Origin of the sequence: Pedobacter sp. PF22-3 (assembly GCF_026239555.1) — a bacterium.
In the GTDB taxonomy this organism is placed as follows: domain Bacteria; phylum Bacteroidota; class Bacteroidia; order Sphingobacteriales; family Sphingobacteriaceae; genus Pedobacter.
In genome coordinates this window covers 1-115,343 of the sequence record NZ_JAPIVP010000010.1, presented here as the reverse complement: position 1 = coordinate 115,343, position 115,343 = coordinate 1, and the positions used below count along the sequence as shown (strand labels likewise).

The window sequence follows — 115,343 nt, the reverse complement described above, 5'->3', positions numbered from 1 at the left end:
TAAAGGCACACCTTCATCAGTTGCTGCAGTAGCCTTACGGTATGGAGCGCCATAGATATTCTGAATTAAAAAGTAGTAATAAGCGCGAAGAAAATAGGCTTCACCACGTAAATGTTGCAGGTTTACATCGGCCGGGTTTTTTGCAGCAATTTCCGAAGCTTGATAAATTAATGCATTAATGGCACTAATGCGTTTATAAACTTTTTTCCACATGATATCATTCCAGGCGAAGCCTAAAATGTTGACCGCTGGATTCTGCCCCCAGTTGTGAAAACCAGAAAGCATGTAAAGCGGAGTAGCCTGATCTCTGTCAGCAGCTCCAAGTACAAATGCTTCACTATCATCATCCATTACGTGGAGCCATGGTGCAGAAAAATCAGTCTCTGAAGTAATATTTCCCATGGTTGTAGGATTGTAGAGATAGTAACCATATACATTATTCATGAAGGCCTCGCCAATCATTACCTTGTTCAGGTCGTCGGTGGTTTCCAGGTATTTTTGATCTGTAGAATATTCTTCCAAAAACTTGCTGCAGGAGCTCAGGAGCAAAAGGCAAGTTAAAAGGGTTAAAAGATATTTCATAGCTTGTTTTCTTTTAAAATGAAACATTAATACTTGCGGTATAGGTTGGTCTAATCGATAGATTGATGTTTGGAGTAGCACCCGATTGAGTTGGATCTTGTCCCTTCAACATTTTATTGGTGATGGTGAATAAGTTTGTCCCTGTAAGGCTTACATAGGCCGAACTCAATTTTAATTTACGCATTACAGATTCTGAAAAACTGTATCGGAAAGATGCCGATTGCAATTTTAAGTAATCGCCGCTCACTAACCTGACATCAGAATCATCATACATCTCATAAGCACTTCCACCGAGTTCAAGGCTGTTTACCGGATAGTTTTGCCACCATGGATTAATTCCATCAGTTGATACCTGAAGGCCTGGAATGTTGGTGTAAAGTTCATCACCAGGTCTGCGCCAACGATCTACAAACTCTTTGCGTAAATTTTGCTGCGGATAAGCACTGGTAGTGGCATAACCTGAAGCAATTTTCATCAATCGGATTTTATTTCCTAAAGAATAAGTGAGGTTAAATGATAGTCCAAAATTTCTATATCCAAAATAATTTGATAAGCCACCCTGAATAAAAGGTTCGCGACGACCTGACTCACTCATGATTTCCAGGTAAATGTCTTGCCTATCCATATTTAGATAACGCTGTTGGTATGCCGCCGAATTTTTTTCTTCTAAACCATAGAAAATGGGTGAGCCATCAACAGGGCTTAAGCCTTTAAATTTGTAAGAATAAAAGGTGTTAATCGGTTTTCCAGCCAGCTGAATATTTCCGCTTAGGTAATTGGAGTAGTTAATGTTGTCGATAAGTACATTGTTTCTATTGTTGATGGCCTGGTTAATGATTTTATTCAGCACCTGGCCCAATTGCGGATCAAAACGCCAAACAAAACCACGTTTAGACTTATCCATGCCCACATTATTAATGGCCGTAACGCTTAATGCTACTTCTACACCTTTATTTTCTATTGTTCCGCTATTGATGACGTAAGATTGAACACCATTGATTTCTGATACGGTTTTATTAAGAAATGCATCTTGCGTTCTTTTATAGAAGTAACCTATTGACCCACTCACTTTATTGCCAAACAAAGCAAAATCTAATGCAATATTAGATGATGAAGTACGCTCCCATTTTAAATCTGGATTTGGGTAATTAACAATATTTGCAGATGAAGAATTATAATAAGGATCAGTAGCTGGATTTTGTTTAATGATCATATATGGCGATTGCCCCGGAAGCATATTTCCTTGCCAGCCCCATGATCCCTTTAGGGACAGATCACTTACCCATGAGGTATTTCTGGCTACATCTTCTTTCATATTCCACCTACCAGAAAAGGCGTAGATCGGGAGCAATTTATTATTTGAACGTGTTCCAAATAAGTTAGATTTTTCACCACGAATATTAAAATTGAAAATATACTTATCACGGTAAGAATAACCTGTTGTACCATACCAGGCAAATTCGTTAGTCAGCTGGCGATTGAATGAACCCAAAGCAGCCTTGGTAGACATCCATTGGTTATAATAGCCTGTATAACTAGTAGGTACAATATCAAAGTAGCCACCCATTTCCGGGAAATATCCTCTTCTCGTGATGTCAAAACCGTTATATTCATTTGATTTTATTTCCGTACCTCCTGAAATTGTAAGGGAGTGTCTGTTTTCTGCGCCGAAGGTTGTAGCATAGTTGGCCTGTAAACGGCCAGTGTAATTGTTATTACGGGTCTCATTTTTTGTCCATTCACCTCCCACCGGAGCCATATCATTACGGAGCGCAAAATCATTGCGAAGTTTACCGATATAATAAGAATCTTTTGTATAATACAATTGCCTGTCGTTATTACTGATGGCATAGGCGAAAGTACCTTCCACGTTAAACTTTGGCGTAATTTTTAACCTTACCAAAGCCTTCAAGTTGCTTGCAATCAGGTCTGTATGGTCAGAGCTGTAATTTCTGTCTTTCAGGATGTTGTAATTAAAAATTCGACTTCCATTGATAACTACTGGATAATAAAAATAGCTCCCGTCAGGATTATAAGCAGGCAAAGTTCTACTGGTATTGTAAGCATAATTCATGATGCCTAAATCACTTGGCGAATAATTCCTGGAAGAGTAATTTCCTGCAAAGCTTACTTGCGCCAGAAACTGATCATAGTCTGCTGTTACATTAACTACTGATGAATACCGCTTATTGTATTCCCCCTTAATTGTTCCCTGCTCATCCAGATAACCCAAAGAAGAATAAAATTTAATACGGTTAGAGCCTCCGGATAAAGTTAAAGTATGATTTTGAGAATATGAATCCTGGGTAATCAGACCTAACCAATCTGTATTTACACCGGCATAATAATCACTCTGGCGTTTAAATTCGTTATAATCAATGGTTCCTTTATAATATTTTTGAAGGGCATCTTCGTAGCCTGAAAACTGCGTTACGTTGTTATATTGTATTCGTCGTTCTACCATTTCCTTTGAAACATCCATTCGTTCTTCAGAATTCATCATGTTCATGTTTCGGTCCGAATAACGCGGACGTCTGTTGAAAGTGGTATTGGCTGAGTAAGAAATGGTTGCTTTACCGGGCTTACCTTTTTTGGTCGTAATTACAATTACACCGTTACCCGCTTTGGCGCCGTATAAAGCGGTAGCAGAAGCATCCTTAAGCACGTCAATCTGGTCAATGTCCTCAGGATTTAATCCTGCAATGGCGTTACCTAGTAAGTTTACAAAGTCAAGATCATTAACTGATTTTGGATCAATATTTACAGGGTCTTGAAGTACAATTCCATCAAGCACCCACAGTGGTTCACGGTTACCTAAAATAGTGGATGTGCCACGGATTCTAAGCTTGGGTGCTGCGCCTACCTGTCCTGAATTCTGCATAAAAACCAGTCCGGGCACCCTGCCTTCTAATAATTTGTCAATGGTATTCACACCGGGTGTAAGAAGATCTTCAACTTTAATACTAGTAATCGCACTGGTTAACTGACGACTATCAATTTGCTGATAACCTGTGTTTACTACAATGTCTTTCAGCTCGGATGCAGATATTTTGAGCGAAACAACACGTGCCCGTTGTGCAGGAATTTCCAAATGATGATAGCCCAAATGATTAATTTCAAGCAAGCTGGTTGAATATTGACCAGGAATGGTAAAATGACCACTTTTATCGGTTTGGGTATAAAACTTTGTTCCTTTTACCCTTACCGTAACACCTTCCATCGGTTTATCATATTCATTGGTAACACTTCCGGTTACCGGACCATCTAAAGCTTTGTCTGCATCGGTAGCTACGCTAGCTTTTTTTTCTGTAATAATGATAATCCGGTCTTTAATTTCATAATCAAGGTCCTGACCTGCGAACAGCTTTTTCAATGCGCTGTTAAGCGGCTCCTTAACAAGTTTCAAAGTAACCGGTTTTGCTTTCTTTAAAATGAGGTCATTATAAGTGAAATCATATTTGGTTTGCTTCCTGATTTCTGTTGTTGCCTTAATAATGGTTGCGTTCTTGAGATCAAGTGTCACGGTTTGTGCATACAATTGATTCGAAAATGAAAGCGCGAATAAAAAAAACAAAATGATAATCCACCTAAAAGATAACAGTGAATTGGTATTAGTAGTGGCTTCGCCATTAATTTTATGACCGGACATACGCCCGCTATACTCCTTAAAAAAAAGGAAATCGTTCATATTGTGATTAGTTTGTTTGGTTATGGGTTGTTGATTGGTTGGTAGATATGTGGCTATGATATGGATTAGTTTTGTCCTTACCATGTTCTGCCTTGCTGTAAAATTATTTCATCAGTTTCACCCTCCTTCCTTCAACATCAAATTTTAAGTTGGTAATTTTTTCAAGCGCTGAAAGTACTGCAGATAACGGTTTGTCTCGTTGGATAGAGGCATGAATCTGGATGTCTTCAGGGATGCCACTGTAATCGATTTCCAGGTTATACCAGCGCTCAATCTGGCGAAGCACCGCTGTAAGCGGTGTAGCCGTAAAAATAAATTCGCCATCTTTCCATGAAGTATTTAATGTCACATCTACAGGCGTAATTTGAAAAGTATTTCGGTTTAATACAGCCTGTTCTCCAGGATTTAAATATGATGGATTCGAAGTGTTAGGGCCTTTAAGTTGCACCCTGCCGTGAACAAGCGTAGTAACTGTTACCCCCTCATTTTCATACGCATTTACATTAAAAGCTGTTCCCAAAACCTTTATTTCCTGCGTTTCAGTGCTCACGATGAAAGGTTTGTGAACATTATGGGCAACCTCAAAATAAGCCTCACCCCGAAGTACAACCCGTCTTTCATTAGCTGTAAATATACTGGGGTAAGATATCGATGAGGCAGCATTTAACCATACTTTGGTGCCATCAGCCAAAGTGATGCGATATTGCCCGCCTTTTGGTGTGCTTAAAGTAAAGTTCTGCACTTGAGCTTCTGTTTCAAGCAAAGCCCCATCCTTGTAGCGGATTGCTTTTTCGCCTGCAATAATTTCTTCTTTGCTACCTTCTAACTGGTATATTTTCCCATTTGCAGCCTGTAATGTTGCCCGATGGGTTCCGGGCTGAATATCATGTGCAATAGCTTTTGTTAAACGGTCTTGAGTACGATTTGATTGATATATATAAAACGTGGTAAATAATACAATCACTAGCGCAGCGGCTGCGGCCACAAATTTGAACGTTGAAAACAACCTCAGCTTTTTAGCTGGTTTTGGTTCTGCGATGTGTTGCGCAATTTTCTGCCAGGCTAAATCTCCAACTTCTTTTGCCTTTGTATGAGCGGTATGTGAGGTTGAATCAAAATAATCGCTAACTGCCTCATCAAATAGTGCCTGATGCTGTTCATCCTGAAGATGTTGATGTAACTCGGCCAATTCATCTTTATTGATGATATTCTGGAGATACTGATCAAATAAAAGGTTGATTCTGTTTGGCTTGCTCATCTTAAACTAAGGGAAATTTGCCCTTTTAGAATAGAATACACATGAAAAAGAAAAAATAGCACCTCTTATAATTATTTTTTTAATAAAGAGGGTAGCAGCAGAATAAATAGCTCAAACGACCTCGATTTTAGCACTGTTTTTAAGTGTTTATTGGCTTTTTGGATATGATGATTAATGGCAGAAAGACTGATATTTAGTTTTTCACTAATTTCCTGATAACTGAGCCCTTCCAGTTTATGTAAAGTATAAACTTCCCGTTGCCTGTCTGTAAGCTGATTCATGGCCTGATCTAAAATGGTTTTCGCCTGTTCAGCATCATCACCTTCTTCCATAGGGTGATACACCGCTTCCTGGCCAACCTCATGCCGCATGAGCTGGTCATAAACGTTTTTCCGGATCGCATTTTTAGACAGGTTTGTGGCAATCTTATAAAGGAATGCACCAAAACTAAGTTCAGTATCAATCATTTCACGGTTAATCCAGATCTTTAGAAATACATCTTGTAAGATATCCTGAGCTAAATCTTCAGATTTTAACAAGTAAATCAATTTACTGGCGAGTCTACCGGAATATATCTGATATAACTGTTTAAAGGCAGTCTTATCCCCACTCTTTAATCTGGTTAGTAATTCCTTTTCGGCAGTAATGGGTATAGACTTCACTTCGCCATAGTCGTTTAGTTTACTAATTTATATAAAAACTGGCTTGAAGCAATATTTTTTTGAATAAAGTCATCCTTTCGCGTCTGAATTTTTAAAAAAATTAACTAAATTCCTTAATCTATTTAACTGCTTGTGGTTATTTCTTAAACTTGGGCAGAAAAGGTTAGCCTACATCTGCAATTTCTATTCGCAATGCCTTGCCAGAAATTTGATTGAGTTAATTTTAGTTAGCTTTCAATTTGCTTAAAGGACTTGGTGCATGCTAAATCAAAGAATAATAAACACCATTTCTGTTATAGCCCAATCCAGCTTTAACCTTAATCGAATAATTAAATTTTACCAGCGGATATAACCTCAAAGTTCCCGAATATCGATATAGGTTTTTTAGCTTAGCTTCCGATTGATATATTTAGGCTTTAATTTTGAGGAAATACTCAACCATTAATCAATTTACATGAATAATTTTTTTCGGTACCGCTTTATTCCTGTTTTTATGCTTTCCATGCTTTGCCTGGTTTCATGCCGACAAAAAACCGACGAAACTGGTGCCGGCCAGTCGGTATCAGCCTCAGGGCAATCTACAGCTGATCTAATATCCTTTATTGTTTCATTAGATACGCTCAAGGGATCTAGAAAGCTCAGGCTTATCATTAATCAGCAGGATAGTATATTGTCATTAACGCCTGGAAAGGAAAAAAATCCTTTTTACCATTATTTTAGGGCAAGAAAGTTTTCGCTCCAAAAGAAAAAAGATAGCGCTTTAGCCGCTTATCAACAAATGAAGGGCTACCATAAAAATGACGACATTGAACTATTAAAGGAGAATCTAATCATTTCTTATACCATTGCCAATGGATCGATGGTAGAAGCCACACTCATGAACCGGATTCTGTCTGGTTTAAAAATAGCTGAGACGCAGAAAAGCTGTTTAACCTTTTTTTATTACGATTTAATTGCACAGGCTTATTATCAAAACAATAACGGACAAAAATCATTGGAATATGCTGCCAAGTATTTTGCGGCGAATCCTTATAAAAATCATCCCGTTATTAAGCAGCGATATTTTGACATTTCTTTTTTACTGGCTTCAAGGCTTGGCGACTTGAGCAAAATGTTATACTACAACAACCAGGCGCGCATACTGGCTGTTGACATCAAAGACAGTCTCGCACTCGCCCGTACCTATGATAACCAGGCACAGATTTACAGTAAACAAGGGAAGACAGACAAGGCGGTGGATTGTAGCCGTATATATTTCCGTTTTCTGAAAAAAACGGATAACCTAAATGATATTGCCTATAATAATCTGGCTACGGCGTTTATACAAAATGGTGAACTAGACTCTGCTATCTTTTATTACCGTGCAGGGATAGAAATGGAAAAAAAAGATCCTTCAGGGAAGCGCAAAACTACTCCTTATCTGGGCCTGATGGATGCTTATAAGTTTAAGGGAGATTACAGATCGGCCCTGGCTGCTGCCGATTCCCTTTATAAAACCGAAATCAAGAATAATAAAGCCATAGAGGCAGCAAAAATAGCTGAATTGCATGAAAAATACGAGGTAGAAAAGAAAGACCGCAGTATTAACGACCTTAACAGCCGGAATAAACTAAATGAAAAATTGATCAATCAACAACGCTGGTTACTGTTTATGGTAATGGTTGTTTCTCTTGCTGCTGTATCACTGTTTATTATCAGTTATCGCCAGCTTCGTTTAAAGGATAAAAACAAGCTTCTTGCAGCCGATAACCAGCGTTTAATTATGGAACAAAAACTGCTTCAGGTACAGCTTAATCCACATTTTATATTTAATGCTATTTCCAATCTCCAGGGCCTGATCTCTTCAGGCAACACGTCTGAATCTGTCAGATACCTAAAATCCTTTTCGGGTTTGCTCAGGTCAATCCTCGAACAAAATAGAAAAGATTTTATCTCCATTGACGAAGAAATATCTTCTTTAAATAATTATCTGTTATTACAGCAAATGCGTTATGCTGATACTTTTACCTATCAGATTTCGGTTTCGGAAGAAATTGACGCGCAGGACATACTCATTCCACCAATGCTTATTCAGCCATTCATCGAAAATTCAATCGAACATGGATTCAGGAATATCCCTTACAAAGGGCTGCTTAAGATTTCATTTGAAAAACAGGCCAATCAGCTTGAAATAACGATAGATGACAATGGCTGCGGTTTGGACAACAAGGCATCTGGAAATCAGCAAAAACAATCTTTGGCTCAAGCCATTCTGACCGAGCGGTTTGATGCACTTTTTTGCCGTTACAGCCAAAATGCCAGTTTTAATATGACCGGCAAAAAGGGTATGGGTGAAAGTGGTGTGCTGGTAATAATCAATATCCCAATTATCAACGATTAATATATATCCTAACATGAAACTTTATATATTAGAAGATGAGCCGCGTATCTTGCAGCATATTTTACAGATTGTAAGCCAGATTGATTATGTAGAAGTGGTGGGTTCCGCCGCCGAAATCGCCATCGCAGCCTTAGAAATACCAGCTTTAAAACCAGAAATTATTCTTGCAGATATCAGATTAAAGGATGGCGATAGTTTTCAGCTTTTTGAACAAATTCGGGTTGCCGATTTTCAGGTTATATTCTTAACCGCTTTTGACCAATATGCAATACAGGCACTTAATCTTGGGGCTTTTGGCTACCTGCTTAAACCTGTTGATGAAGAATCTTTAACTTCTGCACTAAATAAATGTTTCCACCATCGTAAACAGGATTTATTTGATCAGCAGCAATTAAGCATCGCTAAAGAACATTACCTTGCCCAGGGATTATCGGCTAATAAGCGCATTGCACTCAAAACACTAGAGTTTATTGAAGTGGTTGCGATTGAAAGTATCATGTTCTGCAGGGGCGATAAAGGGTATACTACTTTTGTAATCAAGGGATCAAATGAGATACTGGTATCAAAAGGTTTAAAAGATTATGAGAGTTTGTTATCTCCTTTTGGCTTTTTAAGATGCCACCAATCCTACCTGGTCAATTTCGCTTATGTTAAAAAATACTTCAGGGAAGGCTATCTTCAAATGGAGAACGGAGAAAAGATTCAGGTTTCCAGTAGAAAAAAAGAAGAGGTACTAAGGTATCTGGAAAATATTGCTTAGGCTCACCTGAGCAGAACATATTCAAATTTATAAGCAAAACGGAAAGCATATGTCATTTGGCTTAATTTGCAGACCTGCCCATACACCAATTGTGCAGTTCATTGCAGTATTGATCTATATCTGGATTCCTGAATCTTAATTACTATTGACTTTACCAGGGACTAATTCCCGTTTCAGGTGCATTATCATCGCTAAAAAATTGTCCGGTTGGCCCATCAGCGCCTAATGTTGCCGCTTTTACTACCCTTGCCGCTGCATCAGTTACTGTTCCCGGACCTGAATGGTGATTAAAATCTGTTGCTGTGTAACCAGGATCAACAGCATTTACTTTAAAAAAAGTATCACTTAATTGATGCGCCAGTAAAATAGTGTAGGCATTAAGCGCAGCCTTTGATGAAACATATGCTGCGGGTTTTACCTTGTAGTATTTCCAGGTTGGGTCGTTATGCAGCGCAAGTGAGCCCAAGCCCGATGTAACATTAACAATTCTAGGTTCAGGAGATTGCTTTAGTAAATTGATAAATGCCTGTGTCACTTCTATCACTCCAAAAAAATTGGTTTCAAATACCTCTTTAAATACATTTATATCCGTATCTAGTGCGGCTTTCATGGTACCGGCAATACCAGCATTATTAATTAATACATCAAGTGATTTGATTTTTTGATTTAGCCATTCGGCTGCGGCTTTAATTGATCCGGCATTGTCAACGTCAATTTCAATGGATTCTACCTCATTTAAACCTTCTGATTTTAGCAGATCAACAGCCATTTCTCCCTTTTTAATATCTCTACAGCCCAGATAGACGTAATATCCTTGCTGTAATAACTGTTTGGCCGTTTCAAAACCAATGCTTTTATTTGCTCCTGTTATGAGTACTGTTTTCATAATTAAATTTTTATGATACAAATGTAAATCAGGATGCCAGTCAGGGTAGAACACATTCATCGGTATTAATGGTACATTTTGCGGATACTGGCACGGTATGCTGACGGCGTTAGGCCTGTTTCACGTTTAAAAAAGCGGTTGAAATAAGAAGTGTCAGAAAAGCCCAGATCAAAGGCAATTTCTTTCAAAGCTTGATCGGTATGGAATAGCAATCGCTGTGCCTCTAATATCAATCGCTCGTGAATGTGTTTAATGGCGGGTTTTCCGCTTTGTATTTTCACAACTTCGCTTAAATGTCCGGGTGAAATATTTAATAAAGAAGCATAATCACCCACTTCGCGCAGCTCCCTGTAATAGTCATTAATCTTCGTCTGGAAATCTTTTAACAACAGTTTCTCTGCGGAATGCTCGTTGTCTTTAAACTGTTCAGTATACAGTCTGCTCAGGTAGGTAAGGAGTAAGGTGAGGTAGGCCGTAAGCATACGTTGCTGCCACTCGCTCTGATTTTGGTATTCTACCTTTATTTTTGCGAGCATATCTTCAACAAAATCAAGGTCAGCTGTGCTAAGGGCCAATTCATGTTTATCATGTAGGTTTTGTATCAATGGAAGTTTGCTTAATGAAGCGTTTTCCTGGAGCGAAAGAAATTCCTTGGTAAAGGCAATTCCGGTACTCCATAACTTTTTAAAACCTTCTTTAACAATGATCTGATTTGGTCCAGAAAAATATACAGTATTATTTTTAAGCTTATAGGGCGTCATATCAATCCACTGGCGACTATCTGCTCTTCTGATCAAAACGATAAGGTAATGGTTTTTGCGGTGTGGAATAAGCAGTTCCGATTGGTTTGGTAAAGTGCCTTTAAATTGATATAACCTGAAGTGTTTATTGCCGGCAATTTCATCAGGCTCTAATTTGTAAATGGGCAATTTTTGATTGGGTGTCTGCATGGGGTGCTTACAAATTGGAAAAAAACATCATGGGTAGATGGATAATATACATTGATTTTGATAAAAAATTAGACATCATTCTTTTTAAAAGCAATATTCAAAAATACAAATGAATCATAATGGAAATATTTGTATTATATAAAATACATTTTAATTCTCTTAAAAAGTAAAAATGTGTATTTTTTTTATATATTTCGGGTGCTTATTTTTTTATTAAAAATAAAGTGCGTATCTATGTATAAGTCAAATCCATCTGCTCACTCAAAACGCTTATCAAAATGAAAAATGCTCTTTCATCAATTATTCCGATAATTTCATATTAGCTTTATCTCTAATTATCAGTTAGTTAAATCTTATTTTGTTTTTAGTATTGATATTTATCCTCATCATTTAAGGTGCGAGATAAAAAGCAACTGGTTATATAATTTCTTAAACAAATTAAGAATATTTTAATCTGTATTAATTTACATTTTTAATAAACCTTAAACCAAACAATCGTGAAAAATTTATTGTCAATTATCATTCCTGTGCTCGAAGGGATGGAAGAATCTCCATTGAAGCACCAACTCTTAGCCTATTTTCCTCAACAAGCTGAACATTTTAAAACAATTGAAGACAGTTTTGTGAAACTTACTGCAGTTCTGCATGATAGGGATCATCTTAAGCCTTTTTTTCATAGCTGGAGCCAAACCAATAATAGCGCGGTAACTGTTGCGGGATTAAGCAACCGCATGACCATGATGATCCATAAAAATATGCCTATACCTGATGAAGCACAGCTTTTCAGATCAGTAGCCAGCCTAAACAGGATTGTTGATGAAGACCTGGCTGTTGTTGGCAAAGTATTACACTCTGATTTGTTCTATACCATGGCTACCAATACCTGTGGCGATGATGGCTGGTTGTTAAGGCAATACCTTGATCCAAGTGCACGTGCCTTTAAATATTGGAAAGACCAGAACTCGTTGCGCAATAAAGATTTGTTGATTGGCCTGTTAACTACACTTGTTCATGAAATTTATACCCATGGCGAGGTGGAGTTTATCTTGCCAAAGTTTACCCGCTGGTTGGAAGATGATTTTGGTTTTGATAAAGATACCTTAAAACATACATTGGCCTGGATAACCGTACACTGTGGACCAACTGAGAAAAACCATTTCTTTTTTGCCGTTAACGCCATCAATTATTACGTTAAGGCAATGGATGTAAATTTGGCTGATTATGACCTACGCGAAATCGTTGCCGATTATTTGAGTAAAAAAGCAGCAGTAATGGAAACCATTAGTGCTAGTTTGGAGCCTGTAATGTCTGAAGAAGAAATGGCATAAATGATGACGGGCGAGCTTGTAGAAAAACATACCATCTGTAATAAGGAAACACTGAATGGATTATTGATGAAACACCTGGGCGAAATACCCTGCAATGGTGCCGACTCTTTTTCTCCGGTTCCGGTTGCCGTAAACCGTAGCGAAATTGTACGGATGGAAAAACTATGTCAGGTTTTGAACAAAGCGTTAACCAATGTAGTAAATGCTTATTTTACCGATGAAAGGATACGTGCTATTTACAATTTTGATGAGGGTTTAAACAATATTTTGAACATTGCAAATGCACGGCCTTATGAAGTGGGCATGTACCGTCCCGATTTTTTACAGGCAGAAGATGGTAGTATCAAAATCTGTGAGATAGGGGCAAGGTATCCGATTAATGGATGGATGTTGAGTTATTACCTGAATGTGATTGCTGAAGATAGCCGTTTGCCCTTTTTAGAAGCTGTTCCTCATCAACGTGATTTTATTCATGCCATTTTTAGCCGTTTCACTAGTAATGAGCCTATTGTGCTGGTGCATGAGAAAGAAAAAGGAACCGAGGTATTTTACCTGTTAAATGAGTTTAGCAAGCAGGGACTGGATTATGTTTCTGCAAGTCCGGCCCAGTTAAAATGTCAAAATGGGTCAATTTTGTTAGATGATAAACCCGTTGATCAGTTTATATTGGAAATGGACCGTGAAGAACTACGTAACTTTGACCTTGAGGTATTAAAACTGATCATCAATAAAGGGAACTACTTTAACGATGTACGGACACTAATCTTGGTTCACGATAAACGCATCCTTGCTGTTCTTTATAATGAAGAGATCATGAGAAATTATCTTTCTGAAGAAGAATATCTTTTCTTACGGTCCTTTTTAATACCTACTTATGCCTTGCATACACCTGAAAAACGGAATGAAGTAAGCAAATCGTCATTAAATTGGGTGTTAAAACGTAATAGTGGTGGCCGTGGTATCGATATGTACGTAAAAAGTGATTGCGAAGCCGTTTTTTGGTCTGGTATTATAGCGAAACAATGGCCCGAGTATATGGTACAACAATATGTACCTCAACGCTGGTTTAAATATGGTAGTGGTACGGAGAAAAGCTTAATAAATTTAGTAGGGATGTTACTGTGTTACAATGACCGGTCTTTTGGTCCTGGTTTGTTCCGTGGTTCTGCAGAAAGTGTGGTTAATGTTCATCAGGGTAGGGGAGTCATTTTTCCTGCTATGATGTCGGCATCATAGGTATGACACATGCCATCATTATACCCCTGTTTAATAAGGCGGCTTATATCACGCAAACTTTAAATTCACTCATCCGGCAAAGTAAACTGCCGGATGAGTTGGTTATTGTAGATGATTTAAGTACAGATGATAGCCTTTCTATTGTTAATGATTATTTACGTAATCATATTTTGGCTTTTGGCAATTGCAGGATACAGGTTATAGAACTCACCGAGAATAAAGGCCCGGGCAATGCACGTAATATCGGTTTTGCTGCTACTAATTGCGAATTAGTCAGTTTTTTGGATGCTGACGACGAATATCATCCAAGGCTGTTGGAAGTTGCGGCTCATGCATTTGAAGTGCATCAGCTAGATTTTATGGTGCTAAACATTGCTTTTATGCCAGGCAACAATATATATCCAGATCTGGAGCCCTTAAAAAAGTACCTGCAACCGCTTGATGTAGATCTATTCCTGATTAAGGATCCTTTAATGGCAGTTAGTGCCCCGCATTTTATTATGGGGGTTGGAAGTAATGTAATTACACGAAGTAAATGGATTGCAGCTAACCGATACGAAGCAGAAGTGCAGTTAAATGAAGGCATCGATTTCTGGTACAGGGTACTAAAAAGTATCTTAAACGAGGTGCCAGGGAAAATAGCATTGCAAACCGGTGCTTATCTTTACGTTAACGAGGTGTCTGGTAGCCTTTCGCGGAAAAAATACAGCCATTTTAAACAAATCGAATTACCACCGATAATTTCCAGGTATATAAACAGTAAGGACAAACACGACCGGCTGTTAATGGGCATGATCGGGGAGCGCTGGTATAAACATGCTTTACAGAATTTATCATCCAATAGCCAAAAAATTAAATTTTTATGGCATTATCGCAGCTATTTGACTAAATACATCGGCTATCTGCTCATCAAAAGATAAATATTTTAATGGTCAATCCCCTTCTTAATCAATACTACCAGATTGTTAGACAGTCTGATCTTTTCAGGTCCTATTATTTAGATCATGAAGCTTATCAAAACGCACCCATAGTAGGGAAAAAGGAATTAATTAAACTGTTAAATGATCATTTTGATCTGCATAACCAGGAACATGGTGTTTATTTAGTGCGCTCTGGTGGATCCACCCAAAAACCGCTGGTTTTTCCAGTCGATATTGCAGAAAATCTCGAACAGCGGGCAGCGCTTGCTTCGGCATTACAACAAGCTAAAGTTTTTACGCCAAAAACCATTGCACTTAATATGTTCGGTTATATGGATATGTACCGCACTGCTGCTATTATGGACGATCTGCTTGAGCGGTGTAATGCAACCACTTTGGTTGCCAGTGCCAGCTTGCCTTATGAAGATGCCTACCAGATGGCGCTAAATTTTAAGCCTGATTTATTATTAGGTACACCTTCAAAATTATTCCTTTTTGCACAATACCTTAAAAAAAATCAACTGCGTTTATCCATTAATAATCTCTTGTTCGGTGGCGAGTTTTTGCCACCATCACATGTCAAACTTTTCGAAGATATTTTCGGAACCCGGCAGCTCTATTCGTTATATGGTTCTGCAGAAACGGGGATTTGGGCCTGGTGCGATTATAGCCGATCACCATCATTGTTCAGTGTAATTGATGGACTGGTAGTGGAGCCTAGCAGTGCTGATGCTGGTGGCTATGGTTCTCTCCTCGTCAGTAATTTATTTCGAAAGCGTTTCCCGATTTTTAGATACAATACCGGTGATATCGGTAAATGGGTAGAAGTTGATGGCCAACTTTACCTTGAATTAAAAGGGAGGTCTTCAAATTCTTTTATGTTTAATGAGTGCAACTATGAGCTCGATGATTTTAATGCCGTTTTTGCAGATGTTGAACGGTTTCAGATACAGATCACATCTCAAGATGGTTCTAATTCCATAAGATTTATGTTAATCAACGATGTAGCCAATAGTGATCAAGAAGCCTACACCGAGTTAAAGCTTCAGGAGATCTATCAGGTATTTGGATATCGTGTTAAAAATTTAGAAGTTTTAGCTGGTAATGATCTAAATCTTTATACCAATGCCACTACGGGTAAAACGCCGGTGATTATTGATCATCGGGTGTAATTGCAGCAGCATTGTAAGAACTAATTTTATTTCATTCCAACTCCTGTGAGTCAGGACTAAAAGTTTGGTGTTTGCGGGATTTCGACCTGGGGATCATGATCCTTTACTATGATATTCGCAAATGGCGCAGTTTGCCTGAAAGCGACCGTATCTGCAGGTGTATTGGCCACAAAAACAGCTAATTTTCCATTCGTAAAACTATCGTTATGGATGGTTGAAGGCTTAATCGCTAGAGCCGATCCATCCGCAGGAATCCTGAAGGTAGTAAATCTAATTTGAGGGTCGCTCTTTGTTGCATTTTCAACTTTACGACCCAGTGTAACCTTCGCTTCACAAAAAACTTCTCCGTTTGTAGTTGGTTTGGGAAGAAAAATATGTGGAAAAGGATGGTGCTCAACAAACAGGCCACCACCACCAATAGGAGAGAGGGCATAGTTGCGGATATAATCGGGCAGAGAAGTGTCGTATTCCATACCAAATAAAGTATCTTTAAAACCCAGATAGAATGCTTCTTGCGGTTTCAGAAGTTTTGCGCCGTAATAAGCAAGCGTTTCTTCATAATCTGGATAAGTAACATCCAGCACCGGGAAAATGACTGCATTTTCATTCACATATAAGGATCCAGTGGCACCAAACACGTTTGATGAGGGGTCTAGATTGGGTAGCTTCCCACCATCTTCACTGCTTACCCAGTTGGAATGAACCAATACTGCATTGCCTTCCTTAACGCTAGTATGGCTTTTAGCAAGGGCTTCCAATTGATCAATCAGCGTTACTTCGGATGGGTTTGTTGCAATTATATATACACCTGTACCTTCATTAGGTGTTAAAACTACTTTATCATCTTTTTTAATGGGTCCGTAAATCGCTGTAGTTGTCATCAGGGGAACACCCTCACGGCTTTCTCTGATCACAACGGCATCGTTTAAAAAACGAATGTTGTCCTTCAGGTCTTGATGGGAGATCTTAATCTCCACGGTTTGCCATTTTCTTTGTCCGAGGATTTCTTTTAATTTCTCTTCGGTTACGGGTTTTGCATCTGGTGCATAGGATGTTCTGAATACGGAGCTCATGAGTTGCGTCTAGATAGGGTGTGAGGCGTTATTTTAATTAATTAGATCAGCATAATAATGCTTTGCTGTTTGCTGAATAAAATTAAACTTTAAAATGTAATTATAAAATATTGAGACATAATTATTGTGAAAAAACTATTCTGCTTGAGATGTTGTTTGTTTTGGATTTGATTTCGTCGGACGATTCGATAAAGCAAAAATCCCGCTCTACTTATGGTAAAGTGGGATCGTAGCCCAAGCGTTACATTTATCGAACTCTTTACTGCCGACTTAGTGCTTTTGGCTAGTATTAATGGCCATATAATTTATATTCCCTATTGATAGTTAACAACTCTGCAATTTTCCTTCAATCTATTATTTGTTAGACAGGCTCATTGTTTTATGTATATTTAAATTAACAATTAGATATATAAATTATGCCCCTCACTAAAGAAATTTACCGCGATGAGTATTCCGAGTACAAAAAAGAAATATTCTACAATGATAAACAACAGATTATACGGACGTTAGATGTAAATAAGGTGGATGGGGATGAGCATGGCGAGTTAGGTGTGCATGAATACACAGGGGAAAACTATCGTTTGATTAAATATAAAAACGGTACGAAGGCTTATGCTCATTTTACTTCCCAAGGGCATAAGGTATTGGACAAAACAGGTTGGTATTCGATAGAGGAAGCATTTTCCGTTCAGGATTTTAAGTATGAAAATGGAGTACCGATTGCTGTAGATTACCTGAACGAGGATAAGGTAACGTATTCTCTTCGTTATACTTACCAGGATGGTATGAAAGTTTCGGAAACTTCAGTCTCTGCAGATGGTACTGTTACCAAAATTAATTTTACCTATCAGGGCAAGACCATGCTGTCAAAAGCGACATTTATCAATGATCAGTTTGCTGATCAAATCAATTATTTGTACCATCATCAGTATAATCTATTATCAGAAGAGCAAAAATTTCTCAAGCATAACGAAAGTCTCTATTTATCTTCAGAAATAAAATTTTTCTATAATGAGAAAAAGGAACTTGAAAAAACGGAGTATTATGGCAGGTATGATTCAAAACTGCATCTATATAAAATAGAAGAAACGATCCGTAAGGGAAATGAGCGGACTATAAAACATTTTGTTGTTCCGGACGTGGAGATGGTGATGGGGTACTATGATCTGGCGAGCATGCATAATCAGCTAAAAGAAGACAATTTGGAATGGGCTGTTTCCGTATTTAATGCACAATATATGGCAACTGCTAAGCTGCAAAGAGTCAAGCTTAAGATTGATAGGGTTGACAACCAGGATAACATTGTTGAAACGAAAATGATGCATCCTGAGCAGGATGAGGAGATTGCAAAGTTGATTTACCGAAATGAGTATAATGATAAGTCGCTTTTAGAGTTTGTGATTTGTTATAGGGTGACTGAGGGTGGGAAAACCGAAGAAATTAGTATCAGTAAGTTTTATTATAAGGATTAAAAAAAGGAAACAACCATTATTGTGTTTCCTTAAGTAGTCAGGAGGGGAAAATATCGAGCCTTAGCTTAAAAAGATGAGGATTTATTGTTTTATTAGTGTCGTTCATCGAGCATCCCATTTTTAACTGCATATACTGCTAAGCTCACTGAATTGGACATACCTGATTTTTCCAATAAATTTTTACGGTGCCCCTCCACAGTTTTTATACTGATGAATAATTTCTGTGCAATTTCTGCCGTGGTTAAGCCATTGCAAATGAGTGTCAATACCTCAAGTTCTCTTTTGCTAAGCGGGCTTTCGCCATACTTTAAAGTTGACCTCCTGCCATAATTTTTTTTAACACCGTTTAACATGGCCGCGGTAACAGCATCGGTAAAATAGAATCCGTTGGTATATACGGTTTCAATGGCTTTATATAAGGTTTGTTCATCAATATCTTTGGGTAAATAGCTGCGCGCACCGGCCTTCATCATATAAAAAATGAAATTATCCGCAGTATGCATGGATAAGGCAATTATTTTTGCATCTGGAAATCTTTCCACAATGTGCTTGCATCCATCTATTCCATCTGTTTCGGGCATTTCAATGTCCATCAGGATAATATCAGGCACCTGCAATTCCATTTCTTCTAACAATTGCGAATAGCTTTCTACTTCGAAAATAAGTTCGAAGTGTTTAACCTGCCCCAAAATTTCCATTAGCCCCAATCTGAACAGTTTGTGATCATCCACTATACCTATTTTAATTGAGTTTAAGGGTTGGTGGATTAGCCTATCTTTGGTCTTTTTCATCATTTAAAGGAATATGTATTTCAATTAATGTACCGGCATCTTTTCCAGATGTTATTTTCAAGGTGGCCTGCATGGCTGCTACCCTTGTTTTTATACTTTTAATACCTATCCCCATTTGTATCGGATCTTCCATTATTGCCGCATCAAAACCACAGCCATCGTCTTTAACTGTAGCCAATATGCGTTCAGGTGTTTGATTTAACATGATTGAAAGATTTTTTGCATTTGCATGATTGATTACATTATTGATTAATTCCTGCATAATGCGGTATATGGCAAGTTCGTATTCAAAATTAAGTTCAAATTTTGTGTCTAATACCAGGTCAATCGCTAAGATATTACTCGCAGATAATATCTTTACCTGGTGATGTAATGCATCCGCCAATCCGAATTTTGCCAATACAGATGGGAACAGGTTATTTGCGATCATTCTTACATCACTTATGGTGTTGCTCAATCCATTTTTAATGCTCGAAATCAACTGATGGTTTTCAATATCCGTGTTTGGAAGCCGATTAACGAGCATTTTAATGGCTGAAAGAGAGGAGCCTATTTCGTCGTGCATATCCCGTCCTATCCTTGCCCTTTCTTTTTCCTGAATGCTAATGCTAAAACCAAGTAATTGTCTTTGGTGCTTATCCTTCACTTTTTGTAAACGCCCCTGCTCTTTAAGCAGCCTTCTATGATATATAACAAAAAATGAAATAATCGCAACAGCTAGCAGTAGCATAACCAGAATACTTCCGAATATCAGATGTTGTATTTCAGTTTCTTTGGGATTAAGCATACCGTTAAAGTGTAAAAAATGTATAAAAGTATATTAAATATGGAATGGGTAAACCAGATGAGATTAAAGAAATTAATCGATAACATTTGAATATAATTACTGAAAATGAAGATCACCGAATTGGCGGAGAAATAAATAAACAGACCAGTTGACAACCAAAACATGGGTTGACGTTCCAATTGTGTTTCTATAAACGAGCTTAGGTTTTTATAATAATAACACAATACAAGCAACAATATCAGCACCCCCTCTGTAAAGTGAGGAAGAGCACTCAGGTCATCATTGGGTGCCATGAGCCAGTCGACAATTACATAAGCGATAAATAATAATGTTACAATAGGTATGAAACGACTAATTGCCATTTTTTTAAACTCAGTTTTATAAATCCTCGCCAGCAATGTAAATTCGATAAGTATAAAAATTGGCCACAAAAAATGATTGCTGATTTTCATAAAGTATAAAACATGACCAACGGCTTCTACTAAGAAATCAAAAAAGATTAATAAAGCCAGAGATCGCCATGCCTGGTCCATTTTTTTAAATCGCATAACAGCAACTAAAAATGGTACGATTACCACGACAGACGAATAGATTAAAAAGGTTTGAAAAGCACTATTCATAAATGCAAGATTGGATCTTAATTCAAAATTTTATTCTGGCAGTCGCTTTATACATCATGACCTGAATATTTATTGTCCTGATCTTAATATGTACCGTTAGAAGGTGGGGTTGGAAGAGAGAGATCGTAAAAAGAGTTTACCTCCTCATCTCCTGCTATATCCTTTGCATTAAATGGTACGCCAGCCAAAACCAGTCCGAAGGTACGTTTCAAGGTAGGTTGTGCATTGAGGTGATCAGCAACATGTTTATGAATAACAGGTAGTATAACTACATCATAACACTCTTTTTGCGTTTCCGGTGGAAATAACGAATACATAAAGTCTGATAAGACGTAGTTATATCCGGTGAGGTATCCATAGTTTGTCAGAAACAGCTTACTTAATAATTCAGGTGATTTTGGATTCGCATCGCATACTATTTTCCATTCGCTTATCCATTTCTGAGCAAGGCGGCTCGAAATAAAGTTGCCTATCTCATGCGAGGGCATGCTGGGTGACACGGTAATGTTGTCATGATATTGTGGCCTACCGATATGATAAGCCGAACATCTTTGCCCTAGTTGATCGGTAGCATATAGTATCATGGTGAAAGTGGGTAGCTTGATCTTGTAAGGATAATAGTCGTGAACGATCGCAAATCTTGCATGGATGTGCTTAACCCCAACACATGATAGCAAACTTTGTATGGTTGCGTCGTTAAAGTAAACCTGTACCAACATCTGTTCAATACTGCTGTCCTTATCCGCAAAAACTTTCCACGACATTTCATTGCCCGAAATCTGTTTGGTCCATTCAAGTGTGTATTCTATAAACTGGTGTTCAGAAACAACATTAAAATCTGCTAAGTCCGCAGGATTGGACAAATAATCTTGATTGTTTATCATGTAAAATAATAAAAACAGGTAAAAGAAAATTAATTTTTTATGTAATTAATTGTTTATGGGTATGGCAGTAAGACTCTGCTATATTGAATCATACCGCCTCCAATAATAATCGAAAATACAAATTTGCCATTGCATAAGTGTCTTTATTTATGGGTAAATACGGCATGTAATAATCAATTAATTGATTGTATCATTAATATTACTTTAATAGTTCTAAAACGGCTAACAGGGATTTACCCTTGGTGGTAAAGATTAAACCCTCATTTACAAAAACACGTGTTTACGCTCTTTAAATGAGTTTAACGATAACCTTCCTTTGATATACAGAATATCAGTTAAATCAATTCATTAGCAGCACTCATGAGTTTACATCTTACACCACCCTCAAAACCATCTTCTCCAATACCGCCAATAATTACGATAATGGTACGGAAGAAACACCATTTTATTGATTTAACGATGGCCTATATTGAATCTAAATATTATGATGTAAATTTTTGTGTAGTAAAGCTGGCTACATTATTGAAGATGACTGCATCTCAATTAACCAGAAGGGTATTCGAACTTACCGGAAATACACCTGCAAAACTTATACTTCATCACCGCCTGTGCAAGGCTTGTTATTTACTGTTAAACAGTAATGAGCCACTAAAAAATATAGCACAGCTTACAGGTTTTCGAGCCCAGGCCAGCTTCTGTAGATCTTTTACAAATGCATTCGGAATCAGTCCTTCTAAATATCGGGAAACCCAAAATGCTGATCATGATTTAATAACTTATTGGAAAATACCTATTGATATGTCTGACGCTAAAATTTTATTGAATCATGCCGCTCAGCATCAATGGTTAAAAAAGCTTTTGAGCTTTTCTTTATCTGAATGCTTTAATCATAAAGAATCAATACCCAAGCTCTCGAAACTGTTAAACACAACCCCATCCACTTTAAACCGCAAATTGAAAGAATTATATCCTATCACTTCGGCAAGGTTTATACGAGATTTGAGATTGCAATATGCCTCTGAGCTGCTAGGCAATGCTGATACCATTACGGAGGTTGCGGTAGCTACTGGTTTTTTTGACCATTCACATTTTTGCCGTTGCTTTAAAGCTGTTTTTGGAACATTTCCTTCGATGTTTAAAATGAAAAAGAATAGTGAAATGCCAGTGTCATGGCTAAAAAATAAACTGCTAGAAGAAATTGTGAAATGATTGACTGTTTTTTACAAGACGATTGTATTTTTAGTTAGTAATTTTATATCAAACAATACGACATGGATTCTTTACAAATTATATTTCAAAGTATGGCGGTATCAATGGGAATAGCCATGCACAATGCTAGCACCAATCAGCGTAGCGGACAGTTAATAGCCACTGCATGCTTGTCAGTTTGCTGCAAAAAAATACTGGAGAGTCAAAGTAGTACATAATCCCTGCTATTAAAGCATCATTTTCACCTAATAAATGAACTAGTTAACGGATACACAATTAAATAATTTATTATGCCTTACACAAGTTTAACCACATCAGACAGTAGCATTACCCCACAGATTATGCAAGACGAAGGGGCAATGAAGGCCTTTCAATCTGTCGCTCAATCAACAGCACTGGCTGTACAGGATGCAGTTGATAATCTCAGAAATGTAAATACCATCAGCTCTACCGCGATTGGTGTTGCCATGGCGCAAATGCTTGCAGTGCCGGCCGATGCAGAACAATATACACCTATTGTAACTGCCGCCCAAGCCTTAGCGACTAGCGCAGCGGCCAACTTTCTGGTGGTAGGGCAAAACGCCGCAACGGTACTCAGCGGATTTCCATCGAAATAAAGTCTTTAACCAAAATTAAGAGCAATGATTAATCTAAACGGAAAACAACTCACTTCTATTGGTGGGCTCAGCACGAAGGCACAGGCGGTACTTTCTATGATTAACGGGGGGCAGAAATGGTTAAGCTTTGGCATCACTGATGCCACGGTTACTGGCATCAATGCCGAAAGCGAAAACCAGTTGCTTAAACTGATACAAAATGGGTTAACGGGCGAAAACTATATCAGGTTCAATACCTTCAGGGCGGCTATCGACAAAATCCTGTCTTTACCAGAAGCCGATATTGCACAGCTGGCCGCTATTCGGTTAACTGTGAATGACAATGAGGCCAACCTGGCCTTATTGCTGCACCAAAATGATCTGCTCAGCTATGGCGATATGGCAAAAAGTGCGGATATAATTCTCCTGCTTGTTCAGCAACGGCCGGATCTTTTTCAGGCACTTTCTTTTAATGAAATGCTAACGTTAACTGATTTTGTAATGAAACAAAGCGAAGTTAATCCCGAATTGCAGGCACAGTCGACAGCCTTTGCAGCTACAACCGCAGCTACTGTATCCGATTTTGTTAACCTCTCGCTTTTCTATCAGTATGCACAGCAACAGCTACCGGGCGAAAACCTCATACCGCAAACGCAAAGCAGCGAAATCCAGGCCCTGTATGCGCAGTTTGAAGCAGTGGTACAGCCTTATTTGTTTACCCCAACAATAGACATGTCTCCCGACGGTGGAAACCTGGTTCAAGCCATTCCCGAACTGGCCAGGGCAAGTCATTTTATTGGCTATACCACCGCCAGTGCTGCCATGCTTAACCTCATTCAGAATATCACGCTCAATGAACAGGTTGTTGGCGGCTTAAATACAGCCATCCAAAATTACCTGGCCGCAGTAAAAAACCTGATCAGCTTTACAGCGGCATCCGGGAATGAATTGTCGCAGGATGGGGCCACGGCTTCGCTCAAATTTCAATCTGCCCAGGGCAATGCAAATGTTGGCGTGGATCGAAATGGTACCGTATACCTGCTTCCAGATACCAAGATTACTCACTTAAATTAAATAGGAAATTATGGCAAACGATTATATCCTTTCTTCCGTAACCGATGTGCAACAACTGCTTAAGGGTAACGCTGATTCGCAATCGGTAGCAATGCTGAACAATGTAATGGCCGAAACCATAGGTATGGCAATGCACAACGCTGTTACAGCGCAGCACAATGCGCAGATGCTTAATTCGGCAACTACTACCTCTACCTGTGCGCGTATACTTTCGGTAATGGGAGCGAAACCTCCTGCGCCTACACCGCCGCCGGCGACAACTCCTGTTGCTCCGAGTCCAGCGACAGGAGGAACCACAACTTCGGCTTCTTCAACAACAGGAGCCGAACCGGCCTCAACCGATCCTGCAACAGCCGTTACCGGAAGCGGTACGTCCGCTGCTAATAATGGCACCAGTAATTAATATTTAAGCTAACCCTAAAATGGCAGAAACAGTAAATAGTCAGATTACCGATTCAATTACCGAATCAAGTCTTGAAGTTATTGGAAATGCGCCGTCTATCGCTATAGGCAATCTATATCAGGCAACGGCCCAGGCATTGGCTAATGCAGCTCATAATGCTACAATAGCGCAGCAGCAGGCCAATATTTTAGGGCAGGCAGTAACCGCCCAGGGTGTGGCACTTATATATTCTATTAAAATTTAATTATTATAAACTCTAAAAAACAACAACTATGGCTTTTCCAACAGCAGTAAACAGCCAGATCACCGATTCGGTGACCCAGGCAAACACACAAGTATTGGGCGTGGCGCCGGCAAGCGCGATGGCTAATCTTTTTCAGGCAACCGCACAAGCCTTGTCTAACGCAGCCCATAATGCAACCACTAGCCAGCAGCAAACTAACATTACGGCGCAGGCGGCAACTACAATGGGGGTAACCACGCTGTATTCTATAGATACAGCATCTGATGCGGTGGGGACTTCCAAAATATTCGCTTAACAACTAATTCAACATTAATTCACAATTTAAATTCAAACAACAATGGCTTTTCCAACTTCAGTAAACGACCAGATCACCGACTCTGTATCACAGGTAAATACCAAAGTATTGGGTGATTCGCCGGCGATGGCAATGGGTAACCTGTTTATGGCTACCTCACAAGCATTGGCAAACGCGGCACACAATGCTACCTATTCGCAACAGCAAACCAACATTACGGCTCAGGCTGCCACTACATCAGGTATTACCACCTTGTATTCGATAGACACTTCATCAGATGCAGTAGGTACCAATAAAATTTATCAATAATTAAACTTTAACCCTAAATCTTAAACCGTTATGGCTTTTCCAACAGCAGTAAACGACCAGATCACCGACTCCGTATCACAGGTTAACACCAAGGTATTGGGTGATTCGCCGGCAATGGCAATGGGTAACCTTTTTATGGCTACCTCACAGGCACTGGCTAATGCAGCACACAATGCAACCACCAGTCAGCAGCAAACCAACATTACGGCCCAGGCCGCTACCACATCGGGCATTACCACCCTGTATTCGATAGATACCGCATCAGATGCGGTAGGTACCAATAAAATTTATCAATAATTAAATTATTAATCCTAAATCTAAACCGTTATGGCTTTTCCAACAGCAGTAAACAGTCAAATTACCGATTCAGTATCTGAAGTAAACACTAAGGTACTGGGCGATGCGCCGGCAATGGCAATGGGTAACCTTTTTATGGCTACCTCCCAAGCACTATCCAATGCGGCTCACAACGCAACCCATACGCAGCAGCAAACCAATGTTACTTCGCAGGCCTCTACCACCTCGGCGGTAACAACCCTGTACTCCATTGATACTTCGTCAGACGCCGTGGGTACCAATATGATTTATCAATAAACCTAATGTTCACCTCAAACTAAATAACAATGGCTTTTCCAACAGCAGTAAACAGTCAGATCACCGATTCGGTGACTCAGGCCAACACCAAGGTATTGGGCGATGCAGCAGCAATAGCGATGGGCAATTTTTTCCAGGCTAGCTCGCAGGCTTTGGCCAATGCAGCACACAATGCAACCACCAGTCAGCAGCAAAGTAATATTACGGCCCAGGCGGCAACTACAATGGGTGTAACCACTTTGTATTCAATCGACACCGCTTCGGATGCAGTGGGTACCAAACAAATCTATACTCCCGGCAAAGCGAAGGGATTTTAATTAAACAAAAATTATCTATTAATCTTTAAAACCAACTTATCATGGCTTTTCCAACTTCAGTAAACGATCAGATCACCGACTCTGTAACCCAGGCAAACACCAAAGTATTGGGTGATGCTCCTGCAATTGCAATGGGCAACTTGTACCAGGCTACTGCACAAGCATTGGCTAATGCAGCACACAATGCAACCAGCAGTCAACAGCAAAGTAACATTACCGCGCAGGCAGCTACTACTATGGGTGTAACCATGCTGTATTCAATTGATACCGCATCTGATGCCGTAGGCACTAAACAGATCTTCGGCTCTTAAGCCGTCTTTACACCGGATCCAAAAGGAACGGAAATGGTTCAAGAGGGCGGTGCCATAAACAGGTACTGCCCTCATTCCAATCACTTAAAAAAACATTACTATGCAACAGCAAAGCGATTCTCCTAATACAGGGGGCACACCCGTTGTGCCCGATAATCAGCCTGCAGCGGCGTCATCAATGTCGCCTTATCAGGTCATGCAGCAACAAATCAGCGATCTTAAATCGCAGATTGCCACCATTCAACAACAGGCTATACAGGCGATGCAATCGCAGGTTGATAGTAGCTTCCAGGCACTTGCCGCAAGTAGTTTGCAAATGGTTAATGACCAGGCGCAGCCTCAAGCTGCAACAGCTGTTATACCGGTGTCACCGCCGTTAATTAATCCTATTCAGCAAGCGATGAATACGGTAAATACCAATGTTGATGCGGCCATGTTGGCTGCCCAGCAAAGTGTACAAAATGCCGAAAGTATTATAAACAATCCAGCGCAGCAAAACGCCGGAAACTAATTCGGAAAGTTATGGAAATAGATTATCAAACTTTTTTAAAGTATTTGAAGGACTGGTGTGAAGAAAGAAGCGATTACATCAAACAGTGTTGGCCCTTGAGAGGTAGTTGGGAGGCTTGGGTTCAAATTGATTTTGCAGCATATATGCACTCAAAATACCCGGATGTGGATATCCTCCGGGAAGCGGAAATTTACAAAATGAGGTTAAATTCGAAAGGAAATAGAAGTTCAAAACAGCCTGCGGTTGATTGGTTGATTAATGGTAATACTGCAGATCCGAGATACCGAATTGCAGTAGAGTTAAAATGTCTCTCCGCGGGACCGCTTGTTAATTCTATAGGGGATCCCCAACAGGTTGATCCATTAAGTGTCTCGAACCAACCACTCTACTCAGCAATCTATTCTTTAGTCACAGGTGTAAATGAAGATCAGAAAAAACTTAATCAGGATAATATAAATGACGAGAATAGGTATTGTCAAACAGCCGTTGTGGCATTAAACTTTGCGCCTGAAGCTCAAAACTATCTGAAAAAATACACCGACTTACGCAGTATTTACATAACAACAAATGGCGAGGTGGAAATTTGGGCGCAGCTTTTTTACACTTTGGTTCAGCCAGATTGGGCAAATTCTGCTTTACCTTCTTCTCCAACTGCACAGTTTGGCTTGTCTGGGTCATTTAATTCCTCTGGTCTTTTTGGGTCGCCTTTGCCTGGTTCATCCGTATTAAATCCCATAGACCTTACTTCCGGGACATCCGGGTCGTCGTTGCTTGGTTCATCAGCGTCAAATCCGATGGAAATTAGCGACTGATTAACTATAACTTAAAATGCAAACTTATGACAGCAGATGAATTATTAAATTTTTTTAAATTAAAAGCGCCGCAAACCGTTAATGCGATCAGTACAGGTGCGGGTTGGGAAATTTGGCTTCAGACTGAATTGATTCTGGCGCTTAGAGATGCGAACCAGGGATATAGTGGTGCCCGTGAACTACCTTACCCTTCACCATGGGACAAATCACGTCTTGACATAGGGATTGGTCACAATCAGGAGTATTACGCTATTGAAATGAAAGTGGAAAGCGCTACCAAGACCAAGCCTTTTCTGAACCGTATCTTAAAAGACGTTACTAAAGTAGGATATTATGCGGTTCAGGGAAGCGACGTGAAATTATCCAAATATGTAGTGGGAATAGGTTTCAGTATAGCGGCGAAAGCACAAATGCAGCAGTATTCAGTTGACAATGCCGGACAAGCAGGTTATTGTGAGCAGAATGGGCTTGGGATCCTTTTAATCGTAGTTTCTTAAGTTTATCTGTAGTAGACAGGATTTTGGATACAGCAATATGTACGAAAATGTAAACAAGCTGATTAATTATTTATATTTCTTTTAATTTATCAATCAATCTTATGGGCCCGATTTGTTCCCCGCTAAATGTTATGATTTACCCGATGCTGATTTCGGGCTGCTTCATTGTGGTTACGCTAATCATATTTTTTTGTTTAGCGGCGTGGACGTCGCTCTTGAGAGAAGAAATTACTAACAATGAGGAATTCCACAGTAACCATAAACAGCTGGAAATTAAACTAGGTAAGACATTAAGCCGAGAATATCCTTTCAGTCTGTCCAAAGTACAACTGGGTGTTTGGACAATGGTGATATCATCATCCTATATTTACTTATCACTATTTAAAGGAGATTGTGCTGAAACTGATATTAATAAGACTGCACTGGTGCTTTTGGGAATTTTTTCCGGTACCGCAGTCACATCAAAAATCATAGATAAACGGGAATTAAAAGATCAGCGACCAAGGCACCAGAATACTCCGTCGAGAGGCTTTTTTACCGATATATTATCAGATGATTCAGGTATCAGTATTCATCGTTTTCAGCATGTAGTATGGACATTGGTGGGTGTTGCCATTTACATTTATAAAATAGGGGAAATTAAAACGGGATGCATTTTGCCGGAGTTGAGTGATACGTTATTGACACTAATGGGCATCAGTAGCGCCACATTTGTGGCGATCCGGTCAAAAGAAAATGATCCTGAGGCTGCACAGAAAACCAATCCTCCTGAGGTCAGGCCTGTGGCCAAATCCATTATAACTCCGTATCAGGTACCCACAACTACACAACCTTTGCCAACGAACACAAATATCGGAAACAATAACTTTTACGGATAACTTTATACCTATTGCCATTGAAATATTTATCAAACTTAATCTTAGAATATGCAAACACTTTCAATCGGCTCTGCAGGCAGCGAGGTTTTTATGCTGCAAAGAGCACTCTCTTTTCTTAACTATTCATTGGCCATTGATGGTAACTTTGGTCCGGGTACTCAGGCAGCCGTCAGTCAATTTCAAACGGATCATCAATTAAGTGCCGACGGCATTGCGGGTCCTGCTACATGGGGCGTGTTGGATAATCTGGTGCCACAGGGTATGGATATCAGCCATTTTAACAGCAATATCAACTGGGATCAGTTATCACCACATATTCAGTTCGTTTATTGCAAAGCCAGTCAGGGTGCTGGTTTTAAAGACCAAACGTTATCTCCTAATATGGCAACCATCAGGCAACAGAAACTGATATTTGGCGCCTACCATTTTTTAACTTTTCAGGATTCCGCTGCTGTTCAGATGCAGAACTTTTTATCTTGCGGGATTGATTTTGCTGCCCCGGGCACTTTGCCACCGGTGTTGGATATTGAGTGGCAGGTAGGGTCAAATGATGCGCAAAGCCAGGCAATGAACCAGTACATTTTGTATAATAAGGATGCCTGTGTGCAGTTGATTCAGGATTGCCTTAGCCAGCTTTCAGCTGCAACGGGTCGCACCCCGATGATTTATACCGCAAAATCGTTCTGGTCAGAATACTTTAACGGCGTCACTCTTCCCAATTACCCATTGTGGGTGCCTTCCTATCAGTCTAAACCTCCGGGGTTATTTGGTTCATGGCAAGAATATACTTTTTGGCAATATTCGGGCGCCGGGGAGGTGACAGGCGTGCCCGGGCAGGTTGATCAGGATCTTTTTAACGGAGGTAAAGCAGCATTAAATGCATTGGCGCTTATCACCAATATTTAATAACAGGTATGAAAAAAATAGCTTATTGCTTGCTGGCAAGTATTTTAATCAGTACAGCGTGCAGTCCGGTTATTTCAAATTTCGACCGGTTTGCCTATAAGCAGATTACATCTCTCAAGGTAGATGCTCTAAGCTTGATGGATGAAGCCACAACCGATTATGCTAGCCATGCCGCAGAAGTAAAAGCTTTACAATCAGACATTAATAAAGCTATAGAATATAATAAACACCGGCTGCATAATGACATAACGAATAATATGTATGCCTTGCTAAACGATCCAAAAGCGAATTTGCTCGGTGGTTTCCTTGTAAGGTGGCAGAACGATAGGAAGTGTAGTCCGGCCTATATCACTGATAAAAAGCAACAGATAGCCTTTTCGTTCGACCAGATTGCCGATCTGGAAATTAGAAAGATTAAACGTTAAAAATTAAAATAATGATTATCGATTTTAGCAATATTTGGGAAATACTGAAACAAGGCATTGCAGGCATGGCAGAAAAGGACCTCAGGGAATATGCTGCTGCGGCAACGTCTGATGGGTATGTGATGGTTAATCAAATGCAGACTGATCTTGAAGGCTGGATAACGGAACTAGCTGCAGGATCAATAAGCAAATCTGATTTTGCTGATCTGTTAGCGGGGCAAAAAGACGAACTGAAAATGGAATTGCTTAAACAGGCTGGCCTGTCGGAAATTTTGATTGATCGGTTTAAGCAGGATATCTGTGATTTGATCACTAATACGGTTTTGGCATTGATAGCCTAAGATAGATGATGAACCTAATATGTATCAAATAAAGAATGGAAGATTGGAATGACTGACGTGAGGGATACTGTTTATATTATCTCCATGAATAAATAAAATCTTCGATTAAAGTGCGGAATAGGTGCTTCCTTTAAAGATTTTCTGTAACGATACGCGCTGAATTACCAACTTTTTTATTAAGTTTTGATATCAATAAAAAAAACCTGCAAATGTTTGATTTGCAGGTTTTAACATCATTCGATGTGATTTTGTAGCCCGTAGGGGAATCGAACCCCTGTTTCCAGAATGAAAATCTGGCGTCCTCACCCCTAGACGAACGGGCCATTTCAGTATTTTAATTTCCAGTTTTCAATTTGCAGTAAACTGCCAACTGAGAACTACCAACTGAATTGGTAGCGGGGACACGACTCGAACGTGCGACCTTCGGGTTATGAGCCCGACGAGCTACCAACTGCTCCACCCCGCACTCTATGTTACTTCAATACTCCGTTTGAAGGAGTGCAAAGGTATATAATATTTTTGCTTTTCAAAAGGGCTTAACGAAATTTTATTAAATTATTAAATTATCTGCCTGATTTTTAGTTAATTATTTTTGCCTTGGCTGATTTTTTATTGGTTTTGCAAAAGGGAAATAAAGAAATGAATCATCGGAAATAATTTTGATTTCACATCTCCTGCAAAGTATTTCAGGTTTAAGCCTTAGTTATAATAACGATTGCATTGAACAAGCTGGTTTATATGGGTGAATCAATTTTTGTATAATTAATAATATAGGTTATGCTATCTTATGTGTTTTTAATTTGTTTAAGCGCTGATAATTTGAGTTAATGATTTTTGAACATTTGAACTGCTAATTTAATAAAAATTGCCCTACGTTGGAATTATAAACCAATACATTTGAACTGCTAACCAATAGATTATTCGGTTTTTTAATGCTTTAAATCCGCTTTTTTAATGATTTTAAATATCTGAAATTATTTCTGTCAATCAAGGTATGTATGCTTTAAGTTTAATTGTTTGAGTTTCGCAGCGAAGAAAAATATAGTATTTATTTTAAATATAAGTATGATAAAATAGTTGTTTTTGTAGTTTTTTAAGATATCGTATTTGGATAAATGAGTATTTAGACCTATATGTGTGAGAAATGCCGAAAATGTATTTGCTTTAGAGGTGGTGTAATTATACAATGATTTGAATTTGCCTTTATGATTTGTATAAAATGATATTTGGTATCGCAGTTTTATAGAGTTATAACAAAATAAAAGGAAGTATTTACAGTTGTATCGTTAATGAATTTTTGTATAAGCTTAATCGAAGATGTTTTAGCCAAAACTTTTAACTGGCTGGTAATTGTAAATAAAAAGGATTATGAATGATTACGGATTCACATACATATTTTCCAATGATAGCCAAGGAAGAATATCTGGCAGAACATTTCGTATGCAACAAATTCCGAACACTAAAAGAAAGGAGGGGCATTCAAGTAAGTAATCTTTAAAATTTTTCAAAATTAGTGACTATCTATCTTTAAAAAACCTAAAACAAACAATCATGAAATTTAAAATTTGTGTTATTGCTATTACGCTATTTTTACTACAAGGCTGTGCAAAAGAAAAACAGCAAATTGAAGAAAATAAAGAAAAACAGCAGATTGAAGAAAATATTGAACCACAGTTAAATGGGGCGGCATCTATTGATGGCAATACCTATTATCAAACCATTGATGGACTAGGCTTTTCCAGTGCGTGGTGTGGTACGCTTACTACAGCCAAAAATGATGCACTTTATAATACACTGGGCTTTTCTTTGTTAAGGGTTCGTTTCGACCAGAATAATGCATGGACAGATGAAACGAACAATGCTGCTGCGGCACATGCCCGGGGCGCTAAAGTATTAGGCTGCCCCTGGAAAATACCTACCGCTTACCGGTCAGGAAATACCATTCCATCTAGCCAGTATGTTAATTTCTGCAATTGGCTGGGTAGCGCCGCTTCAGCCATAAACTGTGATTTTGTATCTATAAAAAATGAGCCTGATGGCTCTTCAGAAGATGGCAATTTGGATGGATCTCAGATCCGTGATATTATTAAAGCTGGCGGATCAAATATTGGCAAACCCATTGTTTGTGCTGATGCTATTAATTTTAACGATACCTATACTGACCCAACACTGAACGATGCAACCGCTGTGGCTAAAATTTCTTATGTTTCCGGGCATCTTTACGGTGGTGGTAATTATGTGCACCAAAATGCACTTAATAAAGGAAAACGCATTTGGATGACAGAATACTATGTTGAAAATAGCCGCGACAATATGGATAACTGTTTAGTTTTAGCTAAAAACATTAATGATTGTATGAACAACCAGTTTAGTGCTTACTACTTTTGGTGGGTTAATGACAATGATGCAAGCGTTAACCTGGTTAATCAAAGTGGTACAATTTACAAAGCCGGCTACACCGGCGGCCAGTTTGCCAAATGGATAAGACCAGGAAAACAAAGAATTGCCTGTACTTATAATCCTACCCCTAACATTTATTTAACAGCCTATCGGGGAGGTGGATTGGTAATTGTGGCTGTTAATACAGGCACTTCTGCCGTAAGCCAGTCTTTTTCGGTAGCTAATGTTAGTGGTGTTGCTTCGTTGAATATTCATCGTACATCAAGTAATGAAAACATGTCTTCAATAGGATCAGTCGCTGTTTCAGGTAATGCATTTACGTATACGCTTCCTGCAAAAAGTATTACAACCTTTCACCAGTTTTAGGCGGCAGTACATTTTGTTGTATTAAGCAATAAAAAATGCCAGATATTACCTCCAGAGGCATGTAGCATATTGTTGCATGCCTCTGATCGTTCGCGAATAAGATTCCAAGAAAAAGCAAATTTCTATTTCTAAAGGTATATGCAGTGGATTTTCTATCTTAATATGTTTATGAAGCTTATCCGCAATTGTTTTTTAGTACTGTTAGCAATACTTGGATACAGTTATTGTGTGGTTGCGCAAACTTATAATGATATAAAAGTTGGCTGGTAATATCTGGATCTATATCTCTCTTGTCTAGAAGGCATAAGCCCTCCTGAAATTAAACTAGAGAAAACAATGACGATTGATGAGGCTTTAGTGTACTTTCTCATTTTAAGCAGCTATCTTTTTATAGATTATTCTAGGCCTATAGGGGTACTTATAAAAATGATGTAGAATATATATATCCATGATAAATAGCCATTTTTAAATAATATAATTGTATATATTTATTAATACGGTTAAATATTTATGAATAATTTAATAGCCATATCACTCGTTTTGTTATTTGCTTCGTGCAGATCGCAAAATGCTGTAAAATTTAGAAATGAAACAGATTACATAGAAAAACAAGCTTTCAAAATATTAGTAGCTGATAGTCTGGAGGGTATGCGTTTAAGGGCTATACAGGGAAAAAAACCTGAAGCCGCACTTAAAATAGCCAAGGAGCAAAGGGCGCTCATGCAAGAGCTGTGCAATAAGATTGGAGAAATGGATATCAATAACGTACCTGAAGCTGAATCTTTTAAAAATGCCAATTTAAATTATTATAAATTATTTCTAACACTTAAAGATATAGATATAATGGAGGCAAAGCTTTTGATGGACATAGCAAGTAATGACAAAGCCAATGCACAAAAAGCGACAGAAATATTATACAGCCTAACAGATAAACGACTGAATATTAATGATCGCATAATTCAGGCGGCCAAAGAAATGAGTAATGCCCGGGCGAGCTTTTCAAAAGCAAATAAGATTTATTAACAACCCTTTGAGCTTATTAAATAAATTATAAGCGCAAATTAACTCCGTTGGAAGAGCTAAAGTCAGCGATTTTCTTCAAATAAAATAACTGTCTGGTACCACGCGCATCAATATTACATTTCTTGTAAATATGAGGCAGCAATCAAGGCAGGCTGTTTTTTAAATTCCTTTAAGAATATGTCATGGATCTGGCTAAATTTTTGGTAAACAATTGATTAAATATTATTTTTGAGAAAAACTTATTTTCACTTTATTATAAGTCTATGAAACTTCCGTTTTATTTTATGCTCTCTGTTTTATTTTCGGTTAATGTGTATGCTCAGAAACTCGTATTTCCGGGAAGCGGAGAGGTCAACACCTCCAAATTAATTCCGGGCAAATCCTTATATATCATTTATTATGTTAAAGATACCTCGTGGACTAAAAAAGGATCATTTACCCATGAGCTTTCGGTATCAGGCAGCGAAATTAAACTGGTTGCTGATTACAAGGATGAAGCGAATAAATGGTATAAAAAAACAATATCAGTGGCTGATGGGAAAACGATGGCACCAATTTCTTACCAGTTTGAAGGCCCAAAAAATACGTTTAAGTTAACTTTCGGCGCAACGGTAAACGGTAAACTTGATTATTTCGACAATAGAAAAGATCAATCCGTAAGTTTTAGTCCAAAAGAGAAATATGTAGATTATAACCTGTCTGAACATCTTTTCACAACCCTTCCACTCAAAACGGGTTACACGGCCAGAGTACCAGAATTTTATTATGATGGTAAATCAGACAAAGTAATAACCTATTATACCATTAAAGAAGTAAAAAGCTATGTGCACCGCTCACCTAAAACGGGCAATCATGAGTGCTGGCTGGTAACTGTACTGGAAGAAAGTTCGGGTGCCATTTATAATTATGTAATTGATAAGCAAAACCATGCTATCTGGCAACGGGAAATGTCTATGGGCAAAGGTATGTGGGAAATTTGTGTAAACGATGAACTGGACTATCAACCTATCAAAAACAAATTCAATAAGGAGGAGGCACTGGCCAAGGTAGAAAAAGGAAATAGTGTGATCCTCGGTACAGCGTTCGCGAGAGATCATTCCTCAAGAGGCATTGCAATCGTCAACATCAATAAAGCTCAGTATCCGCCAAAGGGAACTGTAGTATCCATCCTTCTTAATTCTCCCTATATTCAAGAGTGGAAAGAAGTGAACAAGAAAATAAAGAAAGGTAAAAAACTGCCTGAAGTGCCTATTGATCCGAATGTGTCCGCATGTATTAAGACCACCAAAGTGTACGATAATCAGGGTCACTTCGAATTTACGAACTTGATGCCGGGAGAATATCTCTTAATGACCTCCTTCGGCTATACACATTCCTATACTTACAGTTATTACGCAGGCACTTCTTATTTAATGCATCCTAGCGGTGCGGTACTTTCTTCTTCACCTGTCTATAACACAGCCAGTGCCTCTACGGGAGCTAATGCAAATATAGAAACCGTGGTTACCATTAAAGAAAATGGTGAGCAATTAAAGGTGAACCTGAAAGACGTCAGGTAAACTTCTTTCTTAATTTAAAGCAGACTGGTTGATCGCAATCCCCCCTTCACTAGCTTTTCCAGCTATCCAAAATAAATCTACGCTTACAGAAGAAAATAAAAAAGCCGCTTCGGAAAGAAGCGGCTTCGTAGCCCGTAGGGGAATCGAACCCCTGTTTCCAGAATGAAAATCTGGCGTCCTCACCCCTAGACGAACGGGCCATTTTTCAGTTTTTAAATTTCCAATTTTCAGTGTGCAATTAAAATTGCCAACTGAGAACTACCAACTGAATTGGTAGCGGGGACACGACTCGAACGTGCGACCTTCGGGTTATGAGCCCGACGAGCTACCAACTGCTCCACCCCGCACTCTATATACACCTCGTTTTTTAGTGAATTAAATCCTTAACTCTGTTTCCGAATTGGAATGCAAAGATATAATTCGTTTCTTTGTGCTGCAAATTTTTTTTTAAAAATATTTTAATGGCGCATAAAGCAGGTTTTGTTAGTATAATAGGTAAACCAAATGTAGGTAAATCTACCCTCATGAATGTGCTTGTAGGCGAGCGACTTAGCATTATCACTCCTAAGGCACAAACTACAAGGCATCGCATTTTAGGTATTGTAAATGAAGAAGAATATCAGATCGTTTTCTCTGATACACCAGGTATAATTAAGCCAAAGTATAGCTTGCAAGAGAGTATGATGAGCTTTGTTAATGGGTCTTTAACTGATGCCGACGTACTTTTATTTGTAACAGATATTAACGAAGAATACGATGAAGATGACGTTCTGGAAAAAATCCTGAACCGCAATATCCCAACTATTGTGCTCATCAATAAAATTGATAAAGCATTGCAGGAGCAGGTTGATGAAAAGATTGCCTACTGGCAGGAAAAGTTAAATCCTGTTGCTATTTACGCCATTTCGGCTTTACATAAGCACAATGTAGACGGATTATTGGATCGTGTGCTCGAAATGTTGCCAGAACATCCGCCATATTATGACAAAGAAGATCTAACAGATCGTTCAGAACGTTTCTTTGTTTCGGAGATGATCCGCGAAAAAATCTTCCTCAACTATCAGAAAGAAATCCCTTACAGTACCGAGGTAATTGTAAAGAGTTTTAAAGAAGAGGAAATGAAAAATGGCAAAGGTTCCATGATCCGAATTACTGCAGAAATTGTAGTTGAAAGAGATTCACAAAAAAACATTTTAATTGGTACCGGCGGAAACATGTTGAAAAAGGTAGGGACAGAAGCACGCTTAGAAATCGAAAAATTTTTAGACAGCAAGGTTTTTCTGGAAATGTTTGTAAAAGTAATTCCCGACTGGAGAAGTAAAAAGAATTACTTAAAAAGCTTTGGTTACGATAATTAACCGTACCTTTGCAGCCCGAAATAAATCGGTTAGTAGTTGATAGTCAATGGCTGATAGCCAAATCGTTTGAGCAGCTTGCTTAAAACACCACGACCATTAACTATAAGCCATTAACTATCAAAAGAACACCCATGAGTAACATTATAGCCATCGTAGGCAGGCCAAACGTAGGCAAAAGCACACTTTTTAATAGATTAACAGAAAGCCGTAAGGCAATTGTAGACGATGTCAGCGGTGTAACCCGCGATAGGCACTATGGAGTGGGCGAGTGGACAGACAGACAATTTACAGTAATCGATACTGGTGGTTATGTAGCCAACTCAGAAGATGTTTACGAAGCTGCCATCCGCGAGCAGGTAATGATTGCCATCGAAGAGGCCAGTGTTTTAATCTTTATGGTGGATGTAACAACAGGCATTACCGATTTAGATGATGATATTGCCCAGGTACTGCGCAGAAGTAATAAACCCGTTTATGTTTGTGCAAATAAAGTAGATAATACTGCTTTGTATAACGAAATCCATACTTTTTATGGTTTCGGATTGGGCGAGGTATATGCATTATCATCAATGACTGGTTCTGGAACAGGAGAGTTATTGGATGAGGTTGTTAAAAATTTCGAAGATATTCCGGAAGAAGAAAATCAGTTACCTAAGATTACCATTGCAGGTCGTCCGAATGTGGGTAAATCTTCTTTGGTTAATGCACTAATTGGTAAAGAGCGTAATATTGTGACTGCAAATGCAGGTACAACCCGCGATTCAATTAAAATCCATTATAATCAATTCGGTCATGAGTTTATGCTGATCGATACTGCCGGATTACGTAAAAAAACCAAGGTTAAAGAAAACTTAGAGTTTTATTCGGTAATGCGTACCATTAAAGCTTTAGAAGAGGCTGATGTGGTGGTATTAATGATTGATGCCGTAGAAGGAATTGAAAGTCAGGATATCAATATTTTCCATTTGGCCGAGAAGAACAAAAAAGGTATCGTAATTCTGATCAACAAATGGGATTTGATCGAAAAAAACACGCAAACGATGAAAGCTTTTGAAGAGCAGATTCACGAGCGGATCCGTCCATTTACGGATGTGCCGATCATTTTTACCTCTGTATTAAATAAACAGCGTATTTTTAAAGCAATTGAAGCAGCTTTAGAAGTTTATAAAAACCGTAGCAAGAAAATCCCTACATCTAAATTGAATGATGTAATGTTGCCGCTGATCGAGAAATTCCCGCCACCGGCTTTGAAAGGGAAACATATCAAGATTAAATACATCACGCAGATTAACGCTACTTCGCCAATGTTTGCATTTTTCTGCAACTTGCCACAGTACATTAAAGATCCGTATAAACGTTTCATCGAAAATAAACTAAGGGAAAACTTCGATTTTTCCGGTGCCCCGATCCAGATTTATTTCAGACAGAAATAGGGTTGAGGAGGTAGAAGGTTTAAAGGTGGAGGGCGTAAGGCCTAAAATAATATTATTTAGACAGGGTTGTTTCTTAAAGAAGCAGTCCTGTTTTTATTTTTAGTTAATAACAGTACGGCGTCATCTCGACTGAAGTGCAGCGAAACGGAGAGATCTATCTCGAGGCAGATTTAGCTTCGCTGAGCCTTCGGGTTCTCGACTTCGCTGAGCTCCGCTCGAAATGACAATATTTATTAAATACCCTTACCTTTGCTGCATGCAGTTACAAGTTTTGAATAGCCAGGCAGCTGATATCGATATCATTTTTGGATTTTATGATCTCGCAATCGCCCATCAAAAGAAAGTGTTTAACAAACACTGGCAAGGCTTTAGTAGGGAAATGGTACAAACCGAGATCGATGAAAACCGCCAATATAAAATTCTTGTAGATGGGGTAGTGGCCTGTGTATTTGCCGTTACATTTAACGATCCTTTAATTTGGGGTGCGCGTGATCAGGATGCAATTTATATCCATAGGATTGTAACCCATCCCGAATTTCGCGGCCATTCTTTCGTGAAGGAAATTATAAAATGGGCGAAGGATTACGCCGCAAAGAATAACATTAAATTTATCAGAATGGATACCTGGGCTGATAATGAAAAACTGCTCAAATATTACACGGGTTGTGGTTTTGATTATGTTGGGGTAGTAAGTATGGAAAAAACTGATGGACTGCCGAAACACTATGAAGGAATCAGGTTAAGTTTGTTTGAGATCGTGCTGTAGAGTATTGCAAAGGTTCATCAAGGTGGTTCGTAACGAAATTATTCTGCGATAAATCATCAATATCTTAGCGAGACGAAGGCTAGAGGATAGGTTTAGAAAATCAGTCATCATTTCGACTGGCCTGCATCACCCCTCTTTTGCTTTTTCTAAAACTAACCTTTCAGGATAACGATCATAAGAGCATGATTTCTATATTGGCTATCTGTCCTTTCAGTAAATCTTATCCTATTGCATGGTTTTCCGTGTTTTCCGTGGCAAAATTAATCTGCCCCTACAACATTACTTCAATTCAATTTTCCAGCTTAACATATCATCAACTTCTCCAATATGGATAAAGTTATTTTTTTCTAAAATAGAATAAGAGGCCACATTATCTTTTGTAGTAGCTGCAAAAATTGATTTTACTTTGGGCTGTTCCCTTGCCCACTCTATTAACCGGCCCACCGCTTCAGTCATAAAGCCTTTGCCTCTGAATTCTTTATAAGTGCCATAACCTATCTCGATTTCGCCATTCTGGTCAGGCTCACCAACAAAACAAATATCTCCTACCATTCTATTGTCCGGTTTGGATATAATCGTCCATAAGGTATGATATAGGTAATCTTTATCTTTGTCAAAAACGTTTGGTAAAATAGTTTGTTCCAATGCCTCTTGAAGTGAAGGCGAGATGTTTTTCTTAGTTGGTAGAAGGCCAAACTCTTTTTCTAAAGAATGATCATCTTTAATGTATTTTAAAAGCTGATCGTGTGTTAAGGGTTTTAAAATGAGGCGTTCTGTTTCTATCATATTCGTTTTGTTATATCGACTAATATAAAACTTTGGGTTTTGAATAAGTGAAATTTTACGATAAGCTTTGATTAAATCATGATGTGCTGGACTTTCTCAAATCGCCGAATCTTTTTAATAAACTTTAATGACCTGGCCCGTTAAAATACCCAATACACTTTTTTCATAGGCTTTAACCACCTTCTCCATAGTAACGGGAATTTCTCCAGGGAAAGACTCGAAATAAGCAGGAGAATCTTCAACTACGTTAGGGCTTACAGCATTTATACGGATCCCGTTTCCAAGTTCCGGAGCAGATGCCAAAACAAATGCATTTAAACCTCCATTTATGGTACTCAATGCTGAACCAGCAGCAACAGGATTTTCGGCCAATATACCCGATGTTAATGTAAACGATCCGCCTTTGTTAATGTAATGCTGACCAATAAGCACCAGATTAACCTGTCCCAATAATTTATCCAGCAAGCCACTTTTAAATACCTCGCCCGTTAGCTGATTTACAGGTGCAAAAGGACCTTTTCCGCTTGTGCTGATCAAGGCATCGAAAGCACCGATCTGCTCAAACATATTTTTGATCGATGTTTCATTGGTAATGTCTACCTGAACATCGCCTTTAGTATTTCCTACACGGATGATCTCGTGTTTTGATGCAAATGCTTCAGCTACTTTTTTGCCCAGTGTGCCTGTTGCGCCTACAATGATTATTTTCATTTAAATCTGTTTATGTCTATGGTCATCATTAAACACCGGTTGATTTGAAATGTTTGTATAGGGGTCAATCTTGCAATACCGTTTCAGCTTTAAGGTCGGTAATCAGAAGGTCGATATGCGATTGCGTTACATTTGGCATGCAGATGATATGCGAATTTCCCTGCTCTGCTGCCAGTTGCCATTTTTTACAGATCCTTGCAGATGGGGTGGGGAAGTTTACGGTAATGGCATTTTCATTTCGCCAGGCAGCAATTCCTAGTGCTTTAAGTTTTTGCTCAGTATAAGCTGCGGTTGCTAAGCTGTGAACAGCCCTGCTCTTTAAACCTGATATGCCTAAATGTTTAATAGTATACCATAAAAACAAGGGGCTATGGCCATTTCTCGATCCTGTAATGGTCGTATCAACACTGCCAATATAAGCTACCGAACGGGCAATTCTATCTCGGTTCGATTTTTTTGCGACTACCACCCCACAAGGCATGGGGGAGCCTAAAAATTTATGGCCGCTAATGGCGATGCTGTCTGCGCCATCTTCAAAATCGAATGCTGGTCTTGGTTCAATGAGCGCGCTGTAGGTGCCAGAAAGTGCCGCATCAGCATGGATATAATAATGTTGGATAGCCAGTTTTTTCAAGATGGCTTTAATTTTAGCCACATCATCACGTGCTTCGGTCATGGTAGTGCCAATATTAGCCATAATAATAACAGGCATGTGGCGGTTCATCCGAATGGTATACTCCAGATCTTCATAATCGATTTCTCCGTTTTCCTGGGTACGGATAACGATATTTGGCATATTCAGTAAATGCAGGTTTTTTTGCACACTGTAATGTGTAGCTTCCGAGTAATAAACCATGCCTTTCGGATGTAATTCGCGGCCGAGGTATAAGCCATAAAGATTGCCCTCTGAGCCACCATTGGTAACATAACCCCACCAATTATCAGCTGGTGCGCGAAAAAGTTCAGCAAAAAATTGTACTACTTCTTTTTCCAGTTCTCGAGATCCGACACCATAGGTCGAGGTAACAAAAGGATCACCAAGGTTATTCATCGGGTATTTTAAAAAGTCAGAAAGTGCCTGGTAATCAAAATCTTTAGCTACCGGATAACCTAAAAATAAATTGGTTTGTTCCTTAACCTTTTCCAAAAGAGCTTCCAAAACTTGTTGGTCTTTTGCTGCTAATCTGCTCGCTTCCATAAAAGATATGATTTGCAGGCAAATTTACTTAAACAAAATATAGTATTAAAAATTGTTTTTAAATTAGAATATTATATTGTTTTGTATTATTGAGTGAAATATAATTTCAAAAATGCAAATTGAATTTGCTTCCTAAACATATAAAATATGGCTATTGAAGGTTAAGGAGTGCTTGCCTCACCGCATTGTCGGTTTGGTTGGCGGCCTTGTAGTAGCCTACATCGCCCAGATAATAGCGACAAAGTAAAGCTTTAAGATCATTTAAGATCACATTTTTCGAATTATACAATTGAAAACGATCTATCGCTACATTTTTGCGTTGAAGAAACCCTATAAAGTCCTTAAAGTCATTATCGTTTATGGTAAAGATATTGATGTTCTGTTCTACAAAACTGGCACTGTACTTATTGGTAAGTACATTAAATACATAATCAGAAAGTATTTTCTTACTGACTAAATTACTATAAAACTTATTGTAGCCATTGGTATCCAATTTCACAAATATATCTGGTTGGATACCGCCAATTGGCTTAACTTTTTTATTCGGTTGGATATTTACACCTTCAGTTTTCTCAATAGAATCCTGGAAAGAAGTATGGTCTCCTGTAAGTTCTCCATCCGTCATCCGTTCATCTAGTTCATGTTTATAGGCATCATAACCTTTTTTGTACGATTTCTGGATACTTCTGCCGGATGGTGTATAATATCTAGCGATGGTTAAATTCAATGCAGAGCCATCGCCAAAGGCAAATTGCTCTTGTACCAAACCTTTACCAAAAGAGCGGCGGCCAACAATAATCCCACGGCCTAAATCCTGGATGGCCCCAGCTACAATTTCGCTGGCCGAGGCTGTATTTTCATTAATCAGTACAGCCAGCTTACCATTTTGAAAGGATCCGGTACCGGTAGAAAAATAATCGGTACGTGGCTCATGCTTGCCCTGGGTATACACGATGAGTTTGTTCTCGCCCAAAAACTGATCAGCCAGGCCGGTGGCTGCTGTAAAATAACCACCTCCGTTATCGCGCAGATCTAGAATCAGTTTTTTCATGCCCTTTGCTTTCAGGTTGTTGGCTGCAGCAGCGAAATCATTATCCGTATTGGCGCCAAATTTACTGATCCGCACATAGCCGGTTTCATTGTTAATCATGTAGGCTGCGTCAATACTGCTGATGTTTACTTTACCACGGGTAACCATAATACGGTTGCTCTGTGGCGCTCCCGGGTGCAAAAGCACTACGCTTACACCAGTTCCAGATTTGCCTTTAAAACGGCCGCTAAGTTGATCTTTAGGTAGGTTTCGTCCACTTACTACTGCAGTATCAATACTCAATATCTTATCGCCTAATTTAATTCCCGCTTGGTAAGCCGGCCCATCCTTAACCACGCCAGTAACCATCATGGTATCGTTAAGCATATAATATTCTATGCCTACACCTTCAAAATTTCCCTCCAGGTTATCAGTCATATCCTGTGCATCAGTTGGCGGCAGGTAAACACTATGTGGATCAAGCTGGTGCAAAACACTATCTATAGGTAAGTTTTGAAGCGAATCGGTATTGATATCATCAACATAATTACCATTGATGATGTGTAAGATTTCGTTTAATTTTTCGTCGCTATTTTGAGCCAGCTGAGGACTTTTTTTAACGCCAAAGCCTTGATCCTTAATGAATTTTATGCCCAAAAACATCCCAGCTATTAAGATTACAGAATAGCTTAAAGCGATGAGTATGTTGTTTTTGGTATTTTTTTTCATTGGCGTTAATGCAAATTTATGAAAATTAGCGGGTTGATATATTTTTTAACCGCATTTTCATGTCTTTTGTTTATAATATTTAACATTAATTAACGCCATAAGGTAAATGGTAAAAATTAACACAGATATTTTTGAATTTTTAGCCTAGTTTTTAGAAAGAATTTACCGAATTTTATCAAAATTAAATTTATGAATAGAGTTACCGAGCAAGAATCTAATTATAACCACATCGATCAGATGTCGGTATTAGAGGTTTTGCAGGGCATTAATAACGAAGATAAAACTGTAGCATTTGCGGTTGAAAAATCTTTGCCTCAAATCGAAAAATTAACATCGGCAGTGGCCGAGCGGATGAAAAAAGGTGGTCGACTCTTTTATATAGGTGCAGGCACCAGCGGTCGTTTAGGTGTGGTAGATGCTTCAGAATGCCCGCCAACTTATGGTGTGCCGTTTGATTGGGTTGTGGGAATTATTGCTGGCGGAGATACTGCCATTAGAAGAGCAGTAGAATTTGCTGAAGATAATGCCGAACAAGCCTGGAAAGATCTTCAGGAATTTAAAATTAATGAAAAAGATTGTTTGGTTGGCCTCGCCGCCTCAGGTACTACGCCTTATGTAATTGGTGGATTAAACATGGCACGTAAACATGGTGTTTTAACGGGCTGCATTGTTTGTAATGCCGGTGGGCCTGTTGCTGCAGCATCTGATTTTCCGGTTGAAGTGGTGGTTGGACCTGAGTTTATTACCGGCTCAACCCGCATGAAATCTGGTACGGCGCAAAAAATGGTATTAAATATGTTGAGTACCACGGTTATGGTTCAGCTGGGGCGTGTAGTGGGCAATAAAATGGTCGACATGCAGTTAACGAATCATAAACTGGTAGATCGTGGCACGCAAATGGTGGCCGACGAACTGAATATTGGCTACGATGAAGCTGCCCAATTGTTAAACCGTTATGGAAGTGTGCGAAAAGCTGTTGAAGCAGGACATTAAGAAATGAGAAAAGGATAGAATGAGGGAATGAAAATTGATGTGATGTAGAAATGACCTTAACATTCACGCATTCAAAAACTCGCTCATTCAATAATTAGAAAATTATGCACGAAATTGAGCCTTATTACCAGTGGAGAGATGATTATATTTCGGCAGAAGATGAGCGTTCGCCATTTTACAATACCGAATATTCAGAACTTTACTTCGATAAGCAGATTTACAATTTTTTACTGCACCCACAATGGGATGAGTTTGGTTCGAATACGTTATACATGAAGGTGTTATATGCTGATTATGACCGCAGTTATGCCATTATCGAATTTATCGGCGAGTGGAATGATGCCATTAACAACGACATTATGCTGATGAAGCGCGATATTTTAGAGTTGATGATGGATGAAGGCATTAATAAATTTATCCTGATCGGTGAAAACGTACTTAATTTTCATGCCTCTGATGATAGTTATTACGAAGAATGGTTTCAGGAAGTAGAAGATGGCTGGATTGTTGGGGTGAATTTTCAGGAACACGTCATCACTGAGTTTCGCGATAACAACATTGATTATTACATTAACTTTGGTGGCGCTTTTGATAATCTGCCTTGGCGCACATTGAAACCATTACAGTTCTTTAAAAAAGTTGAAGAACAACTGACAAAAAGATTGAACTAAATGTTTATTTTTAAACTGAGATGCCTACATTATTTATAATTTTTGGACTTCGTTTCTTTTTCTACTCCAATGAGCATTTACCAATACATGTTCATGTCAGAAATGCAGATGGAGAGGCAAATTTGAAGAAGAAGAGGTAAAACTTGTCAGTAATAAAGGATTAAAGAATAAAGATGTTAATCTTGCACAATCTTTGATAGAAGAAAATAAAGAAATTATCATTGCAAAATGGTATGAATATCATGGAAAATAAAATAAAAGTGTGGTTTGAAAATAACCACATCTTCGTTAGAACATCAACAGGTGAAAGTAAAAGCCACCCATTAAGCTGGTTTCCGAAACTATTGAATGCTAGTGCTGAAGAGAGAGAAGATTATAATATTTCTCCTTTTGGTATACATTGGGAAAAAATAGATGAAGATTTAAGTTTCGAGGGATTTTCTTCATTTAAAAAATAATTGCTAAAACAAATTAAAAAATGGAACAACAAAATTATCAATATCAAGACAACAGTGTTTTCGTTCAGGAACGATCTGTTTCTAAAAAATTCTTTGCCAACGTTTTCTTATGGATGTTTGTGGCGTTAAGTTTATCAACCGTAGCCGCCTATTTATTTGGAACTAATGAGCAATTGATGCAATACCTTTTAAATATTAATCCTGCAACTGGAAAAGTGAGCATGTCAATTTTTGGCTACATAGCGATGTTTGCACCGCTGGGATTAGTTCTTTTAATGGGATTTGGTTTAAGTAGATTATCATTACCTGCATTAATTGGCGTTTTCGTTCTCTATTCAGTACTAACTGGAGTGAGTTTAAGTTTTATCTTGTTAACTTATACCTCAGGTTCAATCGTGAGCTGTTTTGCAGGCGCTGCCGGAATATTTGGAATTATGGCATTTATGGGCTACACAACCAATATCGATCTAAGCAAATTTGGACCAATTCTAATGGTTGGGGTTATTGGTTTAGTAATTGCCAGTGTAATTAACATGTTTATTCAAAGCGAACAGTTTAGTTTATTTATGGCATTCATTGGTATTGCAATATTTACAGCATTAACAGCCTATGATGTGCAAAAAATCAAAAGAATTGGCGAAGGAATTGAGGCAAGCGGCGAACAGGTTCTTCAGGTTGAAAGTAAAAAAATGGCTATTGTAGCTGCATTGTCTTTATACTTAGATTTCTTAAACATATTCCTTTTCTTACTTCGTATTTTCGGAAGCAGAAAGTAATCACTAACAGAACAATATTCTTAAGGCTGCGCAGTTTTGCGTGGCCTTTGTAATTTTATTTGGCAGCAAGGCGATAATTTTTGGAAATGATGCCGCTTTGTTGCATTTTTGTATGCTTATTAAGAAAGACGGAGGGATTGGACCCAACGAAGTCTTAGCAACCTGTAACCTACAAGGTGCTAAATTCTATTCTGCAAATAGCAGAAAAAGATAAGTTTAGGATTACGATTCACGTACCAACTTTTTAGATAAGCCTTTTAGAGACTTGAGACCATAGATTTGAGATTTGAGACATTGTGTCTTATTCCCTCTCATATCTCATATCTCATATCTCAAATCTTACAACAACAAATGGGTATAAGAGAAGAATTAGAAAAACGTATTTTGGTGATTGATGGCGCGATGGGTACCATGATTCAGCGATATAACTTAAGTGAAGAAGATTTTAGAGGGGAGCGATTTAAAAACCATCCTTGTGATGTAAAAGGCAATAACGATTTGCTTAACATCACGCGCCCGGATATTATCAAAACAATACACCTGGAGTACCTGGCAGCTGGTGCCGATATTATCGAAACCAATACTTTCAGTACACAGCGCATTTCTATGGCCGATTATCAAATGGAAGATCTTTCGTATGAAATGAGTTTCGAAGGTGCGCGGGTGGCAAAGGAGGCTGTAAATGAATTTATGGCTGCAAATCCTGATCGTAAATGTTTTGTTGCCGGTGCTATTGGCCCAACCAACCGTACCCTTTCCATGTCGCCAAATGTAAACGACCCTGGTTTTAGGGCAGTTTATTTCGATGAGTTGGAAGAAGCTTATTACGAGCAGGTACGTGGATTGGTAGATGGTGGTTCTGATGTATTGTTGATTGAAACCATTTTCGACACCTTAAATGCCAAGGTGGCTATAGTGGCCATTAAAAAATATGAAGAGGTAATAGGTCGTAAACTGGAGATTATGATTTCTGGGACCATTACCGATGCTTCCGGACGAACACTTTCCGGACAAACTGCCGAAGCTTTCTTAAATTCGGTAATGCATGCAAAACCATTAAGTATTGGTTTTAACTGTGCTTTGGGTGCAAAAGAAATGCGCCCGCATATCGAGGAGTTGGCCACAAAAGCAGGTTGTTATGTTTCTGCTTATCCAAACGCAGGTTTACCGAACGAATTTGGTGCTTATGATGAGCAACCACACGAAACGGCCCATCTGGTTGATGATTTTATTGCCTCAGGTTTTGTGAATATTGTTGGGGGCTGTTGTGGTACTACACCTGAACATATTGGCTGTATAGCTAAAAATGCACGAAAAGCCGAACCCCGAAAATTACCTGAGCTTCCGCCATACATGCGTTTAAGTGGGTTAGAACCGGTAACCATTACACCCGAAAGTATTTTTGTAAACATTGGCGAGCGGACCAATATTACCGGATCTCCAAAATTCTCCAAACTGATTTTGGGTGGCGATTACGAAGCCGCATTAGCCGTTGCCCTGCAACAGGTTGAAGGTGGTGCACAGGTAATTGATGTGAACATGGATGAAGGGATGTTGGATTCAGAAGCAGCCATGACAAAATTCTTAAACCTCATTGCCTCCGAGCCAGATATCGCCAAATTGCCGATCATGGTCGATTCATCTAAATGGTCTGTAATTGAAAATGGCTTAAAATGCCTACAGGGAAAAGGAATTGTAAACTCCATTTCCTTAAAAGAGGGTGAAGATAAATTCCGCGAAAGTGCCCGTAAAATTATGCAATATGGTGCTGCCGTAGTGGTAATGGCTTTTGATGAGCAGGGACAGGCCGATAATTACGAACGGAGAAAAGAAATCTGTAAAAGAAGTTACGATATCCTGGTAAACGAAATCGGCTTCCCGGCAGAAGATATTATTTTCGACCCGAATATTTTAACTGTGGCCACCGGACTGGAGGAGCACAACAATTACGCGGTCGATTTTATTAATGCTACCCGCTGGATTAAAGAAAACCTACCTCATGCTAAAGTGAGTGGTGGGGTCTCTAATATTTCGTTCTCTTTCAGGGGAAATAATGTGGTGCGCGAAGCCATGCACTCAGCCTTCCTGTATCATGCCATTCAGGCCGGCTTAGATATGGGCATTGTAAATGCAGGGATGTTAGAGGTTTATCAGGAAATTCCTCCAGAATTATTGGAAAGAGTGGAGGATGTACTTTTAAACAGAAGAGAAGATGCCACGGAGCGATTGGTAGAATATGCAGATACTGTAAAATCAAAAGGTAAAGAGGTAGTTAAAGATGAAGAGTGGAGAAAAGGTTCTGTTGAAGAAAGGCTATCTCATTCTTTAGTGAAGGGAATTGTAGAATACCTGGATGATGATGTGGAAGAAGCCAGACAAAAATATGCCCGCCCGATTCAGGTAATCGAAGGACCGTTAATGGATGGGATGAATATTGTTGGTGACCTTTTTGGTGCCGGAAAGATGTTTTTGCCCCAAGTGGTAAAATCTGCCCGGGTAATGAAAAAAGCCGTAGCTTACCTGTTACCTTTTATTGAGCAGGAGAAACTGGATAATCCCGATCAGAATCAAAATTCTTCTGCCGGAAAAGTATTGATGGCTACCGTGAAAGGAGACGTACACGATATTGGTAAAAATATTGTGGGCGTGGTACTGGCTTGTAATAACTTCGAAATTATAGATATGGGTGTGATGGTTCCGGCACAGGATATCATCAAAAAAGCCAAAGAAATTAATGCTGATATTATTGGTTTGAGTGGATTGATCACGCCATCATTGGATGAAATGGTTCACTTTGCTAAAGAAATGGAGCGCGAAGGGTTTACCATTCCGTTAATTATCGGTGGGGCAACTACCTCACGTATCCATGCGGCGGTAAAAGTAGCCCCAAATTATTCGGGCCCTGCTATCCATGTGTTAGATGCTTCCAGAAGTGTTACCGTTTGCAGTACTTTGATGAACCCCGAAACCAGAGATGAATATATAGCTGGAATCAGAGCTGAATATGATAAAGCACGTGAAGCTCATTTGAACAAACGTTCAGATAAACGCTTTAAAACTTTGGAAGAAGCACGTAGAAACAAATTTAAGATTGATTTTCAGCCAAACTTGCCTGTCCCGGAATTTACAGGTACCAGGGTTTTCGATAACTATCCCTTAGAAGAACTCGTTCCGTATATCGATTGGACACCGTTTTTCCATACCTGGGAACTCCGCGGAAGTTATCCGAAAATTTTCGACGATAAAAATGTAGGCGATGAAGCGAAGAAACTGTTTGATGATGCACAGGTTTTGTTAAAACGCATCCTCGACGAAAAATTATTAACAGCAAGAGCTGTAATCGGTTTCTGGCCAGCGAATGCAGTAGGAGACGATATTATTTTAGAAGTCCCAAGTTCGGAGTCCGAAGTCGGAAGTCCGACTATTGACTCAGGACTTAAGGCTCAGGACTCCAGACTTGTCACTATTCACACTCTTCGCCAACAGGCCGAAAAAGTAGATGGGCAGCCTTACTATGCTTTATCTGATTTTATTGCACCGAAAGAAAGCGGTATTCAGGACTATTTTGGTGGTTTTGCTGTAACTGCAGGTATTGGGATTGATGAATTGGTGAATGAGTTTGAGTCCAATTACGATGATTACAACAGTATTATGGCCAAAGCATTGGCCGATCGTTTGGCAGAAGCCTTTGCCGAGCGCATGCATGAGCGTGTACGTAAAGAGTATTGGGGTTATGCTCAGGATGAAAATCTAAGTAACCAGGAACTGATTAAAGAAGAATACGCAGGTATCCGGCCGGCACCAGGTTATCCTGCATGCCCTGAGCACACCGAAAAAGGAACTTTATTCCAATTGCTTGATGCAGAGAACAAAATAGGATTACACTTAACAGAAAGTTATGCCATGTATCCAACAGCTGCGGTAAGTGGTTTTTACTTCGCACATCCAGATTCAAGATATTTTGGATTGGGAAAAATTACCAAAGACCAGATTGAAGATTACGCCATCAGAAAAAATATGCCGATTGAAGAAGTAGAGCGGTGGTTAAGTCCAAATTTAGCTTATTAACCCTTCACTTTTGTCATCCTGAGAGCAACGAAGGATCTTTAAGTGAAGTATGAATATGACTTGCAGTTAAAAAATAGAAACTGCCATTATGTATGAGATGCTCCATGAGCATTCAGCATGGACAATTAAACAAGGTATGAAGATTACAGACCATATAAAAAACGCAAAGGGTAAAACCCTATTCTCTTTTGAATTATTACCACCTATTAAGGGGCAAAGTATACAATGGATTTATGATGCTATAGAGCCGTTGCTAGAATTTAACCCGCCTTTTATTGATGTAACTTCACTCCGCGAGGATTATATTTATAAAGAACAGGCTAATGGTTTGCTTCAAAAGGTATCTTACCGTAAGCGTCCGGGTACCATTGCCATTTGTGCAGCTATTATTCATAAATATAAAGTTGATGCCGTTCCACACCTCATTTGCGGCGGATTTACCAAAGAAGAAACTGAAAATGCATTGATCGACCTACAGTTTTTGGGGATTGATAATGTTTTGGCTTTGCGTGGCGATGCCCGTAAGGCAGATGGGAATTTTGTGCCAACTCCCGGCGGACACTGTTATGCTACAGATTTAATCGAACATATCAAGAACCATAACGAAGGTAAATTTCTGCACGAAGATGTAGAAACTTTTAAAAGTGATTTCTGTATTGGCGTTGCAGGTTATCCGGAAAAGCACTTCGAAGCACCCAATATGAGTACAGATTTTAAATATCTGAAAAAGAAGGTTGAAGCAGGCGCGGAGTTTATTGTTACGCAGATGTTCTTCGATAACCAGAAGTATTTCGATTTTGTAAAGAAGTGTAGGGAAAACGATATCAATATTCCAATTATACCAGGTTTGAAGCCCATCAGCACCTTGTCGCAGTTAAATGTATTGCCCAAGATATTCCACATTGATTTACCTGATGAGTTAACGGACGCACTATCTCATGCTAAAAATAATAATGAGGCAAAGGAAATTGGTACGGAAGCCATGATCAAACAATGTAAAGAACTGATCGATTTTGGTGCGCCTGTATTGCATTTTTATACCATGGGACGCCCTGAGCAGACCAAGCAGATTGCGAAGGCTATATTTTAATAAAAAGACCTCGCAGGTATTTAAAACCTCGAGGTCCTGATTCAAACTATTATTAACAAAAGCTCCTTGCTTTCATTAAATTGTAGATAGCATCTGCCCAATATTTCAAATTCTTACAGAACATTAAGCTTAAATTGTTGTTTTGGTAGAATAGCATTTATATTTGTAGCAATGAAATTTAATGGTTTTAAATATATATTAATTGCCTGCATTGCACTTGCTTTTTTCTTAAAAGTAAGTCATGTGGTTTCGTATTTAAGCTATTCTGATCATAATGTTGAACTTTTGTCTACAAATGATGATGCAACAGAAAAGGAAGAAAAGAAGATAGAAAGCGAATTTGCAGTATATGAAGTCTTATTTAATGCGACGTTATATTTTCCATTTCAGAGTACAAAAAAGGTGATTATCCCTGATCATTCTTTCCAACTGGCATACTTTCCAGAGGTTTTAACACCTCCGCCATCCATATAATACATCTTTTTAGGTTTATTTCCTGTTTCCAAGAAGCAGAATCAAATTTTCTATTTCAAAAATTACAAAATAATTAATAGATATGAAACGAGCAATTTCATTCGCAGTGCTTTTAATGGCCGCATCTTTAAAAATCAGTGCACAAGAAGTAGTGCAGCATAATGTTAAACCAGTAGAAAACGCTTTAAGCCAGGTTACTAAATTAGCGCCTGTAAGTTTTAATTACGACAAAGCCTGGGCCGGAAAATTAAAATTATCTGCAGGGCCGCAATATGGTTTTGTAGGTACTGATGCAAAAGCAGCCGTTCCAAATATTGTTTCGGTACAATCCAAAGATTACAGCTCAGGTAAAAATGCTTTTAGAAGTGCTACCATTACCAAGGTGGACTATGAGCGTTTAGTTCCGCTTTTGGTAGCCAGCATAAAGGAGCAACAGCAACAGATCGAAGCTTTAAAGCATGAGCTAAAAATGCTAAAATCGCAAGGTGCTAAATAATAACAGATCCCGATGAAAATCTTAGTTGGTCCGGATTTGTAATCCGGACCTATCTTTTCCTACAGTTCTCCAGACCTATAATCTGGTTAAGCTTAATTCCTAAAAAAGTCTAGTTTGGATTGTACTAACGGATGTAATGCCCTGATTATTTTATTTTTACAAATATGATCCTACTTAATGCTTAATTTTTTATTTTTATATAACTAACCAATATAAATCTACATTAAAACCCAATTCTTATGAAAAAGCTTATTCAATTATTCCTGTTTTGTACAGTGCTGGCTGTATTACCTTTGCAAAATACCAGGGCTGAAATTAACGCCAGTAAATTTTTTAGCATTGGTTTAAATTTAGGTAATGGAACTGGTGATAACGGATCCATTTACTTATACGGACCTACGCCTATTAGTGCTTATTTTGGACCAAGTGGCGGGTCATATGGTCCGCTTACGGCTGGCACTTATACTATTATTATTTATACTGCGGCCCCAGGCTCACGCACTTTTAGATTCAATGGACAGGCGATCACCACCAGTTCAGGAAGCGCAACATTTAATAATGTTAGCATTACTTCTACAGCTTTCGCTTCTGTTAATTAAATAAATATTTTCAAGTTGGTCCGGATTTATAGTCCGGACCTTTGTGTTGTATGACTTTTTTGATTAAGGATTACAAATCCCGGCTAACTTTAGAGATAGGTCAGAAATTGGAATGGATTTGCATTTTTATAAATCGTCATCTCGACTGTAGCGCAGCGGAAGGGAGAGATCTATCTCTAGACAGATTTAGCTTCGCTGAGCACTTTTTGGTTCTCGGCTTCGTTGCACTCCGCTCGAAATGACGATCAATCTAATTATTACCCTTTAAAAAATAACTTTTAAATTGCTTTTTGTTGGTCAGGATTTGTAATCCTGATCGGTTGTACTTCAGATTTGTAATCTGGTTTAAGGTAATTTGAGAGAATCCTTAGTTCAAAGGACGAGATTGCAAATCCAGACTAACTTCCGGTGTTTTTTCAGATTTGTAATCCGGCCATATAATTTCTAATCATAAATAAACAACCACCAATAATCCTAAACCACCAGCATAGCTTATAGCCGAACTATACTTGTAATGTTCTGCTTCCGAAACAATTCCCGACTCAATGGGATTATTATGAATGTAATCTAATTTTTGATCTTTAAATTCATTTGAATACAAAGCAATTGGATGGAAGCCATCCTGCCAAAATTTATATTCTTTGTTTTTGATATTAATTCGGGCAGCAAATGAAAACTTATCTAAGAGCCATTCTCTACTTTCATTAATTTCTCCAATCGTTTTTATTATCTTTTTAGAGGTGAATTTTTTGAAATCCCTGATAATGTCCGAAAGGTTATAATTTTCTTCAGCACTAACTATCATATGTAAGTGGCTTGGCATTAAACACCATGCATAAATAATTAATCCCTTATTAGATTGACAGTATTTAAGACTTTCAATAATAACTTCTGCAAGTTCTTTCCGTGTAAAAACATCAATCCATCCAACTACTGTCGTAGTGATGAAGTAAATGTCGTTTTGATCAGTTATGGAATATTTGAAAGCCATTATCAATACCTATTTGCCTGTAATGATAAGGATTACAAATCTTTAGTCCAAGTTTTGTATTGGACTGGATTTATAATCCGAACCTAGTGTATTCCAAATTTGGAATCTGGTTAAAGGATTACAAATCCTTAGTTCAAAAGTCGGGATTACAAATCCCGACTAACACTATCCTTTAAGCAAATAAGCCTTAAACCCGTCAAAATCAACACCTAATTGGTCTGCATGTTTAGGTCTGCTTTCTAAAGTTTTAACCTGTTCAGGGATCTCGATTTTAGCGGCAATACGCGCAGGGAAAATATCTGGAAATTTACAGGCATGTGCGGTAGATAAGAAAACAGCTGCGCTTTCATCAGATGGGTTTTCAATTCTGTATTTTTCAACTGCTAAATATGCAATCGCTGTATGCGGACAGGCTACGTAGTTCAGTTTATTGTCAAGTTCTTTAATGCCTTCTAATGTCTCTTCATCTGTAAAACGGTAAGAAGTAACCACTTTTTTAACCGCTGCTATGTCCTGATCAAAAAGATCCATAATGCGGATCCAGTTGCTTGGTGCGCCAACATCCATGGCATTAGAATAGGTTTGGGTTGAAGGCCTGGTTTCATAAACACCACTTTCTAAAAAGCGTGGTACGGTATCATTAACATTGGTAGCGGCTATAAACTGTTTAACCGGTAATCCGAGTTTGTAAGCCAATAAGCCTGCACCAATATTTCCAAAATTTCCACTCGGAACAGAAAATACCACATCCTTAAGCCCTTGCTTTTTAAGTTGGGCATAAGTGTTAAAATAGTAAAATGTTTGTGGAATCAATCGGGAGATATTGATCGAATTTGCAGAAGTTAACCTGAATTTCGCATTCAGTTCATCATCAGCAAAAGCCTGTTTTACCAAGGTCTGGCAATCATCAAATGTTCCTTTTACTTCAATAGCCCTAATGTTTTCACCGTTGGTTGTTAACTGTAATTCTTGTATCGGACTTACTTTTCCTTCCGGATAAAGGATGGTTACTCTCGTATTGGGCACGCCTAAAAAACCTAATGCTACTGCACCGCCGGTATCGCCCGAAGTTGCCACCAGAACATCCAGCAGCTGCTCGCCATCTTTTAAAAAATAAGCCATTACGCGGCTCATAAAACGGGCGCCAAAATCTTTAAAAGCCAAAGAGGGGCCATGGAAGAGTTCTAAAACAAAGGTTTTGTCATCCAATTTAACAGCTGGTGCATCAAAATTAATCGCATCATCAATTAAAGCCTTTAAATCTTCAGCCGGAATTTCATCCTCTAGTAGTGTTGAAGCTACTTTATAAGCAATTTCTGGTAAAGAATATTGCTCAATATTTTGAATGAATTCGGCATCAAGCTGTGGTATTTCAACAGGCATATATAAGCCCTTATCCTGTGGCATGCTGTTAAAAACGGCTTCTTTAAAAGAAACACGTAAATCTTTATTGTTGGTTGAGTATAGTTTCATTTTTAATGAGGTTGTAGGGTTGAAAGGTTGAGGGTTGGAAGGTTTTAGACGCTTAGCCCTCCACCTTTAAACCCTCTACCTTCTAGCCTTAAGAAATTACTTTTGGTCCTTCGGCGTTCACCGGAGAAACAAAAGCTTTGCTGTTAATATTTATTTTATGTAAATGTTGTTGTTGCGATTTGGTTATTTTTCTAGCCGTTTCTTCGTCTTTGGTCAATGCGAAAACAGATGGGCCAGAACCTGATATTCCGAAGCCGATTGCACCACTTTCCATCGCCAGTTTTCTCATTTCTTCAAAACCTGGGATCAAAATCGAGCGTGTTGGTTCTACCAGAACGTCTTTCATGCTTCTTCCAATTAAATCAAAATCATTCATGAACAATCCGCTCACCAAACCTGCAACATTTCCCCATTGCGTAACCGCATCTTTTAATGCCACTTTACTGCGAATCATTTGGCGGGCATCTTTAGTAGGTACATCTACCTCTGGGTAAACAATTGCAGCATACATGCCTGCGGGAGTAGGTAAAGAAATTACATCCAATGGTTCGTAACTTCTTACCAATACAAAACCACCTAACAAAGCTGGCGCAACATTATCCGCATGGCCGTAACCACAGGCAAGTTCTTCACCTTTCATCGCAAAGGGAACTAATTCAGTAGGTGTTAATAAATCGCCCATTAATTTATTAATGGCGAACAAACCTGCTACGGTACTGGCTGAGCTCGATCCCAGTCCACTACCAATAGGCATTTTTTTGTGCAGTTCAATTTCTACACCAACATCTAAACGGTTAATATGCTGCAGGTAATGCTGAACGCTGGCACTAACTGTATTTTTAGCGGCATCTAGAGGCAGGCGGCCATCATCGCCGGTAATTTTTTTGATCACCACACCAGGCGTATCGGTGAATCGCATTTCAACTTCATCACCAGGTTCGTTTACGGCGAAACCCAGTACATCGAAACCACAAACTACGTTTGCAACGGTTGCCGGAGCGAAAATTTTTATACTATTTTTCATTATTTCTTATCAAGTGCCTACGATATCAAGAATAAAACCTTGTATCTAATGGCTTTCTTTTTAGTTTAACTGCTTAAATCTTTTGGCTTTAATCTATCTGCTCAATGTACCTACGTTAATGATATCGGCAAAAACTCCGGCAGCGGTAACTTCAGCACCAGCTCCTGGCCCTTTAACTACCAATGGGCGGGTTTTGTAACGATCTGTTGTAAAAGAGATAATATTATCGCTTCCCGATAGCATATAAAAAGGGTGACTGTCATCTACCATCTGCAGGCTGATTTCTACATTGCCATCTTCCAGTTTACCGATATAGCGTAAAACCTTTCCTTCATTGGCTGCAGTATTCTTTAGATTTTCGAAATAAGCAGCGTTCGCTTGCAATTCAGAATAGAAATCCTCTACAGAATTTGCATTTAAACAGGCTTCAGGTAAAATGTTATCGATTTTCACATCGCTGGCTTCTAATGGATAACCTGCATCGCGTGCCAGGATCAACATCTTACGCATAAAATCTTTTCCATTTAAGTCGTCGCGAGGATCTGGTTCAGTATAGCCCAGTTCCTGTGCTTCCTTTACTGTTTCGTAAAAGCCAGCATCGCCTTTAAAGTTATTGAAGATGTAAGAGATGGTTCCTGATAAAATGGCTTCAATCCGGGCTACCTTATCGCCACTCATCATCAGCTCGCGTAGTGTACGGATAATCGGTAGGCCTGCACCAACATTGGTTTCGTAATAAAAATCAACTCCGAATTTACGGGCGGTATCTTTGAATGATTTATACTGTGCATAATCTGCCGAGTTCCCTTTTTTGTTACAGGTTACCACCGAAATGCTACTTTCAAATATGCCCTGGTAAAATTCAATAGGCTGTTCAGCTGCTGTGTTATCTACAAAAACACAGTTTGGTAAGTTTAGGGCTTTCATTTTGGCAACAAAACCTGCTAAATCTGCTTGTTCACCAGCTGTATTCAATTCTGTTTCCCAATTTTCTAAAGAAAGTCCATCGGCATTAAATATCATTTTGCGTGTATTGCTGATGCCTGTTACTTTCACTTGCAGATCGTTATTGGCTGCGAGGAAAGGCATCTGCTCTTTTAACTGGTTAAATAAGGTTTTGCCGATGTTTCCCGTACCCAAACAGAAAACATTCAATGTTCTTTTCAGGTCGGTAAAAAAAGCATCGTGCACTGCATTTACTGCTTTCGACAAATCATCCTTGCTGATGATTACTGAGATGTTGTATTCTGAAGAACCTTGGGCGATTGCTCTTACGTTGATACCATTACGGCCTAATGCGCTGAACAAGCGTCCGCTCATGCCTGGGGTGCGTTTCATGTTTTCGCCAACAATGGCCAAAACGGCAAGGTTATTTTCAACTTCCGGTAATTCCAGTTTTTTAGCATCCAGTTCCAGCTCGAATTCTTTTTTAATCAGGGAAATGGCCTGCGAAGCATCTGTTGGTTTAACGGCGAAAGTAATGCTGTGTTCTGATGAAGATTGCGTAATCAATACCACATTGATCTGTTCGCGCGAAAGCAGTGAAAATAGCCTTCCGCTAAAGCCTGCTTTACCCACCATACCACTTCCGGTAAGGTTGATAATGCTGATGTGATCAATAGAAGAAATTCCTTTGATGGGTAAATTTGAAGTTTTTACATCGCTTTTGATATAAGTTCCCGCGAAATCAGGCTCGAAAGTGTTTTTAATTACAATCGGAATCTTTTTCATGAAAGCAGGGATCATTGTTGGCGGGTAGATGACTTTCGCCCCAAAATAACTCAGTTCCATAGCTTCAGTATAGCTTAATTCAGGTAACGAGAAAGCCTTTTTAACCATACGGGGATCAGCGGTCATCATACCGTTTACATCTGTCCATATCTCTATTTCTTCTGCGTTCAATGCAGCACCCCAAACCGCTGCGGTATAATCAGAACCACCACGGCCCAAAGTAGTCATCCTACCAGCAGCATTGCTGGCTATAAAGCCAGTTACAAAAAGTACTTTGTCTTTATTCTCCTGATAGAAATTGTTGATCAGTAGCTCGGTCAGTTCAGTATCAACCTTTGCCTGTCCGAAATTGCTGTCGGTTTTAATCAGGTCAGATCCATTTACATAAAGCGAATCGCCAATGTTTTTTGAGGCAATATGGCTGATCATAAAGGTAGAACAGCGCTCACCATAACTCAAAATCTGATCTTTGGTTTGTAAACTTAGCTCGCGCAGATTGGTTACAGCCTGTAGCAGATCTTCTAACTCGTTAAAAAAAATTTTTAAGCGGGTAAACACCGGGTTTTGTGCTGCCGCAGGCAAAAGAGCGCGGATTACAGCAAAGTGTTTTGCTTCTATTTCTTTTAAATGTGCGTCGTAATCTTCACCCCGTTCAGCCATTTCAGCCATATCGGTGAGCAAATTGGTTACACCACTCATTGCCGATAATACAACTACCGGGCTATTCTTCTGTTTTTCTTCGCCAACCAGGCGTAAGAGCGTTTTAATGTTCTCGGCCGAACCTACGGATGTGCCGCCGAATTTGAGTACTTTCATTTGTTTAATGAGGTTTAACTGTTTGTTCCTGTACTGCTCTGTAATTTAAAATGCTCGTTTGTACAGGTTTCATTCAGCATGGTTTAAAAAAAAAGCGTCCCGACTTTCATCGGGACGCGCTCTGTGTTTTATGTTTTTTCAATTTACAACAAATTAGCCCCGCTGGTTTATACCGGTGGTAATAATAATCGTTGTAATAATTGAAGTGTTAAAATTCATCTTGTCTTCGTGTACTTTGTACACCGTAAAGTAGAAGATTATTTTTTTAAAATGCAAATGTTTTTTCAATTTTATTTCGAAATTTCTATTAAAACGTTTAAGTAAATGAAATAGCCATATTATTCCCATCCTTTGGAGAGTCTGCTCCGATCTTTTCGGAGGGTGCCCGTAGGGCAGGGTGGTTGATCAGTAAATTTTAATTATTAGAAAAGATGTTTCAGTAGTTCTTTGGAAATTGCAGCCCTGCTAACCGCTATAGTCCCGTGGTAGTGCGGTTTTGTTGTTTGTGCGATCGGGAGCTGCCGCTTTTATCAGGTTTATTTAATGCGGGTTGGTGCTACTATTTAAGCTGCTTGTTTTTCCAGCGCCTAATTATTCCCCTTTTTTAGAGGGGGGTGTAGGGCGGGGTGGTCAGTTGATGTTTTAATATAAATGGTATGACTTCTATAATTTCTTATAAGTATGTATGTGCTCAGAAGAATTTAATCTAACTAAAACAATTTATAGATTTTACTTAGTGTATATTTTTAATTTTTTTTATGTTTAAAATTATGACTTAATTATATGATATTGAGTTAATTAAATCATAGTGTATTTGCTACAATATGTAAAAAATTATGTTTTAAAACTCGTTTTTGTGCAATATAAGTCTTTACCTTTGCTCCACTAACTAACTTATTGTTATGAGCAAAAAGAAACTGCAAACGCCAGATTTAAGCTATTTAAATCTAGGCGAGAACATTGCTGTAAAGTACCAGTTGTCTCCAAAAGAGTTGATTGATGAAGCATTATTAAATAAAGAAGGTATGTTGGCCGCTTCAGGTGCGCTTGCGGTTGATACCGGAAAGTTTACCGGACGTTCTCCAAAAGATCGTTTTATTGTATGCGACACCATCACCGAAGATCAGGTTTGGTGGGGGGATGTGAACATTAAAATCTCTTCTGAAAAATTCGATCAGTTATTTTATAAGCTAACAAATTACCTTGAAGATAAGAAAATCTATGTCCGCGATTCTTCCGCCTGTGCCCACCCGGATTACTCCGTGTCCATCAGGGTCATTACCGAAACCGCTTATCAGAATCTTTTTGCTCATCATTTGTTTATTCGCCCTGCAGAAGATCACTTGGCTTTAACACCAGAATGGACCATTCTTGCTGCGCCAGGTTTTTTGGCTGAGCCAGCGGTAGATGGAACCAGGCAACAAAACTTTTCCATTATCAATTTCACCAAAAAGATGATTTTGATTGGCGGAACAGGCTATACAGGCGAAATAAAAAAAGGAATTTTTTCTGTTTTAAATTTTATTTTGCCCGTATATCATCATACTTTATCCATGCATTGCTCAGCCAATAGGGGTAAAAATGGAGACACCGCTATATTCTTCGGCTTGTCTGGAACCGGAAAAACTACTTTGTCAGCCGATCCGGAAAGAGCATTAATTGGCGATGATGAACATGGCTGGGGAGAAGATTCGGTATTTAACTTTGAAGGCGGTTGCTATGCTAAATGTGTAGATTTAACCGAAGAAAAAGAACCTCAGATTTTTAAAGCAGTTAAATTTGGTTCACTATTAGAGAACGTTAATTTTTTTCCGGGTACGCGAGAGGTAGATTATAGTAACATCAGCAAAACAGAAAATACGCGTGTAGCTTATCCAATAGATTATATTGATAATGCCATTCTACCATCAATAGGGGCTGTTCCGAAAAACATCTTTTTCTTAACTGCAGATGCGTTTGGCGTATTACCTCCTATTTCGAAGTTAAATGTAGAACAGGCCATGTTCCACTTTATGAGCGGTTATACTGCAAAAGTTGCAGGAACAGAAACCGGGATAACAGAGCCTCAATTAACTTTTTCAGCTTGCTTTGGGAAGGCTTTTTTACCGCTACACCCATCTAAATATGCTGCGTTGTTGGGAGAGAAGATGGAAAAACACCAGGTAAATGTGTGGTTAGTGAATACGGGTTGGAGCGGAGGTGCTTATGGTGTAGGTAAAAGGATGAAATTAAGTTATACCAGAGCAATGATTTCAGCAGCATTAAACGGAGATTTAGATCATAATAAATATAAACAGCACCACGTGTTTAAATTAATGATGCCATTAACTTGCCCCGGCGTGCCTGATGAAATTTTAGACCCTTCTAAAACATGGAGCAACCAGGAAGAATATTTTTTAAAAGCATATGAACTGTCTAATGCCTTTACAGAGAATTTCAGGCAGTTCGAACTGACAAAAGTGCCAAAAAGCAGACACGAGGCGTTAAAATTATGTTAAATGTGCTTTAAAATGCATTTTTTGAACGAAAAATTTGCAATTGGAGTTTTTTTTAGTTTTTATTGTGAAAGAATTGCCTCGGCTGGGGCAATTTTTTTGTTATACACCCTAGGTAGTTACCGAAACTAAATTTTAAGTAACGATTTAATAGTTTATTGATTTATTAATTTGTAATTTAAAATCAATTTATAAATTTGTTTTTCGCAACAATTTCGGATAAGAAACGTTGAGTGTATTACAAAAAGAAAAAAACAGCTAAAATTAAAAACAAGAACTAAAACTAAAAATTCAAAAAAAATGGCAAACGCACCAAAACCAGCAACTGTTAAAAAAGAGAGCTCTTCTAGTGCTTCAAATGTTTTCGCAACATTAGTTATTCCTATTTGTATCGTTATCGGATTCGTGATTTGGAAATATGTATTGGGAGATCCGTCAAACTTTATCGATAACAACAACGAAAACTTACCATTACCTAACAATTACCCAGGTACAGCTTACAAAGGAGGTCCTATTGTTGCCGTTTTGATCGGTTTATTATTAACAACAATCGTTTTCTCTATCGAGCGTTTAATTGTTATTGGTAAAGCAAGTGGTAAATCAAGCTTAGATTCTTTTATTATTAAAGTAAAAGGTTTATTAAACTCAGGTAATATCGAAGCAGCTAAAGCAGAATGTGATAAACAACAAGGTTCAGTTGCTAACGTAATTAAATCTGGTTTGAAAAAATACAGCGAAGTTGAAGCTGATACCAACATGGATGTTGAGCAATCTATCGTTGCTATCCAAAAAGAAGTTGAAGAGGCTACAGCTTTAGAAATGCCAATGTTAGAGCAAAACTTAACTATTATTGCTACTTTGGTATCAATCGGTACTTTGATCGGTTTATTGGGTACAGTAACAGGTATGATCCGTGCATTCGCCGGTTTAGCAAACTCTGGTGCTCCAGATCAGGCAGCATTAGCGGTAGGTATCTCTGAGGCCTTGATCAACACCATGACAGGTATCTCGGTATCAACTTTGGCGATCATTATGTACAATATCTTAACATCTAAAATCGATAAGTTAACTTACGCAATCGATGAGGCTGGTTTCAGCATCGTTCAAACATACGCTAGTTCGCATAAATAAGAATTTTGAAAAAATTTTTACCGGCTTTATGGAAAACCGGAAAAAAGATCATCATTATTAAAACTAGTAAAAAAAATTATGCCTAGAATTAAAGTAAAAAGGACAAGTACAGTAACAGACATGACCGCAATGTGCGATGTGGCGGCATTGTTACTTACGTTCTTCATTTTAACCGCTACGGCAAGACAACCAGAACCCCTAGCTGTTTCTACACCCTCATCTACATATGAGTTTAAGGTGCCGGTAGAAAACAATGCGATTTTAACAATCGGACAAGGAAAGGTATTCTTCGAGGTAGCAGGTAATAAAGTGAGAGAAAAAACATTGCAGCTGATGGGCGAACAATATGGTGTAAAATTTACACCTGAAGAAGTGGTTAGATTCTCAGGAATCGGAAGCTTCGGTGTTCCTATTCAAAGCTTAAAGCAGTTAATTGCGATGAATGCGGGCGACCGTATGAAGCCAGGTATTCAGCCAGGTATTCCTTCTGATTCAACCGACAATCAATTAAATGCTTGGGTGCTGAATGCACGTAAGGCTACAAAAGAGATCAACAATCAGGATATGCGTATCAGTATCAAAGGCGATGCTAAAGAAGAGTATCCAGTTGTGAAAAAGATTATTGATGTACTTCAGAAACAAAGTGTAAACAAATTTTTGTTGGTAACTAATTCTGAAGCTAAAAAGAAGAAATAAGAAATGGCAGAATTAAACACGGGCGGGAAGAAAGCCACGCCAAGGGTTGATATGACCCCGATGGTGGATCTAATGTTTCTTTTGGTAACTTTCTTTATCTTAACAACAGTAATCTCTACGCCACAGGCGATGGATATTGCAAAACCAGATAAAAACGAGAAGTTACCTGAAAATAGATTAGAGCTGAAAGCGAGTAAAACGATGACCATTTTATTGGGTAAAAACAATAAAGTAGCTTGGTACATGGGAGTAGCTGGCGCAAGCGCACCAACAATCGAATCAGCTTCACAGATCGAAGATGCTATTGTTAAAAATAGAAAAGCAGCCGATGCTTCGGGTGTTGCAGGTGACTTTGTTGTACTTGTAAAACCAACAGCAGGTTCTACCTTTCAGAACTTCGTTGATATTATGGACGAGTTGGAAATTCTTAAAGTAAAGGTTCGTCAGATTGATGATGATAACATCCTTGAAAATGAGAAGCAGTTCATGAAAGAAAAGGGAATTTTATAATCAATAAAACCAATTTTATGTCGAAGTTAGATATATTCAGAAAAGAATGGCTTGAAGTGGTTTTTGCTGATAAAAACAAAAGCTACGGTGCGTACCAATTGCGTAAAACCAATGGTGCTAATACCACAAGAGCCTTAATTATTGGATCTGTTATCTTCCTTATTTTATTTTTCTCTCCAAAGATCTTTAGTCTGATCAAAGGCTCAATGGATCAACAGGAAGACCAGGTAAAAGCACAGGAAGTTATTTTAGCTCCACCACCACCGGTAAACCCGGAAACACCTCCACCGCCACCGGTAGAGCCACCGCCGCCAAAGGTTGACCAGGTGAAAATGCCACCTCCAATTGTAAAACCTGATATCGAGGTTAGAGATGAACCACCTACAGTTGAAAAACTAAAGGAAGCTGATCCAGGTCAGAGGGATATCAAAGGTGATCCAACGGCAGAGATTAATATCGCTGAACCGGTAGGGGAAGGACCAAAAAGAGAAGCTGCTGTTGCGGTTGATGACAATAAAGTTTATGACTTTGTGAGTATCGAGAAACAACCAGAGTTCCCAGGAGGTATCGCTAAATTTTATGGCTACTTAGGTAAAGCCATAAAGTACCCGCCAATGGCACAGGAAAACAACGTTCAGGGTAAAGTTTTTTTATCTTTCGTTGTGGAAAAAGATGGTAAATTAACTGATATCACTGTTACCCGTGGTTTGGGTAGCGGAACTGATGAAGAAGCCATCCGTGTATTGAAAGCTAGTCCACGCTGGAACCCAGGTATCCAGAATGGTAAGCCGGTAAGGGTAAAATATAACATCAACGTTAACTTTACATTGAACTAATCGTAAATGTTAAATTTCGATATCTTTAAGCAAAAATCGCCTAAACAGCGGTTTTTGCTCATTTTAGGCCTAATCATGTTTGTCTTTTATGTGATACTGGGTTGCGCATTTATATTTTATAAACCTATTGCACTTCGTTTAAGTGCTATCCCGCAATGGGGACGTATTACAATTGGTATATTCCTCATTATTTATGCTTTTGTAAGACTTTTAAGCCTTGGTAGGCGCGACTAATCATTTAAATGAAAAATTTCCTTTTAATATTTTGTGTGCTCGCTTTACTCTTATCCTGCAAGCGTAAAAACAAAGCAGTTGTTGTTAAAGAGACCAGAACGAGTGGTACCTTAAAAATATTGGTTGATGAAAGTGTTGGACCGATTGTTCAGGATCAGATCGATATTTTTAGTTTAGATTATCCCGATGCCAAGTTTCAGACTACAGTTAAACCTGAAGAAAAGTTATTACCTGCATTCCTGAATGATAGCGTAAGGGTAATTGTTTTGCCAAGGTTATTAACCAAAGCAGAAGAAAAGTATTACAATCAACGCGGTATTAAAATCAATACTTCGCGTTTCGCTGTTGATGGCATTGCTTTAATTACCAATAAGAGCAATATAGATAGTACCATTAACGTTAAAGAGGTAATCAACATCTTACAGGGGAAGAAATCAGACAAAAAATTGGTCTTTGATAATGCTTATTCAAGTACCTTTCAGTATTTTAAAGCGTTGGCCAATATTAAACAATTTCCTGCTACAGGTGTTTACTCAAAAAATTCTAGCAAAGAAGTAATTAAGCTTATTGCAGAAGATAAAAATTTTATTGGTATTTTGGGCGTGAATTGGATCACGGGCAAAGATGCAGAAATGAGCGGATACCTTTCTCAAATAAAGGTATTGGGTGTAAAGAACGTAGAAGGTAAGGTGGGTGATGATCAGTTCTATAAACCAACTCAGGATAACTTAATTAATGGTGTCTATCCTTTCTTGAGAAATATAAATATTATTGATTGCGAAGGAAGAGATGGTTTAGGCACAGGATTTGCAACGTGGTTAAGAAGTCAGAGGGGACAATTGATTGTACTTAAATCTGGACTTGGCCCACATAAATTAATGCCAAGACAAATCAACCTGACCAAAGGAAATTAAATTAAAAATTATAAATTGAACCACGAAGTAAACCCAAAAGGAACACTTCATTTTTATTAAATAAAAAACAGAATATCAGATGAAGCCCGCATGATTATGTAAGTTTCATTACCATTAAAAAACAATAAAGAACTATGAAAATTTTAAAGAAAGCAATAACCTTAAATGTAGGTTTGGTGTTGATGGGTTCTGCAGTTTTTGCTCAAAATTTAAATGACGCGAAAAAAGCCATCGACGCGGAGCAGTATCAAAAAGCATCATCAATGCTTAAATCGCTGGTGAGTTCAAAAGCTTCAGATGGTGAGAATTATTATAATCTTGGTTTAGTTTACTTAAAAACGGGTTATATCGATTCAGCTAGAGCCGTATTTAATAAAGGTGTTACTGCTGATCCTAAAAATAACTTAAACTTAATTGGTTTAGGAGAAGCGGATCTATTATCTAATGATGCAACATCTGCAAAAACTAATTTTGACAAGGCTATAGCATTAGCTTCTAAAGATTACAAAACTTATTTGTATATCGGTAAAGCTTATTTAGCACAGGATAAACCAAGTGATGATGTATCAAAGCCTGACTTTACCAATGCTTTAGCTAATATTAACAAAGCTGATGAGTTGGATGCTAAAGATAAGGATGCAGAAGTTTTCTTGGCACAAGGCGATGCTTATGCTTTGCAAAAGAAGAATTCTGAAGCGTTGGGCCCATACATGCGTGTAAATGATGTTGATCCGAACAACAGAAGAGCTAAAACGCAAATCGGTAAAATGTATAAAGAATCAAGGGCTTTTCCTGAAGGAGAAAAAGAGTTGCAAGATGTAATTACAGCTGATCCAAATTATGGTCCGGCTTACCGTGAGTTAGGTGAATTATACTTACAATGGAGTAGCTTTGGTGTTGATAAAGAAAAAGCAGCTAAGGCAATCGAGAATTATAAAAAATACATGGATTTAACCGATAAATCTTTAGAGTCTCAATTGCGTTATGCTCAATTCTTGTTTTATGCAAAAGATTTTAAAACACTAGAGCAAGTGGCATCTTCTTTACAGGTTCCGGCTAATGATCCTAAGGGTAACGTTGTTGCAAGGATGAAAGGTTGGGCGGCTTATGAAAATGGCAACTATCCTCAGGCATTAACCAGCTTAACTGAATTTTTTGCCAAAGAAAAAGATAAATCTAAAATTTTAGGTAATGATTACCTTTATTTAGGTAAAGCTCAGTTAAAAGCTGGTCAAGATAGTTTAGGTGTAAACAACATTATTGAAGCAGCTAAAATTGATTCAACTAATGCTGATGCGTTAGCTGAGGCTGGTTTAGCTTTGTACAAAGCGAAGAAATATGGTAAGGCAGCTGAAATTTATACTTTAGCGACTAAATATAATCCAAATGGTAAAGGTTCATTAACCAATTACTATTATATTGGCCAAACCAGATTCTTGGAAGGATATTTTGCACAAAAAGATAAAAAGCCTTTAAATACTGCTGCATTAGTTGAAGCCGATTCAGCATTGAGCCACTTAAATAAAGTTTCTCCTGAATTTGCATTAGGTTATTTTACAAGAGCAAGGATTGCTAACCTTTTAGAAGATAAAGCAAATCCTAAATATGCTTCTATTCCATTCTTCGAAAAATATATCAGCTTAGTTAAGCCAGAAGAACAAGCCGCTAATAAAACAAATCTTGTTGAATCTTACGATTACCTAGGTGCTTATTATGCTGATAAGGATAAGGCAAAAGCTATCGACTTTTTAAACAAAAGTATAGCATTAGATCCTCAAGGTCCTTTTGCTGCTGCCAAACTTAAAGAACTGCAGTCGCCTGCAAGTGCTTCAAAAGCAAAAGGTAAAGGCAAATAATTAATAAGTTAAATAATTTAGAAAAGGCAGAGTTTGGTTACTCTGCCTTTTTCTTTTACTTTTGCATCACAAAAACAGAAATTATGCAAGCGCAAAGTTCGGCTATAGATTTTTTACCAATTATATTTCAGGTAATTGTTGCTTTAGGTTTTGTGGTAACCACACTGGTTGCTACCCACTTTTTAGGTCCAAAACGCAAAACGAGTGATAAGTTAGAAACTTTCGAAGCAGGTATAAAATCAGTGGGTAATGCCCGCCAGCCTTTCTCTATCAAATATTTCGTAGTGGCCATACTCTTTGTATTATTCGATGTAGAGGTTATTTTTATGTATCCTTGGGCAGTTAATTTCCGTGCATTGAGGATGGATGGAATGATTGAAATGTTCATTTTCATGGGTACATTATTGCTAGGTTTCATTTACGTAATCAAGAAAAAGGTTTTAGATTGGAACTAATTCAGTTTACAGTTTTTAGTTCGCAATTAGTAGTTAGTGCCACATGGTATTAAACTGTAAACTATAAATTGTACACTTAAAACTGGATGTGTATCGCGTACACTAACTCATGGCAGCTTTTTTATTTAGAAAGGTTCTAAATCAAGTAAAGCTCGCTTGTTTGCCTTTAAAATATTGTAAATTTGTTGCTCATTCTGCAAAGGGATGAGCATTTTTTGTTTATAAACATGAGTGAAATTAATATAGTTGATGCGCCTCCAGGAATAGAAGGATCTGGCTTTTTTGCCACTTCTATTGATAAAGTGATTGGTTTGGCCCGCTCAAATTCATTATGGCCTTTACCTTTCGCAACTTCTTGTTGTGGGATCGAGTTTATGGCAACCATGGGTTCTCATTACGATCTAGGTCGTTTTGGTGCCGAACGCTTAAGCTTTTCTCCCCGCCAGGCCGATGTTTTAATGGTTATGGGTACCATTGCTAAAAAGATGGCCCCGGTATTAAAGCAGGTTTATATACAGATGGCAGAGCCCCGCTGGGTAATGGCAGTTGGTGCCTGCGCCAGTAGTGGTGGTATTTTCGATACTTATTCCGTGTTGCAGGGTATTGATGAAGTGATTCCGGTAGATGTTTACGTTCCGGGATGCCCGCCAAGACCAGAAGCTATTTTAGATGGTTTCCAGCGTATTCAGGATTTAGTGAAGAACGAATCAGGAAGAAGAAGAAATTCTGATTATTACAAAGAACTTTTAGGTCAATACGGCATTAAATAATGGAAGAAACGACACTAAATAACGATATCCACGTTAAGCTGACTGAAAAGTTTGGCGAAAAAGTTACTGCTGTTTCTGAGCCTTATGGTTTATTAACTTTTGTAACTTATAAAGATGTGATCGTAAATGTGCTTTCGCATCTTAAAGAAGAATTAAAATTCAATTTTCTAACAGATATTACTGCAGTTCATTACCCTGGTAAAGATCATGGTATAGCGGTGGTTTACCACTTGCATAACATGGTAAAAAAAGTGAGGGTCAGGATTAAAGTATTTATTTCAGAACAAAATCCAACTATCCCTACAGCAACAACCGTTTGGAAAGGTGCAAATTGGATGGAGCGTGAAACTTACGATCTGTTCGGGGTTAAATTTGAAGGCCACCCTGATTTACGCCGTATTTTAAATATGGATGATTTAGGTGTTCACCCGATGCTGAAGCAATATCCATTAGAAGATCCGAATAGGGTAGATAAAAAAGATGAATTTTTTGGAAGGTAAACTATGAATCATAACCATCCGGTATTTACAGATAACGACCCGCAAAGTGAGCTGGTAACCCTAAACTTAGGGCCAACACACCCTGCAACCCACGGCGTTTTTCAAAATGTTTTGCAGTTAGACGGCGAACGTATTGTAAGCGGCGTTTCTACTATTGGGTATATACACCGTGCATTCGAAAAGATTGCCGAGCATCGCCCATTTTATCAGATTACACCACTTACCGATCGTTTAAACTACTGTTCTTCGCCTATCAATAACATGGGCTGGCACATGACGGTGGAAAAGTTGCTAAATATTCAGATGCCGAAACGTGTAGATTATCTTCGGGTAATCATTATGGAGCTTTCGCGTATTGCCGATCACATTATTTGTAATACAATTATTGGTCAGGATACAGGAGCTACCACCACTTTCCTATATCTTTTTCAGTTTCGTGAGCATATCTACGAAATCTTTGAAGAAGTATGTGGCGCACGTTTAACCACAAACATTGGACGCATAGGTGGTTTTGAAAGAGATTTTAATGATATCGCATTTGCCAAAATCGATAAGTTTTTAAAAGAATTTCCTAAAGCACTAAAAGAGTTCGAAAATCTGTTAACACGTAACCGTATTTTTATTGATAGAACGGCAGGCGTTGCAGAAGTAACTAAAGAAACTGCTCTAGAATACAGTTGGACGGGTCCATTATTGCGTGCAACCGGCGTAGATTATGATGTGCGTATAAGCGATCCATATTCTTCATATCAGGATTTTGACTTTGAAGTGCCAGTTGGTACCAGTGGCGATATTTATGATAGGTATCTGGTACGCAATGAAGAGATGTGGCAAAGTGTCCGCATTATCGAACAGGCAATTGTGAAGCTAAAAACTGAGCCAAAAGGTATTTTCCATGCCGATGTTCCTGAATTTTACCTTCCTCCGAAGCAAGAAGTTTACAACAATATGGAAGCATTAATTTATCACTTCAAAATTGTGATGGGTGAGATTGATGCGCCAAAAGCAGAAGTTTATCACGCTGTAGAAGGCGGAAATGGTGAATTGGGATTTTATCTGATTAACGATGGAGGCCGCACACCATACCGTTTACACTTCCGCAGACCAAGTTTTATAAACTACCAGATGTTTGCACCGATGAGCGAAGGCATGTTATTGTCTGACGCCATTATCAACATGAGTAGTATGAATATTATTGCAGGAGAATTAGATGCTTAAAGTAGAAGAACAAACACCTGTAGTGTTTTCATCAGAATTGCTGGCCAAGTTTGATGATATAAAAAGCCGTTATCCGGCAGATAAGAGCAAATCAGCTTTGCTACCACTTTTGCATTTGGTACAGGCTGAGTTTCTTTGGGTGCCTACTTCAGCTATGGACCAGGTTGCTGAATATTTAAACATTCAGCCGATTGAAGTTTACGAGGTGGCCACGTTTTATACCATGTACTTTTTAAAACCACAAGGTAAGTATGCCTTAGAGGTTTGCCGTACTGGCCCATGTTGCCTGGTTGGTGCCGAAAAAATATTAAGTCACCTGGAAAATAAGTTGGGTGTTAAAGAAGGTGAAGTTACTGCCGATGGTTTATTCAGCTTTAGAGGGGTTGAATGTTTAGCCGCCTGTGGTTATGGACCGGTATTGCAAATTAGCCCGGAATATACTTTCTACGAAAACTTAACTACCGAAAGTGTAGATAAATTGATTGAAGATTTGAAAAATAAGTCCTAAGTCGAAAGTCTTAAGTCATGAGTCATTTTGATTCAGGACTAAGGACCTATGGACTACAGACTATAGACTAATTAAAATGTCTCGAAAACTGTTACTTGAGCATATAAACGTACCGGGCATCAATACACTTGAAGTCTATCGCCAGAAGGGCGGGTACCGTGCTGTGGAAAAAGCCCTGAAAACCTTAACACCAGAAGAAATTGTTGAAGAGGTTAAAAAATCAGGACTACGCGGTCGCGGAGGTGCGGGTTTCCCAACCGGGATGAAGTGGAGCTTTTTGGCTAAACCAGAAGGTGTTGCACGTTATTTGGTGTGTAATGCTGATGAATCTGAGCCAGGAACTTTTAAAGACCGTTATTTGATGACCTATATTCCTCATGCTCTAATTGAGGGAATGATTGTATCAAGTTTCGCATTAGGTGCAAAGGTTTCTTATATCTATGTACGTGGCGAGATGATGCCTCAGATCCGCATTTTAGAAAAAGCAATTGCTGAAGCTAAAGCTGCCGGATGGTTGGGTAAAAACATTTTAGGAACAGGTTACGATTTAGAATTATATGTTCAACCGGGCGGTGGCGCTTACATTTGTGGTGAAGAAACTGCTTTGTTAGAATCACTAGAAGGCAAAAGAGGTAATCCACGTATTAAACCGCCATTTCCGGCCATTGCGGGTTTATATGGTTGCCCTACTGTGGTAAATAATGTTGAATCTATTGCTGCTGTAGTGCCGATTATTAATGACGGTGGCGATGAATATGCCAAAATCGGTATCGGTAGAAGTACAGGTACAAAATTAATATCAGCATCTGGTAACTTGGTAAAACCAGGTGTTTATGAAATAGAATTAGGTTTACCTGTAGAAGAATTTATCTACTCTGATGAATATTGTGGCGGTATTGCCAATGGCAAACGCTTAAAAGCAACAGTTGCAGGTGGTTCATCTGTACCTGTTTTGCCGGCTAACCTCACTTTAAAATTAGCTAACGGTGAGCCTCGTTTAATGAGTTATGAATCCTTATCAGAAGGGGGATTTGCAACTGGAACCATGTTAGGTTCAGGTGGCTTTATCGCTTTTGATGAAGATCAGTGTATTGTGCGTAATACTTGGAACTTCTCTCGTTTTTACCACCATGAAAGTTGTGGACAATGTTCTCCTTGTCGTGAAGGTACAGGATGGATGGAAAAAGTATTGCACAAAATTGAACATGGCCATGGAACCATGGAAGATGTTGATCTATTGTGGGACATCCAACGTAAAATTGAAGGAAATACCATTTGTCCGTTGGGTGATGCAGCAGCTTGGCCAGTTGCCAGTGCAATCCGTCATTTCAGGGATGAATTTGAATGGCACATTAAAGAACCGGTAAAAAGCCAGAGCCAAAATTACGGTATCGCAAATTATGCAACACCGATTGAAAAAGCTCCGGTAGCGGAAGAGAAATAAAAAGGTATCACAAAATGTGATACCTTGGATAACAACCGGCCGCAATTTGAGACCTTATAAAATAAGAATTTATAAAAAGCGCCTTAGTTCGTGTCCCCACGAAACGAAAGCGAAATAAACTGGTTCATGGAGACACGAACCAGGGCGAGATAAAGAAATAAAAAGAATATCATTAACCATGAGTGAAAAAGTTAAGGTTACGATAGATGGGATAACAGTAGAGGTTGATAACGGAACTACCATTCTGAATGCTGCAAGGCAGATCGGAGGGGATATTGTTCCGCCAGCAATGTGCTATTATTCTAAATTACAAGGCAGTGGTGGTAAATGCCGTACCTGTATTGTAAAAGTGACTAAAGGTTCGGAGAAAGATCCTCGCCCCATGCCTAAATTGGTGGCTTCCTGCCGTACTACGGTAATGGATGGAATGGAGGTGCTTAATATTACTTCACCAGAAGTTTTGGAAGCACGTGCAGGTGTGGTAGAGATCTTATTGATTAACCATCCTTTAGATTGCCCTGTTTGTGATCAGGCAGGTGAATGCGATCTTCAGAATTTAGGTTATGAACATGGTTTGCAGAAAACCCGTTATGAGTTTGAACGCCGTACTTTTGAGCGTATTGATATTGGCGATAAGATCCAGTTGCACATGAACCGTTGTATTTTGTGCTATCGTTGTGTTTTTACTGCAGATCAAATTACCAATAAACGTGTTCACGGTATTTTAAACCGTGGCGATCACTCCGAAATTTCTACTTATATCCAACAGGCTGTTGATAACGATTTCTCAGGAAATGTAATCGATGTTTGCCCGGTGGGTGCTTTAACCGATAAAACTTTCCGTTTTAAAAACCGTGTTTGGTTTACTAAACCTGTTGATGCGCATCGCGATTGCGATTATGAGAAATGCAATGGCAAAGTAACCCTTTGGTATAAAGGAGCAGATGTTTTACGTGTTACTGCCCGTAAAGATCAGTTTGGAGAAGTAGAAGATTTTATTTGCAATACTTGCCGCTTCGATAAAAAAGCTACAGCTGATTGGGTAATTGAACATCCAACACATATTGATGATACTTCGGTAATTGCATCTAACCACTACGAAACATTAAAACCTTTGCACGTAATTCAGCCAAACGAGGCTTTACAGGCTGCAAATGAAATTGAATTACATAAAACAGTTAAATACTAATGGATAGCGCTTTTGTTATAGAAAAATTTATCCTGGTAGCTGTCATTTTCGGCATCAGTTTAGTTATTGCCATGTATTCTACTTATGCAGAACGTAAAGTTGCTGCATATTTACAAGATCGTTTAGGACCGGATAGAGCTGGCCCATTTGGTATTTTACAGCCATTGGCAGATGGTATTAAGATGTTTATGAAAGAGGAGATTATTCCTACATCATCAAACAGATTCTTGTTTATCGCTGGTCCTGGTTTAGCATTGCTTTGTGCCTGTATTGGTACGGCCGTTATTCCATGGGGTAGTCCAGTTTTAATTGCGGGTAAAACTATTCCACTACAGGTTTCAGACATCAACGTTGGTGTTTTATACATTTTTGGCGTAGTTTCTTTAGGGGTGTATGGTGTAATGATCGGTGGATGGGCTTCAAATAACAAATATTCTTTGTTAAGTGCCATTCGTGCCGCATCACAGAATATCAGTTATGAAATTGCAATGGGATTATCGATTATCGCTTTGCTTTTAATGACCAATACCTTAAGCTTAAAAGAAATTGTTGGTCAGCAGCATGGATTAAACTGGAATGTTTGGTACCAGCCACTAGGATTTTTAATCTTTATGGTTTGTTCTTTTGCTGAAACCAACCGTGCACCTTTCGATTTACCTGAGTGTGAAACCGAGCTGATTGGTGGTTACCATACCGAATATTCATCAATGAAATTAGGTTTTTACCTTTTTGCAGAATATATCAACATGTTCGTATCATCGGCGGTAATGGCAGCCTTATATTGGGGTGGTTACAACTATCCAGGTATGGATTACGTTGCTGCACATTTAGGCCCAACCTGGGCTCCGCTTATTGGTACGGCTGTTTTCTTCGGAAAAATAGTCATGTTCATCTTTTTCTTCATGTGGGTACGTTGGACAATCCCTCGTTTCCGTTACGATCAATTGATGAATTTGGGTTGGAAAGGTTTAATACCTTTGGCCATTGCCAATATTATAATAACAGGTGTTGTGATTGCGATTATTGAGAAGTTTTAATTATGGAATCATTAAGTAATAAGAAAAAAGTACTGGAACAAAAGCCATTGAGCTTTATGGAACGTATGTACCTGCCGGCAATTGCCAAGGGTATGGGCATTACCATCAGTCACTTATTTAAAAAAGAGGCTACCGTAAGATATCCTGAAGTAGAACGCGAATTCTCTACAAACTTTAGGGGGATGCACTCGCTAAAACGCGATGAGAATGGTAAAGAACGTTGTACCGCCTGCGGTTTATGTGCTTTATCTTGTCCGGCAGAGGCCATTACCATGATTGCTGCTGAACGCAAACCTGAGGAGAAAGATTTATACCGCGAAGAAAAATATGCAGCAACTTACGAAATCAATATGTTACGTTGCATTTTCTGTGGATTGTGTGAGGAAGCTTGCCCTAAAGAAGCAATTTACTTAGATGGACCGATTGTACCTGCTGATTATTTACGTAAAGATTTTATTTACGGAAAAGATAAGCTGGTAGAAGCGCCATTGGAAATGAAAAAATAATTATTGTCATCCTGAGCATGTCGAAGGACTAAACAAGAAAAGCCATTAGGCCTCGGTTCGTGTCTTCACGAAACGAAAGATAATTAATGGTTTGTGGAGACACAAACCATGGAACATAAATAAATAAACAATTAATGAGTACACAAGTATTCTATTTCGTAGCCACATTAAGTATCATCTTTTCGCTGCTGGTGATTTTTGCAAAAAATCCGATCCACAGTGTATTGTACTTAATCCTTACCTTTTTTACTTTCACTGTTCACTATGTGCTTTTAAACGCACAGTTTTTGGCAGTAGTAAACTTTATTGTTTACATGGGCGCAATTATGGTACTCTTCCTTTTTGTACTGATGCTGCTTAACCTGAACAACGAAACCGAACCAAGTAAATCTCCATTGATCAAAATTGTAGGCGTAATTGCCGGTGGGTGTTTGGTAGTAACTTTAATTGGTTCTTTAAAATCAGCAAGTATTACCAGCCCTTTGATTCTGAAAAATCCAGGATTGGGATTGGTAGAAAATCTGGGTAAGGAACTTTTTGGCCCATTCTTATTGCCATTCGAATTGTCATCTCTATTACTGTTGGCAGCAATGGTAGGAGCCGTTTTATTATCTAAAAGAGATGAGGTAGAAGCATAATGGAAAATTTAACATCACAACTTCAGGGCGTTCCGCTAAACCACTACATCTATTTAAGTGCCATTATTTTTTCTATTGGCGTAATTGGTGTACTTACCCGCAGAAATGCCATCGTAATCTTTATGTCGGTTGAGCTGATGCTTAATGCTGTTAACTTGCTGTTAACCGCTTTTTCTGTGCATAGTAACGATCCATCCGGACAGGTTTTTGTATTCTTCATTATGGCCTTGGCCGCTGCAGAGGTTGCTGTAGGTTTAGCCATCATCGTAATGGTTTACAGAAATACGAAATCGATAGATATTAATGTTTTAAATCGCCTTAAGTGGTAAATATATAATAAGAATGACAATAGAACAATTGATTTGGTTGGTTCCGTTACTTCCTTTCTTAGGGTTTGTAATTAATGGACTGGGCAGAAACACTTTATCTAAAGGACTTGTTGGTATCATCGGGAGCGGCGTAATCCTGGCCTCCTTTGTTATCAGCGTAGTTATTTTCTTTAGTTTACAAGGCGACACACAAAAATCTCACGAAGTATTTTTATTCGATTGGATCAGCGCGGGTGCATTACACATTCCGCTATCTTTCCTGGTTGACCCTCTAAGCTCGATCATGCTTTTGATCATTACCGGAATTGGCTTCCTGATCCATTTATATTCCACCAGCTATATGCATGATGATGCAGGGTTTGGTAAATTTTTCTCTTACCTGAATCTGTTTGTGTTCTTCATGCTTTTATTAGTATTGGGTTCAAACTATATCGTCATGTTCATCGGTTGGGAAGGTGTTGGTTTATGCTCTTACCTGCTAATCGGGTTCTGGTATACCAACAGTGCTTATGCATCAGCAGCTAAAAAAGCTTTTGTAATGAACCGTATCGGCGATTTGGGTTTTCTACTAGGCGTGTTTTTAATTTTCACCACTTTTGGCAGTGTAGAATTTGCTAAAGTTTTCCCTCAGGCAGCTAATATGTTGCCAGGCAAGGATACATTGGTTTTAATTACCATTTTGCTGTTTATCGGCGCTTGTGGTAAATCGGCTCAATTGCCTTTGTTTACCTGGTTACCTGATGCAATGGCCGGACCAACACCAGTTTCAGCTTTAATCCACGCTGCAACGATGGTAACGGCAGGTATTTATATGATTGCACGTTCCAGTATATTGTTCGATCTAGCACCGCTTACTCAGCATATTATTGCCATTGTAGGCGCAGCAACAGCTTTAGTGGCTGCCATTATTGCTTTAACGCAGACTGATATTAAAAAGGTATTGGCTTACTCTACCGTATCGCAATTGGGATATATGTTTTTAGGTTTGGGTGTTGGAGCTTATACCGGTTCATTCTTCCATGTATTAACCCACGCATTCTTTAAAGCATTGTTATTTTTGGGTGCAGGTTCTGTAATTCATGCCATGCACCATGAACAAGATATGCGACATATGGGCGGATTGAGAAAGAAACTTCCGGTTACTTTTTTAACTATGCTGATTGGCACCATCGCTATTGCAGGTTTACCACCATTCTCGGGTTTCTTCTCTAAAGATGAAATTTTGGCACATGCTTTCCAGGCTAGTCCGATACTTTGGGGAGTTGGGGTTTTAACTGCATTTTTAACAGCATTCTATATGTTCAGGATGATGTTTTTGACTTTCTCTGGAAAATACCGCGGAACGCACCATGAAGAAAGTCATGTACACGAATCGCCAACAGCGATGACCTTCCCTTTAATCATTTTAGCTATTCTTGCTGCAATTGGTGGATTAATTAATCTTCCTCATGTTTTTGGTGGCAACGAATGGTTGGCGCATTGGTTATCAGGCGCAGGTGTTGCGCAGCATGAATTGGAGTTGAGCCACTCAACTGAATACTCGTTAATGGGTGTTTCTGTAGCGGCAGCTGTAATCGCTTTATTGTATGCTTACACCAGATATGTTAAAGGCGCACAGGTTCCTGTTGCTGATGAAGCACCACGTTCACCATTGGCAAAACTATCTTATAACAAATTCTATTTAGATGAGCTTTATGATTTCATCATCACAAAACCTTTAGATGCATTATCAAAATTCTTTTATAGGATTATCGATAATAAATTTATTGATGGAATTGTAAATGGATTGGGATGGAGCACTAATGAGGCCAGTAAAGGTATTCGTTTATTGCAAAGTGGAAACGTAGGTTTCTATATATTTATGATGGTATTCGGTATCGTCGCATTGCTATTGTATACATTTTTCTACATATAAAAAGGGTTCAAAATAAATAATGGAACAACTTTTACTACTTATATTTCTACCGCTTGTAGGTGCAATTATTACTGCATTTACTGGTAAGTCGGCTAAAATCGTTTCTACCGTGTTTTCGGTGGCTTCTTTGGTGTTGGCTTTGGTTGTCGCCGGTAATTTCATTCCAGATGCAAGTACCCAGTTTGAGGTTAACCTGCCATGGATTGCTGGTCTGGGTATTAATTTCCACGCAGGTATTGATGGCATTAGCCTTCTGGTGGTATTGCTTACTAATTTACTGGTACCAATTATCATTTTATCAAGCTACAACCATGAATATAAAAATCCGGCTGCATTTTATGCACTGATTTTATTCATGCAAACAGGCTTATTATTGGTATTTACCGCATTGGATGCTTTCTTGTTCTATATCGGGTGGGAAGCAGCATTAATTCCAATCTATTTTATCTGTGCCATTTGGGGTGGAAAAGACCGTATCCGGATCAACATGAAATTTTTTGTGTATACCATTGCAGGTTCATTATTTATGTTGATGGGGATTATTTACTTATATCTTCAAAACCCGGCACACAATTTTAACATTCAAGCTTTTTATGCTTTAAACTTAGATAGTGCTCAACAGGGATGGATTTTCTGGGCATTTTTTATTGCTTTTGCCATCAAGATGCCGATTTTTCCTTTCCATACCTGGCAACCTGATACTTATACTGCAGCACCTGCACAAGGAACCATGCTGTTGTCAGGTATCATGCTAAAAATGGGTATTTATGGTGTAATTAGGTGGTTGTTACCAATTGTTCCAGCTGGCGTTCACGATTGGGGCCAGGTTGCTATTATTTTATCAATCATTGGTATTGTTTATGCTTCGCTGATTGCTTTTACCCAAAAGGATGCAAAACGTCTAGTTGCTTATTCATCTATCGCTCACGTTGGATTAATATCTGCTGGTATCTTTGCTTTTAATCAGCAAGGTATGCAAGGCGCAATGGTGCAGATGTTGAGCCATGGTATTAATGTAGTGGGTCTATTCTTTGTTTTAGATATCATCTTCTCTCGCGTTAAAACCAATAAGATTGAAGAGTTGGGAGGCATTGCAAAAGTAGCACCACAGTTGGCGCTTACTTTTCTGATTATTGTTTTAGGCACCGTAGCTTTACCGGGAACAAACGGATTTATTGGTGAATTCTTATTGCTAATGGGCGTTTATAACTACGGTATCTGGGCTGCAGCCATTGCCGGTCTAACCATTATCTACGGAGCAGTTTACATGTTGCGCATGTACCAGAACGTGATGCTGGGCGAAACCAATAGTTTAACTATCACTTTCACCGATATCAAAGGAACTGAAAAACTGGTTCTTTATACCATATGTGCATTGATTATTGTTTTGGGTGTTTATCCGAAACCGGTTTTGCATTTAACAGAGGCATCTGTACAACATTTATTAGAACAGGTAAATCAAAAATTAAACACAGTAAATTAAGCAATGAATATTATTATAACCATTAGTATAACAGCTTTTATAGTGCTTTATGCAGGTTTGTTTAAGGCAAATAAAGCATTACTACCACTTACCGTTGTTGGCTTACTTACTGCACTGGGATTTACTTTTTCTGCATGGAATGGTAATGCTGTTCATTTCGGGATGATGCAGACAGATAACTTCGCACTGGCATTTTCAGGAATATGTATTGTTGGTACACTTTTAATATTTTTATTAACACAGAACTACTTCCACGCCAAAAGCGATAATATAGCCGAGTATTATACCTTGATTCTTTTCGCATTAGCGGGCATGATCATGATGGTATCATATAAAAATATGGCCATGTTGTTTGTAGGCTTGGAAATTATGTCGGTGAGTTTATACATTTTGGCGGGTATCCGTAAAAAGGATTTTGCATCTAATGAAGCTTCACTAAAGTATTTCTTGATGGGAGCCTTTTCAACCGGTTTCCTGTTATTTGGAATTACCCTAATTTATGGTGCTACAGGCTCATTTGATTTAGATAAAATACAAGCTTACCTGGTAAATAGTCAAACAATTTCTCCAATATTTTATCCTGGAGTGATCCTGATGATGATTGGTTTAAGCTTTAAAGTTGGTGCTGCCCCGTTCCACTTCTGGACACCAGATGTATATGAAGGTTCGCCATCTTTGATCACTACTTTTATGAGTACGGTGGTTAAAACTGCAGGTTTTGCTGCATTTTTAAGATTATTTGCTGATGCATTTGCACCACTCCACGATTTTTGGGTTGCACCACTGATGGTGATTGTTTGTTTAACTTTATTTATAGGCAATGTAACGGCGCTGTTCCAGAAGAACTTCAAGCGTATGTTGGCATACTCCAGTATTTCACATGCAGGTTACCTTTTGTTCTCGTTAATTGTACTGACCAAAAACTCTGGAAACAATGTACTGGTTTATGCAGCAGCTTATACTTTCGCATCCATTATCGCTTTTGCTGTATTAATTTTGGTAAAACAAAAAACAGGTAGCGATAGCTTCGAAAGCTTTAATGGTTTGGCTAAGCGGAATCCATTCATTGCAATATGTTTAACCGTAGCAATGCTTTCGTTGGCTGGTATTCCACTTACCGCTGGCTTTATTGGTAAATATTTAATGTTCCTGAATGTAATGACCGAATATAAAACCCTGCTGGTTGCATTCGCGATTTTAAATGCACTGGTAGGTTTCTATTATTATTTTAAGGTGATTGTTGCCATGTGGTTTAAAGAGGGGGCAGAAACAGAGCTTTCTGCGCCTGCACAGTATAAAGTGGTTTTGTTGGTTTCTGTTGCAATTACATTGGTATTGGGTATTTATCCGGCAATTATTTTAAACCTAATATAGGTATGCTGTTGTTTAATAATTATTTGTAGTTTTACGAATAATTGAATATGCACGATTTTTGGAATAACCTGCATCAGCTACTTGATCCCGAGAAATTATTGAGGGAGGGCGGATTCTATTTAGTCGTATTCGTTATCTATGCAGAAACAGGCCTGTTTTTTGGCTTCTTCCTTCCTGGTGATTATTTATTGTTTTTAGCGGGAATGTTTGTGGCCACAGGCAAACTTGATGTAAACATTGCGGTACTCTTGGCTGGTTTATGTGTAGCGGCCATTTCTGGAAATTTTACAGGTTATTGGTTCGGCCGGAAAACTGGCCCGGTGTTGTACACCAGAAAAGACAGTTTCTTTTTTAAGAAGAGATATTTAACCGCTGCAAAGGAATATTATCAGAAACAGGGTGCTTTTGCATTAATAATGGGAAGATTTGTACCCATCGTTAGAACTTTTGCACCGATTTTTGCAGGAGTTGTAAAACTAGACTTTAAGAAATTTGCTTTATATAACATCTTAGGTGGAGTACTTTGGATCTGTTCCTTAACTTTGCTTGGTTATTTTTTAGGCAGAAGATTTGAAAAAGAAATAAACGATTATTTATTATATATTATTATTGGCTTTATCCTTATTACAACTATTCCATTATTAATTACCTTTGTAAAAAGTAAAGTAGTGAGTAGTCCTGAAGAGGATAAAACAGATTTAAATTAAAAATGGCAAAAGACGATCATCACGCATGGCATAGCGTATCTCCTGGAGACAACGTTCCAGAAATTGTAAACGCAATTATTGAAATTCCCAAAGGCTCAAAAGCAAAATACGAAATAGATAAAGAATCTGGGTTAATTAAGTTAGACAGGGTTCTTTTTTCATCTGTAATGTATCCTGCAAACTATGGCTTTATTCCGCAAACTTACTGCGATGATAAAGATCCATTAGATATTTTAGTACTTTGTTCAGTAGATGTTTATCCAATGACATTGATTGAAGCAAAAGTAGTTGGTGTAATGCATATGGTAGATAATGGTGAACAGGATGATAAAATCATTGCTGTCGCTGCTCACGATATGTCGGTAAACTATATCAACGATTTAGATGAGTTGCCTCCGCACCAAATGAAAGAGATTGTTCGTTTCTTTCAGGATTATAAAGCATTAGAAGATAAAAATGTGACTATCGAACATTTACTTGGTGTTCGCTATGCGCATAAAGTAATCAAAGAAAGCATAGAACTTTATAACACAACATTTAGAGAATTAGCTTAATGGATTTACCCACGGTCTGTTTGTTTTTAAATTTACAGCTAAGTGCAATTCTGCCCACAAACGTAGTTTTGGCTGCAGTACAGGAAACTGATACCACTTCTGTTGGATGGAGATTATTCCTTGCATTATTTTTGGTGTTACTTAATGGGTTTTTTGTTGCAGCAGAATTTGCAATTGTAAAAGTTAGGGCATCACAAATTGAAATTAAAGCAAAAACAGGCAGTCGTGTTGGCAAAATGGCCAAAGGGATTATTCATAATCTCGACGGATATTTGGCCGCCACACAGCTCGGTATAACGCTTGCATCACTTGGCTTAGGTTGGGTAGGTGAAGGCGTTATGCATACTATTTTCAAAAATCTTTTCGATAGTTTACAGTGGGGTTTAAGCGATGCATCTATCCACACGGCATCTACAGTTGTTGCCTTTTCGCTCATCACGATCATGCATATTGTGTTTGGTGAACTGGCCCCAAAATCTTTCGCTATTCAAAGACCTGTAGCCACAACCCTTTTTGTTTCTGTACCGCTTCAATTATTCTATGTGGTGTTTAAACCATTCATTTGGACACTAAATAGTTTAGCTGCCATTATTCTTAAACCATTTGGCATTGATGCCTCTGCTGGCCATGAATCTATCCATAGTACCGAAGAATTGCAGTATTTGCTCGATCAGGGTAAAGAAAGTGGTGCATTGGATAATAACGAACATGAGCTGATTAAAAATGTGTTTGATTTTAATGAGCGCGTGGTGAAAAATATCATGGTGCCTAGAACCAAGATTTCTGGTATTGAGTTAACTTCTCCAAAAGAAGAAGTAATTGATACCATTATTAAGGAAGGATATTCCCGTTTGCCGGTTTACGATGAGATTATGGATAAAATTGTAGGGATTATCCATGCAAAAGACATTTTACCATTGGTTGCGGCAGGTAACCAGCACTGGACATTAAACGATATCATCAGAAAACCATATTTCGTAACAGAAACCAAAAAAATTAACGATCTGATGAGCGAACTGCAAAGTAACCGCATACAGATTGCTATTGTATTGGATGAATTTGGTGGTACAGCAGGTATGGTTACCTTAGAAGATATTGTAGAAGAGCTTGTAGGTGAAATACAAGACGAATACGATGAAGAAAAACCGTTGGTAGAAAAGGTTTCTGATAACGAGTTTATCGTAAATGCATTTGCTACAGTATATGATGTGAACGAGCACCTGCCTCACGATTTGCCAGAGGATGAAGATTTTGATACCGTGGGGGGATTGGTTTCACACATTTTTGAACGTATTCCTGAGGTAGGAGAAAGCAACGAATCATATGGTTACTTGTTTACCATCTTGAAAAAGACGGAACAAAATATCGAAACCATCAAATTAGAACTGGTAATCAATAAAGAAGATATGGTTGATAATCATTAATTTCATCCATGCATATTTTTTATACACCAGATATAACCCAAAATACTTACACCCTTAACGAAGAAGAGAGTAAACATTGCGTTAGGGTACTTCGCCTTACCATAGGTTCAATCGTAAACCTGGTTGATGGGAAAGGTGGTTTTTATACCGCTGAAATTACTGCCGATAATCCTAAAAAAGTTTCTTTATCCATTTTAAAGGTAGAAACGGAGTTTCACAAAAGAAATCATTACCTGCACATTGCAGTTGCGCCAACTAAGAATATCGACCGCATGGAGTGGTTTTTAGAAAAAGCTACAGAATTGGGCATTGATGAGATTACACCAATTATTACCGACAGATCGGAGCGCAGGGTGGTTAAAGAAGACCGCCTTAATAAAGTAATTACTTCTGCTGTAAAACAATCTATTAAAGCCTACCACCCCAAATTAAATGACGCTATCGCTTTTGATGCTTTCTTAAAAGAACCATTTGACGGCAATAAGTTAATTGCGCATTGTATTGATAACGGAGAAAAACATTTTATATCCGAATTGGTAGCTCCCCATCAAAAATATTTAATTCTTATTGGTCCCGAAGGAGATTTCACACCTGATGAAGTTAATTTAGCTTTGAACAAAGGCTTTAAAGCATTAACTTTAGGTGATAACAGGTTGCGCACAGAAACTGCGGCTTTATCTGTTTGTTTTGAAGTCAATTACCTTAACCGATAATCAGTTTGAAGTTTTCAGTTTTCAGTTTTCAGGTTCCGAAATTTTTGACACTGGCTTTTAGCTTTGCTGTTTTAGTCTTTAGCTTTATGCTTTTCGCTTTCACTCCACCAACCTATCGCATGGCCAAATTAAAGTATAGTGGTGGTGGCGATTGGTATGCAGACAGAACAGCTTTGCCAAATTTAATTGCCTATTGCAATGCCAATCTGAAGACAAATTTTTATGCCGAAGAAAGCATTGTAGAGGTTGGCTCAAAAGAAATTTTCAATTATCCCTTTGTTTATATGACGGGACATGGAAACGTGGTGTTTAGCGACCAGGAAATCAAAAATTTACGGCAATACCTCACAGGTGGTGGCTTTCTTCATATAGATGATAACTATGGCTTAGATAAATTTATCAGGCCACAGATGAAGAAAGTATTTCCTGAACTGAGTTTTGTAGAACTGCCAGCCAACCATGCCATTTATAATCAAAAGTTTAAGTTTCCCGGCGGTTTGCCAAAAATTCATGAGCATGATAATAAACGTCCGCAAGGATTTGCTTTAATTTACAAGGGTAGGGTGGTTTGTTATTATACCTATGAGTGCGATTTAGGGAACGGCTGGGAAGATTTTGGCACTTACCCTGAAGATACACAAGAAACACGAACCAAAGCGCTAAAAATGGGTGCAAATTTAGTTCAGTATGCTTTAACACAATAAGCTATGTATAAAGTAAAAGTAAATGATCAGTTTTTATTCGAAGTGGAGAATAAGGATTCAGCTTTTTTGGTGAATGGCGGGCAGGTTCAACTCGATCTAAGTACCATTGGACATGCAAATACGCATGTGCTATACCAAAACAAGTCTTTTAATACAGAACTTGTTGACATCAATAAGGCGGAAAAAACCTGCAAAATAAAGGTAAATGGGAATATTTATCATATCAGTATCGAAGATCAGTTTGATGTTTTATTAAAACAACTCGGTCTTGATAATATGTCTGCTAATAAAGTTTTAGAAATAAAAGCACCTATGCCTGGTTTAGTGCTAAAGGTTTTGGTTGAAGAAAATGCTGAGGTAAAAAAAGGTGATAACCTTTTGGTACTGGAGGCGATGAAAATGGAAAATGTCCTAAAATCATCAACAGATGGAGTAGTTAAAAAGATCTTGATTAAGCAGGGAGATAAGGTAGAAAAAAACCAGATCCTAGTTCAGTTTAAGTAGCTATGTGTTTTTATCATGAAGGTATTAATTAGTGTCGTCACCCTGAATTTATTTCAGGATCTTTTAACAGGAAAGATGCTGACCACGAAGTAGCTATTAGACCTTTAAAACAATGAAAACTGCTAATAAAATAAATTCAGCATGACGATCCGTCTAAATAAAAGTAGTGGAGTGCAAAGCAATTGAGAATCATAAAGTGCTCAGCGAAGCTAAATCTGTCTGAATAGATCTCTCCATTTCACTGCGTTTCAGTCGAGATGACGAGTTTCGTTTGAATTGTTCATTTAGATTACCAAAATATAACGCATAAAAAAGTCCCGATTTAATTCGGGACTTTTCTTTTTTTATTTACCTCTACTCACCCTGTAAGGCCTTTGTGGAGGATTTTTAAAACTTCTTTTGCCAGCAGTACTAATTTCTGGAGCACCAAGCATGGTCATGGCACAACGGAAACCTACTTCAGCTGATGATTCATCCTGTTGCATAAAGCGGCGGGTTGCTGGGTTTAACCAGTAAGCCATATCATTCCATGAACCACCTTTATAAACCCTTGATTTATCGTTTACAAGCGTTACACCTTCTTCATTTAATAAAATATTTTGTCTATCACGGTAACCCCTCTGATCGGCTTGATAGCTGGTTGATGCCACAGGCGATTGTGGATCTGTCGATTTTGAAATCGAATCAGTACGTTTCGCTTGTGCCTGTTTTTCTGCCCAGGTTTGTTTTCTTCCGGCGTAAGCGTTTTCCTTAATCGGATTACCATATTTATCCAATGCAATCTTTCCGCTTTGAGGATCTGCTAATTTTTTATTGGTAAAATAGTTACCACGGTAAGGGTTAAATGCATCTGCATCAGTAAATGTAGCTGTTCTGTAAACATCATTCACCCATTCATTTACGTTTCCAGCCATGTTATACAAACCAAAATCATTTGGTGCATATTGAATAACCGGGACCGTTAAATCTCCTTTATCGTTCAATGAGCCAGCAACACCCATATAATCTCCAGGAGCCCTTTTAAAGTTGGCCTGAATCATACCTCTGGTTTTCTTTTTAGCAGAACTAACACCTAAGCCATTCCAAGGGTAAATTTTATTCTGATTAATATTTTCATATTCCGTATTGCCAATTAAACCCAAAGCAGCATATTCCCATTCTGCCTCCGTTGGTAGGCGGTATGGTTGCATAATTACACCATCTTCTAAGGTAGCTGTTCTTCTTGGCTGATTGTTTTTGCCTGCACCGCCTGTTCCGCCTGCTGTTGTGGTAGCGGCACCTGCTTTAGTGTTATAATCAACAAATGCATTTTTACCTTTATCATCATACTGACCATTTAAATAAGCATCTGTATTGAAAGGTTTATCTGGTTTAGGCGTTGCAGCAGCAGTTGTCGCACCAGCTTTACCTTTTCCATTACCGGCAAGCGTTTTATAATCAGTTAAGATTCCTTTTTCACGTAAAATAAATTCATTTGCTCTTGAAGTTCTCCACTCACAATAACGTGAAGCTTGTTCCCAGGAAACACCTACCACAGGATAATCACGGTAAGCAGGGTGTCTTAGGTAGTTGTCTACGTAAGGTTCATTATAAGATAATGCCTGGCGCCAAACCAAAGTATCAGGGAGCTCATTGTAGTAAAATTCTTGGTCTTCTGGATAATTGTATCTGATCCAGTGCAGGTATTCTAACCAATCGGTATTTGATACCTCAGTTTCATCCATATAAAAAGATGGAACTGTTACCTGTCTTTTGTAATTGTAAATATTGGGCTCAACACCTGGTACTTCGATGGCGCTACCACCAACAACTAAAACCCCACCTTCAATTGGAATTAAACCAGGTCCCGGCGCTCTTTTATACTTTGTAGCCACCGCAAAAGCACCTGATTGGTTGTTTTTGCTTTTCCTATCGGCATAAGGAATACCTGTTTTGCTAGAACTCGCACTTTTTGAGCTACAGCTCGAAAGCAGGGCGGCTAATGATAAACAAGTAAAAGAATAGAGTAATAGTTTTTTCATATGAAGCAAATGGATATAACCTAATGGCCTTTCAACCGATAAAATTAAACAAATTTTAAATGAATATATAAATTATGGAGCAATAAATATCTAATATATTTTTGATTGATAGTGTATTATTCTAAAGCGTATTTCGTCTCTTTGATTTTTAAACGAAATTATTGCTAAATAATTATAAATAAGCTAGATAAAATAATTAATTCATGATTGTACAGTCTATTGGTAATCAATTACAATTTGTATAAATGAAGTTTATGCTCGTGTAGTTTGATTAAAATTGATGGATAATCTGGCCTGGCATATGGCTCGCGGTTCGTATTTTTGTTAAGAAACGGCAAAAATAATACCTAGTTTGTAATATATCAAGGGATTAACCACATTTCGTTTTGAGCTTTTTAACAGTTAAATTGGTTTATATATGGGATAAAAATATATATGTGTTACTTTTTTAAGCTAAATAGCTATTAGCTTTATACTTACATTTCAGGTACCAACACCCATATGTAAAAATCGTATGTTTAATTAGTAAATAATCATAGAATTCGTATTTTGGTGAAATATAAGTTTTGGTTTTACGTTACTGATATATTCTGCAGTGATTACTAAATACCAAAATCTAAAATTACGTACCTTTAAAAGGATGAATTTCAAGTACATCAGTAAACTTGCTTTTTCTGCACTCTCAATGGCATTGGTGTTTGGTAAAACAAACGCACAGGTAACCATAGGTAATACCCAAACAAACGGTAGCGAGGCAAACAATATTGTAACAGCGGTTCCATTTCTGCTCATTACTCCCGATGCCCGTGCAGGTGCAATGGGTGATGCAGGTGTAGCCGTAGCGGGTGATGTAAACTCAGCCAGCATTAATGCTGCTAAGCTTGCTTTTCTAAATAAACCTTACGGATTTGCTGTATCTTATAGTCCATGGTTAAAAAGTTTGGTGCCTGACATTAATCTTGCTTATTTAAGCGGGTTTTATAAGCTTGACGACCGCAATACCATTGGTGCGTCTTTACGATATTTTTCTTTGGGGTCTATTCAGCTTACAGATATTAATCAGCAGGATCTTGGGATTGCCAATCCTAATGAACTTGCTTTTGATGTTTCTTTTGCCCGTAATTTTGGTGAGGAATTTTCGCTGGGAACTTCATTAAGGTATATTTATTCGAATTTGGCTTCCGGTCAATTTTCTTCTTCAGGCCAGGTGCACAGTGGCAATGCTGTCGCAGTTGATGTTTCAGGGTTATACAAAACAACAACTACTATGTTCGGAAGGCAGACTGTTCTTTCTGCTGGTGCCAATATATCTAACATTGGAACAAAAATGAGCTATTCTGATGGTGGAGAGAATTTCTTTTTACCAACGAATTTTAAAATCGGAGGGGCATCTACATTTACCTTAGATGATTTTAGCACTTTGACCTTTGCGCTTGATTTTAATAAATTGCTGGTACCAACACAACCTATATACGATTCGAACAATAACATTGTAAGCGGGAAAAACCCAAACCGTTCGGTACCTGCCGGAATTTTTGGTTCATTTAGCGATGCGCCGGGTGGTTTTAGCGAAGAATTGAAAGAAGTAGGAATTTCAACTGGTCTCGAATACTGGTACAATCAGCAGTTTGCGGTTCGGGCAGGTTACAACTATCAGAGCCCGATGAAAGGCGATAGCCGGTATTTTACCTTAGGACTTGGCTTAAAATACAATGTTTTTAATATCGATTTCTCTTATTTAATTGCAAATGCACAGACTAGTCCACTTGCAAATACCCTCCGTTTTAGTCTATTGTTTAACTTTGGCGAAAATAAAGCGAAAAGATAAATAAGATTAAAGCAAATAAACATGAAAATTAGAGTAGGTTTCGGATTTGATGTACATCAGTTAAAAGATCAACATCCTTTTGTTGTTGGCGGTGTTATCTTAGAGCACCATAAAGGAGCTTTTGGGCATTCGGATGCTGATGTTTTACTTCATGCCATTTGTGATGCGCTTTTAGGTGCAGCTAACCTTCGCGATATTGGCTTCCATTTTAAGAATACAGATGATAGGTGGAAAGGCATTAGTAGTTTAATCCTGCTGAAAGAAACTGTTAAATTATTGGCTGAAAAAGGGTGGCGGATCGGAAATATCGATGCCATGCTTTGTTTAGAAGCGCCAAAAATTAACCCTCATATTCCTGCTATGCAGCAAAACATTGCTGAAGCAACTGGAATTTCTACTGAAGATATCTCTATTAAGGCAACAACTAACGAACAGATGGGGTTTATTGGTAGAGAAGAGGGCGTTGTTTCTTATGCCGTTTGCTTAATCGAAAAGTAAAAGATTTTTTTAATTGTAATCAAAGAAGTCAAGTTTTTTATAGCACACTGGCTATTAAAGCTTGACTTCTTTTTTAAACTGGGGTTACATTAGGCTACTTGTTCCTTAACATTTCCCGTTCTTTTTATCGTTCCCCAGGTTTCCAGTTCTCCTTTAATTGCTTTCCTGAACGAACGGAATAACACTACATACATCAATTGTCTCCAGAAAAAGCGCTGAGGAAAAATGTAAAGTAAATTGGTGTACTTTTCTTTCTCCATCCGGAAAGCAATTGCCGCAAAGATCATATCAACAATGATGAAGATAATGTAGTAAAAGAGTACTTGGCCAAAACCATTGTGAAGGCTTAAAATTCCTGAGAATCCGGTTAGTGTTAAATTATTAATAGCACTTAATGAAAAGAGGCCGCTAATTAAAGAAATGAGCATAAAAAGATCAGCAAGCGGAGAAAACAACGGTAAAATAATCTGATAAATTAAGATATTTGGCATGCCTACCATTCCAAAATAGCCATATTTCTTGTTTAGCAACGTTTTCCTGTTTTTCCAAAAACTTTGCATTACCCCAAAACTCCAGCGGAACCGCTGTTTGAGCAGCATATTTACTGTTTCTGGTGCTTCTGTATAGGCAATTGCGCCATCACAGTTTTTAACTTTATAACCAGCTCTTAAAATTCGCATCGTTAAGTCACAATCTTCTGCAAGGGTATCGATAGTGAAACCACCAATTTCAAGAATTACATTTTTTCTAAAGGCACCTATTGCTCCTGGTACCACAGTAATCGTATTTAGTAAATCGAAAGCCCTTCTATCCATGTTTTGAGCAGTGATGTATTCTATCGACTGCCATTTGGTAATGATATTGTTGGCATTTCCAACTTTCACGGTTCCCGCTACAGCTGCTACCTTATCTTTGTAGAAATAGCGCATCAGTTCGGTTACTGCATCGTTTTTTAACTGCGTATCCGCATCTATACAGACTACAAATTCGGCGGTAGCTTTTGAAATACCATAATTTAATGCAGATGCTTTGCCACCATTTTCTTTACGGAAAACTTTTACCTGAGGATGGTTACCAAAATGTTCAGTAACGATTTGAAAGGTTTTATCCTTTGAACCATCATCAACAAAAATCAATTCAAAATCAGGATAGGTAGTTTTTAAAAGACTATTAATGGTTTGAACTGCAGTAACTTCTTCATTGTAGGCCGGAATGATAATACTTACTTTTTCTGAAGGATGCTGTACTAATTTACCCACGTTACGTTTTGCTCTTTTGCGCTGTCTAATGGCTAAATAAGCGATAAATATGGTCCTTAAGATCGCAAGTACAATTGCAACAGAAAATATGATGTTTAAAATCATGTTGCCGTAATAGAAGAAATTGATGAAAAAGTAATCACCAGAACCTGAAAAGCCACTGTTTGCCGTAGATTTTACGGCAGGCATGAGCTCCGATCTTTTTTTGCCCATCAAATCGCCCACAGTGGTAAAGGTGTAGCCTTTGTCTTTAAAGAATTTTATGATCCGGGGTAGGGCTGCAACGGTAGCTTCACGGTTTCCGCCGGCATCGTGCAGTAAAAGGATATTGCCATTGTCTTGTTGTTTTACCACCTCGTTAAAAATCTGATCAGCTGTTTTCCCGGGCTCCCAATCCTCCGGATCGATATATTCTCCAATGTTGATGTAGTTCTCTTTACGGCTTTGTGCAACCGGTAAAATTTCGGAAATGTTTTGTGGCTCGGCATCGGCATTAAATGGCGCGCGGAACAAAATAGTACTGTGTCCGGTAACGGCTTCAATTAACCTTCGCGTTGCATTCAGCTCAAACTTTACTCTTTTAGGGCCAATGGCTGACATATCTGGATGAAAAAAGGTATGGTTTCCAATTTCGTAACCATCATTATATTCCTGCCTTAATAACTCCATATTCTTTTCGGCCATAACACCAACTACAAAGAAACAGCCAGGTACTTTTTCCCGTTTCAAAATCTCCAGTACCTGCGGTGTATAAACAGGATCGGGGCCATCATCAAAAGTTAAAGCAATTTTTTTATCGGCCTCTCCAAACCTTTTAATTACGTATTGCTCTGGAAGCCTGATGTACTTTTGATCGGCAATGGAGAAGTCTTCTTTATTTAAAGTGAATTTTACGCTGCCTGGTTTGGGAGTAGAAATCAGGTCTAATATTTCACCATCGCCCAAATAGGAGATTCCTCCCATATTTAACGAAGCAATTTTGCGTAAATCGAATGGTTTTTTCTTTAACGTATCCAAACTTAGGTCGTTAGAAATAAAAGACCATAAACGTTTATCTTCCGAACCTAAACGCCATAAAGCTACGCCGGCAATATCCCAGTCATCAGCCTTGCGGATTAAATTAAAATAGGTAGATGCATCTGTAAAATAAACTTCGTGTTTAATTCCGCTGCCATCATTGTAAGTATAGTTTAAATTGGCAGAAGCAGGATCGTAGTTTATTTTGCTTTTATAAGTAACAGCCCTTGTCATCGCCTGCTCGTAGGTAACAGGTTCTCCAACGCTATTTTTTGGCCAATCGTAACCATAGCAGGCCAAAGCCAGGATTACTTTTTCAGCATCAACTTTATTGCAGATATCATCAAGCTTTTCTTCAACCCATTCCTGATGTGAAATATCGCCAGCATTACTTACTTCGGTGTGCTGATCATAAGCCATTAATATTAGGTAGTCGTTATACTTTTGAAGAATTTCTGGCTTATAATCGTCATTTTCTGGAGAAATATCCTGAGATACAATCAGTTTTTCAGCGTGAAACTGCGCATACAGATTCTTCATAAAAGCGTTAAAACTATCGCTGTTTTTTAGGTTTAGGTCTTCGAAATCGATGTTGATTCCCCTATATCCGTATTTTTTGGTTATGGCTATCAGTTCGTAGATCAATTTTTGCTGAGCGGGTTGATCATCTAATAATCTTCTTACTGCTGCACCATCCCAATGGTCTTTATTATAATTTGAAACCACTGCAAGAGCCGATTTTTTGCCGGCATGTATCACCTTTAAGGCCGCAGTATCTGCCTTATCTACAATAGAATCTCCATTCAAAAAGAAAGATTCTGTAGCCACCATATCCAAATGGCTGATGTTGCGTTTTAAATCCGATATTGATGATTCTTTGCTTCCTGACCAACTCACATAAAATGCCAGGTTTATTCGCTTATTATTGCCGTGATGGGTTAAAATGCGGTGCTCGCGATCTTTTTTGATCTTTTGCAACTTTGATTTTTCGATAGTGAAATCCTTATACCGTTGCGATTTTTTTAACTTCTCTAACTGTTTTTGCGTTAAAGGTGTATTCGTGTTGATAAAAGGCAAATTAGGTGCCTGCACTGAAGACAGTGTGTACACTACACAAATGATTGCGATAATGAAGACTACAAAAAACGTACGGCTTACCCATGTAAATGTATGCCAGCGTGCTTTAGTCTCAGTTTGAAATATTTGTTTTCCGGACATTTTTCTTTTCTGATTTATTGATCAAATGTCACTAACGAATATGAAGATTGGATGAATGATTTAGAAATTAAGCAACGTAAATTTAGATCGTTAGTTGTACTCTAAGATACTATTTTATTGATTGAAGAATGAATTTTTGGATACTCTTTGTCATTAATAAATTAAGGATTTTATAATGTGAATTAAAAAGCAATCATAGTAAAACAAGCATAGGCTAGGATGGTCCAACTATTCATTCGAGCAGATGACAAATAGACATTGGTACGGGTTTAAATTATTCCGGGTCCTGCCAATATGAGGGGTTTTCCTTGCCATAGGCCCAACTTATTTAGCCCTTGCCGAAGCGTACAAGCGCAGCGAAGGAATAAACGATGTTTCTTGCACGGTACTTGCGCTCCTAAAACCATTTTCGCAGAAAATAATTTAATTAGCGAGATAACTTCCCTCGCCAATCGGATAAGTGGCTTTTTGGAAATGAACAGTTCTGTGCTTGTGGAGGATTACAGCCCCGCTATCCCTACTGCCGATTGAAAAAATCGGCATTCGTACTCTCGGGTTTAGATGACTACTGTTCTTGCCACTATGAGGGGTTTTCCTTACCATAGGCCCAACCTATTTAGCCCTTGGCGAAGCGGTACCCTGCAGGCCAGGAGGTACGATGGCCGAAGCGTACAAGCGCAGCGAAGGAATAAACGATGTTTCTTGCACGGTACTTGCGCTCCTAAAACCATTTTCATAGAAAATAATTTAATTAGCCACATAACTTCCCGCGCCAATCGGATAAAAAGTTTTTAGGAAATGTAGCGTTCTACGCTTGTGGAGGATTACAGCTTATCATAACGCAATGATTGGACACTGTTTTAATATAAAGTCACAAAAAAAGCCGACAATTACAAAAATGCCGGCTAATTTTATCTATTCAGTATGATGGATGCTGAAACCAATCCGATAACTATCGGATCAGCATGATTTTACGTTTACTCTTCTAAATAACCAAATCTGCCTTGATTGTAATCTTCAATGGCCTGATGAATCTCGGCCTCGGTATTCATTAAAAATGGCCCATATTGTGCAATCGGTTCGTCGATTGGTTCTCCGCTCAACACTAAAATCACACTATTTTCTAAGGCTTCAATTTTAATAGCTGTGCCTTTGTTGCTGAAATAGATAAAATTATCTGCAACAGTGGTTTCCGATCCATTTATATTAATTGAACCTTCAATCACCATCAATCCGGTGTTAAAATGTTCAGGAAAATTAAAAGTAGCTTGGCCACCTTTATTAAGCCGGGCATTATAGAGTTCGATTGGGCTAAAAGTCTTTGCATTGCCTTTTATGCCTTCATAATTGCCTGCTATAATTTCAATTTTTCCTCCATTTTCTGGAATATCAAAACGGGCCATATCAGCTTGTTCAATAGCTTGATAGCCAGGTTTACCCATTTTATATTTGGCAGGTAAATTAACCCATAGCTGTACCATTTGAAAAGGACCTCCAGCCAAACTGTAGTTCGCTTCATGATACTCTTTGTGCAGTATACCACTTGCTGCAGTCATCCATTGAACATCACCCGGATAAATCACTCCGCTGTTTCCAGAGCTATCGTGATGTGCAACCGCACCGTGATAGGCAAGCGTTACTGTTTCGAAGCCCCGGTGGGGATGAATGCCAACGCCCCTTGGTTCTTTCCTTGCAGAAAATTCGATCTTTGAGCCATAATCCATTAAGAAAAAAGGGCTCATATTGAGTTGATATCCGCTTGGAAAAAAATTATGTACTCTAAAGCCATCGCCAACCATATGTGGCGCGGGAGCTTTTAGTACTTTTTCTATTTGTTTTGTTTCCATGATTGGAACCTTTCTGTTATGCGTTTGGCGTATGGCGTACATTACGCTAATCGCCAAACGCCTATCGCTTATACGCGCTACGCTTGTTTCACAAACTGTAATTCGCCTAAAATGCGAACTTCTTCACTTACCATTACACCACCAGTTTCCAGTGCCGCATTCCAGGTTAAACCAAAATCGGAGCGGTTAATTTTTCCACTTAAAGTAAATCCTGCTTTGGTATTTCCCCAAGGATCGGTAGCAATGCCACCAAATTCTGCGGTTAATTTTACGGGTTTAGTTTCACCCTTAATAGTTAAATCACCTTTAACGATATAATCGCTGCCATCTTTTTCTACCGAGCTGGATTTAAATTCAATGTGTGCAAATTTTTCAGCATCGAAAAAATCACCACTTTTTAAATGGTTATCGCGGTCCGTATTTCCGGTATCAAGCGAACTGATATCACCTTTAAAGGAAATCTCTGCATTTTCAAATTCATCACCTTCAGACAATAGTTCTGCTGAGAACGATTTTAAACTACCTGTTACAGTAGTAATCATTAAGTGTTTTACTTTAAATTGTAATTCGCTGTGGGTTGGATCTAATGTCCATTTTGTAGTTGCCATATCTTTTGTTTTTGAGATGTTTAATATTTACAACACAAAAGTACAGCGCAGGTTTTTATTACCTATTGATGTATGGTAAGTAATTGGAAATGATTGAATGATAGATTGATTAGATGAGAGAATATTGAAATATTAACGGTTGAAAAGTTAAATTTAATTAAAGTATTCACTCATTCAAAATTCACTCATTCAATTAAGGTCTGAAGTGTTTGTTCGCCAGTTCTTTTCTTACACGGCTTAACGATTCGGGCGTGATGCCAAGATAGGAGGCAATCATCCACTGTGGTACACGGAGCGTAAGGTTAGGGTAAAGTTTAATAAAGTCCAGGTATCTTTCTTCGGCTGTTGCACTTAATAACATGTTAATTCTTTTCTGCATAAAGCGGATCGAATTATTTAACAGTTTGATTTGCATGGGCTGTAAGCATGGTACTTTCCTTGCTGCTTCTTCCATGAAATTGTTGGGCATTAAAACCGCCTCGGTTGTTTCAATAGCATCGATAAAAAATATCGATGGCTCATTGTTCATATTGTTACGATCAGAAACCAGCCAGTTTTCTGGGGCGAACTGAAGGATGTGTTCTTTACCTTTTGCATCAATTGAATAGGCACGTAACAAACCTTTGCCTACAAAATAACCATGTTTAAAATTATCGCCTGTATACTGAACTATTTCGCTTTTCTCGAACTTTTTAATCTTTAAAACAGACGATATGCTTTCGAACTGTTCATCAGTTATCTCTATTTTTTCCTGTAAGTATTTTTGAAACTGATGAATCATAAAAGGTAGAATATTATTTTTTTACGGGCTTAATATCGGAAAAATCTACGCCACATTTACAATTGCCACCACATCCATCTTTTTTTACCTGTAAAGATTTAAAAACCAAACGGCCAACATATACCAATGCGACCGCAAAAAGTAAAAAGACTAAAATCGTTTGAATATCCATAATACAAATATAAGTGCTTTTAAGAGGATGGGATTCAGCTAAATGTAAATATTGAATACAAATCTTGTTTTACCACAGAGAGAACGGAGTTTTACACTAAGGACAAGAAGAGGTTTTATGTGTATGGATGGTCTATCATTAACCGCAAAGTACGAAGATTTTCGCGAAGAGCCCTAAGTAGAATGCGTTTTTTACCACGTAGATAACGGAGTTTTGCACTGAGGACAGAGAGACGTTTTTATGCGTATGCATGGTTTATTAGTAACCGCAAAGTACGCGAAGGGTTTCGCGAAGAGCGCTAAGTTTGTTTTTACCACAGCGGAAATGAGTTTTCCACAGCGGCTGAGAGATTTTATACACAGGATGGTTTATCAGATCAATGCTAGATTATGCTCTGTGATCCTTTGTGACTTTCTTTGCGACCTTTGTGGTTAATAATCTTTGCGTGCTTTGCGGTTAAACACAGAATTATTCCATAAAACCTATAGTACCGCCAACCCAATCAAAATCGGCATTGTACCGTACACCAATCATTTTACCACGGCTTAGTCTGGCAAGATTAATGCACAGTTGGGGTTCGCCACCATCAGGCCATAAATACATCATCCTGATTTCGGCTTTTACACCACCATCGGGCGACTGTACTGCGGGCTCATAATTTACTTTACGTTGTAAAATCCAGTTTTCAGGATCCTTTATATCGGCAATATCTTCTTCATTTACATCAATAATAACGCCCATGCCGGCGAAAGAAAATAAGGGTTTAAGCACATAGTTTTCTAAATCGGCAGGAAGTTTTTCTATCTCGTTTAAAAAACGTGTTTCGGGTACAAATTCACTTTTCAGGAAAGGCATGGTAAACTTACTGATCCGATAAAACCAGTTGGGATGCGTTACCCATTCCACGTCAAGTTCTTCACGAGGATCGAAGCTGTTTTGAAAGATTTCGGTTTTATTAGCCACCTCATCAAAGATCAGGCGGTTATAAATTCTTTTAAGTTGAACCTTTCTGCCGTTTTCTTCGTAAAACAATTGTTTGCCTACTTTTTTAATCTCTTCCAATGCCAGAATTTTGATTCCCAGCATTTTCTGTGTAACGAAAAAATCTATAGCAGTTTTCTGGTTGGGGGCATCTACATCCATTAGTGCCACTTCTTCAGCTTCATGCTGGCCAATAATAACTTCTTTAAGCAGCTTAGTGTACTTTTCTTCGGTAAAGCCGTTTAAAAAATAATTTACGGAATCATCTATGCCGAAACTGCTTTTAAAAGTTTTACCCAGATGATGTTGAAAGCCATAAAGGGAAGGAAATCCCTGCATTTCGATTAACATCGGCGTAAGTTCTCCGGCTTGGTTTTTACATATGCCGAAATCGAAAGTTAAAAAGTGTGGTTGTTTATTTTCATTGGGCACGTTCCAATTTGTTGGAATCGATTTTTGGGTGAGTGCCTTAAAGTTAGGTTGCTTAATGAGGTTTATAATTTCTTCTCCTGCTGCGATTAGTTTTTCTTTTAAAGCTTTTGGAATAAAAACAGGCGTTTCTGCAACCCTAAAAGGGATTTCAGGATAACCACTTTGTAGTTGAGCGAGGAAGTTTTGGTACTTTTCGTTAGTGAATTCTTGGTTATATTTTTGGCGTTGGGCAGGTATCATAGGTTTTTGTGTCTTATTTCTGTTGCCGAATTCGTCATTACAAAAGAGTGATCGTCCTTTCGACCGTAGTGGAGAAATCTATCGACGATTATCATATACTTTTTTAATAGATTTCTCCATTCCGCTGCGCTCCAGTCGAAATGACGAATATATACGAAAGATTGCTTCACTCATTCGCTCAATCCATTTCTTCAGTTCGCAATGACGACTGTTTTTTGCAAATTACCAATTGCTTTCTGTAAGAAATTAGGTAAGATAACACTTTGCGTTAATACAATCCTTGCCGGATCATCTAAACTGTTCAGCATATCGAGGTACTTTTGTTCGCCATGCATGTCAACGATTGCTTTTTTCTTTTCTTCCTGAAGTAAGTACATTTTCATGCCTACCGGATCAGCCTCTGGGTGGAATTGTGTACCGATGATTTCATCAGAAAATCGGATTGACATCATACAACGTTCTAAATCTACATGTTTACGCTCTTTTTCAATGGCCAATAATTTTGCACCTTTTTTTTCAAAAGCAGCAAAATCTGGTTCTATAACCTGCCAGTCTCTGCTGTCTACCGAAAAGAAAGGGTTCGTAATGCCATTAAAAATTTCGTCTTTTTCTCCATCTTCAGTCAAGGTTATCGGGAAAATACCAAAAGCATTCGACCGTCTTTCTGTAACATTGCCCAGATCATATTTTCTACAAGCCAATTGAAAGGAGTGGCAGATCAAAAAAGCATACTTTTTTCTTTCGTTGTTTTGATGGTTAAAATCTTCTATCTGATCTAAAAGGTTAAAGAAAACATTTTCCCATTGCTCGCCTTTACTTTCAATTGGACTACCCGGGCCACCGCTTGAAATATAAGCATCATAATCAATGCCTGGTATTTCTCCTTTTTGCCTTAAATCAAAAATATCAAAACTTAAATCGATATTGTTTTCGTTTTTAAAGCGGGATAAAATTTCCTGAATTCCCCGCATGCCCTGGTTAGGTGCACCGTTATTCATGTCAATAACAGCTACCTTTAAGCTTCTTTTATCCATTTCTAAAATTACTTTGCGCCTATAAGTGTTTGATTAGTAATATAATCCACCACCGCCTCAAAGTTACCGGTTTGTTGGTAAACGGCCAACTGCCGGTCTGCACCGGTGCCGTGTTCTAATATTTTATGCACGTAATTGATATCATCGCGACAACCTAAATCATCCACTACATCATCCACAAAATCCAATAATTCTAAAACCAGGTTACGGCAGTTTACTTCCATTTCTTTTCCAAAATCAATTAGGTTTCCATCAATTCCGTAACGTGCAGCCCGCCATTTGTTTTCGTTAATCAATGCCCTGGAATAGCTGATGAACTCCATGTTCTGTAGGCGCAATTTGTAAAGTTTGGCACACAGGGATTGAAATAAGGCGGTAAGCGCCATCGTTTCATCAATCAGCATCGGGCAATCGCAAATGCGGAATTCAACGGTATCAAAGAAAGGATGCACACGAATATCCCACCAGATTTTTTTGGCGTTATCCATGCAATTGGTTTTGATGAGCAGTTTTACATAATTGTCATAATCTTCAATGCTGTTAAAAATATCAGGAATTCCCGTACGCGGAAATTTGTCGAAAATTTTAGTACGGAAAGATTTGTAACCGGTATTGCGCGATTCCCAGAATGGAGAATTGGTTGATAAAGCAAAAACGTGTGGTAAGAAATACCGCACCTGATTGGCAATGTGGATAGCCAGTTCGCGCGATTGGAAACCTACGTGTACGTGCAGACCAAAAATAAGATTAGAACGTGCAGCTTCCTGTAGCTCGTTCACAATTTCGTTGTAACGTGGATGTTCGGTAATCAACTGCTTTTCCCAGTGTGAAAAAGGGTGTGTGCCTGCAGCGCCAATTCTTAAACCTTGCTCTCCGGCCAGTTGAGAAACCGTATAGCGCAATTGAGCAATTTCTTGACGGGCTTCGGTAGTGGTGCGGCAAATACCTGTACCAACCTCTACCACGGCCTGGTGCATTTCTGCCTTAACCTGGTCTTTGTGTATTTTTTGTGCGGCCTCGACAATTTTTTGTTCGTGAGAAGTAAGTTCTCTGGTAACGGGATCAATTACCATGTATTCTTCTTCTATGCCCAGCGTAAACTCATTCATCCTTCTATTGATTAAAAATTAAATCCCCACTATTTTTTTGCTGCAGCTTTTTTAGGTTTTGCAGGTGTTTTTTCTGTTTTAGCCTTTTCGGTAGCGTTAACTTTTTTCGCGGCGGCTGTTTTGGCTGCTGTTGTTCCAGCCTGAGCGATTAAAGGTTTACCACCAACTGACGATTTAATGTATTCTCCCCAAGTCAAATTATCTTGTCCGTCTTTTTGCGTTTTAGCTCGTTCTATAGCATAATTTGCGGTGGTTTCTACTACCCAGTCAAAATTCTCCTGACCAACACTTTTAATATCGGCATCAGGGGCAGGGTTACAAAAGTCGATAGCAATAGGTACTCCATTACGCACAGCGAACTCAACCGTATTAAAATCGTATCCTAAATAATTACATAATTTTAAGGTGTACTCTTCTACTGTTTTAAGTAATTTTGGATCTGGCGATTTACCTTCTGTTGCATAGCGTAAATGATGTGGATTGCGTGGATCGTACTGCATAATGCGTACATGTTTGCCACCTATACAATAACACCTAAAATATTCTTCGAAAATAATTTCTTCCTGCAAAAGCATTACCAGTTGTTGGGTGCCGCTGTGTTTATCAAAAAAGTCTTCCTTGTCATGAAGTTTATATACATCTCTCCAGCCACCGCCATCGTAAGGTTTCATATAGGCCGGAAAACCCACGTATTCAAAAATAGCATCCCAATTTAATGGCATTTCGAGATTAGAAAATGATTCTGATGTTGTTCCCGTTGGATGTTCTCTGGAAGGGATCAGAGCTGTTTTGGGAACGGGAACACCGATTTGTTCGGCAAGGGCATTGTTAAAAAACTTCTCATCGGCACTCCACCAAAATGGATTATTGATTACGGCAGTTCCGGTAATGGCAGCATTTTTTAAGGATGCGCGGTAGAATGGCACATCCTGCGAAATCCGGTCGATAATCACCGAATAATCCAGTGGTACATTTTGGAATATCTTATCTATTTTAACAGCTTCGGCAGTAATGCCTTTTTCTGCTTTTTGATTAATCCTTTCGATTACGGCTTCAGGAAAAGAGCGTTCTTGTCCAAATAAAATCCCTATTTTTTTCATAGTTTTAATTGTCTTTCAATGGTAATGAAGCGATCATGAGCCCTTTGTGGTTATACTTGTTTGCTCATGAAGGTTACATTGGTAATTTTGTTTAATTGTTAACTGGTTAATCGGCTAATTGTTTGATGCTTGGGACTTAAATCGACTACAGACTTAGCACTCCGGACTAATCTATAGCTGTGCAATATAGTCCGGAAACATTTCTCTCCAGATTGGCCAATCGTGGTCTGCATTTTGTCTGATATCAAGCCAGTGGTTAATCCCCTTTTTGTTTAAAATATTCGATAATCGTTCATTATCCGGTCTGCACATATCGCGGTCTGTTGTGCCCAAAACCATTTTCATATAATGCAGCTCTGGGTTGCTGTTGTTTAAGAGGTAATCAACCGGGTTGTTGAAATAAACATCATCATTGTAAAAGCCATCTAGTTGACCAGAAATATCGAAAGCGCCACTCATGCTGAACATATGACTAACCAGCCATGGATGCCTGAATGCAAAATTTGCAGCGTGATAACCACCAAAACTGCAGCCGGCAGTAATAATTTTACTGTGCCCGGTTTCTTGTCTGGCCAGCGGGGCCACCTCTTCTAATAAATATTTATCGTACCAGATGTGATTTTTAACCCTGTCGGCAGGATGAATGCTTTTGTTGTACCAGCTTTGTTTGTCAACACCGTCCGGGCAATAAATTTTGATTTTTCCTTCGTTGATAAATCCCTCAACAGAATCTATCAATTTAAAATCCTTGTTCTCAAAATATCGACCCATGCTTGTTGGGAACAGTAGGATCGGGATACCACCGTGACCAAAGATGAGCATGTCGATTTCGCCACTTAAATTCGGGCTGTACCATTTCTTATGTTCTTCTTTAACCATAATACAAATTGAATGTTTAAGGTATAAATTAAAATTTATAATAAGAATAGTATAAATGGTAAAAATGAATCAAATGGGGAGGCTTTTGTAAAAATTAACCTATGATAATTAATAATTTATGGAGATTTGTAACTTTGCAGCCTAATTCTGAGGCGATAGCCATGTGATAGGGATCTTGATTATGATGTACACCACAATTTTATCTGTAAAAGTTAATACCAGCAACTTTAAAATATCTTCAAATTATTTAAAACGTGAGGTAGAGATAGATATTTATACACCCGAAGGTATTTTAGGGAATGAGAAAATAGAACTTCTTTTATTAAATGACGGGCAAGATGTGGCCAAAATGGATTTTGGCCGGATTTTGGAAGATGCCCACCACGCCAAAAGAAACCATAGGTTAATTGTTGTAGCCATCAAAGCCTCAGAAGACCGTTTAATGGAATACGGTGTTGCATGTACGCCCGATTTTAAAGGACGTGGAGCAAAAGCTAACCTATATACCGATTTTGTGATCAAAGAGCTTTTGCCTTTTGTTAAAAAGAAAATTGCGATGCCCATTACCGGTAAAGTTGGTTTTGCAGGATTTTCTTTGGGAGGTTTGTCTGCTTTTGATATTGCATGGAATAATCCTGCTGCATTTGATGTTGTAGGTGTTTTTTCAGGTGCATTTTGGTGGAGAAAAAAAGATTTGAATGATGGCTACACCGATACCGACCGCATTATGCATCAGCAATTGGAGAACACCTTTAGCAAGCCGGATATGAAATTCTGGTTGATGACCGGAACAGAAGATGAAAAGGCTGATCGTAATAAAAATATGATTATCGATTCTATAGACGATACTATAGATCTTGTTAAAATCCTTCTGAATAAAGGATACAAACGGCCTGATCATATTTTTTACTATGAAAAAGTTGGTGGTAAACATGATGTGCCAACCTGGGAAAATGTAATGCCCGCCTTTTTAGATTGGGCATTTGAGGTTTAGTTAGAACTTCGTCAAATCCCAAGAGGTCGTCATTTCGAGCGGAGTGCAACGAAGTCGAGAACCCGAAGGCTCAGCGAAGCTAAATCTATCTAGAGATAGATCTCTCCATTCCACTGCGTTTCAGTCGAGATGACGCCTGGTATAAATTTCAATCGAGATGACGCCTGTTATAAAAAAGTTATTTACTCATACTTCAAAAAAATACCGGTATCAAATATCGTCCACAAACAACTGCGTTGTCCGCAGCTTTTTAATGCGGCATTAGCCCAGGTATTGCAGGTTTTGAAAATACTGTAACTGCCCTTTGCTTCGTAAAAGGCATCGCCAATATCATAATGAATGTTTGATTTAACGGGGATTAAATGTCCTGCCTCATCTTTTTGAAAACTATTTAAAATATAATGAATCAGCTGCCGATATTGTGTTTTGCTGATCATGATTTTTATACAGTTCGCATCTTCCCTTATATTTTTATAATAAGTAGTGTGCATGGCCGATGTACTCAGGCCAGAGATTGCCCGCAATCCGTTACTGAGTTTAAGGTCTGAAAATTCTGGGGTTTCCAGGTAAAATTTTTTATCTCCCCAGCCCATGGCCAGGTATTGGTAACTGCTATCTGCTTCTAAAGTGTTCCGGTAACGGATTTCTTTTGTCCAGTTTATTTCTGTGCTAACAGCCGGAACCACAATATCAGTGTGCACGCCATTGGTCATAATGTATATGGTAACTTCTTTAGTGTTGGTTGGATTGGCATTTATGGTAATGCGCGAGCAGCAAAATGCAGTAAGGAAGTAAATCCCGATCAATGCCATAAAAACAATTAAAAATCTGCCTGTATACTTTAGAATCCTTTTGTTCATCCCAGCTTTATTGTTTCAGTTAATACATCAACTGCATTTTTGGTAACCCAATTTATAGAAAATTATGCTAATCGATTTTATTGATATTGATATCGAAAAACATGATTTTTTGCGTGTAGAAGTTATCCCTACCTTGACCACATGATAAAAGGATTATTTGAGACGCATATTTATGTTGAGGATCTGGAAAGATCGATTGATTTTTACAGCAATGTTTTAGGTTTAACGCAATGCCATTATGAAGCGGAACGCAGAATTGCATTTTTCTGGATTGGCAAGCCGCAGGAAGCCATGTTGGGGATTTGGGAAAAGCCAAAAGCAGAAATTGATGTGAGGCATTTTGCATTCCGCTGTGAGGTAGATGATGTACTGAATAAATCAGTTCAGTTTCTAGAATCTAAAAACCTTCAGCCTTATAATTTTCTTAAGCGTGACAATCGTGAGCCCATGGTTTTTGCCTGGATGCCTGCTTTGGCTATTTATTTTAATGATCCTGATGGACATGCTTTGGAGTTTATTGCCATTTTGGAAGGAGAAACAAGACCAGAATTAGGTGTGATTTCTTATCCGGATTGGTTAAAGGTAAACTTATAATTGGCATTTATGAATGCTATCTTAACGCCTTAATGGTTCAAATTAACAGGTATAATTTTATGACTTATTAATAGTTAAGGTGTTAATTAATTTCTTTATCTTCAATCATAATGCCGCCACCTTCGCAATGAATCAACACGGTGCATTCATCCCGTCTATCTTTTACCAGAACCTTGGTATTGATTTTACAAAGTTTTTCTGCCAGTTCATCCTGAATTTCAGCCCACTCCTGGCTAAGCGTTTCCAGTTCCTTTTCTTTGCGTTCCTTTTCTATACAGGCAATAAGGTGTTCGTCGGCCTGTGTGGAAGTAATGTAGGCTTCCTTTGATAAATCTGGTACTTCGGCCGCGTCCATAGCTCTTTTTGCTGCTTCTACTTCTAGCGACTTTTCTTCATAATTATCGAATAATTCTTGTATTGATTTTTCCATTTACATAATACCCTCAAAATTATTCATTTGTTTTGTTCATTTGAACCTGAAGGTTTTTTTTAAAACAGGCTTTAGTTTCTAAACCTGATGGAAACGGCAGCCCCGAATTTTTCATGAGGGCTAAAGTGTACAGCAGGACCGGTTAAACCGAAATGCCACTACAATTGCTTTTCTAACTAAAAATGAGACCATTGCAGCATTATTAAAGCATTAAATAGTGAGCGATATAGTAGAAAATCCATTTCTAAACACTATCTTTGCGCCAAATTTGAGGCGCATTTTATGCAAAAGATTAGAAATATAGCTATTATAGCACACGTTGACCACGGTAAAACCACGTTGGTTGATAAGATTTTACACTCTTGTTCTATTTTTCGTGACAACGAACAAACAGGAGAGTTGATATTGGATAATAACGATTTAGAGCGCGAACGTGGTATCACAATCGTATCTAAAAACGTATCAGTTCAATACAAAGATGTAAAAATTAACATTATCGATACACCTGGTCACGCGGATTTTGGCGGTGAGGTAGAGCGTGTTTTGAAAATGGCCGATGGTGTACTTTTACTTTGTGATGCTTTTGAAGGTGCAATGCCTCAAACGCGTTTCGTAACACAAAAAGCTTTGGCACTTGGTTTAAAACCAATTGTGGTAGTAAACAAAGTAGATAAAGAAAACTGTCGCCCAGAAGAGGTTTATGAGCAAATTTTCGAATTGTTCTTTAACCTTGAAGCTACTGAAGAGCAATTGGATTTCCCGGTTATTTACGGTTCATCTAAACAAGGATGGATGAGTACTGACTGGCAGAAACCAACTACTGATATTTTCGCTTTATTGGATGCTGTTGTAGCTAACATTCCGCCAGCACCAATTAACGATGGTACTTTGCAGATGCAGATTACCTCTTTAGATTATTCATCTTTCGTAGGTCGTATTGCAATCGGTCGTGTTCACCGCGGTACCATTAAAGAAAACCAGCCGGTTACTTTAATTAAACGCGATGGTAAAATTGTTAAAACAAGAGTAAAAGAACTTTACACTTTCGAAGGTTTAGGAAAAATCCGTACCACAGAAGTAGGTTCTGGAGATATTTGTGCAGTTGTAGGTATTGATGGTTTTGATATTGGTGATACTATCGCTGATTTCGAGGCACCAGAGCAATTGCCGGTAATTAGCATTGACGAGCCAACAATGAACATGTTGTTCACCATCAATAACTCACCATTCTTCGGTAAAGAAGGTAAATTGGTTACTTCTCAACGGATTAAAGACCGTTTGATGAAGGAAATGGAGAAAAACTTAGCATTAAAAGTTGTTGAAACTCAAGGTGCAGATTCATGGTTGGTTTATGGCCGTGGTATTCTTCACTTATCTGTATTGATCGAAACGATGCGTCGTGAAGGTTATGAGTTGCAAGTTGGTCAGCCACAGGTAATTGTAAAAGAAATCGACGGTAAAAAACATGAGCCAATTGAAACTTTAATTGTAGATGTACCTGCTGAAGTTTCTGGTAAAGTAATCGAATTGGTAACCCAACGTAAAGGTGAGTTATTGATCATGGAACCAAAAGGCGATTTGCAACACTTAGAATTCGAAATTCCATCTCGTGGTATCATCGGTTTACGTAATAACGTTTTAACAGCTACTGCTGGTGAGGCAATTATGGCACACCGTTTCAAAGCTTACGAGCCTTGGAAAGGTACTATCCCAGGCCGTTTAAATGGTGTGTTAATTTCGATGGATAAAGGTACTACTACTGCATATTCAATTGATAAATTACAGGATAGAGGTCGTTTCTTTGTAGATCCGGGTGTTGATATTTATGAAGGTCAGATTTTAGGAGAGCATATTCGCGATAACGATTTAGTAATCAACATCGTTAAAGGAAAAGCATTAACCAATATGCGTGCTTCCGGTACAGATGATAATGCACGTATCGCACCGGCAATTAAATTCTCGTTGGAAGAGGCAATGGAATACATCCAGGCTGATGAGTACATCGAAGTTACTCCGGTAAGCATGCGTTTACGTAAAATCTTCTTAACTGAGCAAGAACGTAAAGTTAAAGGAAAGCAATTCGCTTAGACTCCTAACTCCCCTAAAGGGGACTTAAAATATATACATTACAAAAGCCTCGATGTTGATCGGGGCTTTTTTTGCGTTTAAAAGGGTTTTATTTGAGTGCAACTTTAATCGTAAATAAGCCTTGATTTGTTAATCTCCGGGAGTTAGATTATTAACTTGAGTTCGATTATTAATATCTGTTTGAAAGATGTTCTGCTGATTTTTACTTCAAAGTCGTCACCCTGAATTTATTTCAGGGTCTTAATAGCAGAAAAGATGCTGACCACGAAGTAGCTATTAGGCCTTTAAAACAATAAAAACTGCTAATAAAATAAATTCAGCATGACGATAGCTTTAGAAAAAGGAGGTTAAAACTAATTAAAATGCATAAATATTAGTCGAAATCAGGTTATTAGGTATTGATAAAAATGATATGGAAAGCAGTTTCAGTACATTTTTATGGTTAGTCCTTTTTTCCGCAAAATACCCGATGAAAAATCGGGTGATACCGCTCCAATAAGGTTTAGGATCGTTAAGGCTGTTGTAATAGGTTACAATCTAATTATTAATCAGTAGGGCATTTTTCTGTCAGTAGTTTTTCATAAAACCTGTGAGAATAAAAAGTTAACAATCGGATGGCAATCAATTTTCTTATGGCTTTTAATTTTGTGTTTTATCAAACAAACTAATCGTCATAATTGTGATTAATAAAGGATTATCCAAGGTGGGGATATTTTTATTAAATATGCTCTCTCTATTGCCGCTCTTTGTATTGTATAGGTTGGCAGATGCTTTTTATGTAATAATCTTTTATATTTTCGGTTACCGCAGAAAAGTGGTTAAAGAAAACCTGATTAACGCTTTTCCGGAAAAAACCTCTACTGAAATTTATGCAATAGAAAAACGGTTCTATAAATTTTTGGCTTCACTTTTTATCGAAGTGATCAAAATGAAAAGCATTTCTAAAAGAGAATTAAACAAGCGGGTAAAATTTAAAAATACCGATCTGGTAGAAGCCTATCTGAAAAATAACGAGAGCGTACTTTTCTGTTCTTCACATTATGGTAATTATGAATGGGTGTGCATGGCTATTGGTTTAAACTTTTCGGGCACACATCTTCCGATTTATAAACCTTTAAGCAGCGACGTTTTCGATAACTGGTTCCTGACGATGAGAAGTAAATTTGGTAACCACATGGTATCGATGCGCCAAACTTTAAGGGCTATCCAAGCCAATAAACATAGGCCAACCATGTTTACTTTTGGTAGCGATCAGGCGCCTTCAAAAGACGAATCGAATTACTGGACAACTTTTTTAAATCAGGAATCTTCTATACAGCTAGGAATAGAGAAAATCGCAAAGAAAACTAACCGTCCGGTCTTTTATCTTAAAATCAATTATTTAAAAAGGGGATATTACGAAGTTGACTGCGTTCCGATCTGTTTAAATCCATCCGAAACAGCCGAGTTTGAAATTACCGAAATGCATACCCATTTTTTAGAGGATATGATTAAAGAAACGCCTGCTTACTGGCTATGGAGCCATCGCAGATGGAAATATAAACCGGAACCAAAGGTTTCAGCTATCGTTGAAAAGGATTGTGTTTTAATAGATGAACTGGCTTAACCAGAGCCATTTATAGAATTATTAAATCTAACATTTTCGTGGCATAATTTCATATCCTGCTGTTTAAATTAGCATTTCAACTCACCCTAATGTGATTAAAACGTGGATTTCCCGTTTGGGAATATTTCTTTTAAGCGTATTATCCCTGCTTCCATTATCTGTATTGTACATTATGGCTGATGGAGCTTATCTATTACTTTATTTTGTATTTCGGTACCGTAGGAAAGTGGTGAGGGACAATCTGTTAAATGCACTTCCCGATAGGGCATTACAAGAGATTTTAATTATCGAAAAGCGATTTTACCGTTATTTGGCCTCTCTGATTTTTGAAGTTGTTAAAATGAGTAATATCTCTAAGCAGGAGATCGAAAGACGTTTTGTATTTACAAACAAAGAGCGTATTCAGGAATACTTAGACCACGGCCAGAGTATATTAATCTGTTCAGCACATTATGGCAACTGGGAGTGGGGCACTTTGGGCTTAGGACTTAACTTTTCTGCAGATCATTACCCAATTTACAAACCCTTAAGCAATCCAACATTTGATCATTGGTTTAAAAAAGTACGAAGTAAATTTGGTAATAAATTAGTTGCCATGCGGCAAACCATGCGTGCATTGCAGGCTAGTAATGGTAAGCCAAGCATGTTTAGTTTCGGTAATGATCAGGCACCCGCTAAAGACGAATCGCATTATTGGACTAATTTTATGAACCAGCCCAGTTCTATACAGTTAGGGATTGAAAAAATAGCCAGACGTACCAATCAGCCTATTTTTTATCTCAAAGTGAAAGTGATAAGGCGTGGTTTTTATGAAGTTGATTGTGTGCCGCTCTGTTTAAATCCGGCTGAAACCGCTACTTTCGAAATTACTGAGCTGCATACCCGTTTTCTGGAAGAAATTATCAATGCACAGCCCGAATATTGGTTGTGGAGCCATAAGCGCTGGAAATATAAACCTCAACATTAACTACTTTTTTGAAAGGGATGCGCGAAAGCAGGTATAGTTTCCTAAATATTTTATATTTGCTATTACATACGCCTACCCATGAGAACCTTCAAAAAAATACTATTAATCCTGATTTATTCGGTTTTTTTATCGTTGCTGGCCTTATTTCTTTGGAAACCATATTTGTTGAAGGTATTAAAATACAGAACACCGAATGCCGAAACCTATAAAATTTTTCCACAGGAAGTTTCGCATAAAAGTGATTCGGTTTTTCATTTCATCAGATCGGTAAAACAACGGAATGACTTAGATACCATGCAGGTTTTGGATGGGAATAATCAATCTATTCCTTTGAAAGAATATTTGAAAAATGGACAGATTAATGCTTTTATCGTGATCAGGAACGATAGTGTCTTGTATGAAAGATATGTTAAAGGTTATAGCGATAGTACCTTGACGAGTATATTTTCAGGCGCTAAAAGCATGATTTCTATTGCAATTGGTCAGGCATTGGCAGATAGAAGTATTAAAAGCTTGGATGATAAAGTTATACAGTACATTCCCGAATTAAAACCAAACCCTGCTTTTGCACAGATTACCTTAAAAAATTTGTTGGATATGAAATCAGGTCTTGAGTTTCAGGATGCATTAGGTGGAGTAGTAAAAGCATTTTTTTCTGACGAGGCTAAATATTATTATACCAATGATATGAAAGCGCAGCTAATGAAAGTTAAATTGGTTAATAAACCTGGTACGGTTTGGGTATATAAAAGTATCGATCCTATTTTGTTGGGCTGGGTTTTAAAAAAGGCAACAGGTAAATCGGTAGCTCAATATTTTGAAGCCAATATATGGAAAAAGATAGGGACAGCATACCATGCAACCTGGGGTTTAGACCAGGCTAATGGCCTCACCAATACCGCAAGCCGTTTTCAGGTTACGGCCATTGATTTTGCGAAAATCGGCCGTTTATATTTAAATAATGGTAAATATAATGGAAAGCAGATCGTTCCGGAAAGTTGGGTAAATCAATCAACACATATTGGCACGGAAAAGCCCGCCTCTGCGAAAGGCTGGCAAAAATCGGCACATCATTATCTCTGGTGGATTCCGCAAGAAGGGTACCATGGCGATTATGCGGCAGAAGGTATGCTTGGACAAAGGTTATATGTTGATCCAAAAACAAATACCATCATTGTACAGTTTGCCGATCACGGCGCAGGGAATTATCCTTACCGGAAAATCAGCAGGTATCTCGCTGGATTGCCATTTAGTTATCCGAAGCCTTAAACGCAAAGAACGCTATGGGGTCGCAAAGTAGGCCAATAAATTTCAACTTTGCATTCCTTTGCGTAAAACTCTGTGGCCTTTGCGGTTAATTTTTTAAAATAGTAACTTGTCATTAAATGGAAAACAACGACGTAAAAATTTCAAAAAAGAAGCCGATTTTTCCCGTAACGCCTGCTTTGCAAAAATATTTGCGAACCTACCAGCGTGAAGCGAAATTGCCCATTGGTTATAACGACCTGATGCAATTTAACGAGGCTTTTCCATTAATGGATAAGTTTGGTAAAGATTCACTTTGGGAAGGCCCGATATATGCACAGGATTTAATTGAAAGATTGCATGATGGTTTAAAGGAAATTTATGCCAATCTAAAGGCATCGGGTAACCTGCGCATAGTTGAGCATAAGTACATCGATAAAATAGAGTATTGCACTTTCGGCAATACCCATCCTTTCCGTATCCGCATTGTGAACCGTTTAAATGATGTATATGATTACTTCTATATTAAAAAGGCTGATGCTTCGCGTATTTATGGCCTTGAAATGGAAGAAATACTTTCTCCCAATCAGGTAAATTACCTGGTAGATGGCAATACCTTGGTAGAAGAACACATCGCCGGGATTCCGGGTGATGTGTTTACGAAAGGACAGTTGTATACTCCTGAGTTTAATCCTACGCGTATAGCAAAAGAGTTTGTAAAGTTTAATGAGCGTTGTTTGATTATGCTTTTGGGCGATATGCGTGCGTACAATTTTGTGGTTCAGATTACACCCGATTTTGATGATATCCAGTTCCGTATCCGGGCAATAGATTTTGACCAGCAGTTTTATGAGGGGAATTTAAAAGTATACCTGCCCCAGTTTTTTAAAGAGAATTTGCCTTATGTAAAAATGAGTATGGAGCAATTGACAGAGAAAACGGTACTGCAATACCAGCAGGAAGAACGCTCGTCTATTGTACACCGCGTGAGGAGTGAGCGACACCGATTAACTGATCTCCGTGACGTTTCTAACAAAGAAGAACTCACCACGCCAGAAAATATCGCTTTGTTAAAACAGGGCATGAGCGATTATTTTAAGGATACGAATTACCTGCGCTGCAAAACCATGACCGATATTATTGAACTGAATATTAAAAATATTATCAGGCAAGTTAAGCTTTAAGAAATAATTAATTAAATTAACATCTCAAAATCAAGTCTTTATGAAAAATATAATTCTTTACAGTTTTTTTATTTTATTTATCAGTAGTGCTTTTAAACCGGATACACCACCTGCAAGTGCCGATGTGATATTAACCCACGCAATTGCCAAGGCGAAAAAAGAGAAGAAATATGTTTTTGTATTATTTCATGCTTCTTGGTGTGGCTGGTGCCATAAAATGGACGATAGTATGAACGATCCAGAAATTAAAGCTTATTTTGAGAAAAGTTACATAATTGAGCATTTAACAGTATTGGAATCGAAAGGAAAAGAAAACCTTGAAAATCCTGGTGCTGCCGAATTGTTGAAGAAGTATAAAAGTGATGGTTTCGGTATTCCGGTGTGGTTTATTTTTGATACCAATGGCAAATTAATTGTTGATTCACATCTCCGTCCCAAGGGAACAGGATTGGAAGTAAAAGGTCAAAATATCATTGGTTGCCCTGCTTCTAAGGAGGAGGTAAAGGCCTTTACAGATGCGCTCAAAAAGACGTCTAAATTAAATGATGCAGAATTAGCAAAAATAGCTGAACGTTTCAGGAAAAACGATCCAAAATATAAAGGGTAATTACCAGATTGTTTAATCCGCACTGATCTTTTTAGTGGTGTTGGATGTTACCATCCAACATTGAAAACGGTTCTGTTGGGTAATTCCACTTATAGAGAACAAGGCTCCATCAGATGGTAACATCTGACGGCACAAAAGTGCAGGTTAAAATAAAAACGGCTGGCAATTTGCCAACCGTTTTTGAGTGAATCTAGAAAGAGCGTCCAAAGTTTTTAAGCATGTTGCCCTTCATGAACACCTTCGGCAAATTCCTCTACAATTTTATCGTTAAATGCAGGTAAATCTTTAGGTGTACGGCTCGTTACCACACCTTGGTCTACCACTACTTCTTCATCAGACCAGATGGCGCCTGCATTAATTAAATCCTTTGAAATGTTTTTTACTGAGGTTAATTTTCTACCCTGTACTACATCTGCATTAATTAAAGTTTGAGGTCCGTGGCAAATGGCTGCTACAGGTTTTCCATCAGCGAAAAAAGATTTTACAAAAGCCAATGCATCTTCGTTAACACGTAACTGATCAGGATTGATTACGCCGCCTGGTAAGAGTAATCCGTTATAATCATTGGCATTTGCTTCTGCAATGGTTTTATCTACATCAACTTCTATCGACCAGTGGTCCTGATCCCAGGCTTTTATTTTTCCGCTTTTTGAGGAGATAATGTGAACGGTTGCTCCTTCTTCTTTTAACCTTTTAACTGGTTCGGTTAATTCTACTTCTTCAAATCCGCTTTCTGAAAGTACAGCAATGGTGCGGTTACTTAATTGTCCCATAATCTTTAATGTTTTTAATAGGTGATGTATTAAAGACAGTTGAGGAAAATTATTGTTTTTAGAAATTTAAGATTTAGGCTGGCATCTTGTATCGTCCGAACCATTTAACAGTGTCCAATAGGAGGCGTCATCTCGAT

The 115,343-nt window shown here is 38.4% G+C and carries 112 protein-coding genes, 4 tRNA genes and 1 riboswitch (1 of these 117 running past the window's edge); of the genes, 79 read left to right on the top strand and 37 right to left on the bottom strand.

Going from position 1 to position 115,343, the window contains the following annotated elements:
- The 4 genes from OQX63_RS14280 to OQX63_RS14265 form a co-directional block, all read right to left on the bottom strand.
- Nucleotides 1-582 carry the start of a RagB/SusD family nutrient uptake outer membrane protein gene (locus OQX63_RS14280; RefSeq protein ID WP_265851531.1) on the bottom strand. It extends 1,002 nt beyond the left edge of the window, so only the first 582 of its 1,584 coding nucleotides appear in the window; it begins with the start codon at nt 580-582; the stop codon falls past the left edge of the window.
- Between the two features lie 13 nt (nt 583-595).
- The gene (locus OQX63_RS14275) at nt 596-4,270 is read right to left on the bottom strand and encodes a SusC/RagA family TonB-linked outer membrane protein (protein ID WP_265851530.1); all 3,675 of its coding nucleotides are present in this window, start codon (nt 4,268-4,270) and stop codon (nt 596-598) included.
- A 103-nt stretch (nt 4,271-4,373) separates the two neighbouring features.
- Nucleotides 4,374-5,528 carry a FecR family protein gene (locus tag OQX63_RS14270; protein WP_265851529.1) on the bottom strand — a complete coding sequence of 385 codons (1,155 nt, stop codon included), beginning with the start codon at nt 5,526-5,528 and terminating at the stop codon, nt 4,374-4,376.
- A gap of 71 nt (nt 5,529-5,599) precedes the next feature.
- Nucleotides 5,600-6,190: an RNA polymerase sigma factor gene (locus OQX63_RS14265; RefSeq protein WP_265851528.1), complete on the bottom strand. Its 591-nt coding sequence runs from the start codon at nt 6,188-6,190 to the stop codon at nt 5,600-5,602.
- Nucleotides 6,191-6,644: 454 nt separating this feature from the next.
- On the opposite strand from OQX63_RS14265, the gene OQX63_RS14260 reads away from it, so the two are divergent.
- Entirely contained in the window at nt 6,645-8,570 is a 1,926-nt protein-coding gene (locus tag OQX63_RS14260; RefSeq protein WP_265851527.1) for a histidine kinase, read from the top strand.
- 13 nt (nt 8,571-8,583) lie between these two features.
- Nucleotides 8,584-9,330, top strand: a complete 747-nt coding sequence (locus tag OQX63_RS14255; RefSeq protein WP_265851526.1) for a LytR/AlgR family response regulator transcription factor — start codon at nt 8,584-8,586, stop codon at nt 9,328-9,330.
- Nucleotides 9,331-9,481: 151 nt separating this feature from the next.
- On the opposite strand, the gene OQX63_RS14250 is transcribed toward OQX63_RS14255, so the two are convergent.
- A complete protein-coding gene (locus OQX63_RS14250; RefSeq protein WP_265851525.1) occupies nt 9,482-10,216 on the bottom strand; it encodes an SDR family oxidoreductase in 735 nt (244 codons plus the stop codon).
- 65 nt (nt 10,217-10,281) lie between these two features.
- Nucleotides 10,282-11,166, bottom strand: a complete 885-nt coding sequence (locus OQX63_RS14245) for a helix-turn-helix domain-containing protein (RefSeq protein ID WP_265851524.1) — start codon at nt 11,164-11,166, stop codon at nt 10,282-10,284.
- Nucleotides 11,167-11,663: 497 nt separating this feature from the next.
- On the opposite strand from OQX63_RS14245, the gene OQX63_RS14240 reads away from it, so the two are divergent.
- Genes OQX63_RS14240 through OQX63_RS14225 form a run of 4 tightly spaced genes read left to right on the top strand, consistent with a single transcriptional unit; the run spans nt 11,664 to nt 15,822 of the window.
- Entirely contained in the window at nt 11,664-12,494 is an 831-nt protein-coding gene (locus OQX63_RS14240; RefSeq protein ID WP_265851523.1) for a hypothetical protein, read from the top strand.
- A 3-nt stretch (nt 12,495-12,497) separates the two neighbouring features.
- Nucleotides 12,498-13,730, top strand: a complete 1,233-nt coding sequence (locus OQX63_RS14235) for a hypothetical protein (RefSeq protein ID WP_265851522.1) — start codon at nt 12,498-12,500, stop codon at nt 13,728-13,730.
- Nucleotides 13,731-13,732: 2 nt separating this feature from the next.
- Entirely contained in the window at nt 13,733-14,650 is a 918-nt protein-coding gene (locus OQX63_RS14230) for a glycosyltransferase family 2 protein (protein WP_265851521.1), read from the top strand.
- A gap of 8 nt (nt 14,651-14,658) precedes the next feature.
- The gene (locus tag OQX63_RS14225) at nt 14,659-15,822 is read left to right on the top strand and encodes an AMP-binding protein (RefSeq protein ID WP_265851520.1); all 1,164 of its coding nucleotides are present in this window, start codon (nt 14,659-14,661) and stop codon (nt 15,820-15,822) included.
- Nucleotides 15,823-15,878: 56 nt separating this feature from the next.
- Here the strand turns inward: OQX63_RS14225 and OQX63_RS14220 are convergent, their stop codons facing one another.
- The gene (locus OQX63_RS14220) at nt 15,879-16,895 is read right to left on the bottom strand and encodes a hypothetical protein (RefSeq protein ID WP_265851519.1); all 1,017 of its coding nucleotides are present in this window, start codon (nt 16,893-16,895) and stop codon (nt 15,879-15,881) included.
- Between the two features lie 416 nt (nt 16,896-17,311).
- On the opposite strand from OQX63_RS14220, the gene OQX63_RS14215 reads away from it, so the two are divergent.
- Nucleotides 17,312-18,367 carry a hypothetical protein gene (locus OQX63_RS14215; RefSeq protein ID WP_265851517.1) on the top strand — a complete coding sequence of 352 codons (1,056 nt, stop codon included), beginning with the start codon at nt 17,312-17,314 and terminating at the stop codon, nt 18,365-18,367.
- Nucleotides 18,368-18,459: 92 nt separating this feature from the next.
- On the opposite strand, the gene OQX63_RS14210 is transcribed toward OQX63_RS14215, so the two are convergent.
- The 4 genes from OQX63_RS14210 to OQX63_RS14195 form a co-directional block, all read right to left on the bottom strand.
- The gene (locus tag OQX63_RS14210; RefSeq protein ID WP_121284332.1) at nt 18,460-19,161 is read right to left on the bottom strand and encodes a response regulator transcription factor; all 702 of its coding nucleotides are present in this window, start codon (nt 19,159-19,161) and stop codon (nt 18,460-18,462) included.
- A complete protein-coding gene (locus OQX63_RS14205) occupies nt 19,139-19,945 on the bottom strand; it encodes a sensor histidine kinase (protein ID WP_265851516.1) in 807 nt (268 codons plus the stop codon). The genes OQX63_RS14210 and OQX63_RS14205 overlap by 23 nt, the downstream gene beginning before the upstream one ends.
- On the bottom strand, nt 19,909-20,565 hold the full coding sequence (locus tag OQX63_RS14200; protein WP_265851515.1) for a hypothetical protein: 657 nt from the start codon (nt 20,563-20,565) through the stop codon (nt 19,909-19,911). The genes OQX63_RS14205 and OQX63_RS14200 overlap by 37 nt, the downstream gene beginning before the upstream one ends.
- A gap of 83 nt (nt 20,566-20,648) precedes the next feature.
- Nucleotides 20,649-21,449, bottom strand: a complete 801-nt coding sequence (locus OQX63_RS14195; RefSeq protein ID WP_265851514.1) for a hypothetical protein — start codon at nt 21,447-21,449, stop codon at nt 20,649-20,651.
- Nucleotides 21,450-21,809: 360 nt separating this feature from the next.
- Here OQX63_RS14195 and OQX63_RS14190 point away from each other — a divergent pair, with 360 nt between their 5' ends.
- The 19 genes from OQX63_RS14190 to OQX63_RS14105 all read left to right on the top strand — a co-directional run bounded on the left by OQX63_RS14190 (nt 21,810) and on the right by OQX63_RS14105 (nt 31,171).
- A complete protein-coding gene (locus tag OQX63_RS14190; RefSeq protein WP_265851513.1) occupies nt 21,810-22,658 on the top strand; it encodes a helix-turn-helix transcriptional regulator in 849 nt (282 codons plus the stop codon).
- Nucleotides 22,659-22,720: 62 nt separating this feature from the next.
- Nucleotides 22,721-22,876: a RebB family R body protein gene (locus tag OQX63_RS23475; protein ID WP_416276534.1), complete on the top strand. Its 156-nt coding sequence runs from the start codon at nt 22,721-22,723 to the stop codon at nt 22,874-22,876.
- Nucleotides 22,877-22,948: 72 nt separating this feature from the next.
- Nucleotides 22,949-23,275 (top strand): hypothetical protein, encoded by a 327-nt coding sequence (locus OQX63_RS14185; protein WP_265851512.1) that lies wholly within the window; start codon nt 22,949-22,951, stop codon nt 23,273-23,275.
- A 24-nt stretch (nt 23,276-23,299) separates the two neighbouring features.
- Nucleotides 23,300-24,328, top strand: a complete 1,029-nt coding sequence (locus OQX63_RS14180; RefSeq protein WP_265851511.1) for a hypothetical protein — start codon at nt 23,300-23,302, stop codon at nt 24,326-24,328.
- Nucleotides 24,329-24,338: 10 nt separating this feature from the next.
- Nucleotides 24,339-24,731 carry a RebB family R body protein gene (locus OQX63_RS14175; RefSeq protein ID WP_265851510.1) on the top strand — a complete coding sequence of 131 codons (393 nt, stop codon included), beginning with the start codon at nt 24,339-24,341 and terminating at the stop codon, nt 24,729-24,731.
- Between the two features lie 19 nt (nt 24,732-24,750).
- A complete protein-coding gene (locus tag OQX63_RS14170) occupies nt 24,751-24,975 on the top strand; it encodes a RebB family R body protein (RefSeq protein ID WP_265851509.1) in 225 nt (74 codons plus the stop codon).
- A gap of 28 nt (nt 24,976-25,003) precedes the next feature.
- Entirely contained in the window at nt 25,004-25,270 is a 267-nt protein-coding gene (locus OQX63_RS14165; protein ID WP_090502877.1) for a RebB family R body protein, read from the top strand.
- Between the two features lie 42 nt (nt 25,271-25,312).
- Nucleotides 25,313-25,579: a RebB family R body protein gene (locus OQX63_RS14160; RefSeq protein ID WP_265851508.1), complete on the top strand. Its 267-nt coding sequence runs from the start codon at nt 25,313-25,315 to the stop codon at nt 25,577-25,579.
- Nucleotides 25,580-25,609: 30 nt separating this feature from the next.
- The gene (locus OQX63_RS14155) at nt 25,610-25,876 is read left to right on the top strand and encodes a RebB family R body protein (RefSeq protein WP_121284324.1); all 267 of its coding nucleotides are present in this window, start codon (nt 25,610-25,612) and stop codon (nt 25,874-25,876) included.
- 30 nt (nt 25,877-25,906) lie between these two features.
- Nucleotides 25,907-26,173 (top strand): RebB family R body protein, encoded by a 267-nt coding sequence (locus OQX63_RS14150; protein ID WP_121284323.1) that lies wholly within the window; start codon nt 25,907-25,909, stop codon nt 26,171-26,173.
- Between the two features lie 29 nt (nt 26,174-26,202).
- The gene (locus OQX63_RS14145) at nt 26,203-26,490 is read left to right on the top strand and encodes a RebB family R body protein (RefSeq protein WP_265851507.1); all 288 of its coding nucleotides are present in this window, start codon (nt 26,203-26,205) and stop codon (nt 26,488-26,490) included.
- A 41-nt stretch (nt 26,491-26,531) separates the two neighbouring features.
- Nucleotides 26,532-26,801, top strand: coding sequence for a RebB family R body protein (locus OQX63_RS14140; protein ID WP_029287502.1), 270 nt, complete (start codon nt 26,532-26,534; stop codon nt 26,799-26,801).
- Nucleotides 26,802-26,901: 100 nt separating this feature from the next.
- Entirely contained in the window at nt 26,902-27,312 is a 411-nt protein-coding gene (locus tag OQX63_RS14135; RefSeq protein WP_265851506.1) for a hypothetical protein, read from the top strand.
- Between the two features lie 11 nt (nt 27,313-27,323).
- Nucleotides 27,324-28,124: a hypothetical protein gene (locus OQX63_RS14130; RefSeq protein ID WP_265851505.1), complete on the top strand. Its 801-nt coding sequence runs from the start codon at nt 27,324-27,326 to the stop codon at nt 28,122-28,124.
- Nucleotides 28,125-28,150: 26 nt separating this feature from the next.
- Entirely contained in the window at nt 28,151-28,621 is a 471-nt protein-coding gene (locus tag OQX63_RS14125; RefSeq protein WP_265851504.1) for a hypothetical protein, read from the top strand.
- A 131-nt stretch (nt 28,622-28,752) separates the two neighbouring features.
- Nucleotides 28,753-29,499, top strand: a complete 747-nt coding sequence (locus OQX63_RS14120) for a hypothetical protein (RefSeq protein ID WP_265851503.1) — start codon at nt 28,753-28,755, stop codon at nt 29,497-29,499.
- A gap of 48 nt (nt 29,500-29,547) precedes the next feature.
- Complete coding sequence (locus tag OQX63_RS14115) at nt 29,548-30,405, top strand: GH25 family lysozyme (protein WP_265851502.1); 858 nt, start codon at nt 29,548-29,550, stop codon at nt 30,403-30,405.
- Between the two features lie 8 nt (nt 30,406-30,413).
- Nucleotides 30,414-30,830 (top strand): hypothetical protein, encoded by a 417-nt coding sequence (locus OQX63_RS14110; RefSeq protein WP_265851501.1) that lies wholly within the window; start codon nt 30,414-30,416, stop codon nt 30,828-30,830.
- Nucleotides 30,831-30,841: 11 nt separating this feature from the next.
- The gene (locus OQX63_RS14105) at nt 30,842-31,171 is read left to right on the top strand and encodes a hypothetical protein (protein WP_265851500.1); all 330 of its coding nucleotides are present in this window, start codon (nt 30,842-30,844) and stop codon (nt 31,169-31,171) included.
- A 251-nt stretch (nt 31,172-31,422) separates the two neighbouring features.
- Here the strand turns inward: OQX63_RS14105 and OQX63_RS14100 are convergent.
- A tRNA-Glu gene (locus OQX63_RS14100) sits at nt 31,423-31,494 on the bottom strand.
- 67 nt (nt 31,495-31,561) lie between these two features.
- Nucleotides 31,562-31,637, bottom strand: a tRNA-Met gene (locus OQX63_RS14095).
- A 1,085-nt stretch (nt 31,638-32,722) separates the two neighbouring features.
- Between OQX63_RS14095 and OQX63_RS14090 the strand changes: the two genes are divergently transcribed.
- The 3 genes from OQX63_RS14090 (at nt 32,723) to OQX63_RS14080 (ending at nt 36,519) form a co-directional block, all read left to right on the top strand.
- A complete protein-coding gene (locus OQX63_RS14090) occupies nt 32,723-33,937 on the top strand; it encodes a glycoside hydrolase family 30 beta sandwich domain-containing protein (RefSeq protein WP_265851499.1) in 1,215 nt (404 codons plus the stop codon).
- Between the two features lie 510 nt (nt 33,938-34,447).
- On the top strand, nt 34,448-34,960 hold the full coding sequence (locus OQX63_RS14085) for a hypothetical protein (protein WP_265851498.1): 513 nt from the start codon (nt 34,448-34,450) through the stop codon (nt 34,958-34,960).
- Between the two features lie 263 nt (nt 34,961-35,223).
- A complete protein-coding gene (locus OQX63_RS14080; RefSeq protein WP_265851497.1) occupies nt 35,224-36,519 on the top strand; it encodes a hypothetical protein in 1,296 nt (431 codons plus the stop codon).
- Between the two features lie 128 nt (nt 36,520-36,647).
- Here the strand turns inward: OQX63_RS14080 and OQX63_RS14075 are convergent.
- Nucleotides 36,648-36,719: transfer RNA gene (locus OQX63_RS14075), tRNA-Glu, on the bottom strand.
- A gap of 71 nt (nt 36,720-36,790) precedes the next feature.
- Nucleotides 36,791-36,866 (bottom strand) — tRNA-Met (locus tag OQX63_RS14070).
- Between the two features lie 114 nt (nt 36,867-36,980).
- Here OQX63_RS14070 and era point away from each other — a divergent pair.
- The 3 genes from era (at nt 36,981) to OQX63_RS14055 (ending at nt 40,076) form a co-directional block, all read left to right on the top strand.
- Nucleotides 36,981-37,877, top strand: coding sequence for a GTPase Era (era, locus tag OQX63_RS14065; RefSeq protein ID WP_265851496.1), 897 nt, complete (start codon nt 36,981-36,983; stop codon nt 37,875-37,877).
- A gap of 131 nt (nt 37,878-38,008) precedes the next feature.
- Nucleotides 38,009-39,310 (top strand): ribosome biogenesis GTPase Der, encoded by a 1,302-nt coding sequence (gene der / locus OQX63_RS14060; RefSeq protein WP_265851495.1) that lies wholly within the window; start codon nt 38,009-38,011, stop codon nt 39,308-39,310.
- A 256-nt stretch (nt 39,311-39,566) separates the two neighbouring features.
- On the top strand, nt 39,567-40,076 hold the full coding sequence (locus tag OQX63_RS14055) for a GNAT family N-acetyltransferase (protein ID WP_265851494.1): 510 nt from the start codon (nt 39,567-39,569) through the stop codon (nt 40,074-40,076).
- Between the two features lie 279 nt (nt 40,077-40,355).
- Here the strand turns inward: OQX63_RS14055 and OQX63_RS14050 are convergent, their stop codons facing one another.
- The 4 genes from OQX63_RS14050 to OQX63_RS14035 form a co-directional block, all read right to left on the bottom strand.
- Nucleotides 40,356-40,862: a GNAT family N-acetyltransferase gene (locus OQX63_RS14050; RefSeq protein ID WP_265851493.1), complete on the bottom strand. Its 507-nt coding sequence runs from the start codon at nt 40,860-40,862 to the stop codon at nt 40,356-40,358.
- 114 nt (nt 40,863-40,976) lie between these two features.
- Nucleotides 40,977-41,573, bottom strand: a complete 597-nt coding sequence (locus OQX63_RS14045; protein ID WP_265851492.1) for a short chain dehydrogenase — start codon at nt 41,571-41,573, stop codon at nt 40,977-40,979.
- 64 nt (nt 41,574-41,637) lie between these two features.
- Nucleotides 41,638-42,771, bottom strand: coding sequence for a histidine decarboxylase (locus OQX63_RS14040; protein ID WP_265851491.1), 1,134 nt, complete (start codon nt 42,769-42,771; stop codon nt 41,638-41,640).
- A gap of 151 nt (nt 42,772-42,922) precedes the next feature.
- Complete coding sequence (locus OQX63_RS14035) at nt 42,923-44,530, bottom strand: S41 family peptidase (RefSeq protein ID WP_265851490.1); 1,608 nt, start codon at nt 44,528-44,530, stop codon at nt 42,923-42,925.
- Between the two features lie 189 nt (nt 44,531-44,719).
- Between OQX63_RS14035 and murQ the strand changes: the two genes are divergently transcribed.
- The 10 genes from murQ (at nt 44,720) to OQX63_RS13990 (ending at nt 54,155) form a co-directional block, all read left to right on the top strand.
- Nucleotides 44,720-45,523, top strand: coding sequence for an N-acetylmuramic acid 6-phosphate etherase (gene murQ / locus OQX63_RS14030; RefSeq protein ID WP_265851489.1), 804 nt, complete (start codon nt 44,720-44,722; stop codon nt 45,521-45,523).
- Between the two features lie 104 nt (nt 45,524-45,627).
- On the top strand, nt 45,628-46,194 hold the full coding sequence (locus tag OQX63_RS14025) for a hypothetical protein (RefSeq protein ID WP_265851488.1): 567 nt from the start codon (nt 45,628-45,630) through the stop codon (nt 46,192-46,194).
- Between the two features lie 20 nt (nt 46,195-46,214).
- Entirely contained in the window at nt 46,215-46,334 is a 120-nt protein-coding gene (locus OQX63_RS23470; RefSeq protein ID WP_416276533.1) for a DUF4160 domain-containing protein, read from the top strand.
- A gap of 102 nt (nt 46,335-46,436) precedes the next feature.
- The gene (locus OQX63_RS14020; protein ID WP_265851487.1) at nt 46,437-46,652 is read left to right on the top strand and encodes a DUF2442 domain-containing protein; all 216 of its coding nucleotides are present in this window, start codon (nt 46,437-46,439) and stop codon (nt 46,650-46,652) included.
- A 20-nt stretch (nt 46,653-46,672) separates the two neighbouring features.
- A complete protein-coding gene (locus OQX63_RS14015; RefSeq protein WP_265851486.1) occupies nt 46,673-47,428 on the top strand; it encodes a Bax inhibitor-1/YccA family protein in 756 nt (251 codons plus the stop codon).
- Between the two features lie 113 nt (nt 47,429-47,541).
- A riboswitch (SAM riboswitch) is annotated at nt 47,542-47,645 on the top strand.
- A 134-nt stretch (nt 47,646-47,779) separates the two neighbouring features.
- A complete protein-coding gene (gene metH / locus OQX63_RS14010) occupies nt 47,780-51,496 on the top strand; it encodes a methionine synthase (RefSeq protein WP_265851485.1) in 3,717 nt (1,238 codons plus the stop codon).
- A 136-nt stretch (nt 51,497-51,632) separates the two neighbouring features.
- The gene (gene metF / locus OQX63_RS14005) at nt 51,633-52,586 is read left to right on the top strand and encodes a methylenetetrahydrofolate reductase [NAD(P)H] (RefSeq protein ID WP_090504322.1); all 954 of its coding nucleotides are present in this window, start codon (nt 51,633-51,635) and stop codon (nt 52,584-52,586) included.
- A gap of 171 nt (nt 52,587-52,757) precedes the next feature.
- A complete protein-coding gene (locus OQX63_RS14000; RefSeq protein ID WP_265851484.1) occupies nt 52,758-53,060 on the top strand; it encodes a hypothetical protein in 303 nt (100 codons plus the stop codon).
- A gap of 82 nt (nt 53,061-53,142) precedes the next feature.
- On the top strand, nt 53,143-53,556 hold the full coding sequence (locus tag OQX63_RS13995) for a tail fiber domain-containing protein (RefSeq protein WP_265851483.1): 414 nt from the start codon (nt 53,143-53,145) through the stop codon (nt 53,554-53,556).
- A 239-nt stretch (nt 53,557-53,795) separates the two neighbouring features.
- Nucleotides 53,796-54,155 carry a hypothetical protein gene (locus OQX63_RS13990; RefSeq protein ID WP_265851482.1) on the top strand — a complete coding sequence of 120 codons (360 nt, stop codon included), beginning with the start codon at nt 53,796-53,798 and terminating at the stop codon, nt 54,153-54,155.
- A 448-nt stretch (nt 54,156-54,603) separates the two neighbouring features.
- Here OQX63_RS13990 and OQX63_RS13985 read toward each other — a convergent pair whose 3' ends face one another.
- From OQX63_RS13985 to thrA, 4 genes are all read right to left on the bottom strand, one after another.
- Nucleotides 54,604-55,146: an REP-associated tyrosine transposase gene (locus tag OQX63_RS13985; RefSeq protein WP_265851481.1), complete on the bottom strand. Its 543-nt coding sequence runs from the start codon at nt 55,144-55,146 to the stop codon at nt 54,604-54,606.
- A 165-nt stretch (nt 55,147-55,311) separates the two neighbouring features.
- Nucleotides 55,312-56,619, bottom strand: a complete 1,308-nt coding sequence (gene thrC / locus OQX63_RS13980; RefSeq protein WP_265851480.1) for a threonine synthase — start codon at nt 56,617-56,619, stop codon at nt 55,312-55,314.
- A gap of 88 nt (nt 56,620-56,707) precedes the next feature.
- On the bottom strand, nt 56,708-57,643 hold the full coding sequence (locus OQX63_RS13975; RefSeq protein WP_265851479.1) for a homoserine kinase: 936 nt from the start codon (nt 57,641-57,643) through the stop codon (nt 56,708-56,710).
- Nucleotides 57,644-57,736: 93 nt separating this feature from the next.
- Complete coding sequence (gene thrA / locus OQX63_RS13970; protein WP_265851478.1) at nt 57,737-60,190, bottom strand: bifunctional aspartate kinase/homoserine dehydrogenase I; 2,454 nt, start codon at nt 60,188-60,190, stop codon at nt 57,737-57,739.
- Between the two features lie 902 nt (nt 60,191-61,092).
- Here thrA and pckA point away from each other — a divergent pair.
- The 27 genes from pckA to OQX63_RS13835 all read left to right on the top strand — a co-directional run bounded on the left by pckA (nt 61,093) and on the right by OQX63_RS13835 (nt 86,834).
- Nucleotides 61,093-62,688, top strand: a complete 1,596-nt coding sequence (gene pckA, locus OQX63_RS13965) for a phosphoenolpyruvate carboxykinase (ATP) (RefSeq protein WP_265851477.1) — start codon at nt 61,093-61,095, stop codon at nt 62,686-62,688.
- 297 nt (nt 62,689-62,985) lie between these two features.
- Nucleotides 62,986-63,816 carry a MotA/TolQ/ExbB proton channel family protein gene (locus OQX63_RS13960; protein WP_265851476.1) on the top strand — a complete coding sequence of 277 codons (831 nt, stop codon included), beginning with the start codon at nt 62,986-62,988 and terminating at the stop codon, nt 63,814-63,816.
- Between the two features lie 78 nt (nt 63,817-63,894).
- Nucleotides 63,895-64,512 (top strand): biopolymer transporter ExbD, encoded by a 618-nt coding sequence (locus OQX63_RS13955; protein ID WP_265851475.1) that lies wholly within the window; start codon nt 63,895-63,897, stop codon nt 64,510-64,512.
- Between the two features lie 3 nt (nt 64,513-64,515).
- A complete protein-coding gene (locus OQX63_RS13950; RefSeq protein WP_090504291.1) occupies nt 64,516-65,022 on the top strand; it encodes an ExbD/TolR family protein in 507 nt (168 codons plus the stop codon).
- A 17-nt stretch (nt 65,023-65,039) separates the two neighbouring features.
- Nucleotides 65,040-65,858 carry an energy transducer TonB gene (locus OQX63_RS13945; protein ID WP_265851474.1) on the top strand — a complete coding sequence of 273 codons (819 nt, stop codon included), beginning with the start codon at nt 65,040-65,042 and terminating at the stop codon, nt 65,856-65,858.
- A 242-nt stretch (nt 65,859-66,100) separates the two neighbouring features.
- Nucleotides 66,101-67,006 (top strand): PstS family phosphate ABC transporter substrate-binding protein, encoded by a 906-nt coding sequence (locus OQX63_RS13940; protein ID WP_265851473.1) that lies wholly within the window; start codon nt 66,101-66,103, stop codon nt 67,004-67,006.
- Nucleotides 67,007-67,140: 134 nt separating this feature from the next.
- A complete protein-coding gene (locus tag OQX63_RS13935) occupies nt 67,141-68,862 on the top strand; it encodes a tetratricopeptide repeat protein (RefSeq protein ID WP_265851472.1) in 1,722 nt (573 codons plus the stop codon).
- Nucleotides 68,863-68,945: 83 nt separating this feature from the next.
- Nucleotides 68,946-69,317, top strand: coding sequence for an NADH-quinone oxidoreductase subunit A (locus OQX63_RS13930; RefSeq protein ID WP_138819655.1), 372 nt, complete (start codon nt 68,946-68,948; stop codon nt 69,315-69,317).
- Nucleotides 69,318-69,544: 227 nt separating this feature from the next.
- Complete coding sequence (locus tag OQX63_RS13925; protein ID WP_131533237.1) at nt 69,545-70,087, top strand: NADH-quinone oxidoreductase subunit B; 543 nt, start codon at nt 69,545-69,547, stop codon at nt 70,085-70,087.
- Nucleotides 70,087-70,587: an NADH-quinone oxidoreductase subunit C gene (locus OQX63_RS13920; RefSeq protein ID WP_265851471.1), complete on the top strand. Its 501-nt coding sequence runs from the start codon at nt 70,087-70,089 to the stop codon at nt 70,585-70,587. Before OQX63_RS13925 ends, OQX63_RS13920 begins: the two co-directional genes overlap by 1 nt.
- A gap of 3 nt (nt 70,588-70,590) precedes the next feature.
- Nucleotides 70,591-71,805: an NADH-quinone oxidoreductase subunit D gene (locus tag OQX63_RS13915; RefSeq protein WP_090504267.1), complete on the top strand. Its 1,215-nt coding sequence runs from the start codon at nt 70,591-70,593 to the stop codon at nt 71,803-71,805.
- Complete coding sequence (gene nuoE / locus OQX63_RS13910) at nt 71,798-72,313, top strand: complex I 24 kDa subunit family protein (RefSeq protein WP_265851470.1); 516 nt, start codon at nt 71,798-71,800, stop codon at nt 72,311-72,313. The genes OQX63_RS13915 and nuoE overlap by 8 nt, the downstream gene beginning before the upstream one ends.
- A 76-nt stretch (nt 72,314-72,389) precedes the next feature.
- Nucleotides 72,390-73,757, top strand: a complete 1,368-nt coding sequence (gene nuoF, locus OQX63_RS13905) for an NADH-quinone oxidoreductase subunit NuoF (protein ID WP_265851469.1) — start codon at nt 72,390-72,392, stop codon at nt 73,755-73,757.
- Between the two features lie 178 nt (nt 73,758-73,935).
- Nucleotides 73,936-74,946, top strand: a complete 1,011-nt coding sequence (locus OQX63_RS13900) for a 2Fe-2S iron-sulfur cluster-binding protein (RefSeq protein ID WP_265851468.1) — start codon at nt 73,936-73,938, stop codon at nt 74,944-74,946.
- Complete coding sequence (gene nuoH / locus OQX63_RS13895) at nt 74,946-75,983, top strand: NADH-quinone oxidoreductase subunit NuoH (protein ID WP_090504256.1); 1,038 nt, start codon at nt 74,946-74,948, stop codon at nt 75,981-75,983. Before OQX63_RS13900 ends, nuoH begins: the two co-directional genes overlap by 1 nt.
- A gap of 2 nt (nt 75,984-75,985) precedes the next feature.
- Nucleotides 75,986-76,489: a NuoI/complex I 23 kDa subunit family protein gene (locus OQX63_RS13890; protein WP_047800899.1), complete on the top strand. Its 504-nt coding sequence runs from the start codon at nt 75,986-75,988 to the stop codon at nt 76,487-76,489.
- Between the two features lie 134 nt (nt 76,490-76,623).
- Entirely contained in the window at nt 76,624-77,127 is a 504-nt protein-coding gene (locus tag OQX63_RS13885) for an NADH-quinone oxidoreductase subunit J (protein ID WP_055908796.1), read from the top strand.
- Entirely contained in the window at nt 77,127-77,456 is a 330-nt protein-coding gene (nuoK, locus tag OQX63_RS13880) for an NADH-quinone oxidoreductase subunit NuoK (RefSeq protein ID WP_055908793.1), read from the top strand. Before OQX63_RS13885 ends, nuoK begins: the two co-directional genes overlap by 1 nt.
- Before the next feature lie 19 nt (nt 77,457-77,475).
- On the top strand, nt 77,476-79,371 hold the full coding sequence (gene nuoL / locus OQX63_RS13875) for an NADH-quinone oxidoreductase subunit L (protein WP_265851597.1): 1,896 nt from the start codon (nt 77,476-77,478) through the stop codon (nt 79,369-79,371).
- Nucleotides 79,372-79,390: 19 nt separating this feature from the next.
- Nucleotides 79,391-80,854, top strand: coding sequence for a complex I subunit 4 family protein (locus OQX63_RS13870; protein ID WP_265851467.1), 1,464 nt, complete (start codon nt 79,391-79,393; stop codon nt 80,852-80,854).
- 3 nt (nt 80,855-80,857) lie between these two features.
- Nucleotides 80,858-82,228: an NADH-quinone oxidoreductase subunit N gene (locus OQX63_RS13865; protein WP_265851466.1), complete on the top strand. Its 1,371-nt coding sequence runs from the start codon at nt 80,858-80,860 to the stop codon at nt 82,226-82,228.
- 47 nt (nt 82,229-82,275) lie between these two features.
- On the top strand, nt 82,276-82,935 hold the full coding sequence (locus OQX63_RS13860) for a DedA family protein (protein WP_265851465.1): 660 nt from the start codon (nt 82,276-82,278) through the stop codon (nt 82,933-82,935).
- Between the two features lie 2 nt (nt 82,936-82,937).
- Nucleotides 82,938-83,489 carry an inorganic diphosphatase gene (locus tag OQX63_RS13855; RefSeq protein ID WP_265851464.1) on the top strand — a complete coding sequence of 184 codons (552 nt, stop codon included), beginning with the start codon at nt 82,938-82,940 and terminating at the stop codon, nt 83,487-83,489.
- On the top strand, nt 83,489-84,913 hold the full coding sequence (locus OQX63_RS13850; RefSeq protein ID WP_265851463.1) for a hemolysin family protein: 1,425 nt from the start codon (nt 83,489-83,491) through the stop codon (nt 84,911-84,913). Before OQX63_RS13855 ends, OQX63_RS13850 begins: the two co-directional genes overlap by 1 nt.
- 8 nt (nt 84,914-84,921) lie before the next feature.
- Nucleotides 84,922-85,626 (top strand): 16S rRNA (uracil(1498)-N(3))-methyltransferase, encoded by a 705-nt coding sequence (locus tag OQX63_RS13845; RefSeq protein WP_265851462.1) that lies wholly within the window; start codon nt 84,922-84,924, stop codon nt 85,624-85,626.
- A gap of 86 nt (nt 85,627-85,712) precedes the next feature.
- On the top strand, nt 85,713-86,330 hold the full coding sequence (locus OQX63_RS13840; RefSeq protein ID WP_265851596.1) for a DUF4159 domain-containing protein: 618 nt from the start codon (nt 85,713-85,715) through the stop codon (nt 86,328-86,330).
- A 3-nt stretch (nt 86,331-86,333) separates the two neighbouring features.
- The gene (locus tag OQX63_RS13835) at nt 86,334-86,834 is read left to right on the top strand and encodes an acetyl-CoA carboxylase biotin carboxyl carrier protein subunit (protein ID WP_265851461.1); all 501 of its coding nucleotides are present in this window, start codon (nt 86,334-86,336) and stop codon (nt 86,832-86,834) included.
- A gap of 344 nt (nt 86,835-87,178) precedes the next feature.
- Here the strand turns inward: OQX63_RS13835 and OQX63_RS13830 are convergent, their stop codons facing one another.
- Complete coding sequence (locus OQX63_RS13830) at nt 87,179-88,855, bottom strand: SUMF1/EgtB/PvdO family nonheme iron enzyme (protein WP_265851460.1); 1,677 nt, start codon at nt 88,853-88,855, stop codon at nt 87,179-87,181.
- A gap of 640 nt (nt 88,856-89,495) precedes the next feature.
- Between OQX63_RS13830 and porV the strand changes: the two genes are divergently transcribed.
- A complete protein-coding gene (porV, locus tag OQX63_RS13825; RefSeq protein WP_265851459.1) occupies nt 89,496-90,683 on the top strand; it encodes a type IX secretion system outer membrane channel protein PorV in 1,188 nt (395 codons plus the stop codon).
- A gap of 21 nt (nt 90,684-90,704) precedes the next feature.
- The gene (gene ispF, locus OQX63_RS13820) at nt 90,705-91,181 is read left to right on the top strand and encodes a 2-C-methyl-D-erythritol 2,4-cyclodiphosphate synthase (protein WP_265851458.1); all 477 of its coding nucleotides are present in this window, start codon (nt 90,705-90,707) and stop codon (nt 91,179-91,181) included.
- Between the two features lie 89 nt (nt 91,182-91,270).
- On the opposite strand, the gene OQX63_RS13815 is transcribed toward ispF, so the two are convergent.
- The 10 genes from OQX63_RS13815 to OQX63_RS13770 form a co-directional block, all read right to left on the bottom strand.
- Nucleotides 91,271-94,675 carry a glycosyltransferase gene (locus tag OQX63_RS13815; protein ID WP_265851457.1) on the bottom strand — a complete coding sequence of 1,135 codons (3,405 nt, stop codon included), beginning with the start codon at nt 94,673-94,675 and terminating at the stop codon, nt 91,271-91,273.
- A 977-nt stretch (nt 94,676-95,652) separates the two neighbouring features.
- Nucleotides 95,653-96,522 carry a pirin family protein gene (locus OQX63_RS13810; protein ID WP_265851456.1) on the bottom strand — a complete coding sequence of 290 codons (870 nt, stop codon included), beginning with the start codon at nt 96,520-96,522 and terminating at the stop codon, nt 95,653-95,655.
- A gap of 77 nt (nt 96,523-96,599) precedes the next feature.
- The gene (locus tag OQX63_RS13805; protein ID WP_265851455.1) at nt 96,600-97,130 is read right to left on the bottom strand and encodes a YceI family protein; all 531 of its coding nucleotides are present in this window, start codon (nt 97,128-97,130) and stop codon (nt 96,600-96,602) included.
- Between the two features lie 193 nt (nt 97,131-97,323).
- On the bottom strand, nt 97,324-97,911 hold the full coding sequence (locus OQX63_RS13800; RefSeq protein WP_265851454.1) for a Crp/Fnr family transcriptional regulator: 588 nt from the start codon (nt 97,909-97,911) through the stop codon (nt 97,324-97,326).
- 13 nt (nt 97,912-97,924) lie between these two features.
- On the bottom strand, nt 97,925-98,083 hold the full coding sequence (locus OQX63_RS13795; protein WP_082458743.1) for a FeoB-associated Cys-rich membrane protein: 159 nt from the start codon (nt 98,081-98,083) through the stop codon (nt 97,925-97,927).
- Between the two features lie 468 nt (nt 98,084-98,551).
- Nucleotides 98,552-99,736 (bottom strand): hypothetical protein, encoded by a 1,185-nt coding sequence (locus tag OQX63_RS13790; RefSeq protein WP_265851453.1) that lies wholly within the window; start codon nt 99,734-99,736, stop codon nt 98,552-98,554.
- Nucleotides 99,737-99,927: 191 nt separating this feature from the next.
- The gene (locus OQX63_RS13785) at nt 99,928-100,770 is read right to left on the bottom strand and encodes a type 1 glutamine amidotransferase (RefSeq protein ID WP_265851452.1); all 843 of its coding nucleotides are present in this window, start codon (nt 100,768-100,770) and stop codon (nt 99,928-99,930) included.
- A gap of 8 nt (nt 100,771-100,778) precedes the next feature.
- Nucleotides 100,779-101,879, bottom strand: coding sequence for a carboxylate-amine ligase (locus tag OQX63_RS13780; protein ID WP_205058729.1), 1,101 nt, complete (start codon nt 101,877-101,879; stop codon nt 100,779-100,781).
- A gap of 29 nt (nt 101,880-101,908) precedes the next feature.
- A complete protein-coding gene (locus OQX63_RS13775) occupies nt 101,909-102,979 on the bottom strand; it encodes an ATP-grasp domain-containing protein (protein WP_265851451.1) in 1,071 nt (356 codons plus the stop codon).
- A 171-nt stretch (nt 102,980-103,150) separates the two neighbouring features.
- Nucleotides 103,151-103,858, bottom strand: a complete 708-nt coding sequence (locus OQX63_RS13770) for an esterase family protein (RefSeq protein WP_265851450.1) — start codon at nt 103,856-103,858, stop codon at nt 103,151-103,153.
- 181 nt (nt 103,859-104,039) lie between these two features.
- On the opposite strand from OQX63_RS13770, the gene OQX63_RS13765 reads away from it, so the two are divergent.
- Nucleotides 104,040-104,852: an alpha/beta hydrolase gene (locus OQX63_RS13765; RefSeq protein WP_265851449.1), complete on the top strand. Its 813-nt coding sequence runs from the start codon at nt 104,040-104,042 to the stop codon at nt 104,850-104,852.
- Between the two features lie 182 nt (nt 104,853-105,034).
- On the opposite strand, the gene OQX63_RS13760 is transcribed toward OQX63_RS13765, so the two are convergent.
- The gene (locus OQX63_RS13760) at nt 105,035-105,712 is read right to left on the bottom strand and encodes a TIGR02117 family protein (RefSeq protein ID WP_265851448.1); all 678 of its coding nucleotides are present in this window, start codon (nt 105,710-105,712) and stop codon (nt 105,035-105,037) included.
- A 141-nt stretch (nt 105,713-105,853) separates the two neighbouring features.
- On the opposite strand from OQX63_RS13760, the gene OQX63_RS13755 reads away from it, so the two are divergent.
- Nucleotides 105,854-106,306 (top strand): VOC family protein, encoded by a 453-nt coding sequence (locus OQX63_RS13755; protein ID WP_265851447.1) that lies wholly within the window; start codon nt 105,854-105,856, stop codon nt 106,304-106,306.
- 82 nt (nt 106,307-106,388) lie between these two features.
- Here the strand turns inward: OQX63_RS13755 and OQX63_RS13750 are convergent, their stop codons facing one another.
- Nucleotides 106,389-106,736 (bottom strand): hypothetical protein, encoded by a 348-nt coding sequence (locus OQX63_RS13750; RefSeq protein WP_265851446.1) that lies wholly within the window; start codon nt 106,734-106,736, stop codon nt 106,389-106,391.
- 282 nt (nt 106,737-107,018) lie between these two features.
- Here OQX63_RS13750 and typA point away from each other — a divergent pair, with 282 nt between their 5' ends.
- The 6 genes from typA (at nt 107,019) to OQX63_RS13720 (ending at nt 114,433) form a co-directional block, all read left to right on the top strand.
- The gene (gene typA, locus OQX63_RS13745; RefSeq protein WP_265851445.1) at nt 107,019-108,824 is read left to right on the top strand and encodes a translational GTPase TypA; all 1,806 of its coding nucleotides are present in this window, start codon (nt 107,019-107,021) and stop codon (nt 108,822-108,824) included.
- A gap of 679 nt (nt 108,825-109,503) precedes the next feature.
- A complete protein-coding gene (locus OQX63_RS13740) occupies nt 109,504-110,430 on the top strand; it encodes a lysophospholipid acyltransferase family protein (protein ID WP_265851444.1) in 927 nt (308 codons plus the stop codon).
- Nucleotides 110,431-110,521: 91 nt separating this feature from the next.
- On the top strand, nt 110,522-111,397 hold the full coding sequence (locus OQX63_RS13735) for a lysophospholipid acyltransferase family protein (RefSeq protein WP_265851443.1): 876 nt from the start codon (nt 110,522-110,524) through the stop codon (nt 111,395-111,397).
- Between the two features lie 78 nt (nt 111,398-111,475).
- On the top strand, nt 111,476-112,666 hold the full coding sequence (locus OQX63_RS13730; RefSeq protein WP_265851442.1) for a serine hydrolase domain-containing protein: 1,191 nt from the start codon (nt 111,476-111,478) through the stop codon (nt 112,664-112,666).
- Nucleotides 112,667-112,782: 116 nt separating this feature from the next.
- Complete coding sequence (locus tag OQX63_RS13725; RefSeq protein WP_132398905.1) at nt 112,783-113,826, top strand: hypothetical protein; 1,044 nt, start codon at nt 112,783-112,785, stop codon at nt 113,824-113,826.
- Nucleotides 113,827-113,866: 40 nt separating this feature from the next.
- Entirely contained in the window at nt 113,867-114,433 is a 567-nt protein-coding gene (locus tag OQX63_RS13720; protein WP_265851441.1) for a thioredoxin family protein, read from the top strand.
- 212 nt (nt 114,434-114,645) lie between these two features.
- Here the strand turns inward: OQX63_RS13720 and OQX63_RS13715 are convergent, their stop codons facing one another.
- Nucleotides 114,646-115,206 (bottom strand): type 1 glutamine amidotransferase domain-containing protein, encoded by a 561-nt coding sequence (locus OQX63_RS13715; protein WP_265851440.1) that lies wholly within the window; start codon nt 115,204-115,206, stop codon nt 114,646-114,648.
- Between the last annotated feature and the right edge of the window lie 137 nt (nt 115,207-115,343).

Excerpts from the sequence above, each read along its gene's own strand:
- OQX63_RS14275 (WP_265851530.1), bottom strand. The coding sequence starts at position 4,270 with ATGAACGATTTCCTTTTTTTTAAGGAGTATAGCGGGCGTATGTCCGGT.
- OQX63_RS14270 (WP_265851529.1), bottom strand. The coding sequence starts at position 5,528 with ATGAGCAAGCCAAACAGAATCAACCTTTTATTTGATCAGTATCTCCAG.
- OQX63_RS14260 (WP_265851527.1), top strand. The coding sequence starts at position 6,645 with ATGAATAATTTTTTTCGGTACCGCTTTATTCCTGTTTTTATGCTTTCC.
- OQX63_RS14255 (WP_265851526.1), top strand. The coding sequence starts at position 8,584 with ATGAAACTTTATATATTAGAAGATGAGCCGCGTATCTTGCAGCATATT.
- OQX63_RS14250 (WP_265851525.1), bottom strand. The coding sequence starts at position 10,216 with ATGAAAACAGTACTCATAACAGGAGCAAATAAAAGCATTGGTTTTGAA.
- OQX63_RS14245 (WP_265851524.1), bottom strand. The coding sequence starts at position 11,166 with ATGCAGACACCCAATCAAAAATTGCCCATTTACAAATTAGAGCCTGAT.
- OQX63_RS14235 (WP_265851522.1), top strand. The coding sequence starts at position 12,498 with ATGACGGGCGAGCTTGTAGAAAAACATACCATCTGTAATAAGGAAACA.
- OQX63_RS14230 (WP_265851521.1), top strand. The coding sequence starts at position 13,733 with ATGACACATGCCATCATTATACCCCTGTTTAATAAGGCGGCTTATATC.
- OQX63_RS14225 (WP_265851520.1), top strand. The coding sequence starts at position 14,659 with ATGGTCAATCCCCTTCTTAATCAATACTACCAGATTGTTAGACAGTCT.
- OQX63_RS14220 (WP_265851519.1), bottom strand. The coding sequence starts at position 16,895 with ATGAGCTCCGTATTCAGAACATCCTATGCACCAGATGCAAAACCCGTA.
- OQX63_RS14215 (WP_265851517.1), top strand. The coding sequence starts at position 17,312 with ATGCCCCTCACTAAAGAAATTTACCGCGATGAGTATTCCGAGTACAAA.
- OQX63_RS14210 (WP_121284332.1), bottom strand. The coding sequence starts at position 19,161 with ATGATGAAAAAGACCAAAGATAGGCTAATCCACCAACCCTTAAACTCA.
- OQX63_RS14205 (WP_265851516.1), bottom strand. The coding sequence starts at position 19,945 with ATGCTTAATCCCAAAGAAACTGAAATACAACATCTGATATTCGGAAGT.
- OQX63_RS14200 (WP_265851515.1), bottom strand. The coding sequence starts at position 20,565 with ATGAATAGTGCTTTTCAAACCTTTTTAATCTATTCGTCTGTCGTGGTA.
- OQX63_RS14195 (WP_265851514.1), bottom strand. The coding sequence starts at position 21,449 with ATGATAAACAATCAAGATTATTTGTCCAATCCTGCGGACTTAGCAGAT.
- OQX63_RS14190 (WP_265851513.1), top strand. The coding sequence starts at position 21,810 with ATGAGTTTACATCTTACACCACCCTCAAAACCATCTTCTCCAATACCG.
- OQX63_RS23475 (WP_416276534.1), top strand. The coding sequence starts at position 22,721 with ATGGATTCTTTACAAATTATATTTCAAAGTATGGCGGTATCAATGGGA.
- OQX63_RS14185 (WP_265851512.1), top strand. The coding sequence starts at position 22,949 with ATGCCTTACACAAGTTTAACCACATCAGACAGTAGCATTACCCCACAG.
- OQX63_RS14180 (WP_265851511.1), top strand. The coding sequence starts at position 23,300 with ATGATTAATCTAAACGGAAAACAACTCACTTCTATTGGTGGGCTCAGC.
- OQX63_RS14175 (WP_265851510.1), top strand. The coding sequence starts at position 24,339 with ATGGCAAACGATTATATCCTTTCTTCCGTAACCGATGTGCAACAACTG.
- OQX63_RS14170 (WP_265851509.1), top strand. The coding sequence starts at position 24,751 with ATGGCAGAAACAGTAAATAGTCAGATTACCGATTCAATTACCGAATCA.
- OQX63_RS14165 (WP_090502877.1), top strand. The coding sequence starts at position 25,004 with ATGGCTTTTCCAACAGCAGTAAACAGCCAGATCACCGATTCGGTGACC.
- OQX63_RS14160 (WP_265851508.1), top strand. The coding sequence starts at position 25,313 with ATGGCTTTTCCAACTTCAGTAAACGACCAGATCACCGACTCTGTATCA.
- OQX63_RS14155 (WP_121284324.1), top strand. The coding sequence starts at position 25,610 with ATGGCTTTTCCAACAGCAGTAAACGACCAGATCACCGACTCCGTATCA.
- OQX63_RS14150 (WP_121284323.1), top strand. The coding sequence starts at position 25,907 with ATGGCTTTTCCAACAGCAGTAAACAGTCAAATTACCGATTCAGTATCT.
- OQX63_RS14145 (WP_265851507.1), top strand. The coding sequence starts at position 26,203 with ATGGCTTTTCCAACAGCAGTAAACAGTCAGATCACCGATTCGGTGACT.
- OQX63_RS14140 (WP_029287502.1), top strand. The coding sequence starts at position 26,532 with ATGGCTTTTCCAACTTCAGTAAACGATCAGATCACCGACTCTGTAACC.
- OQX63_RS14135 (WP_265851506.1), top strand. The coding sequence starts at position 26,902 with ATGCAACAGCAAAGCGATTCTCCTAATACAGGGGGCACACCCGTTGTG.
- OQX63_RS14130 (WP_265851505.1), top strand. The coding sequence starts at position 27,324 with ATGGAAATAGATTATCAAACTTTTTTAAAGTATTTGAAGGACTGGTGT.
- OQX63_RS14125 (WP_265851504.1), top strand. The coding sequence starts at position 28,151 with ATGACAGCAGATGAATTATTAAATTTTTTTAAATTAAAAGCGCCGCAA.
- OQX63_RS14120 (WP_265851503.1), top strand. The coding sequence starts at position 28,753 with ATGATTTACCCGATGCTGATTTCGGGCTGCTTCATTGTGGTTACGCTA.
- OQX63_RS14115 (WP_265851502.1), top strand. The coding sequence starts at position 29,548 with ATGCAAACACTTTCAATCGGCTCTGCAGGCAGCGAGGTTTTTATGCTG.
- OQX63_RS14110 (WP_265851501.1), top strand. The coding sequence starts at position 30,414 with ATGAAAAAAATAGCTTATTGCTTGCTGGCAAGTATTTTAATCAGTACA.
- OQX63_RS14105 (WP_265851500.1), top strand. The coding sequence starts at position 30,842 with ATGATTATCGATTTTAGCAATATTTGGGAAATACTGAAACAAGGCATT.
- OQX63_RS14090 (WP_265851499.1), top strand. The coding sequence starts at position 32,723 with ATGAAATTTAAAATTTGTGTTATTGCTATTACGCTATTTTTACTACAA.
- OQX63_RS14085 (WP_265851498.1), top strand. The coding sequence starts at position 34,448 with ATGAATAATTTAATAGCCATATCACTCGTTTTGTTATTTGCTTCGTGC.
- OQX63_RS14080 (WP_265851497.1), top strand. The coding sequence starts at position 35,224 with ATGAAACTTCCGTTTTATTTTATGCTCTCTGTTTTATTTTCGGTTAAT.
- era (WP_265851496.1), top strand. The coding sequence starts at position 36,981 with ATGGCGCATAAAGCAGGTTTTGTTAGTATAATAGGTAAACCAAATGTA.
- der (WP_265851495.1), top strand. The coding sequence starts at position 38,009 with ATGAGTAACATTATAGCCATCGTAGGCAGGCCAAACGTAGGCAAAAGC.
- OQX63_RS14055 (WP_265851494.1), top strand. The coding sequence starts at position 39,567 with ATGCAGTTACAAGTTTTGAATAGCCAGGCAGCTGATATCGATATCATT.
- OQX63_RS14050 (WP_265851493.1), bottom strand. The coding sequence starts at position 40,862 with ATGATAGAAACAGAACGCCTCATTTTAAAACCCTTAACACACGATCAG.
- OQX63_RS14045 (WP_265851492.1), bottom strand. The coding sequence starts at position 41,573 with ATGAAAATAATCATTGTAGGCGCAACAGGCACACTGGGCAAAAAAGTA.
- OQX63_RS14040 (WP_265851491.1), bottom strand. The coding sequence starts at position 42,771 with ATGGAAGCGAGCAGATTAGCAGCAAAAGACCAACAAGTTTTGGAAGCT.
- OQX63_RS14035 (WP_265851490.1), bottom strand. The coding sequence starts at position 44,530 with ATGAAAAAAAATACCAAAAACAACATACTCATCGCTTTAAGCTATTCT.
- murQ (WP_265851489.1), top strand. The coding sequence starts at position 44,720 with ATGAATAGAGTTACCGAGCAAGAATCTAATTATAACCACATCGATCAG.
- OQX63_RS14025 (WP_265851488.1), top strand. The coding sequence starts at position 45,628 with ATGCACGAAATTGAGCCTTATTACCAGTGGAGAGATGATTATATTTCG.
- OQX63_RS23470 (WP_416276533.1), top strand. The coding sequence starts at position 46,215 with ATGCCTACATTATTTATAATTTTTGGACTTCGTTTCTTTTTCTACTCC.
- OQX63_RS14020 (WP_265851487.1), top strand. The coding sequence starts at position 46,437 with ATGGAAAATAAAATAAAAGTGTGGTTTGAAAATAACCACATCTTCGTT.
- OQX63_RS14015 (WP_265851486.1), top strand. The coding sequence starts at position 46,673 with ATGGAACAACAAAATTATCAATATCAAGACAACAGTGTTTTCGTTCAG.
- metH (WP_265851485.1), top strand. The coding sequence starts at position 47,780 with ATGGGTATAAGAGAAGAATTAGAAAAACGTATTTTGGTGATTGATGGC.
- metF (WP_090504322.1), top strand. The coding sequence starts at position 51,633 with ATGAAGATTACAGACCATATAAAAAACGCAAAGGGTAAAACCCTATTC.
- OQX63_RS14000 (WP_265851484.1), top strand. The coding sequence starts at position 52,758 with ATGAAATTTAATGGTTTTAAATATATATTAATTGCCTGCATTGCACTT.
- OQX63_RS13995 (WP_265851483.1), top strand. The coding sequence starts at position 53,143 with ATGAAACGAGCAATTTCATTCGCAGTGCTTTTAATGGCCGCATCTTTA.
- OQX63_RS13990 (WP_265851482.1), top strand. The coding sequence starts at position 53,796 with ATGAAAAAGCTTATTCAATTATTCCTGTTTTGTACAGTGCTGGCTGTA.
- OQX63_RS13985 (WP_265851481.1), bottom strand. The coding sequence starts at position 55,146 with ATGGCTTTCAAATATTCCATAACTGATCAAAACGACATTTACTTCATC.
- thrC (WP_265851480.1), bottom strand. The coding sequence starts at position 56,619 with ATGAAACTATACTCAACCAACAATAAAGATTTACGTGTTTCTTTTAAA.
- OQX63_RS13975 (WP_265851479.1), bottom strand. The coding sequence starts at position 57,643 with ATGAAAAATAGTATAAAAATTTTCGCTCCGGCAACCGTTGCAAACGTA.
- thrA (WP_265851478.1), bottom strand. The coding sequence starts at position 60,190 with ATGAAAGTACTCAAATTCGGCGGCACATCCGTAGGTTCGGCCGAGAAC.
- pckA (WP_265851477.1), top strand. The coding sequence starts at position 61,093 with ATGAGCAAAAAGAAACTGCAAACGCCAGATTTAAGCTATTTAAATCTA.
- OQX63_RS13960 (WP_265851476.1), top strand. The coding sequence starts at position 62,986 with ATGGCAAACGCACCAAAACCAGCAACTGTTAAAAAAGAGAGCTCTTCT.
- OQX63_RS13955 (WP_265851475.1), top strand. The coding sequence starts at position 63,895 with ATGCCTAGAATTAAAGTAAAAAGGACAAGTACAGTAACAGACATGACC.
- OQX63_RS13950 (WP_090504291.1), top strand. The coding sequence starts at position 64,516 with ATGGCAGAATTAAACACGGGCGGGAAGAAAGCCACGCCAAGGGTTGAT.
- OQX63_RS13945 (WP_265851474.1), top strand. The coding sequence starts at position 65,040 with ATGTCGAAGTTAGATATATTCAGAAAAGAATGGCTTGAAGTGGTTTTT.
- OQX63_RS13940 (WP_265851473.1), top strand. The coding sequence starts at position 66,101 with ATGAAAAATTTCCTTTTAATATTTTGTGTGCTCGCTTTACTCTTATCC.
- OQX63_RS13935 (WP_265851472.1), top strand. The coding sequence starts at position 67,141 with ATGAAAATTTTAAAGAAAGCAATAACCTTAAATGTAGGTTTGGTGTTG.
- OQX63_RS13930 (WP_138819655.1), top strand. The coding sequence starts at position 68,946 with ATGCAAGCGCAAAGTTCGGCTATAGATTTTTTACCAATTATATTTCAG.
- OQX63_RS13925 (WP_131533237.1), top strand. The coding sequence starts at position 69,545 with ATGAGTGAAATTAATATAGTTGATGCGCCTCCAGGAATAGAAGGATCT.
- OQX63_RS13920 (WP_265851471.1), top strand. The coding sequence starts at position 70,087 with ATGGAAGAAACGACACTAAATAACGATATCCACGTTAAGCTGACTGAA.
- OQX63_RS13915 (WP_090504267.1), top strand. The coding sequence starts at position 70,591 with ATGAATCATAACCATCCGGTATTTACAGATAACGACCCGCAAAGTGAG.
- nuoE (WP_265851470.1), top strand. The coding sequence starts at position 71,798 with ATGCTTAAAGTAGAAGAACAAACACCTGTAGTGTTTTCATCAGAATTG.
- nuoF (WP_265851469.1), top strand. The coding sequence starts at position 72,390 with ATGTCTCGAAAACTGTTACTTGAGCATATAAACGTACCGGGCATCAAT.
- OQX63_RS13900 (WP_265851468.1), top strand. The coding sequence starts at position 73,936 with ATGAGTGAAAAAGTTAAGGTTACGATAGATGGGATAACAGTAGAGGTT.
- nuoH (WP_090504256.1), top strand. The coding sequence starts at position 74,946 with ATGGATAGCGCTTTTGTTATAGAAAAATTTATCCTGGTAGCTGTCATT.
- OQX63_RS13890 (WP_047800899.1), top strand. The coding sequence starts at position 75,986 with ATGGAATCATTAAGTAATAAGAAAAAAGTACTGGAACAAAAGCCATTG.
- OQX63_RS13885 (WP_055908796.1), top strand. The coding sequence starts at position 76,624 with ATGAGTACACAAGTATTCTATTTCGTAGCCACATTAAGTATCATCTTT.
- nuoK (WP_055908793.1), top strand. The coding sequence starts at position 77,127 with ATGGAAAATTTAACATCACAACTTCAGGGCGTTCCGCTAAACCACTAC.
- OQX63_RS13870 (WP_265851467.1), top strand. The coding sequence starts at position 79,391 with ATGGAACAACTTTTACTACTTATATTTCTACCGCTTGTAGGTGCAATT.
- OQX63_RS13865 (WP_265851466.1), top strand. The coding sequence starts at position 80,858 with ATGAATATTATTATAACCATTAGTATAACAGCTTTTATAGTGCTTTAT.
- OQX63_RS13860 (WP_265851465.1), top strand. The coding sequence starts at position 82,276 with ATGCACGATTTTTGGAATAACCTGCATCAGCTACTTGATCCCGAGAAA.
- OQX63_RS13855 (WP_265851464.1), top strand. The coding sequence starts at position 82,938 with ATGGCAAAAGACGATCATCACGCATGGCATAGCGTATCTCCTGGAGAC.
- OQX63_RS13850 (WP_265851463.1), top strand. The coding sequence starts at position 83,489 with ATGGATTTACCCACGGTCTGTTTGTTTTTAAATTTACAGCTAAGTGCA.
- OQX63_RS13845 (WP_265851462.1), top strand. The coding sequence starts at position 84,922 with ATGCATATTTTTTATACACCAGATATAACCCAAAATACTTACACCCTT.
- OQX63_RS13840 (WP_265851596.1), top strand. The coding sequence starts at position 85,713 with ATGCTTTTCGCTTTCACTCCACCAACCTATCGCATGGCCAAATTAAAG.
- OQX63_RS13835 (WP_265851461.1), top strand. The coding sequence starts at position 86,334 with ATGTATAAAGTAAAAGTAAATGATCAGTTTTTATTCGAAGTGGAGAAT.
- OQX63_RS13830 (WP_265851460.1), bottom strand. The coding sequence starts at position 88,855 with ATGAAAAAACTATTACTCTATTCTTTTACTTGTTTATCATTAGCCGCC.
- porV (WP_265851459.1), top strand. The coding sequence starts at position 89,496 with ATGAATTTCAAGTACATCAGTAAACTTGCTTTTTCTGCACTCTCAATG.
- ispF (WP_265851458.1), top strand. The coding sequence starts at position 90,705 with ATGAAAATTAGAGTAGGTTTCGGATTTGATGTACATCAGTTAAAAGAT.
- OQX63_RS13815 (WP_265851457.1), bottom strand. The coding sequence starts at position 94,675 with ATGTCCGGAAAACAAATATTTCAAACTGAGACTAAAGCACGCTGGCAT.
- OQX63_RS13810 (WP_265851456.1), bottom strand. The coding sequence starts at position 96,522 with ATGGAAACAAAACAAATAGAAAAAGTACTAAAAGCTCCCGCGCCACAT.
- OQX63_RS13805 (WP_265851455.1), bottom strand. The coding sequence starts at position 97,130 with ATGGCAACTACAAAATGGACATTAGATCCAACCCACAGCGAATTACAA.
- OQX63_RS13800 (WP_265851454.1), bottom strand. The coding sequence starts at position 97,911 with ATGATTCATCAGTTTCAAAAATACTTACAGGAAAAAATAGAGATAACT.
- OQX63_RS13795 (WP_082458743.1), bottom strand. The coding sequence starts at position 98,083 with ATGGATATTCAAACGATTTTAGTCTTTTTACTTTTTGCGGTCGCATTG.
- OQX63_RS13790 (WP_265851453.1), bottom strand. The coding sequence starts at position 99,736 with ATGATACCTGCCCAACGCCAAAAATATAACCAAGAATTCACTAACGAA.
- OQX63_RS13785 (WP_265851452.1), bottom strand. The coding sequence starts at position 100,770 with ATGGATAAAAGAAGCTTAAAGGTAGCTGTTATTGACATGAATAACGGT.
- OQX63_RS13780 (WP_205058729.1), bottom strand. The coding sequence starts at position 101,879 with ATGAATGAGTTTACGCTGGGCATAGAAGAAGAATACATGGTAATTGAT.
- OQX63_RS13775 (WP_265851451.1), bottom strand. The coding sequence starts at position 102,979 with ATGAAAAAAATAGGGATTTTATTTGGACAAGAACGCTCTTTTCCTGAA.
- OQX63_RS13770 (WP_265851450.1), bottom strand. The coding sequence starts at position 103,858 with ATGGTTAAAGAAGAACATAAGAAATGGTACAGCCCGAATTTAAGTGGC.
- OQX63_RS13765 (WP_265851449.1), top strand. The coding sequence starts at position 104,040 with ATGATGTACACCACAATTTTATCTGTAAAAGTTAATACCAGCAACTTT.
- OQX63_RS13760 (WP_265851448.1), bottom strand. The coding sequence starts at position 105,712 with ATGAACAAAAGGATTCTAAAGTATACAGGCAGATTTTTAATTGTTTTT.
- OQX63_RS13755 (WP_265851447.1), top strand. The coding sequence starts at position 105,854 with ATGATAAAAGGATTATTTGAGACGCATATTTATGTTGAGGATCTGGAA.
- OQX63_RS13750 (WP_265851446.1), bottom strand. The coding sequence starts at position 106,736 with ATGGAAAAATCAATACAAGAATTATTCGATAATTATGAAGAAAAGTCG.
- typA (WP_265851445.1), top strand. The coding sequence starts at position 107,019 with ATGCAAAAGATTAGAAATATAGCTATTATAGCACACGTTGACCACGGT.
- OQX63_RS13730 (WP_265851442.1), top strand. The coding sequence starts at position 111,476 with ATGAGAACCTTCAAAAAAATACTATTAATCCTGATTTATTCGGTTTTT.
- OQX63_RS13725 (WP_132398905.1), top strand. The coding sequence starts at position 112,783 with ATGGAAAACAACGACGTAAAAATTTCAAAAAAGAAGCCGATTTTTCCC.
- OQX63_RS13720 (WP_265851441.1), top strand. The coding sequence starts at position 113,867 with ATGAAAAATATAATTCTTTACAGTTTTTTTATTTTATTTATCAGTAGT.
- OQX63_RS13715 (WP_265851440.1), bottom strand. The coding sequence starts at position 115,206 with ATGGGACAATTAAGTAACCGCACCATTGCTGTACTTTCAGAAAGCGGA.